Here is a 109058-nt window from a genome sequence, read left to right on the forward strand (position 1 = left end):
CATTCCTCGTAGGGCGCCTGGTCGCTTTTGGCCCGGTCGGCCAGACCGTCTTTGGTCGTCCAGTACCAGGTCTTCTGCCAGAACACGCCGGCGCCATCGACCCAGGTGGCAGTCAGCGCCGTAAGATCGTTCTTCTTCGACAGGTCCAGGCTGAGCCAGCACCGGCAGCCCTTCAGCGCCGCGATCGTCTCGTCGTCGACCGGCGCCAGGACCGCCGCCCATTTCTCTTCCGAGATCCAGAAGTCGGCCGCACCGGTCGGGATGCCGAAGTAGAGGCGCTTGACGCTGCTGGCAGTCGACAGCCGGGTCCGGGCGGTCTGAACCTCCTCACGGATATTTGCGATCGGGTACGTGATGCCCAGCGCCGGCAGCGCCTTCTGCCAGCACGCCTCGTTGTCGAAGACGGTCTCCCGGTCCTTCTTGTCGACCCGGGCGACGAACGCGAACTGCGTATCGTCGCGGATCTCGCCCCGCGCGATCTTCTGCGCCGTTTCCGAATAGGAGGTGCCGACCAGCTGCGCCGTCGCCGGCGTGTTGGTCCCCAGCACCATCATCGCGCTGCCGGCGACCTTGGTGATCGCCCGCCGCCAGATCTCGATCTGCGCGTCGCTCGTGAACTCGTGGATCTCGTCGGCCAGCACCATGCGCGGCCGCGGGCCTGACTGCGCTGCGCCGCCGGCGAGCGGCAGGAAGAACGACTTCGACGCCGGATGCCAGAGCTTCCAGACGTTGTCGTTCTCGCCGCTGGTGACGATGTGCCCCAGCCCTTCCAGGCTGTCGCCTTCGTCGTAGCCCGGCACCTGGGCGCGGCACATCGCCACCGCGTCCTTGAACAGCACGTTCGCGGTCTGCTTGTTCGCCGCGATCGAATAGACCTGCGACCGCTCGAACCCGCACCAGCCCATCGCGTAGAGACCGAGCCCTGCCATCAACGGCGACTTGGCCTGGCCCTTGCCGGTCTCGATCCATGCCGACCGGAAGCGCCAGCGCCCTTCCGCGTTGACCCAGCCCATCAGCGAGCCGGCGCAAAACACCTGGTAGGGCAGCAGGTGGAACGGCTTGCCCGCCGCCGGCCCGTCCGTGATCGTGAACAGCGACGGAAAGAAGTCCAGCACGCGCTGGGCCAGCTCCGGCCGCCAGAAGTACCCTCGCCGCGCTGCGTCCCGAATGTCGCGGAGGTGTCGTTCGCAGGCGTATCGGACCAGGTCGCCCACGACGAAGTCGCCGCGGACCGCCGCTTCCGCCCAGGCGGTCGTCGGGTCGGGCGACTTCCCCCTAGCCGGCCGGGCCAAGGAAGGCATCGGCGCCCGCAGAGCGGACCCGGCTCTTCACGACCTTGCCGACCTTGCCACGCCGCCCGGGCGACAGCCCCAGCTGCGCCTCGAGGCGCTCGGCGGTGTTCTCCGCCTCCCGCATCGCCTTGTAGTAGATCGACAGGCGGGCGATCGCCTTGGGGTTGTCGGCGTTCGGCTCGTCGACGATCCCGCCGCTGGCGACTGCCTGCGAGCACCGGTCGTAAACGATGTACGCCAGCACCAGGCGCTGCAGGGCGTGCCCGTTCGACGAAGAGAGGATCTCGCGCGACGTCATCTCGTCGACGATCCGCCGCCAGTGATTGGCCGCGACGACACGCTCGGCCGCTTCCGGCAGCAGGGTGTCCCAGGCAGGCTCCTTCACGACCGAGTTGTCGGCCGGCGGCGCCGGATCAGCGGCTTTGGTCTTCCGCTTCGTCACCATCACCACCCTCCCCGGAGCCCGAACTTTTTACTCTGGAAACGGTCTCGCTGCACACGGACCTCCCATGCGGTGTCCGGCCAACCGGCGCCCGACTTTGGCCCCCCCGGGGGGGGCGGCGCGCCCCGGCGCCGCGCCAGGGGTGCTCGGGGTTGGTCGGTCGCCCATCGCGGCCGACGCCGCGGGCACCGCGGGCGACCTGGTGCCCGAACTGCTCGGCCGTCACGACCTGGTGACACGGGTCGCACAGGTTGCGGGTGTTCTCGTCCTCGTCGCTGCCGCCCTTGGCGAGTGGCACGATGTGGTCGACCACCGTCGCGATCGTCGCGCGGTCGGCGGCCATGCAGCGCTCGCAGAGCCCGTTGGTGCGGGCCAGGCGACGAGCCCGTTGCTCCTGACCTGCGCGCCCGCGCAGGCGTTCCACGGTCACGCCGAGGCGAGATCCAGCGTCACGCCCTGCCATGCGGCATCCGGCGCGTCGCGCTCGTAGAAGCGGACATAGGTGCGCGAGCCGATCACGCGAATGGACTCGCGAACGGCGTCCATCGCGCGGTTCCAGCGCTCGTCCTCGATCTCGACGCGCAGCAGCATGAACAGGTCGGCACGGTTGACCTTGCCCTCCTGGTCCACCTGGAAGACGCGGCTCACCAGGGCGCGCAGCTCGACGCCGCTGCCGGCCGCCCATTTGGCCAGGCACTCGTCGATCAGCAGCTTGGCAGCCTGCAGCTCGGGGCCGAACTCGATCAGGTCGGCGACCTGCACCTGGATCTTCTGACAGCCATCGAAGCTGGTCAGCGTGATGTTGCCCTTTTTGCCGCCCAGCGTCGCGTTGTACTGCTGGGCGATCAGCTCCTGCAGGGCACCCACGCGCTCGAACGTCGCGCCCTTGAAGGCAGAGATCCGTTCCGACAGCGCCCGGGCGTCCTTCAGGACGCCGCGCACCATCTCGTCCATCAGCAGGTCGGCTGCCTTCACGGATGCCTGCGGCACCAGGTTGCCCTTGGCATCGCGCAGATAGGGCTCGCCGCCCACGTCGATCGCGGCAGGGTGGCGCTCGGTCATGCGGCAGCTCCTGCGGCCTGTGCCGGCGGGTTGGCGTCAACGACGTGGCGCACGCGATCGACGGGAAGGATGGCGAGGATCTCGCGGACCAGGCTCACCGGCATGCCCACCAGGGCGCTATCCGGGTGCCCGGCATTGACGATGCGCTGCAGGGCGTCGCGGGGGATACCCATCACCAGGTGCCTTTCGTACCGTCAGCGCTGACGTGTAGCGGGGAATGGACGGGCTTGGCGCCGCGGCCGCGGAACGGAGCGACGATGTCGCGGGCGATGCCCTGCGCCAGTTCTTCGAGATCGTTGACCGTGTCGGCCGACGGGCGCTCCTCCAACAGCCGCGCCCGCTGCGTCAGGTCGTCGAACCGCGGTGTGATGCGTTCGAGCTGATCGGCCAGGCTTGGGCGCGACTGAGGGGAAGCGACCACGGTCAGAAGCTCCCGAGACGGCCGAGCTGCGCCTTCCGGCGCAGGCGGCGTGCGAGCTTCGGACCACGCGTCTCCCGACGCAGCCGCTTTGCGAAGTAGCGGAGGATCGGCTGCTCGCGTGCCAGCCAGTCGATCGTCTTGCGGCGATAGCCGCTGAGCTTGCGCGCGGTGGCGTTGAACTCGTCGATATGGGCAGTGGTCACGGTCACATGGATGCTCCCCGATACTGCAGCGCCCGCGCACCCCAGGGGAGAGGGCGGCGGGCGCTGGATGCAGCTGTGGCGGGGTCGTTTGTGCCGGTTACGTGACCGATTTGCGCCGTTCCCTTGTGGGAAGTTCCCCAAAGGGAACCCCTAGCAGCGGCGCCAGCTATCCAGCGCGTTGACCAAGATCGCACGTGCGCGCCGGTCGGACACACGCCAGCGCCGGGCCGCCTTCGTCAGCCCCACGTCGTCGACGATGATCGCCAGCAGCATCTGCCCGTGCGGCGCGATCGCCGCGCGCCAGGCGGTATAAGCGCGGTCGGCAATGACTGTGCGCAGCAGCTCGGTCGACGCCGCGTCCGGACCGCCACCGGTGCCGCGGGGCTCGAGCTTCGCCGTGCGCACCGCGACGTCGGCAACGACGAGGTGGAACGCCTCACGGATCGCCTGTGCGGCCGCGAGCTGGTGCGCGTCGATAGCACCGGTCCTGAGCAGGCGGGCGAGCGAGCCCTCGCGCCTCAGCTCGGCCGCTACATGCTCGAGCGTTTGCGGAGTGGCGTTCGCCTTGTGCGACCAGCGCTCGCGCAACTCCACCGCCTCGTCGACGCCAGGAGCCAGGGCGATCTTCGCCGGCGCCTTCCCCTTCTTACGACGGTTGGCGCCAGGCCTCGGTCGCGGCGCGCCAAGCACCAGGTGCTCGACACGCTGGCGCTCTCGCTCGGCGGGCGTGAATTCAGGCTGCGCGGCTCTCGCGCTCGTCAATTTCGGCAGCATGCGGATCCTCGTCGGCTACGTCGGGGATATGCTCGATGATAGCGACCAGCGGCAGATTACCTTGTGGTAACGGCAGCGGCTGCTTCAGATTAAGCCAGTCCTCATTCACGATCGCGCCGCCGGCGCGCAGCTTGTTCAAAACATGCTGCTCCAGCAGGCCCGGGACGATGATCGCCCGTTGTGCCCCCGGTGTCCGAAACACGCGCTTTTCGACTGTGAGGATCTTTACCAGCGCCTTCGCGCGGGTGTCGCTGACGCCCAGCGCCGCCGCGATCTCACCCATTGCAGGGCTGAAGCCCATCTCCAGGATGTAGTCGCAGATGAACGCGTACGCCTGCAGCTTACGGCTAAGTTGCGCAGGCATGGTCTCGCAATGAACTCCCATGACTTCCCCCAAGCCCCCCCCCGGGGAGAACATAGGGGGAATGACTTAAATCTGCCAATCAAACGGGCGCCCCGCTCATGGCGGCGGGAGGTGCGGCGCCAAGTGCGGCGACGCCATCTCCAGGCGCGCGCCGCGATGGTTGCAGCGCTCACACCGAAACCAGGAGCCGGCAATCGTCAGATCGGCGTTCCAACGCCGCTCCATGAAGAGGCGGACAAGCGGTGCCGCCCGCATGATCGTCTCATGCCGGCAGCGGTAGTGGCCGCAGCGCACCCGCACGTGCGCGCCATGGCGCTGGAAGTCCCAGAGGCTCTTGACGACAACCCGTCCCATCGACGGGCCTACAGCGGCCAAAATCCAACAATGCAACGGCGCCGCAGCACTAAAGCAGCATGGCGACGATCATAGCTGCAGTGCCGATCAGTGAGAGGCGGGTGAAGCGCTTGTCGAGCGTCGCTTTCGTGACGCCGGGGCCCTTGGACCAGTACGTCTGAACGTACGGCGTTCCGTCCCGCTTCTTGCGCGCTCGCTGCTGAAAGTCAGCCCAAGGGCGCCGCGTTTCGTACGTAGCCCCGCGTATACTCATCACCACGCAAGCGCCGACCCACACAAATCCGCCGAGGAGCAGCGCAACAGCAAGAGACTCGCGATCCATCGGCGCCTGCACCCCTCTACTTACCTGCGACCACGGCGGAGATGCTGTCCGCCTTGCTCCAGCAGACACCGCTGAAAAGCTAGGTTCATGAGCCGCTGCCGTCGATTGATGCCTCTGCGGTACCCCTAGGCCCTACTCTGGGGCAGCTGGTGCAGAGAAGCGCGCATGGTGGTTCTCCGAGCAAGGAAAGCGCTCTCTACCGCCCGGAGAGTTGAACCGGGGAAGTCTTCACTGAACCCGCGCGAAGCTGATTCAATGCCGACGTTGCCTGTTTCTGAAGCGAGCAAGGGCGAGCTCCTCGCCCCAGCGCAGCAGTTCGCCAGGGCGGCGGCGGACATGGCCGCTTCATACCGTGGACGCCGCCACCTCCGCCCTCCGCGTCTCCCTAAGCGCATCGATGATCGTCCGATTGGCAGTCGCTCCTGCGAGCCCTGCTGCCACGTCCGTGTATCCCTCACCACGCAGCCGCTGTCGCACGTGATTGACCGATATGCAGCCGCCTGAACGAGCCAATTCGATCGCCCGATCGAGGACCGGAACGGTTTTCACCGATGGTTGGTCGACAAGGGATTGTTCGGGAGTGGGTTCGTGTGCGGCCTCACCGATGCCGGAAGAAAGGTGTTCGGAGAGCGTCTCGGGCTAGGAGTTTGCCGGAACACGCCTCGCGCAAAACATCCGCGCCAGAAATGTTCATCATCACAACACGGGTGCCTCCTTCCGGAAGCGGTTCAATCACGCTGATCGCTACATCATGCTTGGCGCACAACTGCTCGACCCGCGCCTTTGACAAGTTCAAGTTCAGAGCCCGGGAAGGAGTCTGTGCCGCTGCGCCCGAGTGTGCTGTGTTCATGGTTATGCCTTTGCTGCTTGCGGAGCGGCCGGCGTCCGGAAGAAGGGCAACCAAGCCGGCGCTTGTCGCAAGCAACGAGCGCAGCGATAGCGGCGAACCTGTTGCCGCAACTATATGGGTAGGCGACTGGTAAGCCGTGAGTCCCCGCGGAAGGTAAATTTTCGGCGCGCCGGTGTGCCCGATGAACCGACTGCGTCCGGCTCATTAGGGCGGAGAGACCCTCCGCCGTGCTTTTGAAGATGTGGCTGAAAAACAGCGTTCGAGAGAGGATCGGGGGCAGGCAGTACCCCGGCGATACCCCTCCTCCCGCGCCTTAGCCCAGTTGCGAGGCGACGCGTAACTACGAAACCGTCGACCTTGTTCAAGGCTGCCCCGGATGGTACCCACCTCTCCAGCTCAGCCGGAAGTGACGCACCTTACAAATGGACTCTTATCTAGCCCTAGCTGAGCAGGTGTTAACCGCACAAAAGCGTGCTCTTTCTGCGTTAGAGATCCTGCGAATCGCCTATCGAGAGGGGATCGCGCCGGAGCACATCCACGGTCGCACCCAGCACAAAACGCTTCAGGCCCGGCTGAGCGAGGACATCCTCCGCTACCGGGACGGCAGCAAGTTCTATCGGCCAGCACCCGGAAAGTTCTTCCTTCACGCCCTGAGGGACGATCCGGTCGTCCCGGTGAGCGACCGCACCCCGATCGTTGCGCGACGGCGAAAGCGGGATTTACCGCGGCATCATGCGCTCGCGTTTCGAAAGCGGTTGATAAAGAAGGAGGCCAAGTCTGGCCAAGTCGCGATGGAGTCGTTCGCGAAGCTGATTGAGCACGGCTGCTATCACTATGCTGCTAACAGCAAGCAGAGGGCTTCGGAGGACGTCCTCGTTTGGTCCTTTGTCGTGGTGGTCAAAGCCGGACATGTTCTGTCCTACCGAGCCGGGCCTTATCGCGAGCAGCGCGACAGCTTCATGAGCAAACGAGTGATCGGCTTCTACTCGCCGGTAATCGAAGCCGACATGACGCTGTTTGACCAAGCTGATCACGGCGTGGTGTGGAGCGGAATGAAGGCGCTTGCGAGCGATCTTGACCTCTACGACAACCTGGCTTGGCAGGCGCTTAACGCGAACAGCAAGCTGCAGGCTGTCGTTTACCCTGAGAACGACGGGGAGGCAGACAACCTGCTCGCAGTCGTTGGCTTTTACTGTCCAGAGTGGCTCGAACCCACTTCGACCCGACTTGCGATAAATGATCTTCAATGGATCGATCTCAGAACGCCTATTAACCACTTAGACGACTTTGACCCTTGGTCCCAGACCCTGTTACCTGTAGCTCAACGTCTAGCACTCGAGGCATAGTTTAGGGGGCAAATGAGGGGGCGGCAGGTCGGTGGGGGACGTCGGCGCGCTAAGGGCATCCTGCGGCCAGAGGAACAGCGATTCCTCCAAGTCACCATCCAGAACGGAACGGACGCCAACAAGAAGCAAGCTTTGCAGCGTCTTTGCTCGCTCGCTCGGCAGGGATTGAGATCCTCGTCCCCAGCCCACATGAAAGCCGTGGTTCTCTACGCCCTGGGGTCCGGCGACTCCAAGGTTCGACGGTGGGCCTTCAATGCCTTGGCGCTCATTGGCGATCGACGCGATATACCCGTCATGGAGACCTACTGGCGGCAAAGCTTCAACGATCCAGATGTCTTCGAAGCCGGTCTGAGCGCTTTTGCGCAGATCCTTGATAAGCCGACCCTCTTGGAGGTGTTGAGTGCGAGCGGGGTCGCGATCTCACCCCGCGTGATCATGGCCCTGGCTCAACATCAAGGTGCGTTTGATGAAGAGTTATCTGGACTGCAGTTGAACCTCGAAAAAGCTGATGCTGGCGATCTCCGATCGGCCACTCTGCTGATTGGACTGCAACGAGCTCCGTCGACCCTCTTCTCCGATCGCCACCCAGTCAGCTCCGTTATAGGAGACCTCAATACTCATGAGGATCGGGTGGTTGCGCAGTACTCTTTTTGGGCAACAGCTGAGCACCCTGCCCTTGATTTGAGAAGCGTCAGCGTTCCACCGACTGTCTTCAGCCAGTTGGTGCCCAATGTGCAGGCTTGGGCCTACCGAGTTCTCACTAAAACCTCCCAAACTGCGGAAAAGCACAACGACCTGATTGTCGAAGGATCCGAAAGCGAGCACGCGAGCGTCCGTGAAGGAGTCGCAATTGGACTTCGTGACATCTTCTTTGACTCGCTGGACGCCATCGTGATCGACTGGTCCCTCAGTGAAGACGATATCGTCATCCGCGAAAAGTTGTGGGAACATATGGCTGCCAATGCGCAGCATAGTGCCGGCTATAGAGAGGAGGTGGAGCGAGCCTATCGATCGTCGGCCATCAACTCAAATCTGCGAGTCCGATTAGAGGCAGCGTGTAAAGACAAAGGGCTTTCCCTGACCTTCAAGAAGATCGCGCTTCAGACCGGAGATCCAGACCTGTTCACGCAATTAGCCGGAGGAACCGTGACTAACAACAACCAAACCTTCAATGCCGCTGTTCAGGCAGGCGCCCTCTCCAATGCCGGCCCGGGAAACACGGGCACCGTCAATATCGGTCAGCAGCAGCAGTCTGTGGCTGCGGTTGAGGCGGACCTAAAGGAGCTTCTTTCTCACCTACAGCGACAGCCTGCTTCGAATGAAAAAGAAAAGGTCATGGCTGCGGTCGAGGACGCTGCAAAAGCGCCAACCAAGAGCAAGGTTGGAAAGGTGGTCGATTGGCTAAAGTCCGCCAAAGAAGGCATGACCTCGATCACGGACATCTCGGACAAGGCGGGCTCCTTCTACTCCAGGATCGCACCTGCCCTGGAGTATCTGCCGGACATGCTGTGATGCACACTTAGGCGTCAGACTGAGGCCGCTGGTCATCGCGACGGACAGGCCCTCCGCCGCGATGTCGCCACAGGCGGCGAAGTACCGGGCCCGGCGGGGCAAAGCCTGACCACCTGCTACGCCCCTTTTCCCCTGCCCTTGCGCATCGTTCCGAGCCCGATGCTCTTGGCGATCGCACGTCGAGCGGCAGAGTGGTTCGGCGCCAAGTCCTCGACCGCGACTGCCGGCATCGGTCCTGCCACGGGTCCCATCTTTTGGCCAGGAGACCTCTCGCCGCTGTGGACGGCCGCTACGCCCTGATGGATATGCTGCAGGAGGCTCGGCAGGTCTTCGGCGGCGATCTGGTGACTGGGGTTCTTGAGCCAGGCAACAGCGATCTTCGTCACATGGCCTAAAGAACCAAGCGCGTGTTCGTCCATGAACGCTCCTACGCTGCGAGACTCACCTCGTCGGTAATGGCCATGACGAAAGCTTCCTGTCGAGAGGCCAAGTCCAGCCAACCGGCAGCCTGCCCCAAATCAGCACGATCGACAGCCTGCGCCCTTCCTATGCCGCCGGCGGCCGTCCGCAGAGCCGCCCGTCCACGTCGTACCGCTCCCACCGCGCCGCATAGCCGCCCTCGACCATCGCACAGTTGAGCTGGACGCCGTCGGGCCGCCAGCACCAGGCGGTTACCCGGTCATAGCTCGTCCCGTTCTGCTCGCATCGTAGCGTCTGGCCCAGCGCCAGCCGCTCGAGCGCGCGCTTCGCCTCGCCGGCCGAGGCGGTGGGGCACGGGTGTCCTGGTCGGCAGCTGCCGTCCATCTCGCGCGCGGCGATGGCCGACAGGCGGATCTTCGGCCCTTCGGCGCAGTGGATCGGGCCGTCGCCGTCATAAACGCTGGTCACGTGGCATGTGAGCAGCCCGGCGGATGCCGACTTGCTGCCGCCGGCCTCGTGCGTAGGCGCCGTGCCGGCGATCTCTTCCAGCTCGGGCAGGCGCTCCTTCAGCTCCGGCCAGAAGAAGCTGGCCGCGGCGACGATCGCGACCAGGAGCACGGCAGGCGACGAGGACCGGCGGCGCCGGCGACGGCGCGTCATCGGGTGTGCAACTCGGGCGGCATGGGAACTCCATTGAGGAACAGAATGGGAACGTGATAAACGCCGCAGCCGAGAGTCGGCAAGTGGAGGCACTTCATGCAGATGGATCGATATGGCGAACCGCGCCCAGCCTTCGCGGCCTGGCTGCTGCTCCAGCGGGATCGAGAGGACGGCGTCGGCCGCCTGGCACAGGCTGCGCGATCAGACCGCAGCTTCCCGCGCGAGGGAGATGCGGACGCCGTCCGCGCGCACCTCAACCGCATGCAAGCCGACGGCGAGAGCTTTGAGGCGGTGGACGATGCAGAAATGGATTGGCTCAGCTATTAAGGCAAAAGACTCGCTCGCTAAGTCAGGCTGCGAACCGTTGTGAGTACAGGACTGAACAGGTTTGCACGCCGAACGGCGTTAGGCTTTCAGTTCTCGAATGACCATCTGAGTGAAGTCGTTGGAGATCGGCTCCAATGAAGAGAAATGAAGCCTCATCTTTATACGATGCGTTTCCGACGGCAGATGCACAAAGAAGGTTTCGTAGGCCTTATCTAGTGGCCTGTGATGATTCCAAGCGCCACCCGGCGTGCCGACTGAATGCACCTTGACACTCAGCGGAACCTTTCGTGCAAGAGCTTGAGCCCGCAATTCAGGATCAAAGACAGGTCCGTCCCAAGGCTTTTCCTTGTTTTCTCGATAACCGGCGGAGGAATGTACAACCTGTGCATTTTTTGGCGACACTGCCTCGATGGCAGTCATGTGCCAGTGCAGTTTTGAGCCATTCTCAATTTTGAGGGCGACCGATACCCAACCCTCGGTATCACGCTCTGAAACTTCTACTTTGAGTTGAGGTCGATCAGCGACCATCCTAGCCCGACGTTCTGATCCTGCTAAGTAGAGAGCCGTTATAGCCGCTCCGATCGAGCCGAGCCCCGAGACCCAATCCGCGACGGAGCCCCAGTTTGCGTGGCTAAGCATCTGCGAAAGATCGGCTACTCCGCTCATCGGGCCTACGGAGCCGCGTGTGCGTCATTGACCATCCTGCGGACGATGAACAGGAGAGCGTCGCGGGCGGGTTGATCGAGGCGGGTGGCAAGGTCGAGGAGCTCGGCCGCCCAGCCCTCCACGGCGAGTTCCTGGCGGACGCCGGTGAGGATGTAGGTTGCATCGACGCCGTGATCGGCCAGCCGCTGCAGGTAATCGGTATTCGGGGCCGTCTTGCCCGTTTCATACTCGGTCTGGCTATTGCGGCTGACGCCAGCAAGCTTGGCGAAATCGGCCTGATTACGCCCAGATCGCACACGCTCCTCGCGCAGACGAGCGCCTAGGACAGGCGACATTTCACGTCATCCTGTGCAAGACGATTGACTCTGCACATCATTCCAGACACAAGTGCCCCGACAGTATCTATTTAAGGGCATGACAGATGCCGCACGATTCGCAATCGCCGGAAAGCAGCGGCAGCGCCGCGCCTGCGCACGCTCGTCGCGCGGCCGTTCACGCCACCATGCGCAGCCGCGGGCAGACGATCGCGAGCTGGGCGGACGAGCACGGCTACTCCCGGCGCACCGTCTATCACGTGCTCTCGGGCCGGCTGCAGGGCCACTTCGGCATCAGCCACAACATCGCCGTCCGCCTCGGCCTCAAAGCCGGCGAGGTCGATCCCGCCGCCGAACCTGCGGCTCTCGCGCAGGACCAAGGTGGACGGGTATGAGCGGCGACCGGCTTTCACCCGAGCAACTGCGCCGCGTGCACGCGCTGATCATTGGTCCGGCGCATCGTCTGGCGCTTGAGGCGGTCGTCCGCCACGCAACAGATCCGCGATCCTTTTCCCGTATTCGGTTGGCGTATATGGGACGGGTCGGCCCGACTCCTCGAGTTCGCCGATGATGGCCTCCCACAACGAAGCCAATGGCTCGATGAGCAGCTGCTGCATCCTCGCGGCGCTGCGACCCTCTGTCTCGAAGGCGATCTCTTCCAACTCGGAGGTGAGCAGGTACTCGACCGCCCTCGCCTCCTCGACCGGCTCCTTTTCTTTTCCGAGCACGTACACCCAGAGCATCGCCAGCATGCGCTCCTGGAGGATGAGGCTCGCGTTGACGCGCTCCTCCAGCGAGAAGTCGTGTGCCAAGGCCTTCGTCCTTCGTGGTTGTAGTCGCAGACACCACGATAGTCGGAAGGGGTCGGGCGTCCAGCCCGGCCCCGGAAGGCGTTTGCCCTCGGCCGTTCCTGGGCGTCGCGGCCGCTTAACCGCAGCCGCGAACGCCGAACGGGGTCTGGCCTTCTCCCTTGGCTCGGCCTCCGAAGGCGCGACTGTGTTCCCCTTCCCCTCAACGCCTTTCCCTTTCGGCCGCTGGCAGACCGGCCGGAACCCGCGCGGTGCATCCTCCCCACCGACGTCGCGCGGGGGACGTACTCGTCTGCCGTCCTGTCGTACCTGGGCCGGTGCCGATCGTATGCCACGATCGGCGCCGGTTTCCGGGGCGCAGCTGTGACCAAAGTCCGCCCTCCGCTGTCGATCGAGGACGCGCTCCGCGGCCTGATCAAGACCATCGGCGTCGATCGCGCACGCAAGGCGACGGGGCGGTCGAAGAGTTACCTGGAGCAGTTGACCAACCCGGACCTGCGCTACCGGCTGACGGTGGACGACGCGATCAAGCTCGACCTGGAGCATGCGTCCGTCTCCAACGGCGTGATGCCGATCCTCGAGAGCTACGGCGTGCTGGTAGAGGCCAAGCGGGCGGAACGCTGCGAGGATGCGGCCGAACTGATGCGGCGCATCGTCGACTCCGTGAAGGAGGGCGGCGAGGCCCACGCCGCGCTGATCGCCGCGTCCATGCCCGGCGCCAGCAAGACCGAGAAGGACAAGGCGATCCGCGAGTGGGCCGAAGCCTGCACCGCGCTCGATCGCTGCGGGCCGCTGATCCGCAACCTCTTCGGGGGAACTGCCGAGCCGCCCTGATCCGTCCGGCCCTACGCCTTCCGCAATCCAACCACGACCGCTGCCGCTCGCGAAGGATGCTTCGCGAGGCGGTGAACTGCTGCCCGGAGACTTCGCGTGCCCCTCACCCCCGGCGCCTATCTGAAGCGACAACGCCTCGCGGCCGGCCTGACGATCGCCGACGTGGCGGCGCGCCTCGCGACCGAGCCGCGCTGGGCTGAGCACGCCCGTGCGGAGTGGCTGGAGCTGATTGAGGCGGACGCAACCCCGCTGCTGTTCGGCACCGTTGTGGCGCTGGGCACCGTCTTTTCGATCGACGTTGTCGAGCTGGTGCGCCTCGTGCCGCCGGAGATCCCCGGTGCGCCGGCGGCGGTGAACGCATGACCTACCGCCGCCCCAGCGCGCCGGCCGTCCGCCGCATCGTCACCGTTGCCGCGGTTGGGAACGGCGCCGGCCTCTTCCTGGCGATCGACGGACACCCCGAGCTGGCGATCGTCGCCGTCTCGCTCGCCACCGCCGCCGCGCTGACCATCCTTCGCTACCTCGTTCGCCCGGAGGGCCGCTGAATGTCCCGTTCCGTTAGAACCACGCCTGCCATCCACCCGATCGACTGCGACTGCTCGTCGTGCGAGCCGGGTGGCCCTGCCCTGTCCGCGATCGAGGAGTCCGGCAATCACATCGTCCGGGCGACCGTTGTCGGCTTTGTGCTCGGCTGGGTGATCACCTTCTTCCTGGACCTGGCGCTCGACGGCCCCGGCATGTTCGTGGGCTTCGGCTTGTGAGCGCGGCCCAATGACCCGCGACCAGAGTCCCGAGCGAGTCGGGATCGCGCAGGCCGTCTTGATCACCGGTATGTCGCGCCGCACGCTCCAATGCCTCGCGCCATCGATTCCCGGCGCGTCCAAGCCGGCAGGCCGATGGCTGTTCGCCGTGGCCGAGCTTCGCGCTTGGGTCACCCGCACCACGAGGTCCGCATGCCCAAGAAAGCCTGCCCCAAGAACACCTATCTCCGCGACGGCATCTATTGGGCGCGGTTCAAGGTGGGGGGCGTCGAGTACCGACAGAGCCTACGAACGCGTTCTGAACGGGTCGCGTTGAAGCGGCTTGCCGTCCTTCGCGAGCAGGTGGAGGACCAGGCGGTCTATGGGATCGCCGGTCCCGTGGGCTGGCCGGATGCCGTGGTCAGCTGGAGCGAGCGCGCGTCCGGCAGCCTGGGCGAGCGCAGCTACAGCCGGTATCTGTGCAGCCTGCGCCAGGTCCGCGCGCACCTCGACAGCCTCTCGGTCCAGGAGGTCACCGCCGAGGTGCTGAAGGAGCTGATCAAGACGCGCCGGCGCGCGGGCGTGAAGAACGCCACGATCCGCCGCGACCTCACCGCGATCTCCAGCGTCCTCGACAATGCGGCCGACGAAGGCTGGATCTCCGACAATCCGGTCGCGGGGCTGAACCGTCGGCGTATCGTGCCGGAGAAGACGGTGCGCATCGTTCTGCCGCAGGATGCGTCGGTCGCCCTGGTGTTCGAACGGCTGCCGGACCGCATCCGCGACCTGTGCGAGTTCACCCGCGAGACGGGTCTGCGCCTGGACGAGGCGACCAGCCTCCGCCACGCGGCGATCGACCGCCTGGAGCGAACGATCACCGTCGAGAAGGGCAAGGGCGACAAGGTCCGCGTGGTCCCGCTGACCGCCGCGGCCGAGGCCATCGCCGACCGCCAGCCGCGCTACATCGGCAAGCCGTGGGTGTTCTGGCAGGGCAAGGGAGAGCGCATCGTCGGCGTCTCTTCGCGGCTGGGCGGCTTCATGCGCCGGGTGGCACAGAAAGCGGCACGGGAGGGCACGGAGTTTCACCCCTTCAGCCACCACGATTTCCGGCACCTCTTTGCGGTGGAATACCTCCGCAGCGGCCGGGGCTCGATCTACGATCTGCAGGGTGAGCTGGGGCACGGCACCATCACGGTGACCGAGCGCTATCTCGCCTTCCTCACGCCCGACCAGGTGAAGGCGGCAAAATCCCTGGTGGCACAGCGCGGGGCACAAACACCACGGTCGGAGGCCGCCTCGACCGCATGAACGCTAGCTTTTCTGCCGAATTCCTGTTTATCCCGGCGCCAACTCGCCGAGACTTTGTAAACCGAAGGTCGCGGGTTCGATTCCTGCAACCGGCACCAGCCCTCCAACAGGGCATCAGCCATCTTACCGGCGGCCGGTCCGCGGAGGCGCTTCCCAGTGACAGGATCTTCCGAGAAGCAGAAGATGCTCGCCGGCGAGCCCTATCGTGCGAGCGATCCCGAGATCGTTGCCGACCAGGAAGCCGCCGCCGAGTGGATGCAGCGGTTCAACGCCGCGACTGGAACGGCGGAGCGCGAGGCATTGCTGCGCGCACGTCTGGGCTCGGTGGGTCTGGGCGCCACGATCCGCCCGCCCTTTCATTGCGACTATGGCACCAACATCCATCTCGGCGCAGGCGTCTTCCTGAACTTCAACTGCGTCATCCTGGATGTGGTGGAGGTTCGCATCGGCGACGGCACCCAGATCGGTCCTGGCGTGCAGATCCTGACGGCCGATCATCCCCGCGATCCGGCCGAGCGCGCCGCCGGCCTGGAGTGGGGCCGTCCGATCGTGATCGGTGCCAATGTGTGGATCGGCGGCGGCGCCATCCTCTTGCCCGGCATCACCATCGGCGATGATGCCCTGATCGGTGCCGGCAGCGTCGTCACCCGCGACATCCCCAGCGGAGCAGTCGCCGCCGGCAACCCGGCGCGGGTTCGCGCACGCTGAGGATCGTCCCACTTAGGAGCAGTGCGAGGCCCCGCCCGCTCGCGCATCGCTTGATCGCGCGCCCGCGACCTCTAGGGTCTGCCCCAGTTGCCGCTGCGGCAGGCTTGCTCAGGGACGCAACCAGTTGAACGAAGGCGGCCACCGCATCCAGATCGTGGTGAACCCGTCGGCAGGCCGGGTGCGCGGATCGACGCTGGCGAGGATCCGCACTGGCTTCGAGCGGGCTGGCGCGCAAGTGGTGCTCACCGAATGTGGGCCGGGGCGGCCGGTCACCATCGCGGGGGATGTCAGCCACGTCTGCGTGGTGGGCGGGGACGGCACCATCCGGCACGTCGCCGCCGCAATGTTGGCGGCCGAACGCGACCTTCCGCTCAGCATCTATCCGGCAGGAACCGTCAATCTGGCGCATCGGGAGCTACGCTCCCCGCTCGATCCGGATCGCTACGCCGCCTATGCGCTCGAGAGCCGGGAGCGGCCGCGGCACCATGCCCTGCGCGTGGGCCCGGCGCTGTGCCTCTCCTGCGCCAGCGTTGGACCGGACAGCCAGGCGGTCGCAGCCGTGTCGCCGCGGCTGAAGCGGCGGATCGGCCGCCTCGCTTATGGGGTCGCCTTCTTCCGGGTGCTCCTGAACTGGCCGCGCAAGCCGATCCGGCTCGCCTGGAAGGGCGGCGAACTGACGTGCGAGGCCGTCTATGTGGCCAAGGGCCGTTTCTTCGCCGGTCCGTGGAGCTTTGCGCCGGAAGCGGATCGCACCCGGCCCATCATGCACGTGGTCGCGCTGCGGACGGCCAGGCGCCGCGACGTCGTCCGCTTCGCATGGGCGCTGCTGCGCGGGCGCTGCCCCTCGGATGCCGCCAACCTCGTCGCGTTTTCGTGCACCGACCTGCTGGCGGAGGCCGACGAGCCGCTGCCGGTACAGGTCGACGGCGATGCAGAGGCCGTCCTGCCTGTGCGCATGACGATCGAACCCATCTCCTTTTCCGTCTGCTGAGCGCCATGCGAACGACTGCCAAGCTGCTCCTGATCCTGATCTATCTGCTCACAGGCGCAGGCGGCATCGCCGAGCGGCTCCAGTCGCTGGGCCTCTCGCCGGGATTGCCGATCTACCTTGGGCTCTTCGGGCTGCTGGCATTGGCGCTCGTTGCCGCCGCCTTCACCCGGCCTTGGGCACTGCGCTGGGCGCTGGCCACGCTCCTCTGTGCTGCCGCCTTCTTCCTCGACTCATACGAGGCGATCACGCGCGAGCCGATGAGCTACGACGCGTTCATCAACATGTGGAACTCGGCCGCGTCCGCACCGGAGGCGATCGATCAGCACGCCGGGGCGATGGCGGGGACGTTCGCGCGATCGTTGCTGTTGTTCGCGGGTCTCGTCCTGCCGCCGCAGGGCAGTCTGCGCCTGGGCAGGCTTGCTCCTGTCGCTCCCTTGGCTGGGGTCCTGCTGCTCGCCGGCATTCTCTTCGTGCGCGGCGGCGAAGGCGGAACGGGGCTCCCGGGTCCCTTCACCCCGCTCGCCTACTCCAGCCTCTTCCTCTACGAGCGCCTCGCGGAGGGTGCGCCACATCGGAAGCCGGTGACGCTTCGCACGGTGCGGCCGCCCAGCGGCGACATTGTGCTGATCGTCGACGAAAGCGTCGCGGGCAACTACCTCGACCTGAACTCCCCGAGCGGGGCACGCAGCGGCCTCCTGCAGCCGCCGCCGGGCGTTGCGGTGCACGATTTCGGCCTGGCCGCATCGATCACCAACTGCAGCGTCGGCAGCAACGTGACGCTGCGCCACGGCGGCACCCGCGAAGACTATCGCCGGATCAACGCCACCATGCCCTCGATCTTCGACTATGCGAAGGCTGCCGGCCTCCGCACCGTCTACCTGGATGCGCAGGGCACGGGCGGCAGGCTCCAGAACCTGATGGACGCGCAGGAACGGCAGCAGATCGACCGCTTCGTCCAGTTCGATCGCGCGCCCGTGCGCGACCGGGACATGGCGGTGGCGGACAGGCTTGCCGCATCGCTGCGCAACGGCACACCGGAGTTCGTGCTGGTCAACAAGGTGGGGGCGCACTTCCCGGTCCACGACAAATATCCCGACGCCTACATGCGCCATCGCCCAGCCCTGGCCCGCGGACGCTATGTCGGGATCAGCGACACCGGCGATCGCACCGGCTTCGGCGGCACGGCTGCCGAATGGGTCCGCTACCGCAATGCCTATCGCAATACGCTCGACTGGAACGTCGGCGCCTTCTTCGACCGGCTGCTCGACGGCACCGACCTGTCGCGGGCGACGCTGATCTACACGTCCGATCACGGGCAGGACCTGCACGAGACCGGCAGCCCGGGCAGCAACACCCATTGCAGCGGCGATCCGGTGCCACAGGAAGGGCTCGTCCCGCTGGTGGTGATCGATGCCGGAGGCCCGGCGGGGCTTTCCTGGACCAGGGCGGCAGCGGCAAACCGCAACCGGATGAGCCACTATCGGATCTTCCCGACCTTGCTGGGGCTGATGGGCTATCCGGAACCGGCCGTTCGCCGCCTCTATGGGGAAGCGCTGACGGCGCCGACCACAGACCCCTTCACCTTCAACACCCGGTTCAACGCCCGCCTGGGGCTGGAGCCACGGTGGGAGAAGATCGATCTCGCCAAGATCGCGCCAGCGCCGCGTGACACGGAGTAGGCGCGAACACGCCCGGCGGTAGATAACTCTGGAAAGCTGGTGCGGGTGGTCGGACTCGAACCGACACTCCTTGCGGAACCGGATTTTGAGTCCGGCGCGTCTACCAATTTCACCACACCCGCACGGTGCGCGCCGTCCCCCGGACGGCTGGTGGCGGGGCTATACGGCAGGGCATCCGCAAACGCCAGAGTCTGCGACTGCCCTGCGGCCGATCAGGCGAACCCCTGCTCCAACCTCAGGCGCGCGGCGGCTGGCGGCGATAGCTGAGCGCCTCGGCGACATGGAGCCGCCCGACGGTTTCTGCGCCCGCTAGGTCCGCGATGGTGCGCGCGACGCGAAGCACGCGCGTGTAGCTGCGCGCGGAAAGCCGCATCGCCTCTGCCGCCTGGGCGAGCAGCTTCGCGCCGGGGGCGTCCGGCGTGGCGGTCGCCTCCAGCACCTCACCGTCCGCCTCCGCATTGGTGCGCGCGGCGACATCCCGGTATCGGTGCGCCTGCACGGCACGGGCGGCGGCGACCCGCGCCCCGACCTCCGCCGATCCTTCGGCAGCCGGAGGCAGCGCGAGGTCCGCGGCGCTCACCGGCTGCATTTCCAGGTGGAGGTCGATGCGGTCGAGCAACGGGCCGGACACGCGCGCCTGATAGTCGACGGCACAGCGCGGCGCCCGGGAGCAGGCCAGCGCCGGATCCCCCAGATGCCCGCAGCGGCATGGGTTCATCGCCGCGACCAGCTGGACGCGCGCGGGGAAGCTGACGTGCGCGTTCGCCCGGGCCACGCTGACGTTCCCCGTCTCCAGCGGCTGGCGCAGCGAATCGAGCACCGCGCGCTGGAACTCGGGCAGCTCGTCCAGGAACAGCACTCCCAGATGGGCGAGACTCACCTCTCCCGGCCGGACGCGAAGGCCCCCGCCCACCAGCGCGGCCATGGAGGCGGAGTGGTGCGGGGCGCGGTAGGGCCGCGCCCGCGTCATCCGACCGCCCGTGAGCGTGCCTGCGACCGAAGCGACCATCGAGACCTCCAGCGCCTCGCCCGAATCGAGCGGCGGGAGGATGCCGGGAAGGCAGGACGCGAGCAGCGACTTGCCCGCACCCGGCGGGCCCACCATCAGCAGGTTGTGACCGCCCGCCGCCGCGATCTCCAGCGCGCGCTTCGCGGTTTCCTGTCCCTTCACCCGCCGCAGGTCCGGTCCGGGTACCAGTTCCTCTGCCTCGCCCGGTGCGGGTTCGGGCAACAACTGTGTCCCTTTCAGGTGGTTGAGCAGACCGATCAGGTCGGTCGCGGCGCAGATGCTGCCCCCCGCCCACGCCGCTTCGGCGCCCTGCGCTGCCGGGCAGATCAGCCCCAGGCCGCGCTCCGACGCGTGGAGTGCCGCCAGCAGCACCCCGGGCGTGGCCGCGATACGACCGTCCAGGCCGAGTTCCCCCACCACCAGATATTCGGACAGCGTCTCCGCATCGACGACGCCCATCGCCGCCAACAGCCCCAGCGCGATCGGGAGATCATAGTGCGATCCCTCCTTGGGCAGGTCCGCAGGGGAGAGGTTGACCGTGATCCGCTTGGGCGGGAGCGACAGGCCGATCGCGGCGATGGCGGCGCGGACGCGTTCGCGGCTTTCGCCCACCGCCTTGTCCGGCAGCCCTACCACGACGAATGCCGGCACGCCGGGCGCCAGTTGCACCTGCGCCTCGACCGCGCGCGCCTCCAGCCCGAGATACGCCGCCGTCGATACGATCGCGACCATGCTGCCCCCCCCTGTCCCCCGCCACTGCATAGCCGGTTTCCGGGGAAGGAAAACAGCCGAGCGTGTCTTGCCCTGACAACACACATGCCCCACATCGAACCGGTGATGGTCGGTTCCCGATCCTGTCCCGGCACAGCCGCGTTGACTTGGAGGGGCGGCTTGCCTATGGGCTGCGGGCACACGGCCGCCGTTCAGGGCGGCTTTTTCCGTTATTGTAGACGTTCGATATCCCGGGGAATGAGTGATGAAGCGGACCTTTCAGCCGAGCAACCTGGTGCGTTCGCGTCGCCACGGCTTCCGGACTCGCATGGCGACGCCGGGTGGCCGCAAGGTGATTCGCGCCCGTCGCAACCGCGGCCGCAAGAAGCTGTCGGCCTGACGCGCCTTACCCGTCGCAGCGAGTATCTCGCTGCGAACGGAGGCAAGCGTGCGCCGATGCCGGGCTTCGTGCTGCTGGTGCGCGCGCGCGAGGATGCCGATCCGACGATGCGGATCGGCATCACCGTATCCAAGAAAGTCGGCAACGCCGTCGCCCGCAACCGGGTGAAGCGGCGTTTCCGTGCGCTTGCGCGCGAGGTCCTGCCGACTGCAGGCATCGCCGGTGCCGACCATGTGCTGATCGGACGCACCTCCGCGATCGAGCGGCCCTATGAGTCGCTCAAGACCGAACTGGTCAAGGCGCTGCGCAAGGTGACCCGGTGACCGCCGGGTGCCTTCCTCCCCCCTCTTCTTTCGGCGCCGTGCGGTGATCGCACGGCTGCTGATCCTCGTCGCGCGCGGCTGGCAGTTGGGTCCCTCGGTGATCCTGCCCTCCAGTTGCCGCTACAGCCCAAGCTGTTCGGCCTATGCAATCGAGGCGCTTGGCCGCTATGGCGCGCTGAAGGGCAGCTGGCTTGCGGCGCGTCGGATCGCGCGTTGCCATCCGTGGGGCGGCCACGGCTACGATCCGGTACCATGACGACCGAGCACACAGGGATTAGTCGGTGAAGAACGACCAGAAGAACTTCGTCCTCTTCGCGGTGCTGGCCGCGGTGATCCTGTTCGGTTGGCAGCCGATCGCCAGCTACTTCTTCCCGGCCGCGAACCCGCCGGCGACCAAGATCGTCGAGGGCAAGAGCGAGGTGGTGCCGAACCCGGGCGCCGATCCGGCCGCCGATTCGCCCACGGCCGTGCGCGACCGCGCGCTCGTGCTGCGCGAAACGCCGCGCATCGCCATCGAAACGCCGCGGCTGAAGGGCTCGATCAACCTCAAGGGCGCGCGCATCGACGACCTGGTGCTCACCCGCCACAAGGAAACGATCGCCAAGAACAGCGACCCGATCCGCATCCTGTCGCCCTCTGGCACCGGTGACGCCTATTTCGCCAGCTTCGGCTGGTCCGGAAACGGCGTCCAGGCGCCCGGCGCAGACACCGTCTGGCAGGCCAGCGGCACGCGCCTGACCCCGTCGACGCCGGTCACGCTCACGACCCAGGTAGGCGGCCAGCGCTATGCGATCCAGATCGCGGTCGACGATGGCTATATGTTCACCGTCCGCCAGACGATCGGCAACGCAGGCACGCATCCGGTGCAGGCAGCGACCTACGGGCTGCTCAGCCGCCGTGCTCCGCCGCGCGACAAGGACACGTGGAGCATCCACTCGGGCCCGATCTACGAGATCAAGGGCGGCGTGAACTTCGACGTCAACTACACCGACGTCGACGAGGCGCCGCAGAAGTTCGATACCCAAGGCGGCTGGGCCGGCTTCACCGACCATTACTGGCTGACTGCGCTGGTGCCGGATCAGGGCAAGAGCAACGTCATCCAGTTCCGCAACACCGGCGACAACGTCCACCAGGCGGACTACCGCCCGGCCACCCTGTCCACCGTGCAGCCGGGCCAGCAGGTGACCGCGACCTCGCGCTTCTTCGCGGGCGCCAAGGAAGTCGACCTGCTCGACCGCTATGAGGATGCGGGCGTGGTCCAGTTCGGCAATGCAATCGACTGGGGCTGGTTCGGCATCGTCGAGAAGCCGATCTTCGCTTATCTCGATTGGCTGTTCCGCATGATCGGCAACTTCGGCGTGGCGATCATCCTGCTGACCCTCACCATTCGCCTGCTGATGTTCCCGATCGCGCAGCGCCAGTTCGCCTCCATGGCGGCGATGCGCGCGCTCCAGCCCAAACTGAAGACGCTGCAGGAGCGCTACAAGGACGACAAGCCCCGCCTCCAGCAGGAGATGATGGCGCTGTACAAGCAGGAGAAGGTGAACCCGGTCGCGGGCTGCCTGCCGACGCTGCTGCAGATCCCGGTGTTCTACGCGCTTTACAAGGTGCTGATGCTCACCATCGAGATGCGTCACCAGCCATTCGTCGGCTGGATCAAGGACCTCTCGGCACCCGATCCGCTGACGCCGGTCAACCTGTTCGGCCTCCTGCCGTTCACGCCGCCGAGCTTCATCGCGATCGGCGTGATCCCGATCCTCTTGGGCGTGTCGATGTACTTCCAGTTCAAGCTGAACCCGCAGCCGATGGATGACGCACAGAAGCAGGTGTTCGGCCTGATGCCGTGGGTGATGATGTTCATCATGGCGCCGTTCGCGGTCGGCCTGCAGGTCTACTGGATCACGTCCAACCTGCTGACCATCGCGCAGCAGCAGCTGCTGTATTCGCGCCACCCCGGCCTGAAGACGGCGCCCGCCAAGTGACGGACGTCCCCGCCCCCATCGAGGCGTTCGACGCGGAGGCGATCGAAGCGGCGCGCAAGCTGTTCGCCGGGCCGATCACCTTCCTGCGCTCGGCCCCGGCACTCCAGCACCTGCCCGATCCGGTGGTGCCGGAGATCGCCTTTGCCGGGCGTTCGAACGTCGGCAAGTCGTCGCTGCTGAACGCGCTCACCGGTCGCAACAGCCTGGCGCGCACCTCGGTGACGCCGGGCCGCACGCAGGAGCTGAACTTCTTCGACGTGGGCGATCCGCTGCGGTTCCGACTGGTCGACATGCCTGGCTATGGCTTTGCCAAGGCGCCCAAGGATGTCGTCCGCAAATGGCGCTACCTCGTGAACGACTATCTGCGCGGGCGCGTGGTGCTCAAGCGGACGCTTGTGCTGATCGACTCGCGCCACGGCATCAAGGACGTCGATCGCGAGGTGCTGGAGATGCTGGACAAGGCAGCGGTCAGCTACCGTGTCGTCCTGACCAAGGCGGACAAGATCAAGGCGAGCGAACTTGCCGCCGTACATGCCGCCACGGTTGCCGAAGCACGCAAGCGCCCCGCCGCGCATCCGGAGGTGCTCGCCACCTCGAGCGAAAAGGGCATGGGCATCCCCGAACTCCGCGCGGCCGTCATCGAATCGATCGACTGACGCGCGGGCTGGTTCAGCCGCCCCCGCCCTGGCCGCCGCGGCCGAAGAACCATCCGAGCCCGCCGCCGATCGCCGCAACCGACAGGATGCAGGCGATCACCATCAGCAGCCCGTCGCGTACCAGTAGGGCCAGCCCGAACGACAGGATCGCCACCATCGGCAGCGTGCTGGCGAACGGCAGCAGCTCGAGCGGCGGCACCGTGGTGCACAGCGCGATGATCGCGATCGCCGCGATCTTGATCATCGGCCCCTTGGTGAGCGCCGGCAGGCGACCGTGGAACCAGCCGTCGAGCCACTTGGCAACGGGCCGCATCTTGTCCGCGACCTTGACCAGCTTCTCGCCCTTCAGGCCGCGGTTCGCGAGGAATCCGGGAAGCCACAGGTCCTTGCGCCCGAACAGCAGCTGAAGCGCGAGCAGCACCATGACCACCGCCATCGCGGTGGGCAGGCCCGGGATGCCGCCCACCGGCGAAATATCGATCAACGGGAAGATGATGAAGAAGGGGCCGTAGGCGCGGTGGCCCATCGCTTCGACGGCGTCGCCGAGCTTCGCCTTGTCCTGCCCGGCCCCTTCGCCGAGCTCCTTGAGCCGGTCGAGCACATCGCCGACGCTCTGCGGGTCCTGGTTCTTCTCCGTCATCGTTGCGCCAACGGAATTGTCGCAAGGCGGTTCCGTTGCGCGGAGCGGCAGGCTAGACCGCGGCATGCTCAAGCTCATCCTCGGCAACAAGGCCTATTCCTCCTGGTCCCTGCGCGGCTGGCTCGCGGCCAAGCTCTCGGGGCTCCCCTTCGAGGAGGTGGTCGTCCCCCTCTATGACGAGGGTTGGGATCGCCGACGTGAGGGCGACGAGTTCGCCCCCTCCTCGGGCAAGGTGCCGATCCTGTGGGACGGCGACGTGGTGGTCTGGGACAGCCTGGCGATCGTGGAATATCTGAACGAGAAGTCGGGCGGTGACCGGTTCTGGCCGGCGGACGCGGCCGCCCGCGCCATGGCGCGCTCGATGGCCGCAGAGATGCACTCCGGCTTCCAGGCGCTGCGTCGCAAGCACAGCATGAACATCCGCCAGGTCTATCCCCCGGCCCGCCTCGACAACGACGTGGTCCACGACGTCACCCGCATCCTCGAGCTGTGGGCGCAGGCGCGCGCGCGGTTCGGCGGCACCGGTGAGTTCCTGTTCGGCGAGTTCGGCGCGGTGGATGCGATGTTCGCGCCGGTGGTGACCCGCTTCGTCACCTATTCGATCCCGATGCCGCCGTTCGCCGCGGCCTATATGCAGGCGGTGCTCTCCCACCGCTGGATGCAGGACTGGATCGCGAGTGCCCAGGAAGAGGAATGGGTGATCGAGCGGTTCGAACAGACGGCCGACGCCCGCTAGGCCGGTTTTCCACCCACGCGATATCCCTCTCCCGGTGTCAGCATCATGTCGATGTCGGGATAGTGGCACCGGCTCTGCGCCGGCCGGCCGACGGCCACGAAGACGCAGTCCGCGTCGCTGCGGTTCTGAAGCACATGTCCATTGCCGTCGTTCTTGGGGAATGCGGCGCAATCGCCGGCCCGCATCACCGTCTCGCCGGAGTCGTCAACCAGGATGGCTTCCCCCGACAGGATGGCGACGAATTCGTCCTCCCCTTCGTGCCAGTGTCGTTGCGAGGACCAGGCGCCGGGGTGCAGGACGACGTGGCTGACGCCGAAATCCGCAAGTCCACTCGCAGGCGCAAGGCGCCGATACCACCGCCCCTGGACCGCCTCCCGAAACGGCGCCGGATAGCCGGTCGCATTGGTCTGCGGGATTGTGTCGAGGTCCAGCTTGGGCAATGCCCCCTCCGTCATTTGAGGGAACCAGCGTGACAGACGTCGTCGAACTTACCAAGGCCCTGATCGCCGCCGAGAGCGTGACCCCTGCCCGCGGCCCGGTGTTCGATGTGCTGGAAGCCGCGCTGCTCCCGCTTGGCTTCGACGTCGACCGCTTCGTCTGTGGCGAGGCTCCGGACGGACCGGTCGAGAATCTCATCGCCGTTCGAGGCCAGGGGAGCCGACACCTTGCCTTCGCAGGCCATGTCGACGTGGTTCCTGCGGGCGACGGCTGGACGGCGGGCCCCTTCTCCGGCGAGGAGCGCGGCGGGCTGGTCTATGGCCGCGGTGCCGTCGACATGAAGGGGGCGGTCGCCGCCTTTGCCGCCGCCTGCGCGCAGGTGCCCGCCGACGCGGGTACGCTGTCGCTGCTGATCACCGGCGACGAGGAAGGCCCTGCGGTCTTCGGCACCCGCGCGATCATCGATCGCATGGCCGCGCGCGGCCTGGCACCGGATCTCTGCCTGGTCGGTGAGCCCACCTCGACCGCCCGGCTGGGTGACATGATCAAGATCGGTCGGCGCGGGTCGGTCAACATCTGGATCGAGGTGCACGGCCGGCAGGGGCACGTCGCCTATCCGCACCTTGCCGACAATCCGATTTCCCGCCTCGTCGGCGCGCTCGCGGAGATCGAGGCGCTGGTACTCGACGAGGGAACCGACTGGTTCCAGTCGTCGAATATCGAGGTGACCGACCTCGACGTCGGCAACCCGGCCACCAATGTCATCCCGGGCCGGGCAGCTGCGCGACTGTCCATCCGCTTCAACGACCTGCATCGTGGCGACGCGCTAATCGAACGGGTTCGCGCGATCGTGGCGCGGCACGCGCCCGATTCGCAGGTGATCGGCAAGGTCTCGGGCGAGGCGTTCCTGACCCCGCCGGGTGCGTTCTCGACCCTCGTCTCCGACTCGATCGGCGAGCACACGGGCCTCACGCCGGAGCTTTCGACCACGGGCGGCACTTCGGACGCCCGCTTCCTCTCCAGGCTTTGCCCGACGGTCGAGTTCGGACTCCTGAACGCGACCATGCACAAGCTCGACGAGGCTGTGGCGGTTGAAGACCTGCGCAGCCTGCAGGCGATCTACGCGACCTTGGCGCGGCGCGCGCTCGACGCCGCCTAGCTGGCGAGTCGCCGCCCCGCCGCGGGCGAACCGAGCCAGTCGAGGAACGCCGCCTCCTCCATGGGCGCGGCGATCGCATAGCCCTGCAGGACGTCGCAGCCGATCATACGCAGGATCTTCGCCTGGTCCGCACTCTCGATCCCTTCGGCAACCGCCGTGCAGCCGAGCCCGTGGACCAGCCCCACCAGCGCCTGGGCGATCGCCCTCGCCTCCTCGCTCTGCGCCACATGGATGGTGAGCGCCCGGTCGAGCTTGACCCGGTCGATCGGAAGCTCGCGCAGCCGCGCGATGCTCGAAAAGCCCGTCCCGAAATCATCGAGGGCGATGCTGGCCCCATCCCCGCGCAGCAGCGTCACCGCGTCCAGCGCGTCCTCGCTGCACCCCATCAGCAGCGACTCCTTGAGTTCCAGCTCGAGCATCGAGGCGGGCGCGCCGGCACTTGCGACCGCATCGCGCAGCTTGCGCACGAAGCTGGCATGGTCGAGCTCGCGCGCGCTGATGTTGACGCTCAGCCGGTGGCGTATCCCCTTCTCGTGCCAGCGCCCGATGGTGGCGGCCACGTCCTGGACGATCCGGTCGCCCAGTTCGATGATCAGCCCCGTCTCCTCCGCGCACGGCAGGAAGCTGCCCGGCAGGCGCATGCCGTCCGGATGGTGCCACCGCACCAGCGCCTCGGCACCGCAGACCGAGCCGGTCGCGGCCAGCACCTGGGGCTGGAACACCAGGCCGAACTCGCCTCGGTCGATACCAGCGCGCAACTCCTGTTCCAGCGCCTTGCGCGCGGCCAACCCGGCGGCAAGCGTTGCATCAAAGGCGTGGACCTGCCCCCGCCCCCCGGCCTTTGCGGCATACATCGCAATGTCGGCGGCGCGGGTCAGGTCCAAAAAGCTGGTGCCGTGCACCGGCCACTGCGCAATGCCGATCGAGGCGCCTGCCTGGATCTCCCCGCCGTGAAACCGATGGGCTCCTGCGAGCACGTTGAGAATGCCCAGCGCGGCACGTTTTGGTTCCTTCGCCGCCTGGCCGCAGAGCAGGATGTTGAACTCGTCGCCTCCCAGCCGCCCCACGATGGGCTGCTCCTCTACCAGCCCGCCTGAAAGATGCTCCGCTGCCTGGCGAAGGCGCTGCCCGACCTGCGCCAGCAGCAAGTCGCCGGTCGCATGGCCATAGGTGTCGTTGACCGCCTTGAATCGGTCGAGATCCAGGAACAGCAGCGCGGCCGGCGGGCTCGGCTGCATCCGCGCCAGCCGTTCCAGCCGTTCCTCGACGAGCTGCTGGAAATGGGAACGGTTGGGCAGCTCGGTCACGGTGTCGATCTGCGCAGCGCGCTCCACCGCGGCCAGCGTTGTGCGCAACTGCTCGAACAGCGCCTGCATGGCGCGGGCGAGGCTCGGCACGAAGCTCCAGACCTCCCGCGGGATCGGGCTCTGGAGATCGCCGCGCGTCGCCTTGCTCAGCCGCAGGATCGCCTCGTCCACAGCGCCCGCCGTGGTGGAGACGTGGCGTTCGGCCGATGCCCAGCACATGGTCGCACACACCACCGCCGGGATCAGCGCGCTCGACGCGGTGAGCGCGTCCAGCCGGCCGTGGGTGGTCGCCAGGAGAGCGAGAAAGAAGCTGACGGCGCCCGCGCAGGCGGCGAACACGATCGCACGACGCTTGAGCGACTTGGCGTGCAGCAACTCAAACGTCTCCCTTCTGCGCGTTCATGAAACGACACAGTGTGGGCGAAAGAGTTAAATTTCAGCGCCCATGCGTAACCTGACGACGTAAAATTACGTAGAGGGCGCCTGCGCCGCCATGGCGCGGATGCGAACCCCGCACTGCTGCGATGCGATCCGCATGCCGGGAAGCGGCGAGCCAGTCGGGCACGGCCGCCCGGATCGCGCCTCTGGCGAAGGGGCGCTCCGCATCGGGGCGTGGCGCACGTCCCGTCACCAGCAGCAGCACGCGATCGCCGCGGGCGATCGAGCGTTCCAGCGCACGGTCTAGCATCGCATGTGCCGAGGCCAGGCTGTGGCCGTGCAGGTCGAAACTGCTATCGGGCGAGACGAGGCCGCGCGAGAGCCGGCGATCCCAGCTGCCGTCGAGGAGATTGGATACCGCGGGCGCCGGAGCCTGCACCGCCGCCGGCTGGCGCAGCGGCGGGACCCGGCCACGTGGCGGCTTCGGCTTCGGCTCGAGGACCGGTGGTGGCGGAAGCGGCTTGGGCTTGGGCTTGGCCGGCGTGGCGTGCAGCGGTCTCAGGCCCGCGGTGACCCGCGCCCAGAGCGCCGCCTCGCCATCGCTAAGGCGTCGGCCGGCCACCGCGCCCTGCGTTCAATCGCGCCACCGCACCCCGGGGGAGCAGCACGAAGGCGGTGCCGCGCGCGGACATGCCGCCCGCGATCGCTCGCGCCTCGTCCCCGGCGCCCCAGAAGGTGTCGAAGCGGTTGGCGCCCTTGATCGCGCCGCCGGTGTCCTGCGCCACCCACAGCCCGGTGGCGTCGGTGCGATCCATCGACAGGAACACCGGCGCGCCCAGCGGCACGAACTTGGGATCCGCGGCAACGCTCGCCTGCCCCGTGACTGGAACGCCCAAGGCGCCGAGCGGCCCCGCGCCCGTCAGCTCGCGGAAGAACACGAAGCTCTTGTTCTCGCGCATGATCGCGCGGCCCTCGGCAGGATGCGCACGCAGCCATGCGACGATGCCCTGCATCGAGGACTGGCCGGGCCCGAGCAGGCCACGGTCCTTCATCAGCTTGCCGATGCCGGTGTAGTCGCGCCCGTTCTGGCCGGCATAGCCGATCCGCATGACCGACCCGTCCGGCAACCGCAGGCGACCCGAGCCCTGTACCTGGAGGAAGAAGAACTCGATCGGGTCCGCCGCCCAGCCGATCTCCAGGCCGCGTCCTGACAGCGCGCCTTCCTCGATCTGGGTGCGGTCATAATAGGGAACGAAGCTGCTGCCCTCGACCCGGCCGCGGATGCGCTTGCCCTTGTACGCGTCCGAAAAGAGGCCGAGGTCGACTTCGACCAGATCGCTCGGCTTCGCATAAACGGGCACGTCATAGCCGCGCTCGCGCCGGCGGGATCCGGCGATCTCGGGCTCGAAATAGCCGGTTGCGAAGGCGCGGCCCTCGCCAACCTGTGCGGGCTCGAACTGGGTGGCGAAGAACTGCATCGCGCCGCCGGCGGGCACCGTCGCTGCGGCATTGCAGGCAGCGGCCCAGTCACCGGGCTGCGTCAGGCCGCTCGCATCGGTGCGGCGGACGAGCGAAGGACAACTAATGCGGAAGGCCGCCAGCGCCCGCTCGGCACTCTCCGGCGTGATCGGCAGGCTGGAGGGTCCGGCAAGGACGCCGCTCGCGGCCGCAGTCACCGCGCCCGCGACCGGGGCTACCGCAGCCGGTGCCATCGGCGTCGCCGCCACCGGCTGCCGCACGGGAAGCGCGGTTGACGGCGGCCGCGTGGCGGAAGGCCGCGCGGGCGCTGGCGCGGTCTCCATGCCGCGCGGCACGATGGTGTTCGAACAACCTGCCAGCAGTACCGCCAGTGCCGCCGCCCCCCACATCCGCATCGAGGTCACGCCTCGTCGGTGTCGGAAAGCTTCCAGTTCGGATCGCCGCTCTTGAGCATCCGTGCGAAGGTCCAGACGTCGTGCGTCTCGACCGCGTCCGTCAGCGAGCCGGCGACCACCTGGCCCTCCGCATCGCGCGTGACAGCCGCGATGTCGGCGTCGAAGCGCACCGTGACGCGGGCGAGGCCGCCGGCGACACTCGCGTCGCTGATCACCGCGCGCTCGATCGACACCAGCCGGTTGTCCAGCGTGTGGCCCGCCTCTTCCCGCGCTTCGATCGCGGCCGCGAACGCCGTCTGCACCTCGGCCTCGGTGAGCCAGGCGAGGGTATCGCGGTCGCCCTTCCAGAAGGCTTCCAGGATCATGCGGTAGGCGGACTTGGCACCTTCCAGGAACTCGGCGACGTCGAAGGTCGGGTCGCTGCCGACGATGGCGCGCAGGCCGTTCTCGGCCGCGGGCTCGACATGGCGCTGGGTGACGTCGCGCGGCTCCGGCTGCACATCGATCGTGCGGGGCACCGGCGGCACGCCGACGCGCTCCTCGGCGGGGCGGGCGAGCGGCTGTTCATGGCCGGTGCGCTTGCCCAGCACCGCGTAGAGACGCAGTGCGAGGAACCCCGCGACCATTCCCAGAAGAACAACGACCAGCACTTCGCCTCCCAAATCTGACGCGATCAACATAGGGGCAAGCAGAGCCAGTTTCAAATGGCTGCGGGCGGTCCATCGCACGGGCGCCGCCGTTGAACTGGCGCCGATCGCCTGCTAGGCGCCGAGCCGAAAAACGCGGCAGGCCGCAAAGCTATCCTTCAGCAAGGAAATTCCCATGGACGACCAGAACGACGCCGGCCTCGACGAGAGCTTCGCCAACGGTGCCGACACCCAGCCGCAGGTCGGCGTCCTGTCGCAATATGTGAAGGATCTGTCGTTCGAGAACCCGAACGCGCCGGGCATCTACCAGGTGCAGGGCCAGCCCAAGCTCGACGTGCAGTTCAACATCGGCGCTACCACCGTCGGCGAGGGCGTGCATGAAGTGGTGCTCAAGATCGAGGCACGCGCCGACGTCGAGGGCCAGGCGCTCTACCTCATCGAGCTGAGCTATGCCGGCCTGTTCGGCCTGCGCAACATCCCGGACGAGCACCTCCAGCCGTTCCTGCTGGCCGAAGCGCCGCGCATCATCTTCCCGTTCGCGCGCCGTGTGCTCGCCGATGCGGTCCGCGACGGCGGCTTCCCGCCGCTGATGCTGGAGCCGATCGACTTCGGCGCGCTCTACATGCAGCAGGCGGCGGCCGCTGCCGGCGAACTGTCGGGCAACGCTGCCGGCACGATCGGCCACGCCTGATCCTTGACCTGCGAACGGGCTGACCAAGGCGGCTGACCGGAATGAAGCTCGTTCGCACCCTCGGCTCGGTTGGAGGGCTCACGCTCGCCAGCCGGGTCCTGGCGCTGGTGCGCGATTCGCTGCAGGCGCGCTATGTGGGGGCGAGCTTTGCCTCCGACGCCTTCACCATCGCGTTCCGCCTGCCCAACATGTTCCGCGCTTTGTTCGCGGAAGGCGCGTTCAACGCCGCCTTCATCCCCATGTTCAACCGCAAGGTCGGCGAGACCGGTGAGCTTTCGGCCGGGCTCGATTTCGCAGAGCGCGCGCTGTCGGTGCTGTTCGCGGTGCTGCTCGGCTTCACCGCAATCATGCTGGCCGCCGCCTGGCCGATCACCTGGGCGATGTCGCTCGGCTTCAACAACGCCACGCCCGACCAGTTCGCCTTTGCGGTCCAGCTGTCGCGGATCACCATCCCCTATCTGATGCTGATCTCGCTGGCCTCGCTGCTCGGCGGCATTCTCAACTCGCTCGACAAGTTCTGGGTCAACGCCGCCGCGCCGATCCTGCTCAACATCGCGATGGTCACCGCGCTCGTCTTCTTCAACGGCGATCCGTACGAGACCGCGCGCGCGCAGGCGGTCGCGGTTCCGATCGGCGGCCTTTTGCAGCTTGGCTGGCTGGCGCTCGCCTGCCGCCGCGCCGGCGTGTCGCTGCGCCCACGCCTGCCCCGCGTCGATCCGGAAGTGAAACGGCTGATGAAGCTGATCCTTCCGGCTGCGATGGGGGCCGGTGCGTCGCAGGTGAACCTGCTGATCTCCAGCGCGCTGGCAGCCCGGCTGCTCGCGGCCGGGTCGATCTCCTACATCTATTATGCCGACCGGCTGAACCAGCTGCCGCTGGGGCTGATCGGGATCGGGCTCGGCACCATTCTCCTTCCCACCATCTCACGCCTGCTGGGCGCCGGGCGCGAGGCGGAGGCGATGGAGACGCAGAACCGCGGCACCGAGCTCGCGCTGTTCCTGACGCTGCCGGCAATGGTGGCGCTGATCGTCGCCGCCGAGCCGATCGTGCGCGGGCTCTTCCAGTACGGCGCGTTCGACGCAGCCGACACGCGCGCCTGCGCCTGGGCGCTCGCCGGCTTTTCGGTCGGCCTGCCCTCCTATGTGCTCGTCAAGGTGCTGACGCCCGGCTTCTACGCGCGCCAGGATACGCGTACGCCGGTGCGCTACGCGATGTGGTCGGTGGGCGTGAACATCGTCGCCAACATCGTCCTGATCCCGCTGCTGGGCCATGTCGGGCCGCCGCTCGCCACCGCCCTCGCCTCCACCGTCAACGTAGCCATGCTGTACCGCACGCTTCGCAAGCGCGGGCATTTCGCCGTCGACGCGCAACTGCGCCGCCGCCTTCCCCGACTCGCCCTCGCGGCGCTGCTGATGGGGGCAGCCGTGTTCGGCCTGGAGAGCCTGCTCGATCCGTATCTGATCGGGCCGATGGCCATGCGCTACGCAGCCCTTGTGGTGCTGGTCGGAACCGGCTGCGCGATCTATGGACTGGCCTGCTTCGTCACCGGCGCGTTCCGGGTGGCGGACGTGAAGGCGCTGATTCGGCGCCGCAGCACCAACTGATCGGCGGCCGCTGCACCGCCCAAGCGCAAGGACCACAAGATGCGTGTCGTCTCCGGCATCCAGACCACCGGCAATCTGCACCTCGGCAACTATCTGGGCGCCATCAAGCAGTGGGTCGCGATGCAGGATGCGATGCAACCGGGCGACGACTGCCTGTTCTTCCTGGCCGATCTCCATGCGCTGACCGTCACGCAGGATCCCAAGGAACTCGCCGACAATACCATCGGCATGGCGGCCACGCTGCTCGCGGCCGGCATCGATCCTGACCGCTCGATCCTGTTCAACCAGGCGCGCGTGCCTGCGCACAGCGAGCTGTGCTGGCTGCTGATGGGCACCGCCCGCATGGGCTGGCTCAACCGCATGACCCAGTGGAAGGACAAGGCCGGCAAGAACCGCGAGGGCGCGAGCGCCGGCCTCTTCACCTACCCGGTGCTCCAGGCCGCGGACATCCTCGCCTACAAGGCGACGCACGTGCCAGTGGGCGAGGATCAGAAGCAGCATCTGGAGCTGGCGCGCGACATCGCGACCAAGTTCAACACCGACACCGGCGTCGAGCTCTTCCCGCTGCCCGATCCGCTGATCTCGGCCGCCGCGCCGCGCATCATGAGCTTGCGCGACGGCACGGCCAAGATGTCCAAGTCCGATCCGTCGGACATGAGCCGCATCAACCTGATCGACGACGATGACACCATCGCCGCCAAGTTCCGCAAGGCGCGCACCGATCCGGATCCCCTGCCCGACAGCTTCGACGGCCTCGAAGGCCGGGCCGAGGCGAAGAACCTCGTCACCATCTATGCGGCACTCGCGGACACGACGCCGCAGTCGGTGGTGGAGCAATACGCCGGCCAGGGATTCGGGACTTTCAAGCCCGCCCTGGCGGATCTGGCCGTCGCCGTGCTCGGCCCGATCCGGGATCGCCTGACCCGCCTGCTGGACGACCGCGACACGGTCTCGGCCGCCCTCGCCAAGGGCGCGGGCAAGGCAACGGCGCTTGCCGCTCCGACGCTGCGGTCGGCTCAGGAGGCCTTGGGCCTGCAGGTCTGAGCCAACCCTGCCCCACGCCGGCCGGCGTCCCTCAGGGGATCAGCCGGTCGGCGCGCAGCCGCTCGAACAGATCGAAGAAGGCATCGTCGCTCGGCTGGTAGGCGGTGAAGCCGAGCCTGCGGCTCTTGCCCATGTCCGTGACGACCTCGATCGGCCGACCGAGGTCCGCATCCGTGTGCCAGGGCGACGCGAGGCGGGCGAGGTCCGGCTCGACGAGTCCCTCTCGCGCGGCAATCGTGCGCCAGAGGTCTGCGTCGTCGACCATCTGCGCCTCCAGCGGCAGAACCGTTCCGTCGAACGGTGCGGGCCCGATCCCAAACCATTGCGCGATACGGCTCCACATCCACTTCCAGCGGAAGACGTCGCCGTTCACGACGTTGAACGCCTCGTTGCGCGCCGCAGGCGTGGTCGCCGCCCACAGCAGGTGGCTGGCGAGCAGCCGGGCGTCGGTCATGTCGGTCAGCCCCTCCCACTGCGCTGCCGATCCGGGGAAGCGGAACGGCCGACCGGTTTCGCGGCACAGCGTCGCATAGACCGCCAACGTCGTTCCCATGTTCATGGCGTTGCCGACCGCTTTCCCGATCACGGTGTGCGGACGGTGGACGCTCCACGAGAAGCCGTCGCGCTCGGCGGCGGCGAACACCGCGTCCTCCTGCGCATAATAGAAGTTGGGCACGTCGAGCCGCCCCTGCTCTTCCCGGAACGGCGTTTGCGGGAGCGCGCCCTTCCCATAGGCCTCGAACGGCCCGAGATAGTGCTTGAGCCCCGTGACGAGCGCGACGTGCCGCGGCCCCTGCGCCGGCGGCAGGGCGTCGAGCAGGTTGCGCACCATGGCCCCGTTCACCCGGATGTTCTCCGCCTCGCTGTCCTGACGCGCCCAGGTGGTGATGAACACGGCATCGGGATGCACGCCCGCGAGCGCGGCGGCGGTCGCGTCCCGGTCGTTCAGGTCGGCAGCGACTGCCGCCACGCCGGGCTGCGCCTGCGGCCGGCGCGCGAGGCCGTGCACGCTCCAGCCCTCCGCCAGCAGCAGATCCGCCGTCGCGCTGCCGACGATGCCGCTCGCGCCCACCACCAATGCCGTCTTCGTCATGATCCTGCTTCCTTGTCCGATTGGCACCTCAGCTAGGCAGCCAGGGCACAAGCTTCTAGACGGCACCATTCAGGGACATAGGCACCAGGAGGTACCCACATGCGGATCGGTTCGGCCGAGGAGGAATGGCGCGAGGATTGCGCGCCCCGTCGCACGCTGGAGCTGTTTGCCACCAAGTGGACGAGCATGGTGCTGCACACCCTGCATGTGCGCCACGCAGGAGTCGCGCGCACAGGCGTGCTGCTCCGCAGCCTGCCCGGCATTTCGAAGAAGATGCTGACCCAGACCCTACGCGAGATGGCGGAAAGCGGGCTGATCACCCGCCATGTCCACGGGACGATTCCGCCGGCGGTCGAATATGCGCTGACGCCGCTCGGACGTCGATTCGTCGAGCCGGTCGAGCTGCTTTACGCCTGGGGCCGCGACAACGCCGATGCGCTGGACCAGCTGCGACCGCGTCCGACGTCGCGGCGTTAGTTGCAAGGGGCAGCCCGTGCGGCCGCCCCGGCGCTTCAGGCGCCCTCGAGCTGCCGCATCAGCTGGCGGACGGCACCGTCGATCTCGCCGTCGAGGCCACGCAGCGACTCGATGCGCTTCACGGCATGGATGACGGTCGAATGGTCGCGGTTGCCGAACTTGCGGCCGATCTCAGGCAGCGAGCGCGTGGTGAGCCGCTTGGCGAGATACATGGCGATCTGGCGCGGGCGCGCGATCGCGACGGCGCGGCGGGCGGAGACCAGATCGAGCTGCTTCAGTTCGAAGTGGCTGGAGACCGCGCGCTGGATGTCGTCGATGGTGATGCGCTTCTTCGGCCCCTGGAGCATCTCGCCCAAGGTCTGGACCGCGAAGTCCATGGTGACCGGCTGGCCGATCAGCTGCGCATAGGCGACGACGCGGTTGAAGGCCCCCTCCAGCTCGCGCACGCTGCCGTGGATGCGGCTGGCGAGCAGGTCGAGGACGTCGGCCGGCACCGGCACCGCGGCATTCTCAGCCAGGCGGCGCGACAGGATCGCGTGGCGCAGTTCCAGCGCCGGCGGCTTGATGTCGGCGACCAGACCGGCGCCGAGCCGCGACACCAGCCGGCTCTCGACGCCGTCGAGCAGGTGCGGGCTGCGATCGCACGCGATCACCAGCCGCTTGCCCGCGTCCATGAACGCGTTGACGGTGTGGAAGCACTCCTCCTGGGTCGCGTCCTTGCCGGCCACGAACTGGAGGTCGTCGATCATCAGCAGGTCGACGGCGCGCAGCCGCGCCTTGAAGCTGTGGGTGTCGCGGGCGCGCACCGCGCTCACGAACTCGAACATGAAGCGCTCGGCCGGCATGTAGATCGCCGTCGCCTGCGGATTGGCCGCGAGGAACGCGTGGCCGATCGCGTGCATCAGGTGCGTCTTGCCCTGGCCGGTGCCGCTGTGGAGGTAGAGCGGGCTGAACCGCGGCACGCCGGGCTCCGCCAGCAGCTGGGCTGCGTTGCGGGCGACACGGTTCGAATCATGCGACACGAATCGGTCGAAGGTGAAACGCGGATCGAACTGCGAGCGCTCCGGCGCGCCGATCGGCTGCGCGGGCACGGGCTCGGCAGCCGGGACGGGCGCGGCCGAATCGGCGAGCAGCGTGGCGCCGGCCACCGGCGTCGCCGGCGCGATCGACTCGCCGGTCAGGACGCGCGCGGGCTCCAGCGTGCTGACGGTCTCGACCGAGACGGTGCGGATCTCGGGCAGGCAGGCGCGGAACTCGAACAACAGCCGATCCGCGTAGTGGCTCTTCACCCAGTTCGTCATGAATGCCGACGGCAGCCCCAGGCGCACCATGTCGGCGTCGCTGTCCGGGAGCAGCACCATCGGCTTCAGCCAGCGGTCAAACAGCCGCTGCCCTGCGGACAGGCGCAGGTTGTGGCGCACGCGCCCCCACGCGGCTTCCACGGCTGCTGCTGTTCCTTCCCCCGTTCCCGTCACGCGAACACACCTCTCCCCCGACCGAAAGCAGCGCTTTCAGCCTGTGATTCCAACTAGCGATAAGCTCCAACGGTAACCTGGCCGTGAAGACCGGAACCGCACGCGAAACTCCGCGATACCGTGCCCCGGAGCCGGGGCGTGGGGCTTGTTTAGGAAGGCGGCGGAAGGAAGATCAAGAGCCGGTCACGCCCAAAAAAATAATATAGAGCATTGACACCCCGAACCCCTCGGAATTCCGCGGGTTTCCGTTTTTTGCCCGCAATAACAGGGACTTAGCCGATCCGGTTTGTTACGACCCCATTCGAATCGTGACAAATCCGTGACTTGTCCGTGACTTGGACCGCCGTACTTGATTCGTCCCGCGGCGGTGGATTTCAGGCACGAAAAAGGGGCTCCGCCGGCACCCGGCGAAGCCCCTTTTTCAACCTGGTCGTGCGTGCGCTCAGGCGAGCGACGACACCGCCTTGGTCAGGCGTGCGAACTTGCGCGACGCGGTGTTCTTGTGGAGCACGCCCTTGGCGACGCCCCGCGCCAGCTCCGGCTGCGCTGCGGTCAGAGCAGCCGAAGCCGCCTCACGATCGCCCGATGCCAGCGCCGATTCGACCTTCTTGATGAAGGTACGGATGCGGCTGACCCGCGCGCCGTTGATTTCCGCGCGACGCTCGTTGCGCCGGATACGCTTCTTCGCCTGTGGCGTGTTCGCCATGTGCCGTCCTGATCCTGTGCTGCATGAACGGGCGCAGAAACTCCACGGCCCGGGAAAGCGGCGCCCCTACCGCGCACCGTCGAAAAGGTCAAGCTTTTCAGCGCTGGCACTTGGGGCACCAGAAGGTGGAACGCCCGCCTTCGGTGCGGCGCTGCACCGTCCCTCCACAGGGACAGGCTGCACCCTCACGCCCATAGACCCGCCATTGCTTGGAGAAATAGCCCAATTCGCCATCGGGCCGCGCATAATCGCGCAAGGTGGAGCCGCCCGCCTCGATCGCGGCGAGCAGGACGGCGCGGATCGCCTCCACCAGCCGGTCGAGCCGGGCGCGGGCGATCTGCCCGCCCGCCCGTGACGGAGCGATTCGCGCCAGGTTCAGCGCCTCGCACACATAGATGTTGCCGAGCCCGGCGACGATCCGCTGGTCGAGCAGCATCGCCTTGATCGGTGCGGCCCGGCCGGCCAAGGCCTGCGCCAGATAGCCGCCGGTGAACTCGGGGCCCAGCGGCTCCGGCCCCAGCGCGCGGAACGGCGCCCATTCCTCGACCGATTCGGTGCGCAGCAGATCGAGCGAGCCGAATCGCCGCGGATCGTTCAACGCGAGCGACCTTCCCGCCTCGGTCTCGATCAGCAGGTGGTCGTGCGGCAGCAGTTCCGAAGGATCGACGCGCCATCGCCCGGACATGCCGAGGTGGAAGACGAGCGTGTCCCCGCGGTCGGTGTCGATCAGGCCGTATTTGGCGCGGCGACCAAGTGCGACGACCTGCGCCCCGGTGAGCCGCTGGCCCAGGTCCTCGGGGATCGCGCGGCGCAGGTCGGCGCGGCGGGGCACGACACGCGCGATGCGCTGCCCCTCCAGCACCGGGCGCAGTCCACCCACGGTGGTTTCGACTTCGGGAAGCTCGGGCATGATGGGTGGGAGCTAGGCAGGGTTTGCCCGGGCCACAAGGCTTGGCTAAGGCGCTTGCATGACCAACACCGTCTCGTTCGGCTATGAAGAAGTCGCCCCCGAGGAAAAGACCCGCCGTGTCGGGGACGTCTTCGCCAGCGTAGCCTCCCGCTACGACCTCATGAACGATGCCATGTCCGGAGGCATGCATCGGCTCTGGAAGGATCGCTTCGTGCGGCGGGTGAAGCCGCAGCCGGGCGAGCAGATCCTCGACATGGCCGGCGGGACCGGCGACATCGCCTTCCGTATGGCCGCCCGCGGCGCGTCGATCACGGTCGCCGACATCAATCCGGCGATGCTGGAGGTCGGCATGGGCCGCGCGCAGCAGCGCGGGATCGACGGCCTGGTGTGGACCGAAGCGAACGCAGAAGTGCTCCAGTTCCCCGATCGCTTCTTCGACGCCTACACCATCGCCTTCGGCATCCGGAACGTGACCGACATTCCCAAGGCGTTGCGCGAGGCGCATCGCGTCCTGCGCCGCGGCGGGCGCTTCTTCTGCCTAGAGTTCTCGACCACCCAGTGGCCGGGGTTCGCCGAGGTGTACGACGCCTATTCGCACAAGCTCGTGCCCAAGCTCGGCAAGCTCCTCGCCGACGACGAGGACAGCTATCGCTACCTGATCGAGTCGATCCGCCGCTTCCCGGACATGCCGACGTTCGAGCGCATGATCGGCGACGCCGGTTTCGTGCGGACCAAGGTCGAGCCGCTGCTCGGCGGCCTGGTCGCGATCCACAGCGGGTGGAAGATCTGAGCCCCCGTCCCCGCCGTATCGAGGATCGGGCATGACCTCCAAGATCACCCACGGCTGGCGCCTTTGGAAATGGGGCCGCACGCTGGCGCGCCACGGCGCGCTGCGCGGGCTTGAGCGAGACCCGAGCACCCCGCCAGGGCTCCGCCGCGTTGCACGCCTCCTTCAGATGGGCATGTTCGTGCCCAAGGAACCGCGCTACGCGCAGGCGTTGCAGGCGCTTGGTCCGGCCGCGATCAAGCTTGGCCAGACGCTCGCCACCCGTCCCGACCTGGTCGGCGAGGACCCGGCGCACGATCTGCTCGCGCTGCAGGACGCGCTGCCGCCGCTCCCCTGGTCGGTGATCCGCCCGGCGATCGAGGCGGGTCTCGGCCGGCCGATCGAAAGCGTATTTGCCGAGATCGAGGAAGTGCCGGTCGGCGCGGCCTCGATCGCGCAGGTGCACCGCGCCGTCACGACCGATGGTCGCACGGTCGCCGTCAAGGTGCTGCGCCCTGGCGTCGAGCACGAGTTCAACCAGGCGATCGACACCTATGAATGGGCCGCCGCCCAGCTCGAAGCCTATGGCGGCGAGCTGAAGCGGCTGCGTCCGCGGCTCGTCATCGAGACGATGAAGCGCTGGACCGCGCGCGAGCTCGACCTGCGGCGCGAAGCGGCGTCGGCCTCCGAACTTGCCGAAGCGATGCAGGCGGAGCCGGACTTCACCGTCCCCGCGGTCGACTGGCAGCGCACCACCAGCCGGGTGCTGACGATCGAGTGGATCGACGGCATCAAGCTGTCGAACCGCGCCGCCCTGATCGAGGCCGGCCACGACCTTCCGGCGATGGCGCGCAAGCTGGTGCAGGCGTTCCTACGCCAGGCGATCGCGGAGGGTTTCTTCCACGCCGACATGCACCAGGGGAACCTGTTCGCGCTGCCGGACGGGCGCATCTGCGCGATCGATTTCGGCATCATGGGCCGCATCGACCGCCGCGCGCGGGTGTGGCTGGCCGAGATCCTCTACGGCCTGATCACCGGCAACTATCGCCGCGTCGCCGAAATCCACTTCGAAGCCGGCTATGTGCCCGCGCACCACAATGTCGCGGAGTTCGCGACGGCGCTGCGCGCGGTCGGCGAGCCGATGCGCGGGTTGGCGGTCAAGGACATGTCGGTCGGCATGATGCTGGAGAGCCTCTTCAACATCACCCGTGATTTCGACATGCAGACCCAGCCGCACCTGCTGCTGCTGCAGAAGACGATGGTGATGGTGGAAGGCGTGGCGACCGCACTCGATCCAGACATCAACCTGTGGGAAACGGCGGCGCCGTTCGTGCGCGGCTGGATCCGGGACGAACTGGGTCCGGAGGCGGCGGTCGCCGACCGCATCGTCACCGACCTGCGCACCTTTGCGCGGCTGCCGCAGCTGATCCGCAACCTGGAAGCGCGCTATCCGACACCTGGCGGTGCGCCCCCTGCCCCGCCGTTGCGCGAAATCGAGGTCATCCGCGTCGGCGGCGGGTGGCGATACATCGGCGTGGCCGTGGTGAGCGCCGCGCTGGCGGTAGCGGCGACGCTGCTGGCCAGCTGATGGCGCGGCCCGCCCGCCCGCTGTGGCTGGTCCGCCCAAGCCGGGCCAGCGGCCTCTCGGCCAATCAGGCAGTGGCACTGGTCCTGTTCCTGCTGCTGGTCGCGGCCGGTGCCCTGATGGGCGTGCGCGGCGGGAGCGTGCCAGCGCCGCGTGCAGCGATCGAGCAGAGCGACATCAGCGTGCACGATGGCATCGTCGGCGCGCTGCGCGGCGGCGATGCCTATTACCCGGCAACCGCACGGATGCTGCGCAGTGGCGGCTATCCGCTTAAGCCGTTCCTCTCCTTTCCCCTGCCTACGCTGCCGGTAGTGCTCGCCGTACTTCCGGGGCTGGTGTCGGCCCTGCTGCTCCTCCTGCTGGCGATCGGCACCGCCTTTGCCTGGCAGAAGCGGTTGCGCGAGGCCTTGGCCCGGCCGCTGCCGGTGTTCGGGGGCATGCTGCTCCTCGCAGGCGGGATGGTGGGCCTGCTGGCGCCGGACGTCGTGCTTTTTCCCGAGACCTGGGCAGGCATGCTGGTGGCTATGTCGCTGGCGATCCGACAGCAGGACCGCTGGGTGGAGGCGGTTGCCGTCGCCACCGCGGCGATGCTGATCCGCGAGACCGCCGCCTTCTACGCCATCGCCATGGGGCTGCTCGCCTTTGCCGAGGGACGGCGCCGCGAGGCGTTGGGCTGGGCGGCGGGAATCGGCCTGCTGGCCGTCGTCCTGGTGTTCCATGCCCAGGCCGTCGCGCAGGTCGTCGGTCCACTGGATCCGACCGCCTCGGACGCAGCAGGGATGCACGGCTTCGGCTTCTTCGTGCGCGCCTCGATCACCACGACCGTGCTCCACCTGCTGCCGGCCGCGATCGCCGCGCTGCTGGTCGCGCTCGCGCTGTTCGGCTGGGCGATGTGGGACGATCCGGTCGCCTTGCGCGTGACCGTGACGCTGGCGGTCTATGCTGCCGCGACAGCCATCCTCCCAGGCGCGGACGGGTTCTATTGGGCTTTCCTCGTCGCTCCCCTGCTGCTCGTCGGCCTGGCCTTTGCGCCGGACGGACTGCGCGACCTCGCCCGCGTGCTGCTCGACAGGCGGCGGGTTCGGGTGCAGAGGATCACGCGATGAAGCGCATCCTGCTGATCGTCGGGGGCGGCATCGCCGCCTACAAGGCGTGCGAACTGATCCGCCTGTGCCGCAAGGCCGGCATCGCGGTTCGCTGCGTGTTGACCGACGGAGGTGCGCACTTCGTCACCCCCATGACGCTCGCCGCGCTGTCGGAGGCACCGGTCCACACCAGCCTGTGGGACCTGAAGGAAGAGACCGAGATGGGCCACATCCAGCTCAGCCGCGAGGCGGACCTGGTCGTGGTCGCGCCCGCGACGGCAGACCTGCTTGCGAAGATGGCAGCCGGCATGGCCGACGATCTGGCGACCACGCTGCTGCTCGCGACCGACAAGCCGGTGCTCGCTGCGCCCGCCATGAACGTGCGCATGTGGCAGCATGCCGCCACCGTCCGCAACGTCGCGCAGCTGCGTCGCGACGGAGTCACGGTGCTCGAGCCCGACGAAGGCAGGATGGCCTGTGGGGAGTATGGGCCGGGCCGCCTGCCGGAGCCCGCGGCAATCCTCGCTGCGATCGAGCGCGCCCTTACACCCGCGGCCCAGCCCCTCGCCGGCCGGCACGTTCTGGTGACGGCGGGGCCCACCCACGAGGCGATCGACCCGGTGCGCTACATCGCCAACCGCTCCTCCGGCCGGCAGGGCTATGCGATTGCCGGTGCGCTGGCGAAGCTTGGCGCGCGCGTGACGCTGGTGTCCGGGCCGACGGCGCTTCAGACCCCGCCGGGCGTGTCGCGGGTGGACGTGGAAAGCGCGCGCGAGATGGCGGACGCAGTTGAGGCGGCGCTTCCGGCCGACGCCGCGGTGATGGTGGCGGCCATCGCGGACTGGCGGGTCGAGGCCGCGCCCCTGAAGCGGGCCAAGGCGGACATGGGCGATCGGCTGGAACTCGTCGCCAACCCGGACATCCTCGCGACGCTCGGGCATAGCCCGCGGCGACCGCGGCTGCTGGTCGGGTTTGCGGCGGAAACGCACGACGTGATCAACCATGCCGCCGGGAAGCGCGCACGGAAGGGCGCAGATTGGATTGTCGCCAACGACGTATCGGGGGACGTGATGGGCGGGACCGCCAACGCGATCCACCTGGTGACGGAAAATGGCGTGGAAAGTTGGGAGCGAATGGACAAGGACCTGGTTGCGGAGCGTCTGGCGGAGCGGATCGCACATGCGCTGGCATAGGCTGCTCCCCCTCGCCCTGGGTCTCGCGCTCGCAAGCTGCGCCGGCGGCGGGGTTCGTCCCGCCTCCGACAGTGCCACGGCGACGGTGCGGGAGCAGGCGTTCGGCCCCAATGGCCGTCGTTCGGTGAAGGCGCTGGTCTATGTGCTGCACCGGGACGGGGCGACGTCAGATGCGACCGATCCCCACCGCTTCGCCCGCGCCCTTGCGGCGGCCGCCCCTGGTGCGCGGGTGATGGCGCTCACCCAGCCCGTGGCAGAGGGCGACGCGGACAAGGGTATGTCCCGTGGTTTCACGCGGGAGCGCATCACGGCTTTTGCCGACCGGATCGAAGCCGGGCGCAAACGATATCCGGACGTTCCCACCGTCGTCGTCGGAGACGGCGGCGGGGCGGCATTGGTGGCGGACCTTGCCGGGCTCCGGCCGAAACTGATCGATGGTATGGTGCTCGCCGCCTGTCCGTGCATGTTGCCCGAATGGCGCAAGCACATGGAGAAGTGGATGCCCGGCACATCGTTCAAGCCTGCACCCGACAGCCTCGATCCGCTGATGACGGTGGGCGGTGTGCGCCCGCAGACCAAGGCCGCGCTGCTGGTCGGCTCCGAGGACCCGATCACACCGCCGAAATTCTCGCGCGGCTATGCCGAGGCGCTCGCGCTGCGCGGCATTGCGACCGATTTCCGCGTACTGCCGGGCAAGGGCAACGAGATCCTGAACGACCCGGAGGTGCTCTCGGCCACGACCCGGATGCTCGCATCCCTGCAGGCCGGGCAATGAGCGGCGAACCGATCCGCATCGCCGTCCTTCGGCTGGAACATGGCCGGGGGCTGCCGCTACCGGCCTATGCGACGGCGGGCGCCGCCGGCATGGACATTGTGGCTGCCGAAGACTGCATGCTTGCGCCAGGCGCCAGGCACGCAGTTTCGACCGGCTTCGCCCTGGCCATACCCGCCGGCTATGAAGTGCAGGTTCGGCCGCGCTCCGGCCTTGCGATCAAGCACGGCATCACCTGCCTCAACACGCCCGGCACGATCGACAGCGACTATCGCGGGGAAGTGAAGGTGATCCTGGTCAATCTGGGACAGGAGCCGTTCGCCATCGGTCGCGGCGAGCGCATCGCACAGCTCGTGCCGGCGCCGGTGTTGCGCGCGACGCTCGAAGAGGTGATGACCCTGGACGAGACCGCGCGCGGCAGTGGCGGCTTCGGGTCGACCGGGCGGTGACCCCCTTCCTCGCCCTGATGGCCGCGCTGACTGCGCAGCTGACGCCACCACCGGCCGAACCGAATCGCCTTCGTACCTCGCCGATCGATTGGGAAGCGCTGGACGCGCTTCCCTATCGTACCCAACCGGAAGTGACGCCGCAGATGGTCCGCTTCGTCCAGGGCGAAATGGCGCAGGGCCGTTGCACGCCGCCTGCACCGATCGCCGGCAAGCGCCGCGTCCATGCCGACGTCGCCGTCCTGATCGGCAGCGGCGCGAGCGTGCGGGCGACCATTCCGCGCGCCATCAACTGCCCCACGGTCGAGCAATATGCCGCCGGGCTGGTGCTCGGCTTCGCGCGCGACAATCTGAACACGCGCTTCGCGGTGGAAGGCACCTGGTACCGTGTGAGCATGACCTTCGACCTGCCCGAATGATCCTGACCGACGCGGAGCTGGAGCGCTACGCCCGCCACATCGTGTTGAAGGAAGTCGGCGGCGCCGGGCAGGCCAGGCTCGCCGACGCGCATGTGTGCGTGGTCGGTGCAGGCGGCATCGGCTCGCCAGTGATCCAGTATCTTGCCGCGGCAGGAATCGGGCGGCTCAGCATCATCGACGACGACCGCATCGAATTGTCGAACCTCCAGCGCCAGACCCTGTTCGGCACCGAGGATTTGGGACAGCCGAAGGCTGAGGTCGCGCGGCACGCGGTCGCATGGCTCAACCCGCACGTATCCGTCAACGTGCACCAGCTCCGGATCGATTCGGCAAACGCAGCCGGGCTGGTCGGCGGCATGGACGTCGTGGTCGACGGGACCGACAATTTCGCCACGCGGCTTGCGGTGGCCGATGCCGCGCTTGCGGCCCGCGTTCCGCTGGTCGCCGCCGCAGTCGGCGAGTTCGAGGGCCAGCTGGGGGTGTTCCGCGGCTGGGAGGCGGACAAGCCCTGCTATCGCTGCTTCGTCGGCCAGGACCCGGAACGTCCGGACCGCAGCTGCGCCGACATGGGCGTGCTCGGCGCCCTGACCGGCGTCGTCGGCAGCCTCGCCGCACTGGAGGCGATCCGCGCCATCACCGCCTTCGGCGAGGATAGCGCGGGCAAGCTGCTGCTGATCGACACGCTGGCGCTGCGCTTCCGGACGCTGCTGCTCCCCAAGGATCCGGGGTGCCCCGCATGCGGGGGCTGACCGTCCTCGTCGCGACCGCCGATCCCGTCCGCTTCCGGGCGGCGCTCTCCACCGCTGCGGCCACTGCCGCACTCGGCGGCCGGACGCGGGTGTTCCTTCATGAAGACGCGGTCGTGCTGCTCCAGGCGTCCGCCGATCCCGATGCCGCCCGGCTCGCCGCGGCCGGGTTGCCGGACCGGGCAGACCTCATCGCGATCGCCCGCGAGAGCGGCGTGGAACTGCTGGTCTGCCAGTCGGGTCTGGCCCTCACCGGCCTGTCGATGGCCGAGCTTCCCGCCGGCACGGCCGCCGGCGGGCTGGTCAGCCTGCTGGCGACCCTGGGCGAGGATCGCCTGCTGGCGTTCTGACGCCCGGCTGCAAGCCGGGCGCCGTCGATCAGGCGAGCAGGTCCTGGGCAAAGGCCCGGACCGCGGGGCCGACGTCCTCGCGCGCCAGTGCCGTTGCCAGATTAGCCTGGAGGAAGCCCGCCTTGTCGCCGCAGTCGTAGCGAACGCCCTGGAAGGTCACCCCATGGAACGGCTGATTGCCGATCATCCGCGCCATCGCGTCGGTCAGCTGGATCTCGCCACCGGCACCGGCCTCCTGCGTCTCCAGGATGCGCATGACCTCGGGCTGGAGCACGTAGCGACCGATCACCGCCAGGTTCGACGGCGCCGTTCCCGCCTTGGGCTTCTCGACGAGGCCCTTCACCTCGGTCAGCGTGCCGTCGCGCGTGCCCGGGGTGATGACGCCGTATTTGTCGGTCTGGTCGTCGGCCACTTCCTGCGCGCAGATCAGGTTGCCGCCGACCTTGTTGTACGCCTCGACCATCTGCTTGAGGCAGCCCGGCTGGCCGACCATGAAGTCGTCCGCGAGCAGCACCGCGAACGGCTCGTCGCCGACGATGTCGCGTGCGCACCAGACGGCGTGGCCCAGGCCCATCGGCTCCTGCTGGCGCACATAGGCGACGCGGCCCGGCTTCAGGCGCGTGGCGTCGAGCACCTGGAGCGACTTGCCGCGACCCGACATGGTCGACTCAAGCTCGTAGGCGATGTCGAAATGGTCTTCGATCGCATGCTTGCCGCGACCGGTGACGAAGATCATCTGCTCGATGCCCGCCTCGATCGCCTCGTCCACGGCATATTGGATCAGCGGACGGTCCACCACCGGCAGCATTTCCTTCGGCATGGCCTTGGTCGCCGGCAGAAAGCGGGTCCCCAGACCCCCGACCGGAAACACCGCCTTGCGAAGTGGTTTGATGGACATGCTTGCTCCCTGTGATGTGTCAGCGCGGCCGGACGGCCGATAGACGGTCAGGCCCCCCTGCCCGATACCTTCGCGCGATTAGCACTCCCTAAACTTCCGCGATAGAAGGCTGCCATGGCAACGCACCAAAACCGACGCATTCTGGTCGTATTCGGTACACGGCCCGAAGCGATCAAGCTGTTCCCGGTCCTGCACGCGCTGGCCGAGCGACCAGGACTTGCAGTGCGCAGTTGCGTCACGGCACAGCATCGCGGCCTTCTCGATCAGGTGCTTTCGATCGCCGGCGTGACCCCGGACATCGACTTGGACTTGATGGAGCCGGGCCAGTCGCTGGATCGCCTGACCGCCCGCTTGCTGCTGGCGCTCGGCGAGGTGATGGATCGAGAGCAGCCTGACCGGGTGATCGTCCAGGGCGACACGGCGACGGCGATGGTGGGTGCGCTGGCCGCCTATTACCGCAAGATCCCCGTCGGCCATGTTGAGGCGGGCCTTCGCTCCGGCGACATCTACCAGCCTTGGCCGGAGGAGGTGAACCGCCGCATCGTCGCCCCGATCGCCGACCTCCACTTCGCGCCGACCGAGACGGCCGCCGCCGCCTTGCGGGCGGAGAACGTGTCGCCTGCATCCATCCACGTCACCGGCAACACGGTGATCGACGCCCTGCACGCGACCCGGGACCGCATTTCGGCCGATCCGGGGCTCGCCGCCGAGATTGCGCCCATCGCAGAACGCTTTGCCGGCAAGCGCGTCGTGCTGGTGACCACCCACCGGCGCGAGAACTTCGGGGACGGCATGGCCGCGATCGCGCGCGCCGTCGGCCGGATCGCCGACCGGCCGGACGTAGCGGTGCTCTTCCCGGTCCACCCCAACCCGAACGTGGTCGCAGCCATGGACGCGGTGCTCGGAGACCGCCCGAACGTCGCGCGCGTGGCGCCGCTGGATTACCCCAACTTCATCCGCGCGCTCGAACTCGCGCACATCGTCCTCACTGATTCGGGCGGGGTGCAGGAGGAAGCCCCTGCCCTCGGCAAGCCGGTGCTGGTGATGCGCGAGACCACCGAGCGGCCGGAGGGCGTCACGGCCGGCACCGCGCGCCTCGTGGGCCCGCACGAAGATCGTATCGTTTCGGGAATCTGCACGCTCCTTGACGACCAGGACGCCTATGCGGCCATGGCGCGCGCGCATAATCCCTTCGGCGACGGCCGGGCATCGGCAAGGATCGCGGAGATCGTGGCACGTGATTTCGGACTCTGAACTGAAGGTTTGCATGGTGGGGCTGGGCTATATCGGCCTGCCCACCGCCGCGGTGATCGCCCGCTCGGGTGCCTCCGTCCTCGGCATCGACGTCGATCCGCGGGTGGTCGAGACAGTGAACTCGGGCAAGGTCCACATCGAGGAGATCGACCTGGATGGCCTGGTCTCGGGCGTCGTTGCACGCGGTCTGCTGCGGGCCTCGACCCAGATCGCGCCAGCCGACGTGTTTGTCATCGCGGTGCCGACCCCCTTCGGCCCGAACCACGAGCCCGACATCGGCTATGTGCTGGAAGCCGCCGCCACCATCGCGCCCGTGCTCAAGGCGGGCGATACCGTGATCCTGGAGTCCACCTCCCCGATCGGCACCACCGAAAAGGTGGCGGCACTGCTCGCCGACAGGCGCGCCGACCTCGCGATCCCCGGCCATTGCAGCGGCACCGCGGACGTCGCGATCGCCTATTGCCCGGAGCGCGTGCTGCCCGGCCGAATCCTGGTCGAACTGATCGACAACGATCGGGTGATCGGCGGCATCACCCCGCGCTGTGCCCGCAAGGCACTGCATTTCTACCGCCGCTTCGTGCGGGGCGCCTGCGTGACCACCACGGCGCGTGCGGCGGAAATGACCAAGCTCACCGAAAACGCCTTCCGCGACGTCAACATCGCCTTTGCCAACGAACTCTCGGTGGTGGCGGACACGATGGGCATCGACGTCTGGGAGGTGATCCGCCTGGCCAACCGCCATCCGCGCGTCAACATCCTGTCGCCCGGGCCCGGCGTCGGCGGCCACTGCATCGCCGTCGATCCCTGGTTCCTGGTGCATGCCGATCCGGAGAACAGCAGGCTGATCCGAACCGCGCGCGAAGTGAACGACGCGAAGATCGCCCACACGATCGCCCGGGCGGAAGCCCTCGCAGAAGCGGTGCCCGGCGCACCGATCGCGTGCCTGGGCCTCGCGTTCAAGGCCAACATCGACGATTTCCGCGAAAGTCCCGCGCTCAAGGTCGCGCTGCACCTGGCGAAGCGCTTCGGCGATCGGGTCCGGATCGTGGAGCCCTATGCCGCGCGCCTACCGCAGGCGTTCGAGGGCACCGGTGCGCAGTTGATCGATCTCGACACCGCACTGGAGACCTGCCCCGCGTTCGTGGTGCTGGTCGACCACGACATCTTCCGCTCGGTGCCTCTGGACGAGCGCGCCGACAAGCACGTGCACGACGCGCGCGGCATCTGGCCGGACCAACCGAAAGCCGCAGCCTCGACTCCCCGCCTGCGCGTCGCAGGCTGAGCGTTAGTCCGGCTGGCTGCCGAGATCGGGCAGCGGCTCCTGCCCCGCCTGTTCCAGGCGTTGCATGCGGGCGATCTCGGCCTTGATGATCTCGATGCGACGACGTTCGCTCGGGTGCGTTGCCGCGCGAAAGATGCCGGCACCATGTTCCCGGCCATAGCGTTCCCAGAAACGGACCGCCGCCTGCGGATCGAAGCCGGCGTGTGCCATCAGGTACACGCCGAACCGATCCGCCTCGACCTCCGTGTTGCGGGTCAGCCGCGCGTTGCGCCCGAACTGCTGGAGCAGGCCCCGCTGGATGCCAGCGGCGTTGAGGCGGGCGCGGTGCTTCAGGATGTTGTGCGCCATCTCGTGCCCGAGCACGGCTGCGAGTTCCGCATCGTCGCCCGCATAGGCGACCATCGCGGTGGTCGCTTCGACATAATCGCCGTTGGCGCGGGCATCGAGCGTCTCCGAGGGTCGGGTCTGGAAGCGCGAGGGGCATCCCTGTTCCGGGCTGAACCGGATCTCCTGCCGCGCTCCGTTCCGCTCGACCGTCAGCGTCACCTCCCCGCTCGCCAGCGCCTTCTCGAACTGCTCGGTCACTGCCAGGAGGCGCGTGAAGGTCCCGCTCGTGCCGCTCGGCAGGTCGGGCACCGGCCGACCGTCGATCGCCACGATCCCATCGTCCTCGCGAAGCCCCGCGCGCGCGGCGGGGCTGTCTGGCGCCAGCGCCAGTACCGATGGGGCATTGCCGATTCCGAAGGTGGTGCGCACCTCCGCGCGATCCGATCCGCCGTACTGGCTGATGTCGTGCAGCAGGAAGCCGGGCAGCGGCGCCTTGTCCGGGCATAAACGCGCGGCACGCGCCGCCAGGCGATAGCCGACCGTCTCCATCCGCCGATCCAGCATGCGCAGTGCCAGCAGGTCGTCGCTCGCGGACACGGCAGGTGCAAAGACGGGAACTGCAGCGGCCGGTGTCGCAAACGCGAGCAGGCAGGCGCACAAGGCCAAAGAAAGACGCGACATCCCCCCTGCTACCATCCCGACTCTGCGAGGCAAGGGCACGCGATTCGCCTTGCGTTCAGCCTGCACTCTTATCAAGAGCGGCGACCACTGCGATTCCTGCGACAATTCAAGGTGATGATGTTCTTCAAGCGCCGAAAAGCGGAACTCCGGACCTATCAGCTTCCCGCGGGACAGCGGATCTATGCGATCGGAGACATCCACGGTCGCATCGACCTGTTGCGGCAGTTGCTGGATCGGGTCGAGGCCGACCTTCGGGCCCGACCGGTTGCCGGAACCGTCCTGCTGGTGTTCCTCGGCGACCTGGTCGATCGCGGCCCCGACTCCGCCGCAGTGGTCGCGTTGGTGCGAGAGCTGGTAACGGCGGGGCGGGCGGTTCTGATCAAGGGCAATCACGAGGAGATCTTCGTACAGGCCGCACGCGGGGAGGCACGCGCCGCACGCGGCCTGCTGCAGATCGGCGGGGGCGCTACGCTTGCGAGCTACGGTATCACGCAGGAAGAGATCGATCGCGGCAGCTTTGCGGACCTGGCCGAACTGCTGGTCGACCGCATCCCTCGCGCCGATGTCGATTTCCTGGACCGCGCGCGCGACTGGTATCGCAGCGGCGACTATCTGTTCGTGCACGCGGGTATTCGCCCCCGCGTTCCGCTGGACGAGCAGGATCCGTCCGACTTCCGCTGGATCCGGCGCGAGTTCATCGATAGCGCCCACGACCACGCGATGATGGTCGTGCATGGCCATACCATCGCATCTGAGGTTCAGGAGAAGCCGAACCGGATCGGCATCGACACCGGTGCCTACCGCAGCGGCGTGCTCACCGCCCTGGGGATCGAGGCGGGTGAACGGTGGGTGCTGCAAACCGACGTCCCCGTTGACGCCTGACGAGGCCGCGCTTCCCTAAGAGCGGGTCGCGCGACTAGAAGGCGCGCCCATGAAGATCCTCCACGTCGCGCAGAAGGTGAAGGGTGGCGTCGCCACACATCTTTGCGAACTGATCCCGGAACAACAGGCGCGGTACGGCGAGGATCAGGTCCTGGTCGCTATAGCCGCGGACGAGACCGAGCACCTCGCCTCCCTGCCGCCTTCGAGCCTGCGCCTGTTCGGCAGTTCGGCGCGTAGCCCGGGGGCACTCGCCGCGATGGGTCGCGACGTCGCACGACTGATCCGGCGCGAGCAGCCCGACATCGTGCACATCCACAGTACCTTCGCAGGCCTGGTCGTGCGGCTGCCGTTTCTGCTGCGGCGCAGCACACGCGCGAAGATCATCTATTGTGCCCACGGCTGGGCGTTCAACATGCAGGTGTCGCAAGCCAAACGGCGCGCCTACGCCGCCGCAGAACGGCTGCTTGCCCCGGTAACCGATGCGATCCTCTGCATCTCCCGATTCGAGCAGCGGCGGGCCGTCGAAGTGGGCCTGCCTTCGTCCAAGCTCCACATGGTCTACAACGGCATTGCACCCGACACGCCTGTCGTAGCACCTTCGGAGTTGCCGGATTTCGCCACCGATCGCCTCAACCTGCTATTCGTCGGCCGGCAGGATCCGCAGAAGGGCTATGACGACCTCCGCGACGCCATGGCCCGCGTCCTCGACCTGCCAGTTCACCTGCACGTCGTCGGCGACCGGAGCGTCTCCAACGACGATTCGCCGGGCGAGCCCGATCCGCCGAACGTGACGCGCTATGGGTGGATTCCCATCGGCCGCATCCCGGCGTTCCTGGAAGCGTGCGACGTGGTGATGATGCCGTCCCGCTGGGAGGGATTCGGCCTCGTCGCGATCGAGGCCATGCGGCAGGGCAAGCCGGTGTGTGCGAGCGACGCAGATGCGCTGCCCGAGCTCGTGGTTCCGGGTATTTCCGGATATATTTTTCCGGCCGGGAACGTAGACGCGCTGACGGAGTTGATCCGCTCGATGAGCCGCCCCCAGCTTCAGCGCCTGGGTGTATCCGCTCGTCAGCACTTCCGCGCCAAGTTCACTGTTGAACAAATGAGTAACGCTATTTCAAAGCTTTACGAGGAAGTGGCCTAAATGCATCACCGAGGTTGGAATATGGAAGCCGGGCCGGAAGCGCGTTGACTTCGGCAGTGCAGCATGCGACCTGCTCTCTAATTCCGCATCGTAACAGTGGAGATGGTCTATGAAGAAACTGGTAGCTGTAGCAAGTTCGTGCGCAGCCCTGATGATGGCTGCGGCTCCCGCAGTGGCGGCACCGGCGGTTTCGGCTCAGGCCCCGACCCTCGGCGTTCGCGCTGCGGCCGTGAACCGCACGGTTGTTCCGACCAACGCTGAGGCGAGCAACCTCGCCGGCGGCGGCATCATCGTCGGCGTGCTCGCACTGGTTGCCGTCGGCCTGGGCATCTACGTCGCGGTTGACGAGGACGACGACGCTCCTGCGAGCGTCTAAGTCAGAGATTTCGGGGCCTCGGCGACGGGGTCTCATCTCACAAGGAAGCCCGGTCGACCGCTTGGTCGCCCGGGCTTTTTTCTTATGGGATCAAGCTGACGCGTAAGCCTCGGAATGGTCGCGTCACAGAAGCGACGGCAGCCTGTGCGCCGCGGACGCGATCATTCCTTCCGCCCAGGCGGTGGATTACGAATACCGCGGTGGGCTACCCTAAGGGCGACGAAGGTTGAAGCTGTCGATCCAGAGGGGCGGGTCGCTGCGGCGGCCCGATACGGTGGCGATCCGGACCTGTTGGACCGGGCATCCGGAGACGGGAACCACAAAGCTCAGCGTCTTCGCCTCCCAGTTCTGGGCAAAGTCGCTCCGCGCCGTCGAGAGCAGTTGGTTCGAGCCCAGGCATCGCACGGACACCTCAAGCGACCCCATTCCGCTCTCCGCGAAACCCTCGTAGCGCAGCGTGTAGCTCGCAGGAGCCAGCAACAGCGACTGGTTCATCACTGCTCGGGGCTTTCCGACGGCATAGGGGTCGATCCGGAGTGCGGCTCCCTTCCCGTCCGGACGCGATGTGATCGCCACGGCGCGTCCGATCGCGCGCTCCCCCTGCCAGCCGAGGCTGCCAACCGACGCCGCATCCTCGAACCCGCCGTTGACGAGAAGCGGCAGCGGACGGCCCGTGGCCTGCCGCCAAAGCGCCCGCGCACCGGCAGCATCGCCAAGCCTTACCTGGCGCTCCACCAATGCACCCAGTTCAGACGGCGTGGGCCGGCCTCCCGCGGCCTTGAGCGCCTCCAGAAGCGCCGCAAGGTTCGCGTCGGGACTGCCAATGAACGCCTGGAAAAAGGCTCCGCGCCACGGCGGCTGCTTGGCCAGCCGCGCGGCCAGGTCCGGCAGCGCCGGCGGGAAATTGGACACCTTCACCAGCGTCGGGAGAATCTGCGCGGCGAGGCCGGGCTCCCGCCGAAGCATCACGTCCGCACGACGAAAGGCGTCCGCGTACCGGCCCTGGGTCATGTCCAGGTCGAACATCCAAGCGTCGGCCGTCGATTCGCGACGGCTGAGTTCGGACGCGCGCGCCATGAGCTTGTCGGCGGCCGCGATATCCCCGGAGTCCACCGCGGCGAGCGCAAGAACGAGCGTTGCACGCGACGAAAGCGGATCCTGGATCAGCGCGCGCCGCGCGGCGTCGCGCGCGACCGGAACGTTCCGCAGGATCTGGCTTTGCGCAAAGCGAGCGAGCACGGCCCCGTTCGAAGGATCCACTCGTGCGGCCACGGAGGGCGCCAACCGTGGTTCGGCCGCAAAGCCTTTCACCCCGATCTCCCAAGCGCCCCCCACGAAGAGCAGTGCGGCGACCGCAATACGCGGATCCAGGCGCCTGCGTGCCTTTGCCCCGCTCTTCCTTCGCCGCCGCTCCATCGCTTAGCCCGCCGTCTTCTCGCCGTAGCTGTAGTAGTACTCGGAATAATCGAGCGAGTCCGAGTAGGCCGCAGCCTTGCGGTCGAACTTGGTGAGCACGACGCCCGCGATCTGCCCGCGGCTCCCGCGTAGGCGACGGAGTGCCGACAGCACGACGCCGCGGCGGCTCTTCTTCGCCTGAACGACCAGCACCGTCGCCTCGATCGCGGCGGAGAGCATCGGCACGTCGGCCAGGCCCACCACCGGCGGTCCGTCCACCAGGACGAGGTCGTAGTTCGCCATCGCCTCCGCCAGGAGCGGACGCAGGCCGGTGCTGAGCAGTCGTGCGGGGTTCGGCGGGATTGGTCCTGCCGGCACCACGTCGAAGCCCGCCTCGATCGTCTGCACGGCGTCGCGCATCGAGGCCTCGCCGCTCAACACGGTTGAAAGGCCGCGCACGTTGGTCGTCGACAGCAGCTTGTGCAGGTTCGGACGACGCATGTCGGCGTCGATCAACAGCACGCGCTTGCCGCCACCGGCGAAGCTGTACGCGAGCGCGACGGCAGTGGTCGACTTGCCCTCCGCTGGATTCGAACTGGTGACCAGCAGGCTGCGCGGCAGACCGTTCGGTCCCGAGATCTGCAACGCCGTCCGCACCGCGAAATAGGCTTCCGAGAAGCCGGAGCGCGGGTCGGACAGCTCGTCGACCGCGACCTGATCCTCCTCGAGCTTGGGGATCATGCCCAGCAGCGGAAGGTGCAGCTTGTTCTCCACATCCTCCGGCAGCTTGAACGTGTCGTCGACGAATTCGAGGATCAGCGAAATCGCGACGCCCAGGCCAAGACCCGCCAGGAACGCAAGCGCAAGGTTGAGCCACAGGATCGGGCGCGACGGCGAACCAGGTACGCGCGCGCGATCGATCACGGAAACGCTGTTCGAACCCGCGCCGCCGGAAACCCCGATCTCCTTGTAGCGCTGCAGCAGCGCGTCATAGAGCGCGCGGTTCGTGTCCACCTCACGCTGCAGGATGGTGTACTGGATGCTGCGGCCCTGCAGGTCGATGACCTTGCCGGTCGACTGCTCCATCTGCTTCTGGAGCGCCTGCTCCTGGTTGAGCGCCAGTTCGTAGCTGCCGCGCAAGCTCTGGAGGACGCGGTTGCGCGCGGCGGCGAGCTCCCCTTCCGTCTCGGTGATCTTGGCGCGTGCCTGGACCATCGCCGGGAACTCCGGCTTGAAGGTCTGGAGGCGCTGTTCATAGTCCGACCGAAGCGCCGCAAGCTGGCCGGTAAGCGCCGAGACCTGCGGATCCGCCAGCACCTGAGGCAGGGTGCGACCGCTCGCCTGTTGCGCCAGCCGCCAGTTCTGCTCCGCCTGGACGCGAGCAGCGGTCGCCTGCGCGAGGGATGCGTTGAGCGCGCTCAGGCTTGCGGAATCGAGCGACTGGCTCTGTCCCGCATTTCGCGCATCGGTGACGTTCACGATGCCCTGCTGGGCGGCGTAGTTGACGAGCTCGCGCTCCGAAGCGCCCAGGCGCTGCTTCAGCTCCTGCAGGCGGCGACCCAGGAAGTTGCGGGCGTAGTTGGACGCAGCGTACTGGCGATCGATCGTGCTCTCGATGAACTCGTCGACGGCCGCGTTCGCAACCGCAGCCGCCATGCGCGGATCGTTGCTCTCGTACGTCACCTCAATGAGGGAAGAACCCGCGTACGGTGCCGCGACGATCCCCGCCTGCACCTTGTTCGTTGCCCCCTCGAATGCCCGCTGGCGTTCCTGCGGCGTGGCGGCAGAGCCGGTCTTGGCGTCGAACAGGCCGCCGCTGACGTCCACGAACTCCGGATTGCTGTCGAGCTTCAGGCGGCGGACGATCCCTTGAGCAGACGCACGGCTCTTGATCAGGGCGAACTGGGTCTGGAAGAACAGTGCGTCGCCGTTGTTGTCGGCTTCGACGCTATTGACGTCCAGAACGCGAGGCGCTTCGCGCTGCACTTCGAAGGTCGCGCGCGCCGTATACACCGGCTCCGCCAGCAAGGTCGCAACCAGGCCGATCAGCAGGGCGATGGCCGTCGTGCTGACGATCAGCCATTTCCGCTTCCGCAGGATCATGACGTAGTGCGTGAGGCCGCTCCGATGGCCATCCTCTACCGCGACATCGCGGGTGAAGCCGCGTGCGCTGCCATCCCCCTCCCACACGTCACCGGGAGCCGGGATCATGCGGTCACCGGATACGCTTCGTTCATTCATTGGTGCCAGCCCAGCCTAGACGTTGAGATTAATTGGCGAGACGATCGACCGTGCGGAACGCGTTCAGGACCGGCAGCGTACCGATCACGTCACGCAGCAGGACCTTCCCGCGCGAGCGTTCCACCACGACAAGATCGTTCCCGTACAGCGTGGGATCTTCGACCTCCCCGCGCCGGATCATCTGGACATCGAAGATGGCGGCCTGCCGCTCTGCGCCCACGTTGCGGAAGACGGCGACCAGGCGCTCGTTCGCAATGTTGTTGGTTCCGCCAGCGAGCGCCAGCGCCTGCAGCAAGGTCACCTTGCCCGGGATCGGGTACATGCCGGGCCGCGTCACGGCACCTTCCAGCGTGATCCGCTGGCTGATCGCTTCGGTAATGCCGACGGTCACTTCCGGCCGCTGCATGTACTTTGCCCGCAGGCGCGAGGCGATGAGGTTCGAGATCTCGGCAGTGGTCATGCCGCTCGCCTTGATCTCGCCGACGAACGGCAGCGCGATCTTGCCGGCCGCGTCGACGCGGACCTGCCGGGTTAGCTCCGGCAACTGATAGACGGCGATGTCGAGCTGGTCCTGGGGACCGATATAATAGGCGTCGGAAACTTCGCCGATCGCCTGACGCGGGTCCGGAACCTGCAACTGCGAAACCGGCGTCACCGCCGAAGCGGTTCCCTCCTTGATCGGGCTCTTGGTGGCGCAGCCTGAAGACAGGATCAGCGCACTGCACGAGCCCAACATTACTGCCGCACGCATGGGCGACCGCCCGAAGCTCCCTGTACGCATCAACACTTCCCGTTCTGGTCGGGCTCGCAGGACGCGGCACCCGTGTCGGTTTTGTTTCTATCGGCCGGGCTGCCTAGCATCATGGTTCCCTAGACGCCACCGCTAACGCCATCGTGTCACCGTACGCCGCTACCCCGTCGACAGGCGCCGGCTGAGGCGCCTATGGCAGCGGCGGAACAGAAAGGGAGGCATATGGCACAGGCAGCTGAAGATGTGCTGGCAATCATTCCCGCCCGGGGCGGCTCCAAGGGCATCCCGCGCAAGAACGTCCTGCCACTCGGCGGAAAGCCGCTGATCGCGCATACGATCGATGCTGCCCGCGCTGCCCGCAACGTGACGCGGGTGGTCGTGTCCACCGACGACGACGAGATCGCCGAAGTTGCCCAGCGCTACGGCGCCGAAGTGGTGCGCCGCCCGGAGGCGCTCGCCTCCGACATGGCGAAGTCCGAGGACGCGCTGCTCTACACCCTCGCAGCACTGGAACAGGCGGAAGGCTATCGCCCGGACCTGCTTGTCTTCCTGCAATGCACCTCGCCCCTGACGGCGCCCGAAGACATCGACGGGACCGTGGACGCGCTTCGGACGAATGGCGCGGACAGCGCCGTCGCCGTCACCGCTTTTCACTATTTCCTCTGGAAGGAGGATGGGGAAGGCTCCGCCGTCGGCATCAACCATGACAAATCCGTGCGCCTGATGCGCCAGCAGCGCGAACCGGAGTATCTGGAGACGGGCGCGGTCTACGTCATGAAGACCGACGGCTTCGTCGCCTCCAAGCACCGCTTCTTTGGCAAGACCGCGCTGTTCGACACGCCCGTCGAGCGTCGGCTCGAAATCGACGAGCCGGAAGACTTCCGCATGGCTGAGGAGCGCATCTCGCGGCTGTCCCGGACCATCCCCGCCGCCGAAGGCCTGCCGGCGAAGGTCTCCGCCTTGATCATGGATTTCGACGGGGTGCTCACCGACGATCGCGTGTTCGTCAGCGAGACCGGCGAGGAAACCGTGGCCTGTTCGCGCCGGGACGGGATGGGGATCGAACAATTGCGCAAGCGCGGGCTGCCGATGCTCGTCATCTCCAAGGAGCGCAATCCGGTGGTCGCTGCACGATGCCGCAAGCTCGAACTTCCGCATCATCACGGGATCGAGGGGAAGCTGGCGCTCCTCACCGAATGGCTTGCCGAAAACGGTATCCCTGCGACGGAGACCGTATACGTCGGCAACGACATCAACGACCTGGAGTGCATGGCCGCCGTTGGCTGCGCGGTCGCCCCGCGCGATGCGCATCCGCAAGCCCTCGCAGCGGCGCAGCTGGTCCTCGATGCCGAAGGCGGTCGTGGCGCGATCCGCGAGCTTGCCGACCGCCTGATCAAGGGCGGGCATGTCGTCGACGCGTAAACCCGAAGCGGGGAAGGTCGCCGCCCTTCCCCGCTCTCGCCTGCACCTGCAGTTCCTGCTCGACAATGGGGCCGAGCCGGACGTGGTGCTCTACCGGGACGCGTTCATGCGCGAGCCCGTCGAGGCGAGCTACCCGGGGCGGGCCGTCGATTTGGGCCGGGAATCGCTTCCCGGGCGCTCCCCTACAAGCGTGCTCGCGACCCGACGGGCAAATGCAGCCTATTATCGCTCGGTCGCGGCACTCCTGCAGCCGCTCGGTATCGAGCGGCTGATCCTGTTCCTGGAGGGGGAGCCGCTGGAGCGTTTCCTGATGGGCTTGCCCGAAATCCGCACGGTGGAACTGTGGGAGGACGGGCTCTCGCACTACACAGACCTGACCAGCCCTTTGTGGTACGCGGCCCGGGGCGCGGTACAGGCCGCGGTCGGCTTTTATCCTCGCGATATCCTCCACCGTCGGATCGACCGATCGACCGTGGTCGTGCGCGACCGATTCGAGCGACGGAACCTGGTGCTGAAGTCCCCGGCTTTGCCCGGTGAGCAACGGGACGCGCTGTTGTTCGTCGGCTCGCCCCTGGTCGAAGATGGCATTATCCGCCACACTCGATTTCTGACAGCAATGCGCAAGGTAGCGGCGGCAAGCCCGATCGCGGTGCGCTACTTGCCACATCCTCGCGAAAATCTGGCACGGCTGCGGGCGGACCTCACCGGCATCAGCAACGTGGAAATCGAGCCCAACACTAGCGGATTGATGGAGCACGCGGGCAGGTTCGGCTACCGGGCCTATGCCGCGGCGATTTCCACCGGCCTGCTGGATCTAGGACGCTTCGACCAGAGCGTCTACGTTCCGCAGATGTTCGGCTGCACGCGAATGGCCCGAGCACTGCGCCAGTGGCCGGCCAATCCGGTGCGGCTCGTGGACGATGAGCAGTCCCTGCGGGGCTTTCTTGCTCAACATTGATCCAGGGACCTCGCCCCAAACCTTGAAGCCCGCGCATGTTCATGACATCCCGCGAACGTTGCGCGGCAAACTGAAAGATCTATGCACACGCCGATCCTCGTCCGCCTCCGCCACTCCGGAGCTCTAGAAGCCAGCGCGATTGTGGCGGCCGTTCTGTTGGCAGCCGCCATCCTGCTGGGCGGATCCTCGCGCCCGTCCTTCGGGAACATGGCACTGCAACTCATGGGCTTGGCGACGTTGCTGTTCGCCTTCGTCCGCCGGGACCTCGTTCCCGGCGGCCGGATCGGTCTTGCCGCTGTCGTCCTGCTGATCCTCGCGGCCGCCCTGCCCCTGCTGTACACGATACCGCTTCCCCCAAGCATCTGGACCGCGTTTCCCGGCCGCGAAGAGGCAGTGAGGACTTACCAGGCCGCCTCTATTGCGCTTCCCTGGCACGGGGCAGGGCTGCGGGCGGGCATGGGCATCGCCGCCGCGCTTTATCTGCTCGCTCCTGCCGCAGTGCTCCTCGCCACCGCGCGGGCGACAGAAACGCAGCGCTGGAACCTGGTCTACATCCTGCTTGCGCTTGCCGCTTTTTCGATCTTCCTCGGGCTTGCGCAAGCCAGCCTCGGCAACCGCAACACCATCAAGGTGTACGGCACGAGCAGCATCAACGGGGCGCTCGGCTTCTTCGCCAATCGCAACCATCTTGCCACCCTTCTGCTCTGCGCCATCCCGATGGCCGCAGCATGCAGCATCCGATGGTCGCGAGGTCGCGAGCCGATCGAGCGCATGACCGCGATCGCCAGCGCTGTTTTGATCGCGCTCGCGATCCTCGGCATCGCCGCCACCACCGCTCGCGCAGGCCTGGTGCTCGTTCTGCCCATGATCTTTGGCGCGATCGCCCTTTTCGTGCGGTTCCGGAAGCTGACGCTGCCCGACTCCGCCCCTCGCGGTAAGGGTCGCGCAGCAGGTCGATGGATGCTGCCGGTCGGACTTGGCCTCGCGCTGATCCTCGGCCTGGCACTGGCGCTTCATTCCTTCGGTGCGGCATTAAGCGGACGCGTACAGTCCCAGGGCCTGGTCGATGCGGGCCGGCTCGGCTTCTACCAGGTCACCAGCGAGGCGATCGGCCAGTATTTCCCGCTCGGCTCCGGCCCGACCACCTTCACGCAGGTCTACGCCATGCGAGAACCGGTGGAGCAGGTCGCCAGCACCTTCGTGAACCATGCGCACAATGATTATCTCGAGATCACGCTCGAATACGGCGTCATCGGCGTAATGCTCGTTGGGCTTTTCCTCGCATGGTTCCTATGGGCAGCGGCCACGGCATGGTTCGGCCGCGCCGAGCCTCCCTCCCTGCTGGGAGCTGCGGCCAGTGTGGCGATCCTGGCGGTTCTGCTGCATTCGCTAGGAGATTATCCGCTCCGCACCACCACGATGGCATGCGTCTTCGCGTTGCTCTGCGGCTTACTCGTTCCCGCTCCTCATCGCGTTCGGCGCACGTCTGATGCCGCATCGCAGCAAAGAATGCGGCGCCGAGTTGCTGCACCGTAGCAGTTGGTATAAGAAACTTTAAGCGCAGCTCCTTCATCACGAGAGTGGGAAGGGTCGGTGGATAACGAGGTTCATTGGTCACCGCATACCGGTGCCATGGATGGTGGGTACTGAGCGATCACAGGCGCAGCGCGACGTGGCGGGGGCTCGTCGCGGCGTCATTCGAGGAGTTTATTATGAGCGTCAAAGTTATCGCCGAGGTCGGCTGCAACCACATGGGCAGCATGGACATCGCCAAGGAGCTGATCCAGGTCGCGGCGATTTACGCCAAGGCGGACGTGGTCAAGTTCCAGAAGCGCAACAACCGGGAGCTTCTGACCGAGGCGCAGTATAACGCGCCCCACCCGAACCCCGCCAACTCCTACGGCGACACCTATGGCGCGCACCGCGAATTCCTCGAGTTCGACGTCGACCAGCACCACGAGCTGAAGGCCGAGTGCGAGAAGTTCGGCATCGAATATTCGACGTCAGTCTGGGATACGACTTCGGCACGCGAGATGGCGACGCTGAAGCCGTCGCTGCTCAAGGTTCCCTCGGCCTGCAACCTGCACTTCGAGATGCTCGACGTCCTCGCCAAGGACTTCGACGGCGACATCCACCTGTCGCTCGGCATGACCACCCATGACGAAGAGCAGCAGATCGTCGACTTCTTCGTGGAGCGCGGTCGCGCGAAGGACCTCGTCCTTTACGCCTGCACCTCGGGCTATCCGGTTGCCTTCGACGACCTCTGCCTGCTCGAAGTGACCCGCCTGAAGGACAAGTTCGGCGACAAGGTGAAGTCGATCGCCTTCTCCGGTCACCATCTGGGCATCGCTGCCGACATGGCTGCCGTTGCCCTGGGCGCCGAGTGGGTCGAGCGCCACTTCACCATGGACCGCACCTGGAAGGGTACCGACCATTCCGCCTCGCTTGAGCCGGACGGCCTGCGCCGCCTGTGCCGCGACGTTCGCGCGGTCGCCAAGTCGCTCAAGTACAAGTCGACCGAGATCCTGCCGGTCGAGCAGGTTCAGCGCGATAAGCTGAAGTGGCGTCCGAAGCCCAAGGCTGCCGAAGCGGCTTAAGAGTTTACCTAATCAGTGAGTGGCCATGCCGGACTGGGGTTCGGCATGGCCATTTACTTTGGCCCATCTAGCAGCGCTTGCGGCGCCGCCGACGACGACCGACGCTGCCCGTTAGGGTCCTGACGCCAAACCTCGCGCGTCGTACATCTGACCTTAGGATGCGCATGAGCAGTCCGGCACTTCCGAGCGGCCCCGGCCCCACTGTTTGCTTCATCGGTGTAGCGGGATCCGCGGCCACGACGCTTTCCATGGTCGCGGATGCGCTGAAAACAAGTTGGTCTGAAGCGCGTCTAGTCGTGTTGGACGTCGAGCGGTTCAACACTCAATCGACTTCCTCGTTTCACTGGTCGGGTACTGGCGAAGTCCTGCACCTGCCGATGGAGCAGTTCGGTCTGGCGAACTTCGCCCGACGCAAGAAGTTTCCCGCGGGTCTCAACCTACTTCTGAACGGCGGCCCCGCCGCGTATCGACGTCTGGTGCGGCACGCGACAGCTTTCTTGCGGGATATTGGCGCCGACATCCTGATCACGTGTAACGACACGTCCTATGTGGAGCAGGCCTTTCTCACCGCTGCAAAGGGCGTCGGCGCACGCACAGTCCTGATCCAAGAGGGGCCTTTCACCATCGTGCACGCGGCGCATCAGGGGATCCGCCCAGGTATCGTTGGGCGCGTAGGGCATCTCATGCGCACGTGGGGCATCCTGCCTAGGAAGGTGCCCTATGGCAGCTTCGGACATGATCTCGTGCTGGCCTGCTCATCCCATTATGCCGAACGCTTTGAGGCTCTCGGTGTGGCGCCCGCGGATATCCGAGTGACTGGCGTACCTCGGTTCGATGCCTTGGCACCCGTTGCCAAAAGCAAAGCACAGCCTGCCACGGTCCTTTACGTCTTCCAGCCATTCGTGTGGCAGGGACGCGTTGCTGGAGAGCCCGCGCGGGCGGTGCTCGCGATGATGGCGACTGGCCTCAACCAGGCTTATGAAGAGACGCCGTTCGATCTGGTCCTGCGACAGCATCCGCGTAGCGATCCAGAAACGCTGTCGTTCCTCGAAAGCTGCCTTCGCATCCCCTTCCGTTACTCACCGCAGGTGCCGCTACCGGAGGTTTTGACGAGCTGCGCGTGCGTTCTCGGCCACTATTCGGTCGGCCTGCTGGAGAGTCTGATCCTTCAGACGCCTGTTGTTTGCGTTCCAATTCCGGTCTCCGCCTTCACCGAGAAGGAGGAGGGCGAAAAGCAGGCTTGGTTCGAGTCTACGGGCGTACCCTGCGCGTACACTTCCGACGATGTCTCGCGGCACCTTCTCGGCACCCTGCGGGGCGATGCCGTCAGCGAGTTGGACATCGACGCGGAAGTAGGCCCGCTCGACTGCAAAGCCTTGAATCGAACGGTGCACGCCATTCAGGACTTGATGCGAGAACGCACTAGCGCTCGTCAAGGTTGAGAAAGTCGCTTCGACTGACTTGGCCACAGCCTGTTCAGCGCACCTCCAACAGCGCCATCAACTGCCGAGCCACCTCATCGGAGCCTTGCAGCCGCACCTCGCCGATCTGCTCCTTGATCAGCGCTCGCGGCGGTGCCAGTTCTCTCTGGTCGAGCGTCTCATCCAGGAAAGCCGCAACGGCCGCCGCGTCGTCAAAGACGGGGAGGCCTAAACCGGACAAACTCGCGGCCTTGTTGGCCTCATCCCCCTGGGCGAAAGCTTTCGGATCCAACCGCACGGCTGCAACCGGGGCACCGCACACCGCGGCCTCCAGCAGTGCCGACGAGTAGAAGCCGACGAAGGCATCTGCGGAGATCAGGTCGTCGGTAAGCGACCGCGCATCGGAAAAGGCGAGAACTTCAGCCAGCGGCGAGAAGCGGCTCGCGATCCGGGCGCGCTCGGCCTCGTCCGAACGCGGATGCATGCGGATGCCCAGCTGGATCGGACGCTTCCGCGCCAGTTCTGTCAGACCATCCATGAGCAGGAGTTCCGCCCTATCCGCCTCGGTCCGATCCAGCTTTCGGTCCGCTCGGAAAGGCTGATGCAGGAACAACACGCGCTTCGTCTCGGACGTGCGCGTCCGGTCCCGCCACTTTTCCCGGAGTTCTGCCAGGGCATCGAAGCGCGGACACGGCACGACGGCGAGTTTTGCCGGATCCAAGCCGCGTTCCAGCGCCACCCGCCCGCGTCCGGGAGACGTGATGAAGAAGCGATCGACCTTGCCCCCTATGAGGTCGCGGCGCGGGATAAGACCCAGCCGGCGCAAGCCGCCGAAGACCAGCTTCTGCTTCCGGTTGCTGAACTCAGGCGCCGTCGCCGGACGCACCGGCATGCTGAACGGCCCTTCATCGATCTGCGCGACCTTGATCCCTGCGCGAGATGCAGCAGCGATCATCGCCTGCTCAGGGAACCCCCTGGAGTGACAGATCAGCATTGCGCCGACGCTCCTTTCGTCCAACAGCTTGCCGAATGCGTCGATCATCTGCTCGAAGCGACGTGCTCCTCCGGAAAGGGCGAGGTTAGGCCCTGCCGTCCGGAAGATATCGCGCAAGCCGAAGTCCGCAGGCCGAAGCCGCAGCACCTCGGACTTGAACCCCTGGTATCGAGCGACACCGCGCCGGTCGAACAGCGACATGTCGACGACGGTAGCTTGAGTTTCTGGAGAGACCCGCGCCAACGCGCCTTCGATCGCGGCCAGGGTGCCTGGGTGCGACCCGCCGGCCCCCACCAACGCGATCCGTGCGACATCTGTTACTGAATTGGTCATCATCAGGCCCGAGAGGCAGTGGCCCGGAAAAGGGCGTGGGATCCAGAGCGCCCCGCGCGGGTCGCTGCTATGCAACGACGTTCCTATACGGATATCGGAGCGGCGCCAATCTAGGGTGTGGTGGCTCGCATCGCGAACCCACCCGCGCAGCGCCGTTGCCTCTCCCTTCGGCGCAAGCTGTTTTGCACCGCAGCGTAGAGCCGCTATAACATTGGACCCACAGAGCCGAGGAGACTAGTTTGACCGACGTTGCCGCCCCGCATGTTGAGGCGCTACCAGCTTCGGCCGGCAGACTGTCTGACACACATAGTGCGTTGAAGGAGGCTCAGCAGAGAGCCGTCTTGCGCTTCATGAGCCTCGACGCTCTTCTCGGTAAGAAACTCCACACGCCCGGCCACGCCATTCAATTTGGCGTGGATGGCGCCTCCCCGCTGCCCCTGCTCCGCGGCCTGGGCTGGACTGTGGGCTTCAACCGAGCACATCCGGAGACCGCTGCAGACGCGCGGATGCTGTACAAGCTTGAAGAGACGACGGGGCAGGACGGGAACGGCGCTCGCATCGCGCTCCAGCTAGGAATCCAGCATTTCGATGCTGCAGAGCAGGCGTTGGTGGACGAGATCTTCGACGCGCTGCCGCTTGGCGCACTTTTGGTCTTGGAAGTGGACATCGATCGAAAGCGCACGCTTCTCGCGAAGCAACTTGGCGAGGCGGCAGCAGCACTGCAGCACATGGCATCCTTATCCGGCGCGCAGATCAACGCGGCGCGCCCGGTCCTCAATGCCTACTGGATTGTCGCTGAGAAGACTACGAACACAGAAAAGCAGGAGTCGGCAAAGGCGCTCAAGGCGTTGAAACGCTGGCAGCGACTCGCCGCGTTCGGAAAGCTAAGCCGGCCGCTTGCTAGTGCACTCGACGCTGGTTGGCGTCTAGCAGCACAGCTGCGCCGAGGAGAAGTCGCACGCTATCGCGCGGTCAATCTCATGCTCGAGCGGCGGTACAAGAAGCAGTCGACGCAAGCACGAACTTCCGGACGGCCGCCGATCATGCACCTCGGGGTGCATGTGGCGGCAAATGCCGGTGACGCCGTCCTGTTCGAAGCAGTTCGCAGCGCTTTCGACGTCCCGGCGGACATCGGCTGGGACCTGAAGAACGTTCGCGACCCGGTGGACGAGGCGCTCATCGCACGCATCAACCGCGGCAGCGGCCTGGTGATCGGCGGCGGGGGCCTGTTCCTGGTCGACAACAGCACCAGCGCGATCTCTGGATGGCAATGGCCGGTTCCGACGCCGCTGCTCAAGCAGATCGAAGTGCCGATCGCGGTGTTCGCGGTAGGCTACAACCGCTTCCGCGGGCAGGTGGAATTCCCAGAGGTCTTCGTCGAGAGCCTGCAACTGCTGGTCGAGAAGAGCGGTTTTGTCGGCATCCGCAACCGTGGCAGCATGGAGGCGCTCCGCGGCTATCTACCGCAGCATCTGGCCGACAAGCTGGTCTATCAGCCCTGCACCACCACGGTGATGAGCTATCTCAACATGCCGCGTGCGGCGCGTCCTCCCAAGCGGGATGACCGGCCTACGTTCGTGCTGAACGCCGCCTTCGACCGCTTCGGTCTGCGCCTCAAGGGCCGCGAGGCGCCGACACTCGGTGGCATGGCTGCGATGGCACGTCGGGCCGCAGATCGCGGCTGGCGCGTCATCCTCGTCGGCCATGTCTTCGATGATGAGGCGGTGGCACCGTATCTGGACCAGGCTGGCGTTCCGTACGAGGTTCGCCACTTCACCGGCGTCTCCACCGCGGAGATCCTATCCTTCTACGAGAGCGTGGACCTGGTCGCCGGTATGCGCGGTCATGCACAGATGATCCCGTTTGGTATGGGGACGCCGATCATCTCGCTGGTGGCTCACGACAAGATGCAATGGTTCCTCGATGACATCGGCCATTCCGATTGGGGTGTCGAGTTCGATAGCCCGGACGTGCGCGATCGAATGGTCGCCGCCTTTGATACAGCGGCAGACAACATCGACCTGCGTCGCCAGCAGGTCGCCGCGGCTCGCGAAACGCTTTGGAAGATCACCCAGACGAACCTCGCGACGATCCGCTCCGTGATGAATTACTGAATAGATTGGGCCGCGCCGGACCGTGGCCCAGTCCCGTTATAACAATGTGCTCGGGTGCGCAGGAGCTTTCATGCCCAACGTTTTTCTAATTGGCGACACCAGCAATCGGTACAACTGGGGCTGCCGCGCGACTACCTTCCAGCTTCGCAGGATGATTGAGGAAGTCGGGACTATCGCTTATGCGCTCGACACGAAGTTTTTGAACGCGCCTTTGACACCGGCAGTTCAAACTGTTGAGAAGCATCCTCAGAACACCATTCACGAGCTCGGCAAGTCCTATCCACCCTTTCTCAAGACAATCGCACAGAGAGCTATCTTCAAACTGTCCCCACTATCCCTCGCGCGTATCCGCGCACTGGCGACGCACATCAGTCCTTCGAGTCTTCCGGCGCTGGCCAAAGGTATAAAAGAGCGCAAGCTATTCCCTAACATTGCCGAAGCGATGGAACGTTCTGACATCGTCCTTATCAACGGCGAAGGGTCGCTGATGCAGGACCGGGGGGTCGGCAAGCTGAAACTTCTATTTGCGTATACGGCCAAGGAAGCTTTTGGAAAGCCGACAGCGATCGTCAATCATACAGCGGACTTCCGAAATCCGGCTTTGCGTAGGGTTGCTGCGCGTGTGTACCCAGTCCTTGACGATATTGTGGTGCGTGAAGCTCACTCCATGCAGATGGCAAAGCAAATTCGACCACAAGATCGACTTGATTTCGCCGCCGATGCTGCCTTTCTCTGGTCGCCCGCTTCTGAGTTGATGGCGAAAGAGGAGTATAGTGCTCGTCATATGGGTTCGGAACAATCCCCACATGATGCATCCTCAATGCGAGGGTTCGATCCCGCAGGGTCGTATATTTGCATCGGCGGCAGCTCTGCCTTCAGCGGGAAAGAGGGGCGTTTCGAAGAACTCCGCGAAGCATACCGGCGACTTTGCGGGGAGCTGGGTCGGATTGCGCCCGTAGTCGTCACCGCCTCAAGCGCACCTGACGAGCAGATCTTAAGACCGCTAGCGGACGAGTTACGGCTCCCGTATCTCGGCCTCAGCACGGAGATACAGCAAGCGGTGGACGTTCTGGGCCGAGCCAAAGCGTACGTTGGTGGTCGGTGGCATCCCGGCATTCTGGCGCTTACCGGAGGAACCCCTGTCGTATCGTTTTCCGCGAACTCAGACTTCAAGTCTCGGGGATTGACGGAATTGGCCGGGCTTGCCCAGGATCCCATTCAAGCCAGTTCCATACAGGGTCACTTGGACACGATCGTGGAAACTACTCGCGCCTATGTCACCGAGGGAGAAGCTTTGCGCACGCGGATCAAGGACCGCGTCGCCCAGCTGACGGCAACCTGCCGTCGTAACGTGCGGCTCGTGCAGGAGCATGCAAGCACCTGATCCAACGGCGCTCCTTCCTTTGCCCTTACTTGCGACGAAAGCCGCTCCTTGCAGCGATCAAAAGACGATTGCACCTTCCGGCCCAGCCCGCTCCTTCGAGAGAAAGGAGCGGGCAAACGAGTTCAAGAGGTCGGCCTCGTCGTAGCCCCTCTGTTGCGCGGAGCGAACCAGCGAAACAGTGCATGCCGCTGCGGCACCACCAAGACAAAGGCTGACAAGAGGGCGAATCCTAGCAGTAGTAAAATCCGCTCAGCCCAGCGCTCTACTGCATTATTGCTGAAGGTGAGCACACCAAAGCCCAGAGCCAAGCTTAAGCCAATAACTGCAACATGATGGACCCAAAGCCGCACATGAGGGTGTGGCGTCCGTTCGACCCAGAGTTGGCCCGCGACGGTCACTCCGATCACGGCGAGAGTAAACGAGACCATGGTGACGAGCGCTGCGCCCAGGTAACCAAGTGCGGGAATGGCCAGCAGGTTCATCGGCACCGTAAGCAGCGCGGGGATTGTCACCATTGTACTCGCGAGCCCGACTCGCTTGGCGTACGAAAACTCCTTCAGAAACTGGGTGTAGACGGCGTTCATGTAATAGGCGCCAACGATGATCGGCATCACGGCCTTACTCGCACCGAAGCTGGGTGGGGCGAGGATCGCGATGACTTCCGGCGCCAGAAGGGCGCCTGCCAAAGACAGGATCCCGACGATAGAGATGATGGCGCAATCGATCGCCACGATTGTTCGTGCATTCGCGCCATCTCGCTTCATTTCGTAGTAATGCGGCACATACGAGTTGTTCAGACTCGTGGTGACGAATGAAACAAGCTGCCCGCCACTATAACCAAGCTGATAGATCGCGATATTGTCTAGGCTCAGGAAGCGAGCGAGGATCACGCGGTCAGACAGGTTGTTAAACCAGTTACCGATCTTCTGCGGGAGGGTGAGCATTCCGTAGGACAGGTTCCGCCGAACGTCTGACCAGGAAAATGGCGTCCCGCGGGGGATCGCGCGAAGAAAGCTGATCGAAACCGTCGTCACGACCAGGAACGAACTCACGACATATCCCGTAAGCGGTCCTTCTGCGCCCCACCCCGCCCAGAGTATCAAGGAAACTCCTATCAGGGCTTGAAGGACAAGCTGCGCCAGCCGCACGAACACGAAGCGGAATGCACGCTTTTGCGCACGCAACAGTGCCTGCTGGAAGGTCAGCGTTCCGTCCAAGGCCGATCCTGCCGCGATTAGGCCTACATAGGGGAAGGCAGGCACTGGATCAGAAACGATGTGCGGCCACATGAACGCCAACAATATGCACATTAGTCCGCCGATCAGAACGGACGACACCAGCCGGAGCACGAAGCTGCTGTAGATGTAGCGGGCGAGTCCTTCGCTATTCCGCTCCTCATAGTATAGACGAGTGGCCGCTGCATCGATGCCTAAGCTACTAATGATGTTCACGGCGGCAAGCGTTGCAAGGCAGACGCTGACAAGACCGTATTCAGCCCGCGGCAGGACGCGTGTGTAGATCGGGATTACCGCAAACGGGACCAGCTTTTGGAGCGTGAACCCGACTAGGTACACAAGAACCGATCCCGTCGCCTGTCCACCTGCACTTCCCGAGAGGCGACGTTTCAAACGAGCGAACTTCTTGGCAAGCATGAGGCAGATATTCCGTTTCCGCTATATAGTGACCGCCCATGACGGCAGTCTCGAGCTGTTGCAAGAACGTCGCGATCGTCGCTCTCCGATACAGCGCAGAGGGAAAGGACGCCCCGGCAACGCCTGCCGTAGACGGCAGCGTCAGTGGATTACTGCGCTGAACTATCGCGAGCCGGATGGCTGAATGAAGGCTCGGCGGACCACCTTCCACTGTATGCCTTCAGCGTCCTGCAGGCGCGGGCAGCGCCGCTTGTCTGGCCGTCGCGCGGTACCCGCGCCGGTAGGTAAGCGCGCTCATGAAGAGAAACAGGCCAAGCACGGGGGGGAAAATAAAGGCGCCGTCCAGTGCAGCAACGGCCATATAAGATAGCATTCCCGCAACTGCCGCACGGCGGAGCATCGGAAGGTGCCTCAGCCGTAATGCATTGACGAGGACCGGAAAGGTCAGCGCCAACATCTCGAACAGGAAACCGACCAAGCCAAAACTCTGCAGGAGGCCGAGGTAGACAATTTCCCGGATACTCACCTGGGGCGTACCAAACCAGGTGATCACCAACTGCTCCACCTGGTAGAAGCGCCCGCCAAGGTTGGAGTCGAACAGATTATCCGATGTCCAGCCAAGGAACGGCATGATGATCAGGATGCCGCCGATCGCCGCCAGCCCACCGAGCCATACAGGGCCTCGATTGACGCGGACCTGCCCAAGCGCAACCATGACGCCACCCATCACAACCATCCCGAACCAAGCCGAACGACTTAGGGTCAGCAGGATCGCCAACAGGAAAGCCGCCATCCAACCCCGGGACTTCTCTGCATAGAGATAGACCGGGCCGAGAGTGATCATGCAGACGCCGAAGATGTTGCCGTTGTTGTATGTCGAAACGAGCTTCATGAAGCCGCCCCGCCGGTTGTTCTTCCCGAACACCTCCGCCGCATCCGCAGCATTCATAGTGACGTAGGGGATGGCGATAAAGCTCTTCGTCATCGCATACATGAAGAAGTTCATCAGCCCCCAGGCGACGGCAAAACGCACACTCCATCTCAGTACGGTGCAGATCTGCGCTTCGGTAAGATCCTCCAGATACGGCGAGAACAGTCCGATGATGATGATGGGCAGGATCAGGAAGTTCGTGCCGACGACAAGCAGTTCTCCCGGGCTGCCGAATGCCGTCTGCACCTTGTACACTGCGAACAGGCCGACCGGCAGATAGGCGAGCAGAACGTGAAGGAGCGCGGACGGTGACAACACCGGCCGGACGATGAGGCCAATCAATGCCAAGGGCGCGAGCGCTCCCATCAACAGGTACCCAAAGGTGACTGGCGTGGTACCCGTGCTGAAGCCGGCCTTCGCCAGGGCGACGTTCGTCACCATCAGCAGAACGAATGCCCAGAATACTACTCCCCGCTCCCCGGTGAGATAGCGGGCACCGATCCCCCTGCCTCTCGCATGGAAGCTCGCGGGAAAGGTAGTGGAAGGTGCCTTTGCGGCTTGCATGGAAGCGATACTCTAACGAGAAAACCGCGCCTCTTTGCCCTGTCTCGGGCGGTCAATACAAGCCGGCGTCACTCTCTCCGACCGCGGGAGCCACATCCCGCGAAACGGTGGTCTCCGGTAGAGTAGCCTGGGCCCGCTCCTGGGCACGTGCGATCACGAACAAAACCAGTGGCCACAGCATGGTGTTGACGAAATCGCCGACAGTGTCTCGAATGCGCCACGATTGAAGATGCGGCCAACCCTCTACGAGGTCGGCTGCCTCGTTCAGCACCTCCAGCACAAGCAGCAGGAGCAGCGGCCATCCCGATGCCATGCGCCGGCGCGTGAGCAGCGAGCAGCCGATGAACAACGCCAGCCCGACGTGGATGTGCGCGATCGACCGGCCGACCTGCCCGAACGGGGCGACCAGGTCCTTTGCGGCCTCGAAAAGCTCCACCAGCCCCATGCGGTCTCCAGGTTCCGTTCGCGATGCTCGATGGCTTCAATCCTAGACGTCCGTACGCAGGTGCACAACGCGGCGCACTGGAGCGGCGACTTGTCGCAACCAAGCCGCGGGATCATCTCGCCTCGCGTGCGGCGGCTGCTTCGCCACTTGTGGTTCATCTTCCGCCATTTACTCGGGCCGCACGAAGGGGCCAAGCAGCCGATGTCGCGGGCCGCGGCATGATGCTGCACGACAGCATCGCAGTGCGGGATGGCTCGACATTTTGACACGAGAAGCGCAGGATCATCCCTATGGCTGCATCTACTGTCCTGGGGACATCGGGCGAACGGAACGCCGGAGCAAGCGAGGGGCGCCACCACCCCGAGGCTCCGCGCGCCTCCGCCAAGCATGCCATCCGGGTTCGGCTGGCGCTCGGCCTCATCCTGCTCGACATGCTCGCGATCACCGCCGCGACGGGGTTCGTCGGCTGGCTGCGGCTGGGCGAGGTCACGAGCAACCGCCTTACCACCCTCCTCATCCTGATCCTGCCCCTGTATTTCGTCCTCGCGGTGCAGCGGGAGGCATATCGGCCGACGGCGATGATCAGCGCGACCCGCAGCACACGGCGCGCCTGTTTCGCCATGCTCGCGGCCTCGATCATCGCGATCGGCCTAGGCTTCGTCTTCAAGGCTTCCGAAGACCTGTCGCGCGTCGTGGTCGTCGCCGGCACCCTCGCAAGCTGCGTCGCCCTGGTTCTCTCGCGCGCGCTGTACGCGCGCTTCGCCCTGGCGCGCCTCGGCGGCAGCCCCGACAGCGAAATCGTGCTCGTCGACGGCATCCAGCCACCCGACGCCTGCACCGCGTTGCGGATCGACGTGGAGCAGATCGGCCTCGCGCCCGACATCAACGATCCGATGATGCTCAGCCGGATCGGCGGCATGATCTGCCATGCCGATCGCGTGATCGTCGCCTGCCCTCTTGAGCGGCGCGCCGTCTGGTCGCTGGCGCTCAAGGGTGCTGGCGTGAACGTGGAGGTGCTGGCCCCCGAACTCGATGCGATCGGCGCGATCGGAGCGACCCATTATCACGGGACGTCGACCGCCCTCGTCGCAGTCGGTCCGCTCAACACGGTCGACCGGTGCCTCAAGCGGATGTTCGACCTGTCGATCGTGTTGCTGGCGCTGCCGATGCTGGCACCGGTGATGATCCTGGTGGCCATCGCCATCAAGCTCGACTCGCCCGGCCCCGTGCTGTTTGCACAGAACCGGGTTGGGCAGGGCAATCGCCTGTTCCGCATGCTCAAGTTCCGCAGCATGCATGTCGGCAAGCTCGATCATAACGCGAACAAGCTCACCACCCGCGATGACCCGCGCGTCACCCGCGTCGGCCGCTTCATTCGGAAGACCAGCCTGGACGAGTTGCCGCAGATCCTGAACGTCCTGCTTGGCGACATGAGCATCGTCGGCCCGCGCCCGCATGCGACGGGCGCCCTGGCCGGCGACTCCCTCTATTGGGAGGTATCCTCACACTATTGGAACCGCCACGCGGTAAAGCCCGGGCTTACCGGCCTGGCACAGGTGCGAGGGTTCCGCGGGAACACGGAGACGGACCGCGATCTGATCAACCGGCTCCAGGCGGATCTCGCCTATCTCGACTCCTGGACGATCTGGCGCGACCTAGTGCTGGTCCTGCAGACCTTCCGCGTGCTGGTACATCGCAACGCATTCTGATTGGATTTGGGGCCGCAAGGGGCCCGAAGCGCGTGCCTAATGCCCTCAAAAGGCGTTGCGGTGCACGAGCACTCGGACGGTTTGCGCGACGATCAGCATGTCCCGCCAGATCGTCCAACCATGTAGATACTCGAGATCGGCCTGCAGCCGGTTGACCAGGTCACTCCGGTGGTTGGTGGCGCCGCGATAGCCACGCACCTGCGCCAGGCCGGTCAGCCCCGGTTTCGCCGCGTGCCGATGCCAGTAGCGGTCGTCTATTTCCCAGAACAGCTGATCCTCCGCACGCGACCCGAGCGCGTGCGGCCGAGGGCCGACGATCGACATATTCCCCGCAAGGACGTTCACCAGCTGCGGCAGCTCGTCGAGGCTGGTGCGGCGGAGCAATCGCCCGACGCGCGTGATCCGGTCATCATCCCGCGTGGTGGAGGCGCTTCCGTCTTCGTCGCACCGCTCCGGGCGCATGCTGCGAAACTTCAGCATGTGGAACATCCGGTTCCCGCGGCCGATCCGGCGTTGAACGAACAACACAGGGCCCGGCGACTCCATCCGGATCGCCAGCGCGATTACTGCGAATATCGGCGCCAGCAGCAGCAGCGCGCCGCACGCGACCGCGATGTCGAACAGGCGCTTGACGAGCCTCTCCTCCACCCCGAGCGGCCCCTTCGCGACGATCAGGGTCGGATCTTCACCGAAGTGCGCCACCCCTAGTGGAGCCAAAGCCGTCAGTTCGGGCGTCAGCACCTCCCCCTGGACATTTGCCCCTTGCAGCGCATGCACCCATGCGTGCCTCCGTTCGGCGGAACAGGCGACTACGACCCGGTCCGCCTTCTGCAGCGCCACGGCGAGACGATCGTACATCATCGGGTCGTGCCGTCCTGGCTCGAAGCTAGAAGCCGCCAGGATGGTGGAGTATTCGCCCGTGCCGGTTCTGCGAAACGCCCCCCCGTCCGAAAGAAGCACCACATTGTACGGGTTGCCACCAATGATGCGGCGCGCGTTGCGGAGGAACAAGCTCCGCGCGACCGTCAAGGCAGCAAGGCTGACGAGTGTCCCGCCTGCAACGATGACCCGCGACAAATCCGCACTTGCCCGCAGGTAGAAGGCGGTGAACAGGATCGCCCCTGCTGCGAACAGCATCGAACGAAGGGCGCAGGCTACCCCTCTGCTTCTGCGGTCGATCACCGAGACGGCAAAGGCCCCGCTGCTGAAGGCGGAGAGGAAATAGATCGAGAGCATCGCAAGCCCGATCACCAGCCCCTGCTGAGCCCCCCCGGAACTGTAGAGCGCTCCGACGAACAGGAAGCTGCCGAGAATCACCACGAGATCGAGCAAGCTCAGGAACAAGAGCAGGCGAGTTCGCAGGACACCCCGCGAGGGCTGCCAACGCATGACCCGCCGCCCCGCGGTGGGGACCGGCCCAGATGGCAGCACCCATGGATCGGCCTCTCCGCTCATCCCCTACCCCCCGGCCTGGATACGGCTACCGGCAGGTTATAGGAAGCATTACATGGTTAACTCAAGAAGCGAGCTGGCCGTGCTAATCCGGTTCGGAAGCATCATACGTCCCAGGTCGAGTCCCTGGCGGTCGGGTACTTCGCCCATAGCTGCCCGTGCCGGAACTTTACTGTCTCTCTGCGCCCGAAATGGTGAAGCTTCGCAAGAACCAGGAAGCGCAAGCACCAACAGCAAAAGGCCCGACATGCCGTATGGCGTGCCGGGCCTCGGAAGCTTGAGAGAATGCGGGCAGACTGCGGCGTGCGCTCCGCAGAGGCTTAGCGACCGGGACCTTCCGGTGCGCCGCCGCCCGGCATCGCACCACCGGCGCCGCCGCCCTGCATCATCTGCTGCATCATCTGCTGACGCAGCACCGCCTCCGGGATGAAGTCGAGCAGTTCGACGTCGAACTGAAGCGTGATCTTTGCCAGTTCTGCCGGTTCCCCCGTGAGCGGCGGGGCACCCGCCGGTCGCGGCGCGCCATAGCCAAGGTGCGGCGGGATCCAGAAGCGGTACTTCGATCCCTTCGGCATCATCTTCAGCGCTTCGGCAAAACCTGGAACCACGCCGCGCACCGGCATGGGAGTCTGCTGGTTCTGGTCGAACACGCTGCCGTCCGGACGCTTGCCGACATAGTTGATCAGCGCGACGTCATCGTCCGTGGGCGCGGGCCCCGTACCCGGTTCGATGATTTCGTAGCGGAGACCCGACTCGGTCACCTTGCTGTGCGGAGTTCCGGCCCAGGCGAGCGCCGCTGCAGCAGCAACGATCAGCGCAATGCCAATCCAGAGCCAGACGAGATAGCGACGCTTCACGGGCTGGAGCGGGACGGCAGTGACAGACATGAACAGCGATCCCGCTTAAGTCAGGGGCGCGTACCGGCGCCGCGACGGCGATGAAGAAGGATGGAAACCCGAACAGGCAGCAACATCCGGCACCCGAGTGCGGGCGCCGGATGCGAAATCTTACCGGGCGTTGTCACGCTCCGCGCGCTTGCGCTCGAGCTTGCGGGCGCGACGCACGGCAGCCGCACGCTCGCGAGCGCGCTTCTCGCTCGGCTTCTCGTAATGACGACGAAGCTTCATCTCGCGATACACGCCTTCGCGCTGCAGCTTCTTCTTGAGCGCGCGCAGAGCCTGGTCGACGTTGTTGTCGCGGACGATGATTTGCATGAGGCCGTCTAACTCCGATTCGTTTCGTGCAATAGCAAAAGGTCGCCGGAGCGCAGGCCGCGGCGGTATGCGCTGCCCCTACCAGCGCGGGGCGACGCGTTCAACCTTTTTCCCTTGTTTCGACCGTCGCTGCACAGCGAAGCGCCGGGAGGTCCGCTGCCGTGCGGGATCATGATCCCAGCACTGGAAAAACACGCCATCGCCAACCCGCTGGCATGGCTGCTGGTGCGCCCTGCAGCAATACGAGTCCGTGGCCAAGAGTCGGCAGGCTGCTCGCAGACTCTCGTACCCGCGGAGGCCGGCACCGACGGCGACGAGTCGTATGGCACCTTGCCTTCGCAGCGGGAAACCCTACTACCGCGGCTGGAGGTCAGAAGAGAATGGCGTCCTCGTCGGACTTGCTCGCGAGGATACGGCCAATCGCGTCGAACAGCGCCTCCATGGCGACGGGCTTGAACAGCACCTCGTCGGCGCCCGCGGCGATGCAGCGCTCGCGCAGGTCGAGCGCCGTGTCGGCAGTCACGACGATCAGCGGCAAGTCACGCTTGGCATCGTCGCGGGCCCGGATGCGGCCGATCGCCTCGAGCCCGTCCATGCCGGGCATGCGCAGGTCGACCAGCACCACGTCGAAGTCTTCCTCATCGATCCGGCGCAGACCTTCTTCGGCCCGATCGGCCTCCGCCATGGTGGCCCCGGCGACATCCAGCATGTCGCGCACGACCCGCCGATTCATGGCATCGTCTTCGACAAACAGAATGTTCATCGCCCCCGGATCCTGAAGGGCGTGGCGAGGGTCAACAGCGGGGGCATGGTGTCCAAGGCTATCGCGCTATGCCGCGCGTGAAACAAGGGGCGAATCGCCCGGATTCCTGCGTTTCGTCGCGAAGAGCAGCTGCACGAGCCGCGCACCCGAGATCGGCTTGCCGATTACCTGGTCCATCCCCGCTGCCTCCAACGCCGCGCGCGTGCGCTCGTCCAGGTTGGGCCAGAGGATCGCGGTCGTCGCGCCGGCAGCCCGGGCGGCGCTTGCGATCGGCTCCACTCGAGCCTTTAGATCGTCCGTGTCGGCTTCCAACGCGGCCTCGTCGATCAGCACTCGCGCGGTGCCGCCCTTTGCGAGTTCGTCGATCGCCTCTTCGACGCTAGCCGCGAAGCGCAGTTCACGGACGTGCGGCGCGAACAGCGTGCGCATCATGCCGCGTACGATCGGGTTGCGATCGATCACCAGCATGCCGGCCGCCGCCCCGGCACTGCCATCGGCCATCGCCGGTGCCGGCGCCTCCACCAGAGGCAGGACGACGGTGAAGGTCGAGCCCACGCCCTCCACGCTTTCCACCCGGATCGTCCCGCCGAGCGCGACCGCAAGGTTGCGGCAGATGGTGAGCCCCAGGCCGGTGCCGCCGTACTGGCGAGTCGTGCCGGCATCCACCTGCCGGAAGGATTCGAAGATCTGCGCGTGCTTGTCCGCGGGGATGCCGATCCCGGTATCGCGGACGGCGATCTGCAGGTGTCGGGCACCATCGTCTTCCACCACGGTCGCCCGGACCGCGATGCTGCCGGCATGGGTGAACTTCAGCGCGTTGGAAAGCAGGTTGAAGACGATCTGGCGGAGCCGCGTCGGATCGCTTTCGATCCATTGCGGCACATCGGCGCACTCCAGGGAGAAAGCGATCCCCCTCCCCTGCGCCTGCTCCTCCCAAAGCTGCGTGGCCTCCTTCAGGGTGGCGGGCAGATCGACGGTGGTCGTGTCGATCGTGAAGTTGCCGTTCTCCATCTTGGCCACATCGAGGATGTCGTCGACCATGCCGCGCATCCGCATGCCGGCTCCGTGCACGATGTCCACCCGCTCGCGCGTGGCTGGTTCCAGCGCCGGATCGGCGAGCATGACCTGGGTCATGCCGAGGATGCCGTTGAGCGGCGTGCGAATCTCGTGACTGGTGGTTGCCAGGAACTCCGTCTTTGCGGCGAGCGCCTTTTCCAGCGAGGCGTTGGCGATGCCCAAGCCGACGTTGGCGGCGCGCACCTCGTTGCGGCTGCGGCGGATTGTGACGAGGCCGAAGGTCAGCAGCCCAATCAGGAGCGCAACAGCGGCAGCGATGCCGCCGAACAGGATCTGCTGGAAACGCGTGCGCGAGCGTTCGAATTCGACGTTCCGACGCAGTTCCTCGGCTTTCAGCCGCGCGATGCGCAATTCCTGGTTCTGGAAGTCGAACCGCGCGCCCATTAGCGCTGCCTTGGCGGAGGTGGCGATCTCCAGCGCCTGCTCGTCCAGCCGGCGCAGCGCAAGCAGATGCTCGACGGCTTTCTCGGGCTCCCCGCTGCGCTGGTAGATCCGGGCCGCCACAAGGTGGTTGTCGCGCATCGCCAGGGTGGTTTCCGTCGGCGGGACTCCGTCGAAGCTTCGCTCGATGAGGGTCCGGGCGCGGACCAGATTGCCGCGCTCCAGCGCGACACGCGCGGAAACGCTGTAGATTTGCGGCAGCACTTCCTTGGCTCCGGCGCTCTCGGTCAGCCGCATCCCGTCGGCCACCGTATCGGCAGCAGCATCAACTCGGCGGGCGTTAAGCTGCGCGCGCGCCAAGTTCGCCAGGATCCGCACGCGCACAGTTACCTCCGCAAGAGGAGCATACTGAAGCGCCTTTACGAACGCTGCGGAGGCTTCCGAGAAGCGGTTCATCTCCGTGAGGACGTTGCCTCGGCCGTTGTAAATCGAAAGAAGCAGTCCGGGGTCGCCTTGGAATGCCTCCTCCGCCTGCCGGTAATAGCGGAGGGCGCCCGCAAAATCGCCGCCCTCGCGATAGAGAGACGCCAGCCGGACAAGCGCAACAGCCTGCCCCCGCTGATCCCGCGCCTCTACGAAACTGCGATGCGCCTTTTGGAAGTCAGCGAGCGCCGCTGAGACCTGACCGTCGGCAGCATAAGCACCGCCCCGTGTCAGCATCAGGTCACCCCGGAACTTCGGATCGGGAAGACCATCCGCCTCGCGCATTGCGATCTCGACCAGCACGCGCCCTCTCTCAACCTGGCCGGTCCGGATTGCGGCGTCCGCCTGCAACCAATGTGCTCGGGCTAGCTCTCTTTGGTGGTCGCCAGGCATCGCCCGCGCCCGTTGCTCCGCTTGACGAGCGATCTCCATTGCTTGTCGGGGATCAGACACCATACGAGCTGCAGCCGCGGCGTTCAGCACTTCGAACTGCCGAGCCGAAGCCGTAGTCGACACCGCTTCGAGCCATGCGGCGGCCAACAAGCACACCAGCATCGACCGGGCCCGCCCCCCTGACCGGGTAGACTGCGGCCGCACGCCAGCGTGTGCCACCTCAGGCGCTCTTCCAGAGACGATCCGACCTCAGGAACGAGAATCGCTGACTGTCCAGCACCTTGAGGTGAGACTCTTCGTCAAGGAACAGGCGGAAAGCGTCGATCTCCACTGGGCGACTGACAAGGTAACCTTGGATCATGTCACAGCCCATGACGCTTAGAAGCGCCATGGCTGCAGGGGTTTCGACCCCTTCCGCCGTCACCTCCATGTCCAACGCATGTGCCAAGTCGATTGTTGAGCGGACGATTAGGGGGTCCCGGTTGCTGCTGGTCAACTGGGTGACGAACAGCTTATCGATCTTCAGCTCCTTGGCAGGCAACTGCTTCAGGTATGCAAGCGAGGACAAACCAGCGCCATAGTCATCGATGGCGATGGCCACACCTATGTCTGCAAAGCGTTGCAGATGGCGGATTGCACTTTCGGGGTCCCGGATCACCGCCGTTTCAGTGATCTCGAATCCAACTCGCGCGCCCTCATCACCAAGGACCCGACAAGCTTGCTCAACGAAACAGGCATCCGCAAGCAGCACGCCCGACATGTTGACGAAAATCGGGAGGGCGTGCCCCTCCTCCGCTAACGCGCGCTGGTCCTTGAGAACGCGTTCGAGTGTCCACAGAGTCAGCTTACCAATAGCACGGCTCTGTTCGGCCGCCTGAATGAATTCGCCTGGGAGGACCAACCCGCGAGTCGGGTGGCGCCATCGTACCAGCGCCTCCGCGCTGGCCACCTGCTGACGGCGCACATGCACCTTTGGCTGGTACTGAAGGAATATCTCACCCGCCTCAATCGCACGTGGAAGTTCTTGGACCAGCTCAAGCGGATCGATACCGTTCTCGTTCTCCGCATCATCCCGTATGACATCGCGGCCCTGCTCGCGAGCTTCGGCAAGCGCCTTCTCCGCCGCCTCCACCAGTCGAACCTCCTCCCCGTCGCAATCCCGCCCTGCGCCCCCTCCGATCCGGAGACGAATGAGATGGTGCTCCCCATCGATGTTGAAGGGGTCGGAGAAGCTCCGTTGTAGCCTCGCACTCGCCGCCTCCGCTTCCTCCACCCCGCGGGCCTCAAACTCAATCGCTATGAGCCGATCCGACAATGGTCGCACGCGCGCTTCGGCAAGAGCGATGCGCGAACGCGCTGTTACTTCGTTTACGAGGGTTTCGGCTCTCGCGAGGCCAAGATGGCGGCGCAACCCACTGAAATTTGCCACTTCGCCCAACATGAGAATGCGGAGCGTGTGACCATCGTTCGCTATCGGCGGAGGAACCAAGGCGAGCGTTCCTTCGGCCTGCTCTCTTAGGGCGCTTGCCACCGTAGAGCCTCCCAGGACGGGCGAACTCCCGCTTTCCAAATCCCAGTTCGGCGTGAGCGAGGGCGGCAACATAGCTCCACTGCATCCCACACGAGACTGAAATTCCGGTTAATGCCGAACAGCGGAGTGGTTAAGGTTGCATTAGGGTTAAATTGTTGTTAACTAGGCCTCAGACGCAGCCGAGGAGACCATCAATGCTGTTCGAAATTTTCGCTTTTTTCCGGAAGAGCTACGGCGACGACATTCAGCCGTTCTAAGCACCATCGGTCGACTGAGACCGATACATCGCAAAGGCCGCTCGGTTGACCGAGCGGCCTTTTTGATTCGGGAAGGACCGATCGGCCGCCGGCCAGAACGATGCGCCTTCCTGGTTGCTCCTCATCCGAACCAATCCACGCTTCCCAGCCGCGGCGTTCGCCCATATGTGCCGGGAACCGTGATACGCCTCGGCTCCGCCAGTTCGGCGGCTACCCGGCAGTAAGGAAGAGCACGCAATGCGCATTGTCATGATCGGATCGGGATATGTCGGCCTGGTATCCGGGGCCTGCTTCGCCGATTTCGGTCATGACGTGGTCTGCGTCGACAAGGACGAGGGGAAGATCGCCAAGCTGCGCGCTGGCGGCATTCCTATTTACGAGCCGGGCCTCGACCAGCTCGTCGCGCGCAATGTCGCGGCCGGTCGCCTCTCCTTCACCACCGAACTGGCGGCGCCAGTGGCGGAGGCCGACGTGGTGTTCATCGGCGTCGGCACCCCTTCCCGTCGCGGCGATGGCCACGCCGACCTCTCCTATGTCTATGCCGCCGCGCGGGAGATCGGCGCGGCGCTCAAGGGCTTCACCGTCGTCGTCACCAAGTCGACCGTACCCGTCGGCACCGGCGACGAGGTCGAGCGCATCATCGCCGAGGTGAACCCGGACGCCGAGTTCGCGGTCGCCTCCAACCCCGAGTTCCTACGCGAGGGCGCGGCGATCGAGGACTTCAAGCGGCCGGACCGCATCGTCGTCGGCATCGAGGACGAGCGTGCGCGCGCGCCGATGGAAGAGGTCTACCGCCCCCTGTTCCTCAACCGGTCGCCGGTCCTGTTCACCGGCCGGCGCACCAGCGAGCTGATCAAGTACGCCGCCAACGCCTTCCTCGCGATGAAGATCACCTTCATCAACGAAATCGCCGACCTCTGTGAAAAGGTCGGCGCGGACGTGAAGGACGTGTCGCGCGGCATCGGCCTCGACAACCGGATCGGATCCAAATTCCTGCACGCAGGCCCGGGCTATGGCGGGTCCTGCTTCCCCAAGGACACGCTGGCGCTGGTGAAGACGGCGCAGGATTACGAAGCACCGGTTCGGCTCATCGAGACCACCGTTGCCGTCAACGACACGCGCAAGCGCGCGATGGCGCGCAAGGTCATCGCCGCCCTGGGCGGGGACGTTCGCGGCAAGTCGATCGCGCTGCTCGGCCTCACCTTCAAGCCCAACACCGACGACATGCGCGATTCGCCCGCGCTTGCGATCGTCCAGGTGCTCGAGGACGCCGGCGCCACCGTGCGCGCCTATGATCCGGAGGGCATGGAGGCCGCCCGCACGCTGATGCCGGACATCGTCTACACCGATTCTGCCTATGCCGCCGCGGAGGGTGCCTGCGCAGTCGTGATCGTCACCGAATGGGACGCTTTCCGCGCGCTCGACCTCAAGCGGCTGGGCCGCATCATGGCGCAGCCGGTGCTGGTCGATCTGCGCAACATCTACCGCCCCGAAGCGGTCGAGTCGGCCGGCTTCACCTACTGCGGTGTGGGCCGCCCGGGACATGCGAAGCCTGCGACCGCCAGCGAGGCGGCCCCCGCGGAAGCGACCGTCGACTGATGCGGTACCTGATCACCGGCACCGCCGGGTTCATCGGGTTCCATCTGGCGCGCCGTCTGCTGGCGGACGGGCACGACGTCACCGGCTTCGACGGAATGACGCGGTATTATGACGTGCGCCTGAAGCAGGCCCGCAACGCCGTGCTCGCCCGGTCGGACCGGTTCCGCATGGTGGAAGGGATGCTGGAAGACCGCTCGGCGCTCTATCAGGCCGCCGAGGTTGCGGAGCCGGAGGTGATCATCCACCTCGCGGCGCAAGCCGGCGTGCGCTATTCGATCGAGGCGCCCGGCACCTATGTCGAGAGCAATCTGACCGGCTCCTGGAACGTGCTGGAACTCGCGCGCGCGCTCCAGCCCCAGCATCTGCTGATGGCATCGACCTCGTCGATCTATGGCGCGAACCCGACGGTGCCGTTCAGCGAATCCCACCGCGCGGACGAACCGTTGAGCCTCTATGCCGCGACGAAGAAGGGCATGGAGGCGATGGCGCACAGCTATGCCCATCTATTCGGGGTTCCGAGCACCATGTTCCGCTTCTTCACGGTCTATGGCCCGTGGGGCCGGCCCGACATGGCGCTGTTCAAGTTCACGGACGCGATCCTGAACGATCGGCCGATCGACGTATACGGCCACGGCCAGATGGCGCGGGACTTTACCTATGTCGACGATCTGATCGAGGCGGTGGTGCGGCTCGCGGACATCCCTCCCGCAGAAGAAAACCGCGTCATCGGCGAGGCAACGATCGACGCGCTATCGCACCAGGCGCCGTTCCGGGTGGTCAACATCGGCGGCGGCCAGCCTACCCCGCTGATGGACTTCATCCGGACCGTCGAGCATGCGACCGGCCGCAGTGCCAAGCTCAACATGATGGACATGCAGGCCGGCGACGTGCCGCGCACCTATGCGGATCCGACGCTGTTGCACGCGCTCACCGGCTACACGCCCGACACGCCGATCGAAACCGGCGTGGCGAGGTTCGTCGAGTGGTACCGGGAGTGGCGGGCACAGGCGGCGGCCTAATCCCAGTCTCAGCTGAACACCCCCTCGCCCTGCCGCGGGAGCGTCACTACCCCGTCGACCGCCCGCGCCCGGAAGTAGCGAAAGCGGCGGGGATCCTTCGGGACCCGCTCGAACGGCAGCCAACCCAGATCCAGTTGCGCCGGGCCATCGAAGGCGCTGTCGAGCGGGGTATCGACGGAAGCGAGCTTCAGGGTCGCCGGAAGCTCGAGCAGACCCAGATAGCCGCTTTCGGGATCCAGACGACGCGCTTTGCGAAGAAACATCGACTCATGCGCATCGATGCTGTCCCGCGGTCCGGCGCGCAGGGTCAGGTCGAAGCCGAAGTCCAGCGCCCAACACGGCGCCTCCAGCGCCCGCATGACGCCCCTAGGGCCCACCAGGTCGACCGTCCGAACGGGCGCGAGCAGATGGATCGTCCGGATACGCCAGCGGATTGCCGGCTTCCAGTGAATCCTCTCGATGAGCCCGAGCGCTGCAATCGGCGTGATCATGTCATAGCTGACAAGAGCATCGCTGAATTCCGGCCGCGGGAAGCAGGCGAGCGCACCGGACACCAGCAACCTGAACTGCACTCTGCGCCCCAACAGCTATCGTGATTCAATCGTTCGCGCTTTGTGCACCGGCGCGCCACGATCAACGATTTGGTCTACCTCCACATCGGCGGGACTTTTCACATGCTGCTGGGATCTTGAGCGTGCTCGTTCCAGTATGGACACTCTTTGAGGTGCAACGCGCGCCTCCACCCTGCACTATCTCCGTACCGGATGAGCCGTGCAAATCACTCCTCCGAGATGGATGCGTAACCTTGAAGATTTGGGGGGGAAGCAATGTCCTGGAAAGCGAAGCTCGAGATTTCCTTGTCGCTCATTCCGAGTCTGAAGCTTCAGCTTGAATGCACAAGCCGAGGACGCCCGGTCGCCCGGTCACCTCAGCGCTTGGGACTCGCGCCCCCGCGACCCCGCCGACCCCGCTCGCCAGTTCCTGGAGCAGCACACTAAACGCAGCCTCACAAGAGGCGGACCGTCGGGCCGCTCACCCGCCGCGGTTGTGCCCCGTCCCTCCGCCACCTACAGCCGCGGCATGCCGGGCGATACCATCCTCAAGGGCGTGGGCCTGCGGCTGCTCGCGATCTTCTTCCTCTCGACCATGTCGGCGCTGGTGAAGCTCGCCGAGACGCGGGGCGCGACGCTGTTCGAAACCATGTTCTGGCGCCAGTTTTGCGCGTTGCCGGTGGTTGTCGCCTTCGTTGCAATGGGACCGGGTCTCGCCACGCTTCGCACCCGGCGCTTCGGCGCCCATCTGGGCCGCTCCGCCGTCGGGCTCCTGGGCATGGTGTTCACCTTCGGCTCGGTGTTGCTGCTACCGCTGGCGGAGGCGACCACCTTTCAGTTCACGGTGCCGATCTTTGCGACGATCCTTGGCGCGCTGATCCTGCGCGAGCCCACCGGCTGGCAGCGGTGGAGTGCCGTGCTGGTGGGCTTTGCGGGCGTGCTGATCGTTGCGCAGCCCGGCGCAGGCCATCACGTCACGCCATTCGGCGCCGTCATCGGACTCCTCGCCGCGCTGTTCGTGGCGATCGTCGCCATCCTGCTGCGCCAACTCGGGCGGACGGAGAACAGCGGGACCACGGTGTTCTGGTTCTCGCTGCTGTCCCTTCCGCCGCTTGCGCTGCTCTACGCCTTCAACCTGAAGCCGCATGACGCCGCGACCTGGGCTATCCTGGTGTCGATCGGGCTGGTCGGCGGCATGGGCCAGATCGCCCTCACCGCGGCGCTGCGCCATGCGCCGGTCGCCGTCGTGGTACCGATGGATTATTCGGGCCTGGTCTGGGCGACGCTCTACGGCTGGATGTTGTTCGGCCTGCTCCCCGGATCCGCAACCTGGCTGGGCGCGCCCGTCATCGTCGCGAGCGGCCTGTTCATCGTCTGGCGGGAGCACCGGCTGGGGCGGCAGAAGGTCGCCGCCGCCAGCGCGATCGAGGACGCCTAGTCCCCGTCGTACGCCACCAGGCTGCGGACGGTGATGCCATCCCTCCGCAGCGCGTCGGCACCGCCCAAGTCCGGCAAGTCGATCACGAAGGCTGCCTGGGTAACCGTAGCGCCCGCCTTGCGCAGCAGCCGCACCGCCGCGCGTGCGGTGCCACCCGTGGCGATCAGGTCGTCCACCAGCAGCACCCGCGCACCGGGCGCGCAGGCATCGGCATGGATGGTGATGCGGTCGGTGCCATATTCGAGGGCATAGTCCTCGGCGATGGTAGCGCCGGGCAGCTTGCCGTCCTTGCGCACCAGCAGCACGCCCGCGCCGAGTGCAAGTGCGACGGCCGGCGCGAAGACGAAGCCGCGCGCCTCGATGCCCGCCACCAGGTCGATCGGCCCTTCGACCGAGGTGACCATCTGCTCGACGGCAAGGCGCAATCCCTCGGCGTCGAGCAGCAGGGTCGTGATGTCGCGGAACTGGATGCCCGGCTTCGGGAAGTCCGGGATCGTCCGGATGCGCCGCCGGATCGCTTCGGCGGCGCTCTCAGTCGTCATCAATGCTTCACGCCCCGCCAGATGTTGCGATAGGCCCCGAAGGTCAGCAGCGTGAAGATCAGCAGGAAGAGGATCGTTGCCAATCCCGCCTGGTGCCGCGTCTCCAGGTTCGGCTCCGCGGTCCAGACCAGGAACGCCGAAACGTCCTTTGCCATCTGATCGATCGTCGCGCGCGTGCCGTCCTGGTAGGTCACCTGGTCGTTGCTGGTGATCGGCGGCGGCATCGCGATGTTGAGGTTCGGGAAGTAGGGGTTGTAGTGCAACCCTTCCGGCGTCTTCGCACCCGGGAACTCGTGCACCAGTTCCGCAGGCTGGTTCTGATAGCCTGTCAGCAGCGAATAGATGTACGCCGCCCCGCCCTCGCGCGCCTTGGTGATCAGCGAAAGATCGGGCGGGATCGCGTTGTTGTTCGCAGCCCGCGCGGCGACGTCGTTAGCAAAGGCCAGCGGGAAGCGGTCCGACGGGATGTTGGCCCGGGTCGCCGTCTCGCCGGTTTCCGGGTTGATGCTCGGCTGCTGGATCGCCCACTGGGTGGCGATCGCCTTCACCTCGGCCTCGTTGTAGCCGAGGTCCTCCAGGTTGCGGAACGCGACCAGGCGGAGCGAGTGACAGGCGGCGCAGACTTCCTTGTAGACTTGGAAGCCGCGCTGGAGCTGCTGGCGGTCGAAGCGGCCGAACGGCCCGTCCGACGCCAGCTTGAGCGGCTTGTGCTCCCGGTGGAACTCATGCTCCGCGGTCGGTGCGGCAGGCTCGGTGACCAGGCCGTAGACGGTCGTGATCAGCGCGAGCATCAGCACGCCCGCGAATGCCAGGCCGATCAGGATGTTCAGGTTGCGCAACGCCAACCGGAAAAGGGAAGAGATCATGAAAGTCGATGCCCCTTATTCGGCCGCGGCCGGCGCGCCGGTCACTGCAGTTTCGCGCATGCGAGAGCCGCTCTTTCCTTCCAGCACCGCCTCGGTGATCGAGTTCGGCAGCGGGCGCGGACGCTCCAGGGCGGAGACGATCGGCACCAGTACCAGGAAGTGGAGGAAGTAATAGGCCGCCGCGATCTGGCTCGCGATGATGTAGGCCGGTTCCGCCGGCGCACCGCCGCAGAAGCCCAGCACCAGCACGTCGAGCACCAGCATCCAGAACAGCGTGCGATACACCGGGCGGAAGTTCGCCGAACGGACCGGCGAGCGATCGAGCCACGGCAGGAAGAACAGCAGCAGGATCGAGCCGAACATCGCCAGCACGCCCCACAGCTTCGCCGGGATGATGAAGTCCACGGTGAACGCGCGCAGGATCGCGTAGAAGGGCCAGAAATACCATTCCGGCACGATGTGCGCAGGCGTCGAGAGCGGGTTGGCCGGAATGTAGTTGTCCGCATGGCCCAGATAATTGGGGGCGAAGAACAGCAGCGCTGCGAAGATGATCAGGAACACGCCCAGGCCGAAGCCGTCCTTGGCGGTGTAATAGGGGTGGAAGGGGACGGTATCCTGCTCGGCCTTCACCTCCACGCCGGTCGGGTTGCCCGATCCCGGAATGTGCAGCGCCCAAATGTGGAGGATGATGACCCCCAGGATCACGAACGGCAGCAGATAATGGAGCGAGAAGAAGCGGTTGAGCGCGGCATTGTCCGGCGCATAGCCGCCCAGCAGCCAGATGCGGATGGTCTCGCCCACGCCCGGGATCGCCGAGAAGAAGCCGGTGATGACCTGCGCGCCCCAGAAGCTCATCTGCCCCCAGGGGAGCACATAGCCCATGAAGGCGGTTGCCATCATCAGCAGGAAGATGACGACGCCCAGCAGCCACACCATCTCGCGCGGCGCCTTGTACGAGCCGTAATAGAGCCCGCGGAAGATGTGGATGTAGACCACCGCCAGGAACATCGAGGCGCCGTTCGCGTGCGCATAGCGCAGGAACCAGCCGGCGTTCACGTCGCGCATGATCGATTCGACCGAATCGAACGCGACCGCGCCGTTGGCGGCATAATGCATCGCCAGCACGACGCCGGTGACGATCTGGATCATCAGCGCGGCACCCGCGAGGATGCCGAAGTTCCAGAAGTAATTGAGGTTGCGCGGCACCGGATAGCCGCCGCCGATCGCGTTGTAGACGAAGCGCGGCAGCGGCAGGCGGCTGTCCACCCACTGCATCAGCGGGTGCTTCGGCGCATAATGCTGGGCCCAGGGAAAGCTCATCGCGTGTCTCTCCTCAGCCGACCAGGATCGTGGTGTCGGACGTGAACGAATAGTCGGGAACCGACAGGTTCGTCGGCGCCGGCCCCTGCCGGATGCGCCCGGCCGTGTCATAGGCAGAGCCGTGACACGGACAGAAATAGCCCCCGAACGGCCCCTTGTTCTCGCCCTCGCCCGCGCCCAGCGGAACGCAGCCCAGGTGGGTGCAAACGCCCAGCGTCACGAGCCAGTTGGCCTTGCCCTCCTTCGTCCGTTCGGCGAGCGACTGGGGATCGCGCAGGTCCGACAGCGGCACCTTGTTGGCGGCCTCGATCTCCTGCGGGGTGAGGTTGCGCACGAACAGCGGCTGCTTGCGGAACGACGCCTTGATCGCCTGGCCAGGCTCGATCGCCGAAAGGTCGAGTTCCGTGGTCGAAAGCGCCAGCACGTCCGCAGAGGGGCTCATCTGGTTGATGAGCGGAAGGGCGATCACCCCCACGCCCACCCCTGCGAATGCCACCGCGCCAATGGATAGATAATCGCGTCGGCGGGGATTCTCGATCACATCTTCATGCGAGCCGGTCGCTCCGCCGGGGGGAACCTCGTCTATTGTCGCCATGCGCTATTTGCCCCTGCACCCAAACCATTCGGCGCGAACGCGCCTCAGAGAATTACAGGCAGCCTTGCCATCTATTCGGCTGCGTCAAGTAGCCTTGATCTCCGGCGCCTCCGCAACGTGATAGACGTGGGGGCGTCACTTTGCCAACCGCCCCCGCGCTACTGCCTGCGCGCCGCCTCTACACCGCATCGTTGCGCAAGAGTTTGAGGCAGGGCAAAGCCGTGCGGTGCGGATCGCAATGTTTCAGCCCGACATCGCCGGAAACGTCGGCACCATCCTCCGGCTGGGTGCCTGCCTCGGCGTGGGCATCGACCTGATCGAGCCGATGGGCTTCCCGTGGAGCGACCGTGCGCTGGCACGCGCCGGCATGGACTATGCGGCGCAGGCGTCGGTGGTGCGCCACGTCGACTGGGAAGCATTCCGCGCGCAGCTGCCCGGCCGCCTCGTGCTGCTGACCACCCGCGGTGCGGTGCCGCTGCCGAGTGCGCGATTCGACCCAAGCGACACGCTGCTGCTGGGTTCCGAGGGCTCCGGCGTGCCGGAGGCGGTGCATGCGGCCGCCGATCTCGCGGTCGCCATTCCGATGCGACCCGAGATGCGCTCGCTGAACGTCGCCGTCGCGGGCGCCATGGTGGCGGGCGAGGCGCTGCGCCAGACCGGCGGCTGGCCGGCATTCGGCTGAGGCTCTCGACTTCGCGCGGGGGGCGAAGCTAAGCCGTCGCGATGGAACCTCTCGATTCTCAACAGCTTGCCGCGCGTACCTGGTTCGAGCACCTGCGCGACCGGATCTGCGCCGAATTCGAAGCGATCGAGCGCGAAGCCGGGTCGGACGCACGCTTCGACTACAGCCCGTGGGATCGCGTCGATTCGGCAGGCGGCCATGGCGGCGGTGGCGTGCGCGGGCTGATGAAGGGCCGCGTGTTCGAGAAGGTGGGCGTCAACGTGTCCACGGTCGCCGGCACGCTGGAGGGCGGCTTCGCCCAGTCCATCCACGGCGCGGCGGAGAACCCGGCCTTTTTCGCAACCGGCATCAGCCTCGTCGCGCACATGGCGAACCCGCACGTGCCCGCCGTGCACATGAACACGCGCTTCCTGGTGACCACGAAGCGCTGGTTCGGCGGGGGAGCCGACCTCAACCCGCCCCTTCCCTATGACGACGACACCGCCGACTTCCACCAGGCGCTGGCCGCGGCGTGCGACCGGCACGATCCCGACCACTATCCGCGGTTCAAAAAGTGGGCGGACGACTATTTCTTCATCCCCCACCGCAACGTGCACCGCGGCGTCGGCGGCATCTTCTACGACCATCTGGAGGGCGACTTCGATGCGAACTTCGCCTTCACCCGCGATGTCGGCGAGGCGTTCCTCGCGATCTACCCCGCGCTGGTGCGCCGCCGGATGAACCAGGATTTCACCGAGGCCGATCGCGTCCGGCAGCTCGAATGGCGGGGCCGCTACGCCGAATTCAACCTGGTCTATGACCGCGGCACCCTGTTCGGCCTGAAGACCGGCGGCAACATCGACGCGATCCTGATGAGCCTGCCGCCAATGGCGAGCTGGAGCTGATCCCGTGGGGCTGATCCCCGTCCGTCCCGACGAGGTCGCCACGATCGTCACCTCGCTCGAGATGCGGGCGCGGCCGCCGCTACGCCCGCTGCCGGACGCGCCGCTCCGGCTCGTCCACTGGCGCGAACCGGACCTTGCCACATACCGGGCACTGTTCCGCCGGGTCGGGGAGCCGTGGCTGTGGTTCTCGCGGCTGGTGATGGACGACGATCGCCTGCGCGCGATCCTCCACGATCCGGGCATCTCGGTGTACGCCGTGGTCGATCCGCGCGGGATCGAGGTCGGGATGCTGGAACTCGACCACCGCCGCGCAGGCGAGTGCGAGCTCTCCTACTTCGTGCTGGTCCCGGAGCTAGTGGGCCGCGGCTTGGGCCGATGGCTGATGGCGCAGGCGCTGACCCTCGCCTGGCGCAAGGACGTCGAGCGGCTGTGGGTCCACACCTGCACGCTCGACCACCCGCGCGCGCTGGGCTTCTATCGCAAGAGCGGGTTCGTGCCGTTCAAGCGGACCGTCGAGACCTTCGCCGATCCGCGCGCATCGGGCATCCTGTCGCCCGACGCGGCGCCGCACTATCCGCGGCTGCCGCTTGCCTGAGCATAGGCGGAGACGCGCAACAGGGCATAGGCGAGCGTCATCCCGCCGTTCGCGATGCCGGCGACGAGCGCACCCAGGGCTACCGCGACGTCGTTCCCCTGCCCTGCGGACGTGAACGCGCTGCCAAGCGCCACCACCATCTGCGCGGCGAAGTAGAAGACCGCCTGAAGCCCGAGCAGGGCGAAGCCGTTGCCGGCGGTAAGCTGGAGCCCGCGCGCCATGGCATCGAGCGCATTGCGCCGCGGCTCGGCGACGATCGCCGCGGGGATCAGGAAGATCCGGCCCACGGCGTAGAGCCCGGGCAGCAGAAACGCCATCAGGCCGAGCACCACGGCGAACTGGCACGCGATCTGGGCCAGCAGAAGCGCCGGGAACCGCCGCAGCGCCACGCCCATCGCACCTGCAACCGTCGGCCGGCTCGCATCAAGGAACAGCGCCAGGATCGTGCCGGTGCCGAACAGGCCCAGGACGGTCTGCAGCAGCAGCCAGTGCAAGTTGGCGTAGAGATAGGCCTGCATGGACTGGAGCAACGTGGCGGCGTCCGCCGGCGCTGCCGGGTCCGGAACCTCCGGCACGACCATCCAGATGGTCGCGGCCATCGTCGGCACCACCAGAAACACACCCGCCAGCGGCAACAGCAGCGCACGTTCCCGCCGCCAAAGGGTCCACGCGCCGCCGACCACGGCGGCCATATTCAGCTTCATCGATGTGCCGCCGTTCCGTCCTGTCGTTCGCGTGCCGCAAGGTAGAGCTTGCCGGTGAACACCCACAGCATCGCGGCGAGCGCCGTTTCCACCAGGGTGGTGAGCAGCAGCGTCAGCACGGACGCCACGCCAAGGCCATCGTCGCTGCCGAAGATCAGCGCAAGAATGGTGCCGCCCGCGTACTGGGTCGCAGCCGTGAGCACCGTCGAGACGATCCCATAGAGCAGGAACATGCCGATGATCTTGGCGGCGAGGCCGTGCGTGAGCGCAACGGTGCACGCGATCGCGCCCAGCCCGCGCCGCTCCTCCAGGATAACCGGAGGCAAGAGGCTCAGCCGTGCGGCGACCCACAGCAGCAGCGGGATCAGCACCAGCGCGTAGAGCGCGATCCATGCCGCGGCCGCGACACTCGGTGTCACGCTTTCGCCCGCCGCCGCGGCCACGAAGTCAAAGCCGTAGGCCGCGAGGATCGCCACCGCCGGCATGGCCAGCAGCAGCAGCAGCGCGGTCAAAAGCAGGGCGAAGCCGATCACCACCGGCAGGCGCAACCCGGCCTGCCGAAGCGCCGCGCGCGGGCTGTCGAGCCCCGCGGCCAGGGCAAGGATCGCGAGTTCGGCCCATAGCATCAGCAGCCCGGCCACGAGCCGCACCGGCATCCAGATCCCGCCCGATGCGCCGACGTCCTGGGCAGCGGCAGCTTCGGCCAGTCCGCCGATCACGCTAGGCACGAACAGTGCCGGCAGCGCCAACGCGACCAGGGTGGCGCGACGCGCGCGGAGGAATGCAGCGGTGCGATCCCACACCTGCTCCATCTCGACCATGGCCCGCATCGGCGCCCCATTCCCCACTGGTTGCATGACGCGTGGCTGTACCTGTGCTACCGGGGCTTGCCAATGCTTACCCCCGATACTCCCCCCTCGCCCCAACCCATACTGCCGGAATGGCGCATCGAGCCGGGTCTCACCGACTATCCGCGGGCGCTGGCCACCATGGAGGCGCGGGCAGCCGCGATCGCCGATGGCGTGGCCGGCGAACTGGTGTGGCTGGTCGAGCATCCGCCGCTCTACACCGCAGGAACCAGCGCCGATCCGGCCGAGCTGCTCGACCCGCGCTTCCCGGTCTATCCGGCAGGCCGTGGCGGCCGCTACACCTACCACGGCCCCGGCCAGCGGGTCGGCTATGTGATGCTGAACCTCGCCCAGCGCGGGCGCGACGTCCGCTGCTTCGTCCATGCGGTGGAGCAATGGGTCATCCGCGCCCTCGCCCGGCTGGAGGTCGAGGCGTTCTCGGTGCCCGAGCGGATCGGCATCTGGACCCGCGACGGGGGGCAGGAGGCGAAGATCGGCGCCATCGGTGTTCGCGTGCGGCGCTGGGTCACCTTCCACGGCTTTTCGGTCAACCTGTCTCCGGACCTCACCCACTTCGGCGGGATCGTGCCGTGCGGCCTTCCCGAATTCCCAGTAACCAGTCTCGAACAGCTCGGGCGGGATGCCCGCCAGGAAAGCTTCGACGCGGCACTTTTGCTGGAATTTCCGACGTTGCTGGCGTCACTCACCGCATCGCGCGAAAACCCGCTTGAGGGCTGCCCGCGAACCGACTAATGTCCATCCCCGGTTGGGTATTAAACGGCAGATAAGCCGCCAAACCACTTGTTTAGGGAGCTCTACATGCGCGCAATCATTTCCAAGATCGTTACCAGCTCGATGGTCGCCGGTGCGGCGCTGATGGTCGCAGCTTGCGGCGACTCGGCCGAGACCACCACGGACAACACCATCGTGACCGATCTGAACTCGACCGACACCTCGCTCGACGGCACGATGACCGACAACATGACCGCCGTTGACGGCGCCATGGGCAACGACGCGATGCTCGCGAACGACACGATGCTCGCGAACGACACCGCGCTGGGCAACGACACCACCGCGACCACCAACGCGATGTAATCAGACGCTTCGGCGTCTGTTCAGCAAAGGCCGTCCGGGCGACCGGGCGGCCTTTGTTTTTTGGTCGATCGGGGTCGCCTGGGAGCCGCCCTGCTCAGCTGCCGCAGCGCAGCAAGCGGTCGCATGAAGATTCCGTTGAATCCCAAGCAGCTGGCTGCGGATTGCATATCGTCAGCGACGCGCAAAAAGGGTCTTGGCGACGCACGCCAAAACCCCGTAACCCCTCCTCGTGGCGCCGCATCGGCGCGTGAGAGGATCCCATGAAGTCAGTGCGAACCCTGATCGCCAGCGCGGCCCTTGCGGCGGCAACCTACGCCGCCCCCGCCTCCGCGCAGTTCTTCTTCAAGTCGCCTGAGCTGTCGGGTGCGCGCGTGACGGGTGCCGAGCCCGGCATCACCGTCCAGGCGCTTCCCGGCGCGACCGGTGACGAACTGCGCGCGGCGTTGGCCTGGAACCTGCGCGCGGGCCTCAACGTCGCCGCGCTTCAGTGCCAGTTCGAGCCCACGCTGCTGACCCTCAACAACTACAACGACCTGCTCGACACCCATGCGGACGAGCTGAAGCGCAGCTACGAGATCCTGGCGAAGTACTTCGAGCGCAACGCCAAGACCAAGAAGGAAGGGCAGAACGCGCTCGACCAGTTCGGCACGCGTGTCTACTCGAGCTTCTCGACCGTCTCGGCCCAGCTCAACTTCTGCCAGGCGGCGGGCGAGATCGGCCAGGAGGCGGTGTTCACGCCCAAGGGCCAGTTCGGGGCACTTGCGGAACAGCACATGCGCAAGCTCCGGAACAGCCTGGTTCCTTCGAGCGAGCAGCAGTTCCCCGGCGGCTTCTACCAGCGCTCCCTCACCAACATGGAGCCGCTCACCCGGCCGAAGTGCTGGAAGAAGGGCACCTGGCAGGACAAGCGCTGCGGCGCCTACCCGCTGCTCGGCTGATCCGGATCCGGGCTGCGGATTACCGCAGCCCGAGCAGCTTGTGCGTCTGGAGAGACAGGCGCCATTTCGGCCGGGCGAGCACAAGCGCGACCGCCGCTTCCCGGTTCGCATCCGCCTGAGGATCGTCGAGCGGCTGGGCCAGGAAATTGGCGAAGTCCCAGCCCTCGATCTCCTCCAAGTCCAGGCCCGCCTGTGGCCACACCAGCTTCAGCTCGTCACCCCGGCGTTGCACCACGGTGCTGCCCGCCTTGGGGCTGATACATACCCAGTCGATTCCCGGGTGCGCCGGGATCGTGCCGTTGCTTTCGATCGCGATGGTGAAGCCGGCCGCGTGCAGCGCCTCCACCAGCGCATCGTCGATCTGGAGCATGGGCTCCCCGCCCGTCAGCACGACGAAGCGGCGCTCGGCGCCGGGTCCCCAGAAGCCCTCGACCGCCGCGACCAGTGCCGCCGCATCGGCGAACTTCCCCCCGCCCTCGCCATCGGTTCCGACGAAGTCGGTATCGCAGAAGCGGCATATTGCGCTCGCACGGTCGACCTCGCGCCCGCTCCACAGGTTGCACCCCGCAAAGCGCACGAACACCGCCCGGCGACCGGCGTGCACGCCCTCGCCCTGCAACGTCAGGAACATCTCCTTGACGGCGTAGCTCACGATATCAGCGCCCCGTTCAGGCCGCAGCGGTGGCGTAGCGGGTCGGGTCCGGCACGCCTGCCTCCTCGAAACCCTTCGAGCGCAGCCGGCAGCTGTCGCACAGGCCGCAGTGAAGGTCGCCCTGCGGGTCATAGCAGGACCAGCTGATGCCCAGGTCGAGGCCCAACCGGGTGCCTTCGCGCACGATGTCGGCTTTGGTCATGTGCTGGAGCGGCGCGTGGATCTTGAACCCCTCGCCCTCCACCCCGGCCTTGGTCGCCAGCGCTGCCAGATGCTCGAAGCCGGCGATGAACTCCGGACGGCAGTCCGGATAGCCCGAATAGTCGAGCGCGTTCACGCCGATGAACAGGTCGCGCGCGCCCGCTGCCTCGGCCCAGCCGAGCGACAGGCTCAGGAAGATGGTGTTGCGGGCCGGCACATAGGTGATCGGGATCCCGGGGGCGACGCCGTCCTTCGGAACGGCGATGTCGGCGGTCAGTGCCGATCCGCCGAACGCGGAAAGGTCCAGCGACAGGGTCACGTGCCGGTCGGCACCGAGCGCCGCAGCGACGCGGCCGGCGGCGGCCAGCTCGATCTGGTGGCGTTGGTTATAGTCCACCGACAGGGCAAGGAGACGATATCCCGCCTCGCGTGCGAGCGCGGCGGAAACCATGGAGTCGAGGCCGCCCGAGACGAGGGCGACGGCAAAAGGCTGATCGGTCATGATGCCGCATCCGCTAGGCCCAGATGCGTCGCGCCGCAACCGTGCGACGCGGCAACCCATTGTTCCGCCGGGTAGACCGGTCAAAAAAAGAGGGCCCGCCGGTCCGGCGAGCCCTCCTCCATGTCACCTTCTGGCGCGGCTTACATGCCGCCCGGTGCGCTCTGCAGGTGCGCCAGGTGCTTCTCGATGATCGGCACGGCCGAGTCCGCCACCTGCTTCAGCGCCGGGTCCTGCCCGTCGGTCGAATAGCCCTTGTGCAGCGACCAGGCCGCGCGATGCGCCTCGGCCTGCTGCTGCATGTAGAGCGCGTCGAAGCTGTCGGCATCCGCCGCCTTCAGGGCCGCGATCTTGGCCGCATTCGGCTCCGAAAGCGCGCTCGGCGGGCGCTTGACCTTGGGCTCCGTCTTCGGGAGCGCCGCCATCAGCGCCTTGGTGGTGGTGGTATGATCCGTGATCATCTCGCGCGCGAACGCCTTGGTCGCGTCGCTCTTGGACTTCGTCAGCGCGATCCGGCTGGACTGGATCTCATACTTGTCGCTGTCGGCCGCCCAGGCGGCGTAGTTCTCGGACGGAGTCCCGCTCATCGGCGCGGCCCCGACCTGTTCCGGGGTCATCGTCTGCGCGATGCCGGCTGCGGGCATCGCCCCCAGCGCAAGTGCACTCATCGTGATCAGCAGCTTCCGCATGTTCGTCTCCCAATTGGTGAGCGCGAAACGGATGGTGCGGTACAGTGTTCCAGCGGATCGACACCGATCCGCACGCAACTGCTTCTATTCGGGAAAATGGTAGCGGAGGAGGGACTTGAACCCCCGACACGCGGATTATGATTCCGCTGCTCTAACCAACTGAGCTACTCCGCCCCATGGGCACTCGCCGTGGCGAGGGCGCGCCTATACGAAGGCGTTTCGCGTCGGTCAAGCGAACTTGTGACGGGAAATCGGCTCCCAGGGCCCACCGCGATACCACCAGCTTGCCAGCCCGGCGATCGCGAGCGGACGTGGCCGGAAATCGGCCTGCAAGGCGTGCAGCAGCGCGCGCGCTTCTGCCGGCTCGACCTTGTTCTGGATGGTGACGTGGGGCGCCCAGCCGGCCCGATCCTGCGGCGTCAGCAGCATCGCGAACGCGTCTGCCAGGCGGGCGCGGATCTCCTCCAGCTCCGGCGATTCGATCCGCAGCGCGACGCCGCGCCCCAGGTTGCGCAGCCCCGCGATCCTGGCCCGCGGCGCGCCTACGTCGCGCGTCTCCGCAGAGAGGCGCTGCCGCAGCTCGGGCGCCACATGCGGCGGCAGATGGTGGAACAGCGTCAGATGCGCGGCCAGCTGGTTGCGCTCCGGCGGGAAGTGGCGGCGGCGGAGCGCATCCAGCGCGGCATGATCCGCCGCGCCGAACAAGGCCGAGACGATGATCGGCGCGCCCGGAGCGGAGGCTGGAGGCGCGGGTTCGATCAAATCTCGACCTGGCTGCCGAGCTCCACCACGCGATTGGTGGGCAGGCGGAAGAATTCCATCGCGCTTTCCGCGTTGCGCAGCATCCAGGCGAACAGCTTTTCGCGCCAGATCATCATGCCGGGCCGCGACGAGGGCAACAGCGTCTGGCGGGCGAGGAAGAAGCTGGTCTCCATCATCCGGAAATCGCCGCCCGCGACCTTCACCTGCCGAAGCGCGGCGGGCACGTCCGCATCCTGCATGAAGCCGTAGCGCAGGATCAGGCGGTGGAAGCCCTGCCCCAGGTCGTCGGCCTTCACCCGGTTCTCCTCGGCGACGAAGGGCTCGTCGGTGATCTTCACCGTCAGCAGCACGACGCGCTCGTGCAGGACCTTGTTGTGCTTGAGGTTGTGGAGCAGCGCATGGGGCACGCCATCGGGCGTGGAGGTCATGAACACCGCCGTCCCCGGCACCCGGCTTGCGGAGCTCGCGGCCGATTGGATGAACACCTTGATCGGCATCGCGGCCTCGCGCAGCCGCTCGATCATCAGCTTGCGCCCCTTCGCCCAGGTGGTGAGCAGCACGAAGACGATGATGCCGATCATCAGCGGGAACCAGCCGCCGTCGGGCACCTTGGTGAGGTTGGCCGCGAAATAGGCGCCGTCGACCAGGAAGAAGACGGCCAGCAGCGGCAGCGCGTAGTAGACCGGCCAGCGCCACAGCGCGAACAGCAGCACCGCCAGCAGGCAGGTGTCGATCAACATCGCCCCGGTCACCGCGATGCCATAGGCCGCGGTCAGGTTGGACGAGGTCTGGAAGGTGAGCACCAGCAGGATCACCATCACCATCAGCGCCCAGTTGATGAGCGGGATGTAGATCTGCCCGGCGGTGGCGGCGCTGGTGTGATCGATGCGCAGCCGCGGAATGAAGCCGAGCTGGATCGCCTGCTGCGTGACCGAGAAGGCGCCGGAGATCACCGCCTGGCTGGCGATGATCGCGGCAGCGGTCGCCAGGAACACCATCGGCAGCTGGAAGTCGTCGGGCGCCAGCATGTAGAACGGGCTCTGCAGGGCGGCGGCGCCCTCGCGCATTAGCAACGCGCCCTGCCCCATGTAGTTCGCCATGAGCGCGGGCAGCACGATCCACAGCCAGGAGAAGGCGATCGGCTTGCGGCCGAAATGGCCCATGTCGGCGTACAGCGCCTCCGCGCCGGTTACCGCCAGTACCACCGAGCCCAGCGCCAGAAAGGCCGCCAGCGGATCATGGACAAAGAAATTGACCGCGTAGGTCGGCAGGAACGCGTGCAGGATCGTCGGCGTCTGGACGATGCTGACGACGCCCAGCGCCGCGATCACGGTAAAGTAGCAGACCATGATCGGGCCGAAAAAGGCGCCGACGCGCGACGTGCCGCCCCGCTGGATCGAGAACAACCCGACGAGGATCAGCACCGCGATCGGCAGCACCAGGCCGCCGAAGGCCGGCGCGGCGATGGCGACGCCCTCCACCGCCGACAGCACCGAAACCGCGGGGGTGATCATGCTGTCGCCATAGAAAAGCGCGGTGGCGAACACGCCCAGCAGCACGATGCCGCTGGTCCAGCGCTTGCCTTGGGTGCGGCCGGACACGAGCGCGAGGAGTGCGAGGCTGCCGCCCTCCCCCTTGTTGTCGGCGCGCATGATGATCGACACATATTTCAGCGTCACCACGATCATCATCGACCAGAACATCAGGCTGATGACGCCCATGATGTGCAACGGGTCGAGCGCCAGCTTGTGGTGCCCGTCGAAGGTTTCGCGAAACGCGTAGAGCGGGCTGGTGCCGATGTCGCCGAATACGATGCCGACGGCGCCCAGCATGAGCTTCCACGTCGCCTGCTCACGCGAATGGGCGTGCCCATCCTCGACGCGATCTGATGGCAGCAGGGCAGCCCCCGTCGGGGCAGAGACCGGGGAATTCACAGGCGCGGCATCTGCTGGATCGCGTGAAACATGACCATCGCCTGAACGCTACTCGTTTCGCCGTGAAAGCGCCGGCCGTTAGCACGCGCAGCATGCGCTAGCAACGGGACAAGCCCGACGAGCCGTTCTATAGCGGATCATCTACCGTATCGGAGAGGTTTATGCGCGTCGGTGTTCCCAAGGAAATCAAGAACCACGAGTATCGCGTCGGTCTGACGCCGTCCTCGGTGGCGGAACTGGTCGCGGCCGGGCACGAAGTCGTCGTCGAGACTTCCGCCGGGGCCGGAATCGACTTTACCGACTCGGACTATGTCGAGGCGGGTGCCCGGATCGTGGCGGATGCCGCCACCGTCTTCGCCGAGAGCGACATGATCGTGAAGGTGAAGGAGCCGCAGCCGTCCGAGATCGCGCTGTTGGAGCCGCGGCACACGCTGTTCACCTACCTGCACCTCGCCGCAGACAAGCCCCAGGCAGAAGGGCTGATGCGGTCCGGTGCGACCTGCATTGCCTATGAGACGGTGACGTCGAACAGCGGTTCGCTGCCCTTGCTGAAGCCCATGTCGGAGGTCGCGGGCCGCATGTCCGTGCAGGTCGGCGCCCACTATCTGGAAAAGGAACAGGGCGGCCGCGGCGTTCTTCTGGGCGGCGTCCCCGGGGTCGCGCCGGCGCGAGTCGCGATCCTGGGCGGCGGCGTCGCCGGCATCAACGCCGCGCAGATGGCGGTGGGGCTGCGCGCGGACGTCACCATCTACGACATCAGCAACGAACGGCTGGCCGAGCTCGACCTTCACTTCGGCAGCCAGATCAAGACCGCCTATGCTTCTCGCGCCGCGATTGCGGCGGCGGTGGCGCAGGCCCATCTGGTGATCGGCGCCGTGCTGGTGCCGGGTGCCGCAGCCCCGAAGCTCGTCACTCGGGAGATGCTGCGCACGATGAAGCGCGGAAGCGTGCTGGTCGACATCGCCATCGACCAGGGCGGGTGTTTCGAAACCTCCCGCGCGACCACTCACGACGACCCGGTGTTCGTCGAGGAGGATGTGATCCATTACTGCGTCGCCAACATGCCGGGCGCGGTCGCCCGCACCTCCGCATTCGCGCTCAACAATGCGACCCTGCCGTTCGTGATGCGCCTCGCCAAGTTCGGCGCGGAAGGCGCCATGCGTGCCGACCGGCACCTGGCAGCAGGCCTGAACGTGTCCCGCGCCAAGATCCGGCATGCCGCTGTGGCGGAGGCCCTCACGTTCACCATGGAAGCCTGGTCCGGAACAGAGTGAGAACAAAGACGTTTGTACGGGGAAGGAGATACCCCGTGGCGAATGATCGGAACCCCAAAAGCGAGCCCTTTTCCAACGCCGAAAAGGACCCGGACGACTGGACCACCGGCGACGAGCCCATGACCGGCGCCCAGGCATCCTACCTCAAGACGCTGAGCGAAGAGGCCGGCGAGGAATTCGCCCAAGGCCTTTCCAAGGCCGAGGCTTCCAAGCGCATCGATGCGCTGCAGGAAAAGACCGGCCGCGGAGCGAACTAGGCACGGCGCCGCCACCTTCGGGTGGCGGCTCTTCTTTTGGCCGGGCCGTAGAGACCGGTTGTTTGCGCCGTTCGCGCCGGCGTAGATTGCGGCGTCCACCCGGGAGCCCGCACCGATGCACGACCTGCTTGCCGCCCTGCTTGCATCGCTAGCGCTGGCGGGGACCGCGACAATAACCCCGGAAGTCGACGGCCGGTTTGACGTTGGGGGGCGCGCGATCCGGCTACAATGCCAGGGTACCGGCGAGCCCACGGTGGTGGTGGATGCGGGCATGGGTACCGCACCTGTCGAAGACGCAGGGTGGCAACGGATCGCGGCGCGGATCGCACCCGCGACACGTATCTGCCTCTATGATCGCGCCGGCGTGGGCAGCAGCGACCGAGCGCCGGAGCCGATCCGGACAAGCCTGAATGCAGCAAACGATCTGCACGCTGTGCTGCAAGAAGCGGGTGTTCGGGGCCCGTTTCTGCTGGTCGGCCACTCGATCGGCGGTCTCCACGCGCAGGTGTTCGCGAGCCGCTTTCCGGACGATACGGCCGGGCTGGTACTCGTCTCTTCGACCCATCCGGACCAGATGACGACCTGGCTTGCGATGCTGCCCAGTGCCACGCCCGGGGAGGAGAAGCCGCTGACCGACGTGCGCACCTTTCTCTCCGCCATGATCGAGGATCCGAACCGCAACGAGGAACGGCTCGACTGGCGCGCGAGTGCGGCAGCGGCGCGTCAGTTGAAGACGCTGGGCGACAAGCCGGTGATCGTGGCGACGCACAGCCAGCGCTTTCGCATGGTGCCCGGGCTTTCGGAGCCGCTCGCCATCCGACTGGAGGATTCGAGCCAGCGCATGCAGAAGCAGTTCCTCACGCTTTCCTCCAACGCGCACCAGAATATCGCGGCGACCGCCGGCCACGGCCTGCCGCACGAGGCGCCGGAGTTCGTGGTGGACAACATCCTGCAGGGCGTCGCGGCGGTGCGCGCGCAGGGCTCGACCGGGCGGACTCAGCCGACCCGGTAGAGCCCGGCACCGTGCGAAGGGATAGGACGGATGAGCCGGTCCTTTGCGGGCGCCAGCGCCTTGCCTTCCCACAGGTCGCGCATCGGCTGGCTGCCGCTCAACCCGAGTTCGCGGAGCGGGAGGGTGATCTCCCGCGCCTCCTTGCCGGTGTTGAACAGCGCCACATAGCGGCCGCCGCCGTCCGCGGGGCGCGCGGACCACACCCGCACGCCGTCGGCCAGGAAGTGCGGTTGATTGTCCGTGCTCGCCTGGTTCACCGCCAGCACCTCGCGGTTGGTCAACAATGCCAGCGTCCGATCGTCCAGGTGCCTGAGGTCCCCGCCCATGATGAGCGGCGAGCGCGCGATCGACCACAATGTCATCAGCGTGCGCTGCTCGTCGGGCGTGAACTTGGTATCCCGCTCGCCCAGCGCCAGCCGGCCGAGGGGCAGCATGTCGGCGTCTGGCCAGCCGCCGGGTCGCCGCCACGGGTTCCAGTTCTCCAGGCGCGTGAACTGCGCCTCCAGCAGCGGCCATTCGTCCCAGAAGTCGTCGCTGATCCGCCACATCTGCGCAAAGCGACGCACATGCTCGCCGCGGGTGACCGGCGTTTCACCGGGCGACAGGCTCAGGATCATCGGTCGACCGCTCGCGGCGATCGCCTTGTGCGCCGCCTCGATCTCTGGCGCATGGGCATCATAGGGACGGCTCATGTCGTCCATCTTGACGAAATCGACGCCCCAGGACGCGAACAGGCGGAAGACGCTGTCGTAATAGGCCTGTGCGCCCGGTCTCGTCATGTCGACGCCGTACATGTCCGGGTTCCAGGAGCAGGTGCTGCTGGTGTCGGCGATGTCGGCGGCACGGATCTGGGTGCCCAGCACCGGAAGGTTGCGCTCGACGGCCAGGCGCGGGATGCCGCGCATCAGGTGGACGCCGAACTTGAGGCCCAGCGCGTGCACCTCCGCCGCGAGGGGCGCGAACCCGCGCCCGTTTGCGCTGGAGGGGAAGCGGTTCGGCGCCGGCAGCAACCGGCCGTTGCCGTCCATCGCCGGGACCGGCTTCGCATTATAGGTGTAGCTGGCGGCGTTGGGTTCGTACCACTGGATGTCGACGGTGAAGACGTCATAGCCGAACGGCAGCAGCTTGTCGGCCATGATGCGGGCCGTCTCTCGCGCCTGCGCCTCGGTGATGGTGGTGGCGAAGCTGTTCCAGCTGTTCCAGCCCATCGGCGGCGTTGGCGCGAGCACCGGTCCGCGCGCGCCGTTCCCCGCCTGGGCAAACGTCGGCAAGGCGGATGCCGCCGTTCCCGCCATGCCCGCCGCCAATAGTTCGCGCCGGCCGATCCGCATCGTCTCCCCTCCCCTTTTCGTCTCTGGCCGTTCTCGCTAGCAGCGACCCGGCGCGGGCACCATGGCGGCGTCCGGGATCATGATCTCCGTCCCGAACTTCACCCGGTCCAGTGCGATCAGGCTGCGAAAGCTGGCGATCGCCTCGTTCTCTGAGAACAGCCGCCGGCTGATCGCATCATAGGCGACCATGTCGGCCGCGACGATCACCAGAACGAAGCTGATGCCGCCCGTCACATAATAGCATTGCTGCACCTCCGGCGCATCGCGGAACAGCGCCTTGGCGGCGTCGACGGTACGGGAGCGCTCGTCCGCAAGCTGGACTTTGACGATCGCGGTGATCCCCATCTGCACCGCGCGCGTATCGACGATCGCGACGTTGCGCTCGATGATCCCGGCCTTCTCCATCGCGGCCACCCGCCGCTGCACCGCCGCTGCCGAGAGGTTCACCGCCTCCCCGATGGTACGCTGCGGAGTGCGGTTGTCCCGCTGGAGGATGCGGAGGATCGCACGGTCGAACGCGTCGAGGACGCGTCGGCGAAGGGCATTCGCTTGGGCCATGTGCGAGTTTTTGTTGCATCCAAGGCCGCGAGCAAGCGCAAAAACCTCAGGCAGGTGGTGCTATTCCGCGCGGTGTTCGCGACGAGGAGGACGATGATCAGCACCGCGGCCGGTACGCCCGGCACCAACAGGACCATTCTAGGGGTCGCCTGTGGCATGGGAGCCGGGGCGCTCTGGGGCCTGGTGTTTCTTGCTCCTGATCTCGTGCGGGCGTTCACCCCCCTGCAACTCGCGATCGGGCGGTATCTCGCCTTCGGCCTCATCTCGGCCGCGCTGATCGGTTCCCGCTGGCGTAGCCTGGTCGCGGCGGTGCCGGCGCGTGGCTGGCTGTCGCTTGCCTGGCTCTCACTGGCGGGCAACACGCTTTATTACGTGCTGCTGTCGACCGCGGTGCAGACGGGCGGCATCGCCATGACGTCCCTCGTGCTCGGCTTCCTCCCGGTCCCGGTGACGATCATCGGCAGCCGCGATTCCGGCGCGGTGCCGCTGCGAAAGCTCGTGCCCTCCCTCCTGCTGTGCGTCGCAGGCGCCGTCTGCATCGGCTGGCAGGCGATCGCCGCACCGGCTGCAGGCGCGGTCACGGGGCTCCTGTTCGCCATCGGAGCGCTGGCGTCGTGGACCGCCTATGCCATCGGCAACACCCGTTCGCTCAGCCGCTTCGCGCACGTCTCCGCACAGGACTGGAACCTGCTGACCGGTGTCGTCACGGGGCTCCAGGCAACGGCCCTGATCCCGGTCACGCTCCTGTTCGAGCCGCTGAACCACACGCCCCAAGCCTGGCTCGAATATGCCGGCGTCTCGATCGCGGTTGCGCTTCTTGCGTCCATCGGCGGTAATCTGCTGTGGAACCGGATGAGCCGGCTGCTGCCGCTCACGCTCGTCGGCCAGATGATCCTGTTCGAGACCTTGTTCGGCCTGCTCTACGCCTTTGTCTGGGAACGGCGCCTGCCGACGCCGCTCGAAGCGGCTGCGTTCGTGCTGGTGGTTGCCAGCGTGCTCACTTGCATCGCCGCCCATCGACGACGCGCGGGCCTTGCGATCACGGCCGCAGCCACCTGAGACCTGCCGCTCGCCCTTTTCCCAGGGCGAGCGGCAGCGGGACGGACCTAGATGGCGTCGCTGGCGGTCGGCCGCACGATGATCTCGCTGACGTCGACATCGCCCGGCTGGCTGACCGCGAACAGGATCGCACGGGCGATCGCGTCCGCCTTCAGGATCGATGCACGGAAGGCCTCCATCGCCTTGGCCGTCTCCGGGTGGGTGATGGCGTCCGCGAGTTCGGACTCGACTGCGCCCGGCGAGATGATCGTGGCGCGGATGTTGTCGTGCTCGCGCCGGATGCCGTCGGTGATCGCCCATACCGCGAACTTGGTCGCGCAATAGACGGCGCCGGTCGGCACCACATAATGTGCGCCGAGCGAGGCGACGTTCACGAACTGGCCCGAGCCCTGCTCGACAAAACCCGGCAGTGCGGCAGCAACGCCGTTCAGGACGCCGCGGATGTTGACGTCGATCATCCGCTCCCACTCGTCGGTCTTGAGCGCCGCGAGCGGCGACAGCGGCATGATGCCCGCATTGTTCACCAGCACGTCGACGCGGCCATAGCGCTCCACCGCCGCGTCCACGAAGCTGGCGAAGCTGGCCGCGTCGGTCACGTCGAGCCGCTGCCACGCGACGGTGCCACCGGCTGCTTCGATCTCGGCGGCAAGCCGCTCCAGCCGATCGGTCCGGCGAGCGCCCAGCATTAGGCGCGCCCCGGCACCGGCCAGCAGGCGGGCGGTCGCCTCGCCGATGCCGCTGCTGGCGCCGGTGATCAGGATCGTCTTTTCGTTCAGGTCGGACATGGTGCTTCCTCCATCCGCCAGCGACCGCCGCTGGCCCGGAGCCTTTTTGCGCGCCCGGTCGCCGCGGGCGGTAGACGCGAACTCCGGGATGCTTGCACGATCCTGCATCCGGACGTTCGGCGGCTTGCGCAGGCAGCTTCCGCGTGGAAGCAAGGCAGCCATGCACCGCATCACCGATCTTGCCGCGCTGATCGCGCGCCACGCTCCGGAAGACGGCTTCCAGGAAACCGCGCTTCCCTCGGTCACGCTTATACGATCCGCCGCGGTGACCACGCCGACGCCGACCGTCTATGCGCCGTCGCTGTGCATGGTCGCGCAAGGTGGCAAGGAAGCGCAGCTGGGGCGGAGCCGGTTCTACTATGATCCCGGCAGCTTCCTGCTCGCCGGGGTAGACCTGCCGGTGGTCGGCGCGGTGACGCAGGCGAGCGCGGAGGCGCCCTATCTATGCCTCGTCCTGCACCTGGATGCTGCGCGGGTGGCCGAGATGGTGGCCGAGCACCCGATTACGGATCCGCAAGGGGACCGCCCGATCCCGGGCCTCATCCTGGGCGAAACCACCGCCGAGATGATCGACGCTGCCTGCCGGCTGCTGGCGTTGCTCGATGCCCCCGAGGACCGGGATGCCCTCGCCCCGCTGCTGGAGCGCGAGTTGCTCTGGCGCCTGTTGCGCGGCCCCGCGGGACAGCTGCTGCGGCAGATGGCGGGCGGGCCGCAGAGCGACAAGCTCAACCGCGCCCTTCAGTGGCTGCGCCACCATTATGCCGAACCGGTGTCGATCGACACGCTGGCCGAGGTCGCGGGCATGAGCCCGTCTGCCCTTCACCAGCATTTCCGCACCGTCACGGGCCTCAGCCCGCTCCGCTACCGCACTCAGCTTCGCGTCCAGGAGGCGCGACGGCTGATGATCGCGCGCGGGCTGGATGCCGCCACCGCCGGTTTCCAGGTGGGCTATGGCAGCCCTTCCCAGTTCAGCCGGGAATATGCCCGCACCATGGGCCTTCCCCCCAGCCGCGACGTCGAGCGGCTGCGGGCGTCCACCGATTATCTGGTCGCCTGAGACTTATTGCGGCTGCGGCGGCGCGATGCCGGCGGCACGCTCGCGCGCCTGCAACTCAAGCAGCCGGTCGACCAGCACCAGCCGGACGGCGATGTCCTGCCGATACGACACGTCTTCAGGCGTCAGCGCCAGCGCGCGCATCCACAACTCGCGGGTGCGGGCGAAGTCGTTGGTCCGCGCTTGCGCCAGGCCATAGAAGAAGGCGGGCCCCGGATGCTCCGGAGCCAGCCGCATCCCCTGCTCGAACGCGAGCCTGGCGGCGGGCGACAGCGTGCCCCCATCCTTTTCCACCAGCATCATGCCCAGCCAGGTCCACAAGGCCGCACTCTGGGGCGCCTTCTGCACGGCTCCCAGCATCACCTGCGCGGCCGGTGCCACCGCGCCCGACGACAGCAGCGCGTCCGAGGCGATGAAGTAGCTTTCCTCGAAGTTGAAGCGGCCGAACATCGCCTGCCGCAATTCCTTCAAGCCCGGGTCGATCGTGCGGCGTTCGCGCTGCCCTTCGGCCGAGACGCCGGGAAGGCCCGGCCGGCCCTGCACCGAATAGCCGATCGCGCCCAGCATCATCGCGGCGCCGACCAGCGACCAGAGCGCCGGCGCGACCCGCAGCCGCCACAGCAACAGCCCCGACGCGAGCGCCAGCAGGCCCAGCATCACCCAGCCCATCACGCCCTCCTGGGCCGGCGGATGCTGCGCCGTGCGAGCAGGATGCCCGCTACCAGCAGCACCAGCGGTGCGATCCACAGCGGCAGCGTCGCGGCATCCAGTGGCGGATCGTAGCTCACATAGCTGCCATAGCGTTCGACCAGCCAGGCGCGCACCGCTTCGGGGGTCTCACCCTGCGCGATCCGCTCACGTACGAGCGCGCGCATGTCGCCGGCCATCTCGGCATCGCTGTCGGCGATCGATTGCCCCTGGCAGACGAGGCAGCGCAGCGTGTTCATCAGCGCCTTTGCCTCGGCCTCCCGGGCGGGGTCCGGCAGCTGGGTATAGGCAAGCGGCGCCGGCGGCAGGTCCGACTGGGCGAGCGCGGGGGTCGCCAGCAGCAGCGCCAGCGCGGCAAGCGTCGCACGACTCATCGCGCCGCCTCCAGCGCGCGGAGCAGTTCGGGCACGTCGCTGTCGCGAATGTCGCCGATGTGCTGTGCGCGGATGATCCCCTTGCCGTCGATCACGAAGGTCTCCGGCACGCCCGACGAGCCGAGCGCGAGCTGCACCTGACTGGTGGGATCGTCGCCGATCGCTGCATAGGGATCGCCGTTCTCCGCCAGGAAGCGCTGCACGTCGGCCGATCTGTCGCGGATCGCCACCGCGCGGATGTCGGCCCCCGCTTCCTTCAGCCGCAGCAGCTTGGGGGCCTCCGCCAGGCACGGCACGCACCAGCTGGCAAACACGTTGAGCAGCTTCGGCTTGCCGTCGCGGAAGGCTGCATCCGACAGCCCGGGCTTGCCCGGCACGGACGCGGCGAGGGTGAATGCGGGCAAGGGTTTGCCCACCAGCCGCGAGCGCACGGTCGTGTCCGTCGGGCGCAGGTTGAGTGCGACCACGATCACGAGGACCACGAACGCGGCCAGAGGCACCCAGAGCAGCCACCGCTTCATGCCAGCACCTCCGCATCCCTTGCGCGGTAGCCGGGCCGCCGCTCGCGCCAGAGCCGGCCGACCAGCGACAGCAGGCCGCCGATCGCGATCAGCGCGCCACCCAGCCAGATCAGCGTGACCAGCGGCTTCCACCACAGGCGCAGCTGCCGACGGCCGCCTTCGCTCGCCTGGCCGAGCACGACGTAGAGCTGGCCGTCGAGCGCGCTGGTGATCGCCGCCTCGCTCGTCTCGGTCGGCGGCGCCGCGAAATAGCGCTGCTGCGGCGCGATCCAGAAGCGCTGGGTGCCACGCTCGACGCGCATCCGCCCCTCGATGGCGGTCCAGTTGGGCCCGATTACCGGACGGACGCCTTCCAACGTCACACGATACGGGCCGACCTGCTGGGT

Annotated in this window: 121 protein-coding genes and 2 tRNA genes (2 of these 123 cut by a window edge); 59 read left to right on the forward strand and 64 right to left on the reverse strand. The window is 66.5% G+C overall.

The features are described 5' to 3' along the window. From EDF69_RS13225 to EDF69_RS13275, 11 genes are all read right to left on the reverse strand, one after another. Positions 1 to 1301: the 5' portion of a terminase large subunit gene (locus EDF69_RS13225; protein WP_132882242.1), read on the reverse strand. 523 nt of this gene lie to the left of the window's left edge; 1301 of the gene's 1824 nt are visible here — the first part of the coding sequence; its start codon is at positions 1299 to 1301; the stop codon falls past the left edge of the window. After that, complete coding sequence (locus EDF69_RS13230) at positions 1276 to 1737, reverse strand: P27 family phage terminase small subunit (protein ID WP_132882241.1); 462 nt, start codon at positions 1735 to 1737, stop codon at positions 1276 to 1278. The genes EDF69_RS13225 and EDF69_RS13230 overlap by 26 nt, the downstream gene beginning before the upstream one ends. Further along, a complete protein-coding gene (locus EDF69_RS13235) occupies positions 1706 to 2164 on the reverse strand; it encodes an HNH endonuclease (RefSeq protein ID WP_339538486.1) in 459 nt (152 codons plus the stop codon). Before EDF69_RS13235 ends, EDF69_RS13230 begins: the two co-directional genes overlap by 32 nt. Beyond that, positions 2161 to 2796 carry a DUF3164 family protein gene (locus EDF69_RS13240; protein ID WP_132882240.1) on the reverse strand — a complete coding sequence of 212 codons (636 nt, stop codon included), beginning with the start codon at positions 2794 to 2796 and terminating at the stop codon, positions 2161 to 2163. The genes EDF69_RS13235 and EDF69_RS13240 overlap by 4 nt, the downstream gene beginning before the upstream one ends. Beyond that, positions 2793 to 2969 (reverse strand): hypothetical protein, encoded by a 177-nt coding sequence (locus EDF69_RS13245; protein WP_165889966.1) that lies wholly within the window; start codon positions 2967 to 2969, stop codon positions 2793 to 2795. The genes EDF69_RS13240 and EDF69_RS13245 overlap by 4 nt, the downstream gene beginning before the upstream one ends. Continuing rightward, positions 2969 to 3217 (reverse strand): hypothetical protein, encoded by a 249-nt coding sequence (locus EDF69_RS13250; RefSeq protein WP_132882239.1) that lies wholly within the window; start codon positions 3215 to 3217, stop codon positions 2969 to 2971. Before EDF69_RS13250 ends, EDF69_RS13245 begins: the two co-directional genes overlap by 1 nt. A gap of 2 nt (positions 3218 to 3219) precedes the next feature. Then, complete coding sequence (locus EDF69_RS13255; protein ID WP_132882238.1) at positions 3220 to 3426, reverse strand: hypothetical protein; 207 nt, start codon at positions 3424 to 3426, stop codon at positions 3220 to 3222. 144 nt (positions 3427 to 3570) lie between these two features. Beyond that, positions 3571 to 4194, reverse strand: coding sequence for a hypothetical protein (locus EDF69_RS13260; protein WP_132882237.1), 624 nt, complete (start codon positions 4192 to 4194; stop codon positions 3571 to 3573). Continuing rightward, positions 4154 to 4558 (reverse strand): hypothetical protein, encoded by a 405-nt coding sequence (locus tag EDF69_RS13265; protein ID WP_132882236.1) that lies wholly within the window; start codon positions 4556 to 4558, stop codon positions 4154 to 4156. Before EDF69_RS13265 ends, EDF69_RS13260 begins: the two co-directional genes overlap by 41 nt. Positions 4559 to 4654: 96 nt before the next feature. Beyond that, positions 4655 to 4912 carry a hypothetical protein gene (locus EDF69_RS13270; protein ID WP_132882235.1) on the reverse strand — a complete coding sequence of 86 codons (258 nt, stop codon included), beginning with the start codon at positions 4910 to 4912 and terminating at the stop codon, positions 4655 to 4657. A gap of 49 nt (positions 4913 to 4961) precedes the next feature. Beyond that, positions 4962 to 5234, reverse strand: a complete 273-nt coding sequence (locus EDF69_RS13275) for a hypothetical protein (RefSeq protein ID WP_132882234.1) — start codon at positions 5232 to 5234, stop codon at positions 4962 to 4964. Positions 5235 to 6506: 1272 nt separating this feature from the next. Between EDF69_RS13275 and EDF69_RS13280 the strand changes: the two genes are divergently transcribed. Together EDF69_RS13280 and EDF69_RS13285 are read left to right on the forward strand one after the other, a co-directional pair. Next, the gene (locus tag EDF69_RS13280; RefSeq protein ID WP_132882233.1) at positions 6507 to 7430 is read left to right on the forward strand and encodes an HTH domain-containing protein; all 924 of its coding nucleotides are present in this window, start codon (positions 6507 to 6509) and stop codon (positions 7428 to 7430) included. A gap of 294 nt (positions 7431 to 7724) precedes the next feature. After that, positions 7725 to 8942, forward strand: a complete 1218-nt coding sequence (locus EDF69_RS13285) for a hypothetical protein (protein WP_165889964.1) — start codon at positions 7725 to 7727, stop codon at positions 8940 to 8942. A 116-nt stretch (positions 8943 to 9058) separates the two neighbouring features. On the opposite strand, the gene EDF69_RS13290 is transcribed toward EDF69_RS13285, so the two are convergent. After that, a complete protein-coding gene (locus tag EDF69_RS13290) occupies positions 9059 to 9361 on the reverse strand; it encodes a hypothetical protein (protein WP_132882231.1) in 303 nt (100 codons plus the stop codon). Between the two features lie 127 nt (positions 9362 to 9488). Continuing rightward, the gene (locus tag EDF69_RS13295; RefSeq protein WP_239555481.1) at positions 9489 to 10022 is read right to left on the reverse strand and encodes a thermonuclease family protein; all 534 of its coding nucleotides are present in this window, start codon (positions 10020 to 10022) and stop codon (positions 9489 to 9491) included. 96 nt (positions 10023 to 10118) lie between these two features. Here EDF69_RS13295 and EDF69_RS13300 point away from each other — a divergent pair, with 96 nt between their 5' ends. Next, complete coding sequence (locus tag EDF69_RS13300; protein WP_132882230.1) at positions 10119 to 10349, forward strand: YozE family protein; 231 nt, start codon at positions 10119 to 10121, stop codon at positions 10347 to 10349. 78 nt (positions 10350 to 10427) lie between these two features. On the opposite strand, the gene EDF69_RS13305 is transcribed toward EDF69_RS13300, so the two are convergent. Next, positions 10428 to 11015, reverse strand: coding sequence for a hypothetical protein (locus tag EDF69_RS13305; RefSeq protein ID WP_132882229.1), 588 nt, complete (start codon positions 11013 to 11015; stop codon positions 10428 to 10430). Between the two features lie 5 nt (positions 11016 to 11020). Then, a complete protein-coding gene (locus tag EDF69_RS13310; protein WP_132882228.1) occupies positions 11021 to 11350 on the reverse strand; it encodes a helix-turn-helix domain-containing protein in 330 nt (109 codons plus the stop codon). 86 nt (positions 11351 to 11436) lie between these two features. Between EDF69_RS13310 and EDF69_RS13315 the strand changes: the two genes are divergently transcribed. Next, positions 11437 to 11724, forward strand: coding sequence for a DNA-binding protein (locus tag EDF69_RS13315; RefSeq protein ID WP_239555483.1), 288 nt, complete (start codon positions 11437 to 11439; stop codon positions 11722 to 11724). A gap of 48 nt (positions 11725 to 11772) precedes the next feature. Here the strand turns inward: EDF69_RS13315 and EDF69_RS13320 are convergent, their stop codons facing one another. Further along, positions 11773 to 12141 (reverse strand): hypothetical protein, encoded by a 369-nt coding sequence (locus tag EDF69_RS13320; protein ID WP_132882227.1) that lies wholly within the window; start codon positions 12139 to 12141, stop codon positions 11773 to 11775. Between the two features lie 360 nt (positions 12142 to 12501). Between EDF69_RS13320 and EDF69_RS13325 the strand changes: the two genes are divergently transcribed. From EDF69_RS13325 to EDF69_RS13360, 8 genes are all read left to right on the forward strand, one after another. Beyond that, positions 12502 to 12972 carry a hypothetical protein gene (locus tag EDF69_RS13325; protein ID WP_132882226.1) on the forward strand — a complete coding sequence of 157 codons (471 nt, stop codon included), beginning with the start codon at positions 12502 to 12504 and terminating at the stop codon, positions 12970 to 12972. A gap of 96 nt (positions 12973 to 13068) precedes the next feature. After that, on the forward strand, positions 13069 to 13335 hold the full coding sequence (locus EDF69_RS13330) for a helix-turn-helix domain-containing protein (protein ID WP_132882225.1): 267 nt from the start codon (positions 13069 to 13071) through the stop codon (positions 13333 to 13335). After that, a complete protein-coding gene (locus EDF69_RS13335; protein WP_132882224.1) occupies positions 13332 to 13517 on the forward strand; it encodes a hypothetical protein in 186 nt (61 codons plus the stop codon). Before EDF69_RS13330 ends, EDF69_RS13335 begins: the two co-directional genes overlap by 4 nt. Next, complete coding sequence (locus EDF69_RS13340; RefSeq protein ID WP_132882223.1) at positions 13518 to 13733, forward strand: hypothetical protein; 216 nt, start codon at positions 13518 to 13520, stop codon at positions 13731 to 13733. Positions 13734 to 13925: 192 nt separating this feature from the next. After that, a complete protein-coding gene (locus EDF69_RS13345) occupies positions 13926 to 15020 on the forward strand; it encodes a tyrosine-type recombinase/integrase (protein ID WP_165889962.1) in 1095 nt (364 codons plus the stop codon). 156 nt (positions 15021 to 15176) lie between these two features. Next, positions 15177 to 15728: a sugar O-acetyltransferase gene (locus tag EDF69_RS13350; protein WP_339538490.1), complete on the forward strand. Its 552-nt coding sequence runs from the start codon at positions 15177 to 15179 to the stop codon at positions 15726 to 15728. A 124-nt stretch (positions 15729 to 15852) separates the two neighbouring features. Continuing rightward, a complete protein-coding gene (locus tag EDF69_RS13355) occupies positions 15853 to 16719 on the forward strand; it encodes a diacylglycerol/lipid kinase family protein (RefSeq protein WP_132882221.1) in 867 nt (288 codons plus the stop codon). 5 nt (positions 16720 to 16724) lie between these two features. After that, entirely contained in the window at positions 16725 to 18398 is a 1674-nt protein-coding gene (locus EDF69_RS13360) for a sulfatase-like hydrolase/transferase (protein ID WP_132882220.1), read from the forward strand. A gap of 37 nt (positions 18399 to 18435) precedes the next feature. Here the strand turns inward: EDF69_RS13360 and EDF69_RS13365 are convergent. Together EDF69_RS13365 and EDF69_RS13370 are read right to left on the reverse strand one after the other, a co-directional pair. Next, positions 18436 to 18520 (reverse strand) — tRNA-Leu (locus EDF69_RS13365). A gap of 113 nt (positions 18521 to 18633) precedes the next feature. Continuing rightward, the gene (locus tag EDF69_RS13370; protein ID WP_132882219.1) at positions 18634 to 20139 is read right to left on the reverse strand and encodes a YifB family Mg chelatase-like AAA ATPase; all 1506 of its coding nucleotides are present in this window, start codon (positions 20137 to 20139) and stop codon (positions 18634 to 18636) included. A 244-nt stretch (positions 20140 to 20383) separates the two neighbouring features. Between EDF69_RS13370 and rpmH the strand changes: the two genes are divergently transcribed. Genes rpmH through yihA form a run of 5 tightly spaced genes read left to right on the forward strand, consistent with a single transcriptional unit; the run spans position 20384 to position 23479 of the window. Beyond that, positions 20384 to 20518, forward strand: coding sequence for a 50S ribosomal protein L34 (gene rpmH / locus EDF69_RS13375; protein WP_125961091.1), 135 nt, complete (start codon positions 20384 to 20386; stop codon positions 20516 to 20518). After that, positions 20515 to 20841 carry a ribonuclease P protein component gene (rnpA, locus tag EDF69_RS13380; RefSeq protein ID WP_125961092.1) on the forward strand — a complete coding sequence of 109 codons (327 nt, stop codon included), beginning with the start codon at positions 20515 to 20517 and terminating at the stop codon, positions 20839 to 20841. Before rpmH ends, rnpA begins: the two co-directional genes overlap by 4 nt. A 43-nt stretch (positions 20842 to 20884) precedes the next feature. Then, the gene (gene yidD / locus EDF69_RS13385) at positions 20885 to 21097 is read left to right on the forward strand and encodes a membrane protein insertion efficiency factor YidD (RefSeq protein WP_125960998.1); all 213 of its coding nucleotides are present in this window, start codon (positions 20885 to 20887) and stop codon (positions 21095 to 21097) included. 25 nt (positions 21098 to 21122) lie between these two features. Next, positions 21123 to 22823 (forward strand): membrane protein insertase YidC, encoded by a 1701-nt coding sequence (gene yidC, locus EDF69_RS13390; RefSeq protein WP_132882218.1) that lies wholly within the window; start codon positions 21123 to 21125, stop codon positions 22821 to 22823. Then, a complete protein-coding gene (gene yihA, locus EDF69_RS13395; RefSeq protein WP_132882217.1) occupies positions 22820 to 23479 on the forward strand; it encodes a ribosome biogenesis GTP-binding protein YihA/YsxC in 660 nt (219 codons plus the stop codon). The genes yidC and yihA overlap by 4 nt, the downstream gene beginning before the upstream one ends. Positions 23480 to 23492: 13 nt before the next feature. Here the strand turns inward: yihA and EDF69_RS13400 are convergent, their stop codons facing one another. Continuing rightward, positions 23493 to 24119: an exopolysaccharide biosynthesis protein gene (locus EDF69_RS13400; protein WP_132882216.1), complete on the reverse strand. Its 627-nt coding sequence runs from the start codon at positions 24117 to 24119 to the stop codon at positions 23493 to 23495. A 64-nt stretch (positions 24120 to 24183) separates the two neighbouring features. Here EDF69_RS13400 and EDF69_RS13405 point away from each other — a divergent pair, with 64 nt between their 5' ends. Further along, positions 24184 to 24855, forward strand: a complete 672-nt coding sequence (locus EDF69_RS13405; RefSeq protein ID WP_132882215.1) for a glutathione S-transferase family protein — start codon at positions 24184 to 24186, stop codon at positions 24853 to 24855. On the opposite strand, the gene EDF69_RS13410 is transcribed toward EDF69_RS13405, so the two are convergent. After that, complete coding sequence (locus tag EDF69_RS13410) at positions 24852 to 25295, reverse strand: cupin domain-containing protein (RefSeq protein ID WP_132882214.1); 444 nt, start codon at positions 25293 to 25295, stop codon at positions 24852 to 24854. The two genes, EDF69_RS13405 and EDF69_RS13410, sit on opposite strands and share 4 nt — an antisense overlap. On the opposite strand from EDF69_RS13410, the gene dapE reads away from it, so the two are divergent. Further along, positions 25295 to 26452 (forward strand): succinyl-diaminopimelate desuccinylase, encoded by a 1158-nt coding sequence (gene dapE, locus EDF69_RS13415; RefSeq protein ID WP_132882213.1) that lies wholly within the window; start codon positions 25295 to 25297, stop codon positions 26450 to 26452. The genes EDF69_RS13410 and dapE overlap by 1 nt on opposite strands. On the opposite strand, the gene EDF69_RS13420 is transcribed toward dapE, so the two are convergent. The 4 genes from EDF69_RS13420 to EDF69_RS13435 all read right to left on the reverse strand — a co-directional run bounded on the left by EDF69_RS13420 (position 26449) and on the right by EDF69_RS13435 (position 30661). Next, positions 26449 to 28134: a putative bifunctional diguanylate cyclase/phosphodiesterase gene (locus EDF69_RS13420; RefSeq protein WP_239555487.1), complete on the reverse strand. Its 1686-nt coding sequence runs from the start codon at positions 28132 to 28134 to the stop codon at positions 26449 to 26451. The genes dapE and EDF69_RS13420 overlap by 4 nt on opposite strands. Before the next feature lie 61 nt (positions 28135 to 28195). Beyond that, complete coding sequence (locus tag EDF69_RS13425) at positions 28196 to 28759, reverse strand: Smr/MutS family protein (RefSeq protein ID WP_132882212.1); 564 nt, start codon at positions 28757 to 28759, stop codon at positions 28196 to 28198. After that, the gene (gene mltA, locus EDF69_RS13430; RefSeq protein WP_132882211.1) at positions 28740 to 30011 is read right to left on the reverse strand and encodes a murein transglycosylase A; all 1272 of its coding nucleotides are present in this window, start codon (positions 30009 to 30011) and stop codon (positions 28740 to 28742) included. Before mltA ends, EDF69_RS13425 begins: the two co-directional genes overlap by 20 nt. Before the next feature lie 5 nt (positions 30012 to 30016). Next, a complete protein-coding gene (locus EDF69_RS13435) occupies positions 30017 to 30661 on the reverse strand; it encodes a Tim44/TimA family putative adaptor protein (RefSeq protein WP_132882210.1) in 645 nt (214 codons plus the stop codon). Between the two features lie 172 nt (positions 30662 to 30833). Here EDF69_RS13435 and secB point away from each other — a divergent pair, with 172 nt between their 5' ends. From secB to trpS, 3 genes are read left to right on the forward strand one after another with little or no spacing between them, the layout of a single operon-like run. Next, positions 30834 to 31349: a protein-export chaperone SecB gene (gene secB / locus EDF69_RS13440; protein WP_132882209.1), complete on the forward strand. Its 516-nt coding sequence runs from the start codon at positions 30834 to 30836 to the stop codon at positions 31347 to 31349. Between the two features lie 41 nt (positions 31350 to 31390). Next, positions 31391 to 32953: a murein biosynthesis integral membrane protein MurJ gene (murJ, locus tag EDF69_RS13445; protein ID WP_132882208.1), complete on the forward strand. Its 1563-nt coding sequence runs from the start codon at positions 31391 to 31393 to the stop codon at positions 32951 to 32953. A 39-nt stretch (positions 32954 to 32992) separates the two neighbouring features. Further along, the gene (gene trpS, locus EDF69_RS13450; protein WP_132882207.1) at positions 32993 to 33997 is read left to right on the forward strand and encodes a tryptophan--tRNA ligase; all 1005 of its coding nucleotides are present in this window, start codon (positions 32993 to 32995) and stop codon (positions 33995 to 33997) included. A 31-nt stretch (positions 33998 to 34028) separates the two neighbouring features. On the opposite strand, the gene EDF69_RS13455 is transcribed toward trpS, so the two are convergent. Continuing rightward, positions 34029 to 35090 carry an SDR family oxidoreductase gene (locus EDF69_RS13455; RefSeq protein ID WP_132882206.1) on the reverse strand — a complete coding sequence of 354 codons (1062 nt, stop codon included), beginning with the start codon at positions 35088 to 35090 and terminating at the stop codon, positions 34029 to 34031. Between the two features lie 99 nt (positions 35091 to 35189). Between EDF69_RS13455 and EDF69_RS13460 the strand changes: the two genes are divergently transcribed. Further along, positions 35190 to 35567: a winged helix-turn-helix transcriptional regulator gene (locus EDF69_RS13460; protein WP_125961011.1), complete on the forward strand. Its 378-nt coding sequence runs from the start codon at positions 35190 to 35192 to the stop codon at positions 35565 to 35567. Positions 35568 to 35602: 35 nt separating this feature from the next. On the opposite strand, the gene dnaA is transcribed toward EDF69_RS13460, so the two are convergent. From dnaA to mutM, 3 genes are all read right to left on the reverse strand, one after another. Then, positions 35603 to 37009, reverse strand: a complete 1407-nt coding sequence (gene dnaA, locus EDF69_RS13465) for a chromosomal replication initiator protein DnaA (RefSeq protein ID WP_339538497.1) — start codon at positions 37007 to 37009, stop codon at positions 35603 to 35605. A gap of 475 nt (positions 37010 to 37484) precedes the next feature. Continuing rightward, positions 37485 to 37748 carry a 30S ribosomal protein S20 gene (rpsT, locus tag EDF69_RS13470; RefSeq protein WP_125961013.1) on the reverse strand — a complete coding sequence of 88 codons (264 nt, stop codon included), beginning with the start codon at positions 37746 to 37748 and terminating at the stop codon, positions 37485 to 37487. A 97-nt stretch (positions 37749 to 37845) separates the two neighbouring features. Continuing rightward, positions 37846 to 38658: a bifunctional DNA-formamidopyrimidine glycosylase/DNA-(apurinic or apyrimidinic site) lyase gene (mutM, locus tag EDF69_RS13475; RefSeq protein ID WP_125961014.1), complete on the reverse strand. Its 813-nt coding sequence runs from the start codon at positions 38656 to 38658 to the stop codon at positions 37846 to 37848. A gap of 58 nt (positions 38659 to 38716) precedes the next feature. Between mutM and EDF69_RS13480 the strand changes: the two genes are divergently transcribed. Genes EDF69_RS13480 through EDF69_RS13520 form a run of 9 tightly spaced genes read left to right on the forward strand, consistent with a single transcriptional unit; the run spans position 38717 to position 46020 of the window. After that, on the forward strand, positions 38717 to 39448 hold the full coding sequence (locus EDF69_RS13480) for a class I SAM-dependent methyltransferase (RefSeq protein ID WP_125961015.1): 732 nt from the start codon (positions 38717 to 38719) through the stop codon (positions 39446 to 39448). Positions 39449 to 39479: 31 nt separating this feature from the next. After that, positions 39480 to 41012: a 2-polyprenylphenol 6-hydroxylase gene (gene ubiB, locus EDF69_RS13485; RefSeq protein ID WP_132882204.1), complete on the forward strand. Its 1533-nt coding sequence runs from the start codon at positions 39480 to 39482 to the stop codon at positions 41010 to 41012. Then, the gene (locus EDF69_RS13490) at positions 41012 to 42115 is read left to right on the forward strand and encodes a hypothetical protein (RefSeq protein WP_125961017.1); all 1104 of its coding nucleotides are present in this window, start codon (positions 41012 to 41014) and stop codon (positions 42113 to 42115) included. Before ubiB ends, EDF69_RS13490 begins: the two co-directional genes overlap by 1 nt. Beyond that, complete coding sequence (gene coaBC / locus EDF69_RS13495; protein WP_132882203.1) at positions 42112 to 43287, forward strand: bifunctional phosphopantothenoylcysteine decarboxylase/phosphopantothenate--cysteine ligase CoaBC; 1176 nt, start codon at positions 42112 to 42114, stop codon at positions 43285 to 43287. Before EDF69_RS13490 ends, coaBC begins: the two co-directional genes overlap by 4 nt. Beyond that, complete coding sequence (locus EDF69_RS13500) at positions 43274 to 44062, forward strand: lysophospholipase (protein WP_239555491.1); 789 nt, start codon at positions 43274 to 43276, stop codon at positions 44060 to 44062. Before coaBC ends, EDF69_RS13500 begins: the two co-directional genes overlap by 14 nt. After that, positions 44059 to 44508, forward strand: a complete 450-nt coding sequence (gene dut / locus EDF69_RS13505) for a dUTP diphosphatase (protein WP_132882202.1) — start codon at positions 44059 to 44061, stop codon at positions 44506 to 44508. Before EDF69_RS13500 ends, dut begins: the two co-directional genes overlap by 4 nt. A 17-nt stretch (positions 44509 to 44525) precedes the next feature. Next, complete coding sequence (locus EDF69_RS13510; protein ID WP_132882201.1) at positions 44526 to 44924, forward strand: hypothetical protein; 399 nt, start codon at positions 44526 to 44528, stop codon at positions 44922 to 44924. Continuing rightward, the gene (locus tag EDF69_RS13515; RefSeq protein ID WP_132882200.1) at positions 44921 to 45673 is read left to right on the forward strand and encodes a HesA/MoeB/ThiF family protein; all 753 of its coding nucleotides are present in this window, start codon (positions 44921 to 44923) and stop codon (positions 45671 to 45673) included. Before EDF69_RS13510 ends, EDF69_RS13515 begins: the two co-directional genes overlap by 4 nt. Continuing rightward, positions 45661 to 46020, forward strand: a complete 360-nt coding sequence (locus tag EDF69_RS13520) for a DsrE family protein (protein ID WP_132882199.1) — start codon at positions 45661 to 45663, stop codon at positions 46018 to 46020. Before EDF69_RS13515 ends, EDF69_RS13520 begins: the two co-directional genes overlap by 13 nt. A 28-nt stretch (positions 46021 to 46048) precedes the next feature. On the opposite strand, the gene galU is transcribed toward EDF69_RS13520, so the two are convergent. Continuing rightward, positions 46049 to 46918, reverse strand: coding sequence for a UTP--glucose-1-phosphate uridylyltransferase GalU (gene galU / locus EDF69_RS13525; RefSeq protein WP_132882198.1), 870 nt, complete (start codon positions 46916 to 46918; stop codon positions 46049 to 46051). Positions 46919 to 47032: 114 nt separating this feature from the next. On the opposite strand from galU, the gene wecB reads away from it, so the two are divergent. Beyond that, complete coding sequence (gene wecB / locus EDF69_RS13530) at positions 47033 to 48172, forward strand: non-hydrolyzing UDP-N-acetylglucosamine 2-epimerase (RefSeq protein WP_165889961.1); 1140 nt, start codon at positions 47033 to 47035, stop codon at positions 48170 to 48172. A gap of 13 nt (positions 48173 to 48185) precedes the next feature. Beyond that, positions 48186 to 49454, forward strand: coding sequence for a UDP-N-acetyl-D-mannosamine dehydrogenase (wecC, locus tag EDF69_RS13535; protein ID WP_239555493.1), 1269 nt, complete (start codon positions 48186 to 48188; stop codon positions 49452 to 49454). A gap of 3 nt (positions 49455 to 49457) precedes the next feature. On the opposite strand, the gene EDF69_RS19820 is transcribed toward wecC, so the two are convergent. Continuing rightward, entirely contained in the window at positions 49458 to 50378 is a 921-nt protein-coding gene (locus EDF69_RS19820; protein ID WP_165889960.1) for a M48 family metalloprotease, read from the reverse strand. 198 nt (positions 50379 to 50576) lie between these two features. Here EDF69_RS19820 and EDF69_RS13545 point away from each other — a divergent pair, with 198 nt between their 5' ends. The 3 genes from EDF69_RS13545 to EDF69_RS13555 all read left to right on the forward strand — a co-directional run bounded on the left by EDF69_RS13545 (position 50577) and on the right by EDF69_RS13555 (position 52864). Beyond that, complete coding sequence (locus EDF69_RS13545) at positions 50577 to 51344, forward strand: metallophosphoesterase family protein (RefSeq protein ID WP_132882195.1); 768 nt, start codon at positions 50577 to 50579, stop codon at positions 51342 to 51344. Positions 51345 to 51393: 49 nt separating this feature from the next. Next, complete coding sequence (locus EDF69_RS13550) at positions 51394 to 52488, forward strand: glycosyltransferase family 4 protein (RefSeq protein ID WP_132882194.1); 1095 nt, start codon at positions 51394 to 51396, stop codon at positions 52486 to 52488. Positions 52489 to 52597: 109 nt separating this feature from the next. Next, on the forward strand, positions 52598 to 52864 hold the full coding sequence (locus tag EDF69_RS13555) for a hypothetical protein (RefSeq protein WP_239555495.1): 267 nt from the start codon (positions 52598 to 52600) through the stop codon (positions 52862 to 52864). A 210-nt stretch (positions 52865 to 53074) separates the two neighbouring features. On the opposite strand, the gene EDF69_RS13560 is transcribed toward EDF69_RS13555, so the two are convergent. The 3 genes from EDF69_RS13560 to EDF69_RS13570 are packed head-to-tail and all read right to left on the reverse strand — an operon-like array spanning position 53075 to position 57251. Then, positions 53075 to 54280, reverse strand: a complete 1206-nt coding sequence (locus EDF69_RS13560; RefSeq protein ID WP_165889959.1) for a hypothetical protein — start codon at positions 54278 to 54280, stop codon at positions 53075 to 53077. A gap of 3 nt (positions 54281 to 54283) precedes the next feature. Further along, the gene (locus tag EDF69_RS13565; protein WP_165889958.1) at positions 54284 to 56470 is read right to left on the reverse strand and encodes a GumC family protein; all 2187 of its coding nucleotides are present in this window, start codon (positions 56468 to 56470) and stop codon (positions 54284 to 54286) included. Positions 56471 to 56528: 58 nt separating this feature from the next. Then, the gene (locus EDF69_RS13570) at positions 56529 to 57251 is read right to left on the reverse strand and encodes a polysaccharide biosynthesis/export family protein (RefSeq protein WP_165889957.1); all 723 of its coding nucleotides are present in this window, start codon (positions 57249 to 57251) and stop codon (positions 56529 to 56531) included. Positions 57252 to 57473: 222 nt separating this feature from the next. Between EDF69_RS13570 and EDF69_RS13575 the strand changes: the two genes are divergently transcribed. The 5 genes from EDF69_RS13575 (at position 57474) to EDF69_RS13595 (ending at position 63670) form a co-directional block, all read left to right on the forward strand. Then, complete coding sequence (locus EDF69_RS13575; RefSeq protein ID WP_204991385.1) at positions 57474 to 58673, forward strand: cytidylyltransferase domain-containing protein; 1200 nt, start codon at positions 57474 to 57476, stop codon at positions 58671 to 58673. Next, positions 58657 to 59631 carry a hypothetical protein gene (locus tag EDF69_RS13580; RefSeq protein WP_132882190.1) on the forward strand — a complete coding sequence of 325 codons (975 nt, stop codon included), beginning with the start codon at positions 58657 to 58659 and terminating at the stop codon, positions 59629 to 59631. The genes EDF69_RS13575 and EDF69_RS13580 overlap by 17 nt, the downstream gene beginning before the upstream one ends. An 81-nt stretch (positions 59632 to 59712) precedes the next feature. After that, positions 59713 to 61167: an O-antigen ligase family protein gene (locus EDF69_RS13585; protein ID WP_132882189.1), complete on the forward strand. Its 1455-nt coding sequence runs from the start codon at positions 59713 to 59715 to the stop codon at positions 61165 to 61167. 176 nt (positions 61168 to 61343) lie between these two features. Continuing rightward, entirely contained in the window at positions 61344 to 62228 is an 885-nt protein-coding gene (locus EDF69_RS13590) for an N-acetylneuraminate synthase family protein (RefSeq protein WP_132882188.1), read from the forward strand. A gap of 164 nt (positions 62229 to 62392) precedes the next feature. Next, complete coding sequence (locus EDF69_RS13595; protein WP_132882187.1) at positions 62393 to 63670, forward strand: hypothetical protein; 1278 nt, start codon at positions 62393 to 62395, stop codon at positions 63668 to 63670. Positions 63671 to 63704: 34 nt separating this feature from the next. On the opposite strand, the gene EDF69_RS13600 is transcribed toward EDF69_RS13595, so the two are convergent. After that, the gene (locus tag EDF69_RS13600) at positions 63705 to 64979 is read right to left on the reverse strand and encodes a hypothetical protein (protein ID WP_132882186.1); all 1275 of its coding nucleotides are present in this window, start codon (positions 64977 to 64979) and stop codon (positions 63705 to 63707) included. Positions 64980 to 65326: 347 nt separating this feature from the next. On the opposite strand from EDF69_RS13600, the gene EDF69_RS13605 reads away from it, so the two are divergent. Together EDF69_RS13605 and EDF69_RS13610 are read left to right on the forward strand one after the other, a co-directional pair. After that, positions 65327 to 67090 carry a polysaccharide pyruvyl transferase family protein gene (locus tag EDF69_RS13605; RefSeq protein WP_132882185.1) on the forward strand — a complete coding sequence of 588 codons (1764 nt, stop codon included), beginning with the start codon at positions 65327 to 65329 and terminating at the stop codon, positions 67088 to 67090. Positions 67091 to 67160: 70 nt separating this feature from the next. Next, positions 67161 to 68474 (forward strand): polysaccharide pyruvyl transferase family protein, encoded by a 1314-nt coding sequence (locus tag EDF69_RS13610; RefSeq protein ID WP_132882184.1) that lies wholly within the window; start codon positions 67161 to 67163, stop codon positions 68472 to 68474. 122 nt (positions 68475 to 68596) lie between these two features. Here the strand turns inward: EDF69_RS13610 and EDF69_RS13615 are convergent, their stop codons facing one another. The 3 genes from EDF69_RS13615 to EDF69_RS13625 form a co-directional block, all read right to left on the reverse strand. Continuing rightward, positions 68597 to 70126: a lipopolysaccharide biosynthesis protein gene (locus EDF69_RS13615; RefSeq protein ID WP_132882183.1), complete on the reverse strand. Its 1530-nt coding sequence runs from the start codon at positions 70124 to 70126 to the stop codon at positions 68597 to 68599. Between the two features lie 220 nt (positions 70127 to 70346). Further along, the gene (locus EDF69_RS13620) at positions 70347 to 71498 is read right to left on the reverse strand and encodes a hypothetical protein (RefSeq protein WP_132882182.1); all 1152 of its coding nucleotides are present in this window, start codon (positions 71496 to 71498) and stop codon (positions 70347 to 70349) included. A gap of 175 nt (positions 71499 to 71673) precedes the next feature. Continuing rightward, positions 71674 to 72066, reverse strand: coding sequence for a hypothetical protein (locus EDF69_RS13625; RefSeq protein WP_132882181.1), 393 nt, complete (start codon positions 72064 to 72066; stop codon positions 71674 to 71676). 290 nt (positions 72067 to 72356) lie between these two features. On the opposite strand from EDF69_RS13625, the gene EDF69_RS19670 reads away from it, so the two are divergent. Continuing rightward, positions 72357 to 73775, forward strand: coding sequence for a sugar transferase (locus EDF69_RS19670; protein WP_132882180.1), 1419 nt, complete (start codon positions 72357 to 72359; stop codon positions 73773 to 73775). Between the two features lie 45 nt (positions 73776 to 73820). Here the strand turns inward: EDF69_RS19670 and EDF69_RS13635 are convergent, their stop codons facing one another. From EDF69_RS13635 to EDF69_RS13665, 7 genes are all read right to left on the reverse strand, one after another. Continuing rightward, the gene (locus tag EDF69_RS13635; protein WP_165889956.1) at positions 73821 to 75164 is read right to left on the reverse strand and encodes an exopolysaccharide biosynthesis polyprenyl glycosylphosphotransferase; all 1344 of its coding nucleotides are present in this window, start codon (positions 75162 to 75164) and stop codon (positions 73821 to 73823) included. A 383-nt stretch (positions 75165 to 75547) separates the two neighbouring features. After that, complete coding sequence (locus EDF69_RS13640; protein ID WP_125961042.1) at positions 75548 to 76114, reverse strand: FKBP-type peptidyl-prolyl cis-trans isomerase; 567 nt, start codon at positions 76112 to 76114, stop codon at positions 75548 to 75550. Between the two features lie 120 nt (positions 76115 to 76234). Further along, a complete protein-coding gene (rpsU, locus tag EDF69_RS13645; protein ID WP_125961043.1) occupies positions 76235 to 76441 on the reverse strand; it encodes a 30S ribosomal protein S21 in 207 nt (68 codons plus the stop codon). Positions 76442 to 76811: 370 nt separating this feature from the next. Then, positions 76812 to 77204: a response regulator gene (locus EDF69_RS13650; RefSeq protein WP_125961044.1), complete on the reverse strand. Its 393-nt coding sequence runs from the start codon at positions 77202 to 77204 to the stop codon at positions 76812 to 76814. A 66-nt stretch (positions 77205 to 77270) separates the two neighbouring features. Next, entirely contained in the window at positions 77271 to 79700 is a 2430-nt protein-coding gene (locus EDF69_RS13655) for an ATP-binding protein (protein ID WP_132882178.1), read from the reverse strand. Positions 79701 to 79758: 58 nt separating this feature from the next. Further along, complete coding sequence (locus EDF69_RS13660) at positions 79759 to 81069, reverse strand: EAL domain-containing protein (RefSeq protein WP_339538508.1); 1311 nt, start codon at positions 81067 to 81069, stop codon at positions 79759 to 79761. 191 nt (positions 81070 to 81260) lie between these two features. After that, positions 81261 to 81491: a hypothetical protein gene (locus EDF69_RS13665; protein WP_132882177.1), complete on the reverse strand. Its 231-nt coding sequence runs from the start codon at positions 81489 to 81491 to the stop codon at positions 81261 to 81263. Positions 81492 to 81563: 72 nt separating this feature from the next. On the opposite strand from EDF69_RS13665, the gene EDF69_RS13670 reads away from it, so the two are divergent. Both EDF69_RS13670 and EDF69_RS13675 read left to right on the forward strand, forming a co-directional pair. After that, entirely contained in the window at positions 81564 to 82925 is a 1362-nt protein-coding gene (locus EDF69_RS13670) for a UDP-glucose dehydrogenase family protein (RefSeq protein WP_132882176.1), read from the forward strand. Then, the gene (locus EDF69_RS13675) at positions 82925 to 83944 is read left to right on the forward strand and encodes an NAD-dependent epimerase (RefSeq protein ID WP_132882175.1); all 1020 of its coding nucleotides are present in this window, start codon (positions 82925 to 82927) and stop codon (positions 83942 to 83944) included. The genes EDF69_RS13670 and EDF69_RS13675 overlap by 1 nt, the downstream gene beginning before the upstream one ends. Positions 83945 to 83952: 8 nt before the next feature. On the opposite strand, the gene cas5 is transcribed toward EDF69_RS13675, so the two are convergent. Continuing rightward, entirely contained in the window at positions 83953 to 84516 is a 564-nt protein-coding gene (gene cas5, locus EDF69_RS13680; protein WP_165889954.1) for a CRISPR-associated protein Cas5, read from the reverse strand. A 508-nt stretch (positions 84517 to 85024) separates the two neighbouring features. Here cas5 and EDF69_RS13685 point away from each other — a divergent pair. Next, positions 85025 to 85933: a DMT family transporter gene (locus EDF69_RS13685; RefSeq protein WP_132882173.1), complete on the forward strand. Its 909-nt coding sequence runs from the start codon at positions 85025 to 85027 to the stop codon at positions 85931 to 85933. On the opposite strand, the gene EDF69_RS13690 is transcribed toward EDF69_RS13685, so the two are convergent. Genes EDF69_RS13690 through petA form a run of 4 tightly spaced genes read right to left on the reverse strand, consistent with a single transcriptional unit; the run spans position 85930 to position 89256 of the window. Further along, the gene (locus EDF69_RS13690) at positions 85930 to 86475 is read right to left on the reverse strand and encodes an adenine phosphoribosyltransferase (RefSeq protein WP_132882172.1); all 546 of its coding nucleotides are present in this window, start codon (positions 86473 to 86475) and stop codon (positions 85930 to 85932) included. The genes EDF69_RS13685 and EDF69_RS13690 overlap by 4 nt on opposite strands. After that, positions 86475 to 87341, reverse strand: coding sequence for a cytochrome c1 (locus EDF69_RS13695; RefSeq protein ID WP_125961051.1), 867 nt, complete (start codon positions 87339 to 87341; stop codon positions 86475 to 86477). Before EDF69_RS13695 ends, EDF69_RS13690 begins: the two co-directional genes overlap by 1 nt. Before the next feature lie 15 nt (positions 87342 to 87356). After that, on the reverse strand, positions 87357 to 88661 hold the full coding sequence (locus EDF69_RS13700) for a cytochrome b (RefSeq protein WP_132882171.1): 1305 nt from the start codon (positions 88659 to 88661) through the stop codon (positions 87357 to 87359). 13 nt (positions 88662 to 88674) lie between these two features. Next, positions 88675 to 89256, reverse strand: coding sequence for a ubiquinol-cytochrome c reductase iron-sulfur subunit (petA, locus tag EDF69_RS13705; RefSeq protein ID WP_132882170.1), 582 nt, complete (start codon positions 89254 to 89256; stop codon positions 88675 to 88677). Positions 89257 to 89482: 226 nt separating this feature from the next. Here petA and EDF69_RS13710 point away from each other — a divergent pair, with 226 nt between their 5' ends. Genes EDF69_RS13710 through EDF69_RS13720 form a run of 3 tightly spaced genes read left to right on the forward strand, consistent with a single transcriptional unit; the run spans position 89483 to position 91417 of the window. Then, positions 89483 to 89938 carry a TrmH family RNA methyltransferase gene (locus EDF69_RS13710; protein ID WP_204991386.1) on the forward strand — a complete coding sequence of 152 codons (456 nt, stop codon included), beginning with the start codon at positions 89483 to 89485 and terminating at the stop codon, positions 89936 to 89938. A 41-nt stretch (positions 89939 to 89979) separates the two neighbouring features. Next, positions 89980 to 90822: an oxygen-dependent coproporphyrinogen oxidase gene (gene hemF, locus EDF69_RS13715; RefSeq protein ID WP_132882168.1), complete on the forward strand. Its 843-nt coding sequence runs from the start codon at positions 89980 to 89982 to the stop codon at positions 90820 to 90822. Between the two features lie 4 nt (positions 90823 to 90826). Further along, a complete protein-coding gene (locus EDF69_RS13720) occupies positions 90827 to 91417 on the forward strand; it encodes a GNAT family N-acetyltransferase (protein WP_132882167.1) in 591 nt (196 codons plus the stop codon). Here EDF69_RS13720 and EDF69_RS13725 read toward each other — a convergent pair. Further along, complete coding sequence (locus EDF69_RS13725) at positions 91393 to 92121, reverse strand: hypothetical protein (protein WP_132882166.1); 729 nt, start codon at positions 92119 to 92121, stop codon at positions 91393 to 91395. The two genes, EDF69_RS13720 and EDF69_RS13725, sit on opposite strands and share 25 nt — an antisense overlap. Then, positions 92118 to 92951 carry a hypothetical protein gene (locus EDF69_RS13730; RefSeq protein ID WP_132882165.1) on the reverse strand — a complete coding sequence of 278 codons (834 nt, stop codon included), beginning with the start codon at positions 92949 to 92951 and terminating at the stop codon, positions 92118 to 92120. The genes EDF69_RS13725 and EDF69_RS13730 overlap by 4 nt, the downstream gene beginning before the upstream one ends. 63 nt (positions 92952 to 93014) lie before the next feature. Between EDF69_RS13730 and lipB the strand changes: the two genes are divergently transcribed. The 3 genes from lipB (at position 93015) to EDF69_RS13745 (ending at position 95002) form a co-directional block, all read left to right on the forward strand. Continuing rightward, positions 93015 to 93722, forward strand: coding sequence for a lipoyl(octanoyl) transferase LipB (gene lipB / locus EDF69_RS13735; protein ID WP_132882297.1), 708 nt, complete (start codon positions 93015 to 93017; stop codon positions 93720 to 93722). A 66-nt stretch (positions 93723 to 93788) separates the two neighbouring features. Continuing rightward, entirely contained in the window at positions 93789 to 94064 is a 276-nt protein-coding gene (locus tag EDF69_RS13740) for a hypothetical protein (protein ID WP_132882164.1), read from the forward strand. Positions 94065 to 94324: 260 nt separating this feature from the next. Further along, on the forward strand, positions 94325 to 95002 hold the full coding sequence (locus EDF69_RS13745; protein WP_132882163.1) for a hypothetical protein: 678 nt from the start codon (positions 94325 to 94327) through the stop codon (positions 95000 to 95002). A 19-nt stretch (positions 95003 to 95021) separates the two neighbouring features. Here the strand turns inward: EDF69_RS13745 and queE are convergent, their stop codons facing one another. The 6 genes from queE to EDF69_RS13775 form a co-directional block, all read right to left on the reverse strand. Continuing rightward, a complete protein-coding gene (gene queE, locus EDF69_RS13750; protein ID WP_132882162.1) occupies positions 95022 to 95654 on the reverse strand; it encodes a 7-carboxy-7-deazaguanine synthase in 633 nt (210 codons plus the stop codon). Positions 95655 to 95670: 16 nt separating this feature from the next. Next, a complete protein-coding gene (queC, locus tag EDF69_RS13755; RefSeq protein WP_125961063.1) occupies positions 95671 to 96357 on the reverse strand; it encodes a 7-cyano-7-deazaguanine synthase QueC in 687 nt (228 codons plus the stop codon). A 140-nt stretch (positions 96358 to 96497) separates the two neighbouring features. Further along, positions 96498 to 97043, reverse strand: a complete 546-nt coding sequence (locus tag EDF69_RS13760; protein WP_132882161.1) for a DUF4142 domain-containing protein — start codon at positions 97041 to 97043, stop codon at positions 96498 to 96500. A gap of 97 nt (positions 97044 to 97140) precedes the next feature. Then, positions 97141 to 97217: transfer RNA gene (locus tag EDF69_RS13765), tRNA-Met, on the reverse strand. A 54-nt stretch (positions 97218 to 97271) separates the two neighbouring features. Next, entirely contained in the window at positions 97272 to 97802 is a 531-nt protein-coding gene (locus EDF69_RS13770) for a 2'-5' RNA ligase family protein (protein ID WP_132882296.1), read from the reverse strand. Then, entirely contained in the window at positions 97802 to 99637 is a 1836-nt protein-coding gene (locus tag EDF69_RS13775) for a potassium transporter Kup (protein WP_132882160.1), read from the reverse strand. The genes EDF69_RS13770 and EDF69_RS13775 overlap by 1 nt, the downstream gene beginning before the upstream one ends. Positions 99638 to 99900: 263 nt before the next feature. Here EDF69_RS13775 and ald point away from each other — a divergent pair, with 263 nt between their 5' ends. The 3 genes from ald to EDF69_RS13790 all read left to right on the forward strand — a co-directional run bounded on the left by ald (position 99901) and on the right by EDF69_RS13790 (position 102282). Then, complete coding sequence (ald, locus tag EDF69_RS13780) at positions 99901 to 101013, forward strand: alanine dehydrogenase (protein WP_125961066.1); 1113 nt, start codon at positions 99901 to 99903, stop codon at positions 101011 to 101013. A 35-nt stretch (positions 101014 to 101048) separates the two neighbouring features. Next, entirely contained in the window at positions 101049 to 101270 is a 222-nt protein-coding gene (locus tag EDF69_RS13785; RefSeq protein ID WP_132882159.1) for a DUF3072 domain-containing protein, read from the forward strand. Positions 101271 to 101385: 115 nt separating this feature from the next. After that, positions 101386 to 102282 (forward strand): alpha/beta fold hydrolase, encoded by an 897-nt coding sequence (locus EDF69_RS13790; protein WP_132882158.1) that lies wholly within the window; start codon positions 101386 to 101388, stop codon positions 102280 to 102282. Here the strand turns inward: EDF69_RS13790 and EDF69_RS13795 are convergent. Both EDF69_RS13795 and EDF69_RS13800 read right to left on the reverse strand, forming a co-directional pair. Beyond that, positions 102267 to 103613, reverse strand: coding sequence for a glycoside hydrolase family 27 protein (locus EDF69_RS13795; RefSeq protein ID WP_132882157.1), 1347 nt, complete (start codon positions 103611 to 103613; stop codon positions 102267 to 102269). The two genes, EDF69_RS13790 and EDF69_RS13795, sit on opposite strands and share 16 nt — an antisense overlap. 36 nt (positions 103614 to 103649) lie before the next feature. Beyond that, complete coding sequence (locus EDF69_RS13800; protein ID WP_132882156.1) at positions 103650 to 104171, reverse strand: Lrp/AsnC family transcriptional regulator; 522 nt, start codon at positions 104169 to 104171, stop codon at positions 103650 to 103652. A gap of 93 nt (positions 104172 to 104264) precedes the next feature. Here EDF69_RS13800 and EDF69_RS13805 point away from each other — a divergent pair, with 93 nt between their 5' ends. Beyond that, positions 104265 to 105230, forward strand: a complete 966-nt coding sequence (locus EDF69_RS13805) for a DMT family transporter (protein WP_204991387.1) — start codon at positions 104265 to 104267, stop codon at positions 105228 to 105230. A gap of 47 nt (positions 105231 to 105277) precedes the next feature. On the opposite strand, the gene EDF69_RS13810 is transcribed toward EDF69_RS13805, so the two are convergent. After that, positions 105278 to 106015, reverse strand: coding sequence for an SDR family oxidoreductase (locus tag EDF69_RS13810; protein WP_132882155.1), 738 nt, complete (start codon positions 106013 to 106015; stop codon positions 105278 to 105280). A gap of 160 nt (positions 106016 to 106175) precedes the next feature. Here EDF69_RS13810 and EDF69_RS13815 point away from each other — a divergent pair, with 160 nt between their 5' ends. Then, positions 106176 to 107072 (forward strand): AraC family transcriptional regulator, encoded by an 897-nt coding sequence (locus tag EDF69_RS13815; RefSeq protein ID WP_132882154.1) that lies wholly within the window; start codon positions 106176 to 106178, stop codon positions 107070 to 107072. Positions 107073 to 107075: 3 nt separating this feature from the next. Here EDF69_RS13815 and EDF69_RS13820 read toward each other — a convergent pair whose 3' ends face one another. The 4 genes in view from EDF69_RS13820 to EDF69_RS13835 are tightly spaced (each overlapping or abutting the next) and all read right to left on the reverse strand, a layout consistent with a single transcriptional unit that may run on beyond the window. Next, a complete protein-coding gene (locus tag EDF69_RS13820; protein WP_132882153.1) occupies positions 107076 to 107738 on the reverse strand; it encodes a tetratricopeptide repeat protein in 663 nt (220 codons plus the stop codon). After that, positions 107738 to 108151: a cytochrome c-type biogenesis protein gene (locus EDF69_RS13825; protein ID WP_132882152.1), complete on the reverse strand. Its 414-nt coding sequence runs from the start codon at positions 108149 to 108151 to the stop codon at positions 107738 to 107740. Before EDF69_RS13825 ends, EDF69_RS13820 begins: the two co-directional genes overlap by 1 nt. Continuing rightward, positions 108148 to 108672 carry a redoxin family protein gene (locus tag EDF69_RS13830; RefSeq protein WP_132882151.1) on the reverse strand — a complete coding sequence of 175 codons (525 nt, stop codon included), beginning with the start codon at positions 108670 to 108672 and terminating at the stop codon, positions 108148 to 108150. The genes EDF69_RS13825 and EDF69_RS13830 overlap by 4 nt, the downstream gene beginning before the upstream one ends. Further along, positions 108669 to 109058, reverse strand: the final stretch of a protein-coding gene (locus EDF69_RS13835) for a heme lyase CcmF/NrfE family subunit (protein WP_132882150.1). It continues 1566 nt past the right edge of the window; 390 of the gene's 1956 nt are visible here — the last part of the coding sequence; its start codon lies beyond the right edge, outside the window — the gene reads right to left on this strand; the stop codon is at positions 108669 to 108671. The genes EDF69_RS13830 and EDF69_RS13835 overlap by 4 nt, the downstream gene beginning before the upstream one ends.

Source organism: Sphingomonas sp. JUb134 (genome assembly GCF_004341505.2).
Classification (GTDB): Bacteria; Pseudomonadota; Alphaproteobacteria; order Sphingomonadales; family Sphingomonadaceae; genus Sphingomonas.

Bases quoted from the DNA above. Each gene is read 5' to 3' on its own strand.
- trpS (WP_132882207.1), top strand. From the start codon at position 32,993: ATGCGTGTCGTCTCCGGCATCCAGACCACCGGCAATCTGCACCTCGGC.
- EDF69_RS13830 (WP_132882151.1), bottom strand. From the start codon at position 108,672: ATGAAGCGGTGGCTGCTCTGGGTGCCTCTGGCCGCGTTCGTGGTCCTC.
- EDF69_RS13635 (WP_165889956.1), bottom strand. From the start codon at position 75,164: ATGCGTTGGCAGCCCTCGCGGGGTGTCCTGCGAACTCGCCTGCTCTTG.
- EDF69_RS13650 (WP_125961044.1), bottom strand. From the start codon at position 77,204: ATGAACATTCTGTTTGTCGAAGACGATGCCATGAATCGGCGGGTCGTG.
- EDF69_RS13265 (WP_132882236.1), bottom strand. From the start codon at position 4,558: ATGCCTGCGCAACTTAGCCGTAAGCTGCAGGCGTACGCGTTCATCTGC.
- EDF69_RS13640 (WP_125961042.1), bottom strand. From the start codon at position 76,114: ATGTCTGTCACTGCCGTCCCGCTCCAGCCCGTGAAGCGTCGCTATCTC.
- EDF69_RS13560 (WP_165889959.1), bottom strand. From the start codon at position 54,280: ATGGAGCGGCGGCGAAGGAAGAGCGGGGCAAAGGCACGCAGGCGCCTG.
- galU (WP_132882198.1), bottom strand. From the start codon at position 46,918: ATGTCCATCAAACCACTTCGCAAGGCGGTGTTTCCGGTCGGGGGTCTG.
- EDF69_RS13580 (WP_132882190.1), top strand. From the start codon at position 58,657: ATGTCGTCGACGCGTAAACCCGAAGCGGGGAAGGTCGCCGCCCTTCCC.
- EDF69_RS13555 (WP_239555495.1), top strand. From the start codon at position 52,598: ATGAAGAAACTGGTAGCTGTAGCAAGTTCGTGCGCAGCCCTGATGATG.
- EDF69_RS13400 (WP_132882216.1), bottom strand. From the start codon at position 24,119: ATGACGGAGAAGAACCAGGACCCGCAGAGCGTCGGCGATGTGCTCGAC.
- EDF69_RS13625 (WP_132882181.1), bottom strand. From the start codon at position 72,066: ATGGGGCTGGTGGAGCTTTTCGAGGCCGCAAAGGACCTGGTCGCCCCG.
- EDF69_RS13245 (WP_165889966.1), bottom strand. From the start codon at position 2,969: ATGGGTATCCCCCGCGACGCCCTGCAGCGCATCGTCAATGCCGGGCAC.
- EDF69_RS13825 (WP_132882152.1), bottom strand. From the start codon at position 108,151: ATGAGTCGTGCGACGCTTGCCGCGCTGGCGCTGCTGCTGGCGACCCCC.
- EDF69_RS13545 (WP_132882195.1), top strand. From the start codon at position 50,577: ATGATGTTCTTCAAGCGCCGAAAAGCGGAACTCCGGACCTATCAGCTT.
- EDF69_RS13575 (WP_204991385.1), top strand. From the start codon at position 57,474: ATGGCACAGGCAGCTGAAGATGTGCTGGCAATCATTCCCGCCCGGGGC.
- EDF69_RS13405 (WP_132882215.1), top strand. From the start codon at position 24,184: ATGCTCAAGCTCATCCTCGGCAACAAGGCCTATTCCTCCTGGTCCCTG.
- EDF69_RS13300 (WP_132882230.1), top strand. From the start codon at position 10,119: ATGCAGATGGATCGATATGGCGAACCGCGCCCAGCCTTCGCGGCCTGG.
- EDF69_RS13520 (WP_132882199.1), top strand. From the start codon at position 45,661: ATGCGGGGGCTGACCGTCCTCGTCGCGACCGCCGATCCCGTCCGCTTC.
- EDF69_RS13295 (WP_239555481.1), bottom strand. From the start codon at position 10,022: ATGACGCGCCGTCGCCGGCGCCGCCGGTCCTCGTCGCCTGCCGTGCTC.
- murJ (WP_132882208.1), top strand. From the start codon at position 31,391: ATGAAGCTCGTTCGCACCCTCGGCTCGGTTGGAGGGCTCACGCTCGCC.
- EDF69_RS13310 (WP_132882228.1), bottom strand. From the start codon at position 11,350: ATGTCGCCTGTCCTAGGCGCTCGTCTGCGCGAGGAGCGTGTGCGATCT.
- EDF69_RS13775 (WP_132882160.1), bottom strand. From the start codon at position 99,637: ATGCTGGGCGCCGTCGGCATCGTATTCGGCGACATCGGCACCAGCCCG.
- EDF69_RS13690 (WP_132882172.1), bottom strand. From the start codon at position 86,475: ATGACGACTGAGAGCGCCGCCGAAGCGATCCGGCGGCGCATCCGGACG.
- EDF69_RS13550 (WP_132882194.1), top strand. From the start codon at position 51,394: ATGAAGATCCTCCACGTCGCGCAGAAGGTGAAGGGTGGCGTCGCCACA.
- EDF69_RS13345 (WP_165889962.1), top strand. From the start codon at position 13,926: ATGCCCAAGAAAGCCTGCCCCAAGAACACCTATCTCCGCGACGGCATC.
- EDF69_RS13815 (WP_132882154.1), top strand. From the start codon at position 106,176: ATGCACCGCATCACCGATCTTGCCGCGCTGATCGCGCGCCACGCTCCG.
- EDF69_RS13500 (WP_239555491.1), top strand. From the start codon at position 43,274: ATGCGCTGGCATAGGCTGCTCCCCCTCGCCCTGGGTCTCGCGCTCGCA.
- EDF69_RS13800 (WP_132882156.1), bottom strand. From the start codon at position 104,171: ATGGCCCAAGCGAATGCCCTTCGCCGACGCGTCCTCGACGCGTTCGAC.
- rpsT (WP_125961013.1), bottom strand. From the start codon at position 37,748: ATGGCGAACACGCCACAGGCGAAGAAGCGTATCCGGCGCAACGAGCGT.
- secB (WP_132882209.1), top strand. From the start codon at position 30,834: ATGGACGACCAGAACGACGCCGGCCTCGACGAGAGCTTCGCCAACGGT.
- EDF69_RS13565 (WP_165889958.1), bottom strand. From the start codon at position 56,470: ATGATCCCGGCTCCCGGTGACGTGTGGGAGGGGGATGGCAGCGCACGC.
- EDF69_RS13480 (WP_125961015.1), top strand. From the start codon at position 38,717: ATGACCAACACCGTCTCGTTCGGCTATGAAGAAGTCGCCCCCGAGGAA.
- EDF69_RS13240 (WP_132882240.1), bottom strand. From the start codon at position 2,796: ATGACCGAGCGCCACCCTGCCGCGATCGACGTGGGCGGCGAGCCCTAT.
- EDF69_RS13360 (WP_132882220.1), top strand. From the start codon at position 16,725: ATGCGAACGACTGCCAAGCTGCTCCTGATCCTGATCTATCTGCTCACA.
- EDF69_RS13745 (WP_132882163.1), top strand. From the start codon at position 94,325: ATGAAGTCAGTGCGAACCCTGATCGCCAGCGCGGCCCTTGCGGCGGCA.
- EDF69_RS13695 (WP_125961051.1), bottom strand. From the start codon at position 87,341: ATGATCTCTTCCCTTTTCCGGTTGGCGTTGCGCAACCTGAACATCCTG.
- EDF69_RS13305 (WP_132882229.1), bottom strand. From the start codon at position 11,015: ATGAGCGGAGTAGCCGATCTTTCGCAGATGCTTAGCCACGCAAACTGG.
- EDF69_RS13290 (WP_132882231.1), bottom strand. From the start codon at position 9,361: ATGGACGAACACGCGCTTGGTTCTTTAGGCCATGTGACGAAGATCGCT.
- mltA (WP_132882211.1), bottom strand. From the start codon at position 30,011: ATGCGGATGTGGGGGGCGGCGGCACTGGCGGTACTGCTGGCAGGTTGT.
- EDF69_RS13315 (WP_239555483.1), top strand. From the start codon at position 11,437: ATGCCGCACGATTCGCAATCGCCGGAAAGCAGCGGCAGCGCCGCGCCT.
- mutM (WP_125961014.1), bottom strand. From the start codon at position 38,658: ATGCCCGAGCTTCCCGAAGTCGAAACCACCGTGGGTGGACTGCGCCCG.
- EDF69_RS13230 (WP_132882241.1), bottom strand. From the start codon at position 1,737: ATGGTGACGAAGCGGAAGACCAAAGCCGCTGATCCGGCGCCGCCGGCC.
- EDF69_RS13790 (WP_132882158.1), top strand. From the start codon at position 101,386: ATGCACGACCTGCTTGCCGCCCTGCTTGCATCGCTAGCGCTGGCGGGG.
- EDF69_RS13730 (WP_132882165.1), bottom strand. From the start codon at position 92,951: ATGCGGGCCATGGTCGAGATGGAGCAGGTGTGGGATCGCACCGCTGCA.
- EDF69_RS13285 (WP_165889964.1), top strand. From the start codon at position 7,725: ATGGAGACCTACTGGCGGCAAAGCTTCAACGATCCAGATGTCTTCGAA.
- wecB (WP_165889961.1), top strand. From the start codon at position 47,033: ATGGCAACGCACCAAAACCGACGCATTCTGGTCGTATTCGGTACACGG.
- EDF69_RS13620 (WP_132882182.1), bottom strand. From the start codon at position 71,498: ATGGTGACGAACGTCGCCCTGGCGAAGGCCGGCTTCAGCACGGGTACC.
- EDF69_RS13270 (WP_132882235.1), bottom strand. From the start codon at position 4,912: ATGGGACGGGTTGTCGTCAAGAGCCTCTGGGACTTCCAGCGCCATGGC.
- EDF69_RS13740 (WP_132882164.1), top strand. From the start codon at position 93,789: ATGCGCGCAATCATTTCCAAGATCGTTACCAGCTCGATGGTCGCCGGT.
- ald (WP_125961066.1), top strand. From the start codon at position 99,901: ATGCGCGTCGGTGTTCCCAAGGAAATCAAGAACCACGAGTATCGCGTC.
- EDF69_RS13675 (WP_132882175.1), top strand. From the start codon at position 82,925: ATGCGGTACCTGATCACCGGCACCGCCGGGTTCATCGGGTTCCATCTG.
- ubiB (WP_132882204.1), top strand. From the start codon at position 39,480: ATGACCTCCAAGATCACCCACGGCTGGCGCCTTTGGAAATGGGGCCGC.
- EDF69_RS13490 (WP_125961017.1), top strand. From the start codon at position 41,012: ATGGCGCGGCCCGCCCGCCCGCTGTGGCTGGTCCGCCCAAGCCGGGCC.
- EDF69_RS13280 (WP_132882233.1), top strand. From the start codon at position 6,507: ATGGACTCTTATCTAGCCCTAGCTGAGCAGGTGTTAACCGCACAAAAG.
- EDF69_RS13725 (WP_132882166.1), bottom strand. From the start codon at position 92,121: ATGAAGCTGAATATGGCCGCCGTGGTCGGCGGCGCGTGGACCCTTTGG.
- EDF69_RS13460 (WP_125961011.1), top strand. From the start codon at position 35,190: ATGCGGATCGGTTCGGCCGAGGAGGAATGGCGCGAGGATTGCGCGCCC.
- EDF69_RS13335 (WP_132882224.1), top strand. From the start codon at position 13,332: ATGACCTACCGCCGCCCCAGCGCGCCGGCCGTCCGCCGCATCGTCACC.
- EDF69_RS13590 (WP_132882188.1), top strand. From the start codon at position 61,344: ATGAGCGTCAAAGTTATCGCCGAGGTCGGCTGCAACCACATGGGCAGC.
- EDF69_RS13700 (WP_132882171.1), bottom strand. From the start codon at position 88,661: ATGAGCTTTCCCTGGGCCCAGCATTATGCGCCGAAGCACCCGCTGATG.
- lipB (WP_132882297.1), top strand. From the start codon at position 93,015: ATGCTTACCCCCGATACTCCCCCCTCGCCCCAACCCATACTGCCGGAA.
- EDF69_RS13570 (WP_165889957.1), bottom strand. From the start codon at position 57,251: ATGCGTGCGGCAGTAATGTTGGGCTCGTGCAGTGCGCTGATCCTGTCT.
- wecC (WP_239555493.1), top strand. From the start codon at position 48,186: ATGGTGGGGCTGGGCTATATCGGCCTGCCCACCGCCGCGGTGATCGCC.
- coaBC (WP_132882203.1), top strand. From the start codon at position 42,112: ATGAAGCGCATCCTGCTGATCGTCGGGGGCGGCATCGCCGCCTACAAG.
- EDF69_RS13810 (WP_132882155.1), bottom strand. From the start codon at position 106,015: ATGTCCGACCTGAACGAAAAGACGATCCTGATCACCGGCGCCAGCAGC.
- EDF69_RS13595 (WP_132882187.1), top strand. From the start codon at position 62,393: ATGAGCAGTCCGGCACTTCCGAGCGGCCCCGGCCCCACTGTTTGCTTC.
- EDF69_RS13760 (WP_132882161.1), bottom strand. From the start codon at position 97,043: ATGCGGAAGCTGCTGATCACGATGAGTGCACTTGCGCTGGGGGCGATG.
- EDF69_RS13685 (WP_132882173.1), top strand. From the start codon at position 85,025: ATGCCGGGCGATACCATCCTCAAGGGCGTGGGCCTGCGGCTGCTCGCG.
- EDF69_RS13275 (WP_132882234.1), bottom strand. From the start codon at position 5,234: ATGGATCGCGAGTCTCTTGCTGTTGCGCTGCTCCTCGGCGGATTTGTG.
- EDF69_RS13615 (WP_132882183.1), bottom strand. From the start codon at position 70,126: ATGCTTGCCAAGAAGTTCGCTCGTTTGAAACGTCGCCTCTCGGGAAGT.
- EDF69_RS13655 (WP_132882178.1), bottom strand. From the start codon at position 79,700: ATGCTGGTGTGCTTGTTGGCCGCCGCATGGCTCGAAGCGGTGTCGACT.
- queC (WP_125961063.1), bottom strand. From the start codon at position 96,357: ATGACCGATCAGCCTTTTGCCGTCGCCCTCGTCTCGGGCGGCCTCGAC.
- dut (WP_132882202.1), top strand. From the start codon at position 44,059: ATGAGCGGCGAACCGATCCGCATCGCCGTCCTTCGGCTGGAACATGGC.
- EDF69_RS13795 (WP_132882157.1), bottom strand. From the start codon at position 103,613: ATGCGGATCGGCCGGCGCGAACTATTGGCGGCGGGCATGGCGGGAACG.
- rpmH (WP_125961091.1), top strand. From the start codon at position 20,384: ATGAAGCGGACCTTTCAGCCGAGCAACCTGGTGCGTTCGCGTCGCCAC.
- EDF69_RS13600 (WP_132882186.1), bottom strand. From the start codon at position 64,979: ATGATGACCAATTCAGTAACAGATGTCGCACGGATCGCGTTGGTGGGG.
- EDF69_RS19670 (WP_132882180.1), top strand. From the start codon at position 72,357: ATGGCTGCATCTACTGTCCTGGGGACATCGGGCGAACGGAACGCCGGA.
- EDF69_RS13670 (WP_132882176.1), top strand. From the start codon at position 81,564: ATGCGCATTGTCATGATCGGATCGGGATATGTCGGCCTGGTATCCGGG.
- EDF69_RS13340 (WP_132882223.1), top strand. From the start codon at position 13,518: ATGTCCCGTTCCGTTAGAACCACGCCTGCCATCCACCCGATCGACTGC.
- EDF69_RS13260 (WP_132882237.1), bottom strand. From the start codon at position 4,194: ATGCTGCCGAAATTGACGAGCGCGAGAGCCGCGCAGCCTGAATTCACG.
- hemF (WP_132882168.1), top strand. From the start codon at position 89,980: ATGGAACCTCTCGATTCTCAACAGCTTGCCGCGCGTACCTGGTTCGAG.
- rpsU (WP_125961043.1), bottom strand. From the start codon at position 76,441: ATGCAAATCATCGTCCGCGACAACAACGTCGACCAGGCTCTGCGCGCG.
- EDF69_RS13510 (WP_132882201.1), top strand. From the start codon at position 44,526: ATGGCCGCGCTGACTGCGCAGCTGACGCCACCACCGGCCGAACCGAAT.
- EDF69_RS13370 (WP_132882219.1), bottom strand. From the start codon at position 20,139: ATGGTCGCGATCGTATCGACGGCGGCGTATCTCGGGCTGGAGGCGCGC.
- EDF69_RS13805 (WP_204991387.1), top strand. From the start codon at position 104,265: ATGATCAGCACCGCGGCCGGTACGCCCGGCACCAACAGGACCATTCTA.
- EDF69_RS13455 (WP_132882206.1), bottom strand. From the start codon at position 35,090: ATGACGAAGACGGCATTGGTGGTGGGCGCGAGCGGCATCGTCGGCAGC.
- dapE (WP_132882213.1), top strand. From the start codon at position 25,295: ATGCCCCCTCCGTCATTTGAGGGAACCAGCGTGACAGACGTCGTCGAA.
- EDF69_RS13610 (WP_132882184.1), top strand. From the start codon at position 67,161: ATGCCCAACGTTTTTCTAATTGGCGACACCAGCAATCGGTACAACTGG.
- EDF69_RS13820 (WP_132882153.1), bottom strand. From the start codon at position 107,738: ATGGGCTGGGTGATGCTGGGCCTGCTGGCGCTCGCGTCGGGGCTGTTG.
- EDF69_RS13665 (WP_132882177.1), bottom strand. From the start codon at position 81,491: ATGGGCGAACGCCGCGGCTGGGAAGCGTGGATTGGTTCGGATGAGGAG.
- EDF69_RS13585 (WP_132882189.1), top strand. From the start codon at position 59,713: ATGCACACGCCGATCCTCGTCCGCCTCCGCCACTCCGGAGCTCTAGAA.
- EDF69_RS13515 (WP_132882200.1), top strand. From the start codon at position 44,921: ATGATCCTGACCGACGCGGAGCTGGAGCGCTACGCCCGCCACATCGTG.
- EDF69_RS13605 (WP_132882185.1), top strand. From the start codon at position 65,327: ATGAGCCTCGACGCTCTTCTCGGTAAGAAACTCCACACGCCCGGCCAC.
- petA (WP_132882170.1), bottom strand. From the start codon at position 89,256: ATGGCGACAATAGACGAGGTTCCCCCCGGCGGAGCGACCGGCTCGCAT.